This window comes from Caballeronia sp. INDeC2, from assembly GCF_023631325.1.
GTDB lineage: Bacteria > Pseudomonadota > Gammaproteobacteria > Burkholderiales > Burkholderiaceae > Caballeronia.
In genome coordinates, this window is record NZ_JALQDG010000003.1 from 229205 (window position 1) to 343819 (window position 114615).

Here is a 114615-nt window from a genome sequence, read left to right on the forward strand (position 1 = left end):
CATCCACAGTTCGGGACGCGTGTCGATCTGCGGTTGCAGCAGCACGCCCTTGGCGAGCGAGTCGTCGGGAATCTTGCCGCTGAAGAGCGCGATCAGTTCGGCGACTTGCTGCGGAAACATATCGCCGCGATTGTACGAACCCGCCGCGACCGCCTGCGCTGTGCGCATGTCGCCGCCCGGCGCGCGGCCGACGCCGAGATCGACGCGATTCGGGAACAGCGCTTCGAGCATCAGGAATTGTTCGGCGACCTTGAACGACGAGTAATACGGCAGCATCACGCCGCCGGAACCGATGCGGATGCGCTTCGTGAGACTGCCGATGCGCGCGAGCATCACTTCGGGACACGGATTCGACACGCCGTAGAGCCCGTGATGCTCCGCGCACCAGTAGCGCGTGTAACCGAGATCGTCGGCGAGCTGCGCGAGATCGAGCGTCGCCGCGATGGCGTCGGCGACGCTGTGGCCGTGAATGACGGGCGTCTGGTCGAGAACGGAGAGCTTGGTCATCGTGTCAGGACAGAAGCGCGCCGCCGGTTTTCGGCGCGCGTTTTGCAATTTCCGCGATCAGCGTGCGCGCGAGTTCCTGCTTGCCGGCACGCGGCAGCGGCGTCATGCCGCTTTCTTCGAAAAGCACGACTTCGTTGTCGTCGAGACCGAACGTGAGCTGTCCGATATTTCCGATCAAAAGCGGCACGCCCTTGCGCTTGCGTTTCTCCGCGCCGTGCACGTCGAGATCGCCGGTTTCCGCCGCGAAGCCGACGCAGTAGGGCGGATTCGGCAGATTCGCGACCGTCGCGAGAATGTCGGGATTCTCGACGAAGCTGAACGTGGGCAATGCGTCGACGGTCTTCTTGATCTTGTGCTCGCTGACATGGTCCACGCGCCAGTCCGCGACCGCCGCCACCGCGATGAAGATGTCCGCGTCGGGCGTCGCGGCCATGACGGCGTCGTGCATCTGCTGCGCGGTCTGCACGTCTTCCCGATACACGCCCCACGGCGTCGGCAGCGACACCGGACCGGCGACGAGATGCACGTCCGCGCCCGCCTGCGCCGCCGCGCGCGCGAGCGCGAAGCCCATCTTGCCCGACGAGCGATTGGTGATGCCGCGCACCGGATCGAGCGGCTCGAAGGTCGGGCCCGCCGTGATGAGCACGCGCTGGCCGCGCAGAATCTTCGCCTGAAAAAAGGCGCAGATCGCTTCGAACGCGGCTTCCGGTTCGATCATGCGGCCGTCGCCGACTTCGCCGCACGCCTGCGAACCCGAATCCGGTCCGAGCACTTCGACGCCGTCGGCGCGAAGCTGCGCGACATTGCGTTGCGTCGGCGGGCTTTGCCACATTTGCCGGTTCATGGCCGGAACCACGAGCAGCGGACAATCGCGCGCGATGCACAGCGTCGAGAGGAGATCGTCGCACATGCCGTGCGCGAGCTTCGCGAGAAAGTCGGTGGAGGCGGGCGCGATGACGATGGCATCGGCCTCGCGCGAAAGATCGATATGCGGCATGTTGTTAGGCATGCGCGCATCCCACTGCGACGTGTAGACGGGACGGCCCGACAGCGCCTGCATCGTGACGGGCGTGATGAACTGCGTGGCCGCTTCCGTCATCACGATCTGCACGGTCGCGCCCGCCTTGATGAGCAAGCGCGTGAGTTCGGCGATCTTGTAGCAGGCGATGCCGCCGGTCAGCCCTAAAACGAGATGTTTGCCCGCGAGTTCCAACTTGCCTCCGTCGCAAAAGAACACGGCTCCGACGAAGGAGCCGTGTGAACGTCAACGCGAACTGCGCACGCGCCGCAATTCGTCGAACACCAGCAGCACCGCGCCGATGGTGATCGCGCTATCGGCGAGATTGAAGGCCGGCCAGTGCCACGCGTTCATGTGAAAGTCCAGAAAGTCGATGACATGTCCGTACGCGATCCGGTCGATTACATTGCCGATCGCGCCGCCCATGATGAGCGCGAGCGCCGTGCAGAAAAGCCGCTGCCCCGAATGCTTCTTGAGCAGATAGCAGATGACGATCGCCGCGATGACGCCCAGCGCCGTGAACGCCCAGCGCTGCCAGCCGCCCGCCATTGCGAGGAAGCTGAACGCCGCGCCGCGGTTGTAGACGAGCAGCAGGTTGAAGAAAGGCGTGAGCGCGTGCGGATCGCCATAGGCGAACATGCGCTGTACGGCGATCTTCGTCAACTGGTCGAACAGGATCACGATCAGCGCGACGCCGAGCCACGGCGCGAGCGAGCCACTACTGTAAGTTTGTTTCGCCATCGTTCGAGCCATTATGCTGCGCCTCGCGTTTCACCGGCGCCGAAGAGATTGGAGAAGCAGCGGCCGCACAGACCCGGATGATCGGCGTGCGCGCCGACATCCGCGCAGTAGTGCCAACAGCGTTCGCACTTCATGTAGCTCGATGCCGTGACATCGACGCCTTCTTGCGCTTCGCTCGCCACTTTTTCCAGCCCGGCCGACGACGTGATGAGCACGAAGCGCAGCGCATCGCCGAGGCTCGCGAGTGCGTCGTAACGCGCGCCGCTTGCACGGACCAGCACTTCGGCTTGCAGCGACGAGCCGATCTGGTTCGCCGTGCGCGCTTCTTCCAGCGCCTTCGTCACGTCGCCGCGAGCGCTGCGGATGAGCGTCCACTTGTCGAGCAGTTCGCCGCCGTTCGCGATGTCCGGATACGTCGCGAAGATTTCATTGAAGATCGTGTCCTGACCCGGCTTGAGCACCTTGTACGCTTCTTCCGCCGTGAACGAAAGATACGGCGCGACCAGGCGCAGCAAACCATGCGCGATGTAGTACAGCGCCGTCTGCGCGCTGCGGCGCTCGCGCGAATCGGGCTTGGTCGTGTAGAGGCGGTCTTTCAGCACGTCGAGATAGAAGCCGCCGAGGTCTTCCGAGCAGAACGTCGCGATCTTCGCGACGACCGGATGAAACTCGTACTTCTCGTAGTGCGAGAGCGCGTCGTCCTGAAGGTTGTGCGTGAGCGCGACCGCGTAGCGATCGATCTCGAGCCAGTTTTCCACCGGCACCGCGCTTTTATCGAAGTCGAAGTCCGACAGGTTCGCGAGCAGAAAGCGCAGCGTGTTGCGGATCCGGCGATACGTCTCCGTCACGCGCTTCAGGATTTCCTCGGAGATCGCGAGTTCGCCGGAATAGTCCGTCGACGCGATCCACAAGCGGATGATTTCCGCGCCGAGGCGATTGGACACATCATGCGGATCGATGCCGTTGCCGAGCGACTTCGACATCTTGCGTCCTTCGCCGTCGACGGTGAAGCCGTGCGTGAGCAGCGCGTCGTAGGGCGGGCGTCCGTCGAGCATCGAAGCCGTGAGCAGCGACGAATGGAACCAGCCGCGATGCTGATCCGAGCCTTCGAGATACAAATCGGCCGGGAATTGCAGCGAATCCTTGTGCGAGCCGCGCAGTACGTGCCAGTGCGTCGTGCCGGAGTCGAACCACACGTCGAGCGTGTCGCGGTTCTTTTCGTACATGTTGGCGTCGTCGCCGATCAGCTCGCGCGGATCGAGCGATTGCCACGTCTCGATGCCGCCTTCTTCGACGCGCTTCGCCACTTCCTCGAGTAACTCCAGCGTGCGCGGATGCAGCTCGCCGGTTTCCTTGTGCACGAAGAACGCCATCGGCACGCCCCATTGACGCTGGCGCGAGAGCGTCCAGTCCGGGCGATTCGCGATCATGCTGTACAGACGCTGCTTTCCCCACGACGGATAGAACGCCGTGTTCTCGATGCCTTCGAGCGCGGTCTCGCGCAGCGTCTTGCCGCCGTCTTTCGGCGTGACGTCCATGCCCGCGAACCATTGCGACGTGGCGCGGTAGATGATCGGCGTCTTGTGACGCCAGCAATGCATGTAGCTGTGCGTGTACTTCTCGCTTTTCAAAAGCGACCCTGCGCCTTCGAGCGCCTCGACGATCTGCGGATTCGCTTTCCAGATCGACAGCCCGCCGAAGAGCGGCAGCGATTCGATGTACCGTCCATCGCCCATCACGGGGTTGATGATGTCGGCATCCGGCATGCCGTGCGCCTTGCACGACACGAAGTCTTCCACGCCATACGCCGGCGACGAGTGCACGATGCCCGTGCCGCTTTCAGTCGTCACGTAGTCGCCGAGATAGACGGGCGACGTGCGCTTGTAGCCCGGATGCGCGGCCGCGAGCGGATGATGGAAGCGCAGGTTGGCGAGCTTGTCGCCGGTCGCCGTCGCGATGACTTCGCCCGTCAGGCCATAGTTCTGCAAGCACGCTTCGACGCGTTCTTGCGCCAGGATCAGCAAGCCGCGCGGCGTATCGACGAGCGCGTAGACGATCTCCGGATGCACGTTCAACGCCTGGTTGGCGGGAATGGTCCAGGGCGTCGTCGTCCAGATGACGATGCCGCCTTCCGCTCTCGGCAGCGCGGGGAGGCCGAACGCCTGCGCGGTCTTCTCCGGCTCGGCGAACGCGAACATCACGTCGATGGTCGGATCGGTCTTGTCCTTGTATTCGACTTCCGCCTCGGCGAGCGCGGAGCCGCAGTCGAAGCACCAGTTCACCGGCTTAAGGCCCCGGAACACGAAGCCCTTCTCCATGATCTTGCCGAGCGCACGGATTTCACCCGCCTCGTTGGCGAAGTTCATCGTCTTGTACGGATTGTCCCAGTCGCCCAGAACGCCCAGACGCCGGAAGCCGGCCTTCTGCTTCTCGATCTGCTCGCCCGCGTAGGCGCGCGCCTTCTGCATCACTTCGGTGGCGGGCAGCGACTTGCCGAACTGCTTTTCGATCTGGATTTCGATCGGCATGCCGTGACAATCCCAGCCCGGCACGTAGACGGCGTCGAAGCCCGCGAGATTGCGCGCCTTGACGATCATGTCCTTCAGGATCTTGTTGACCGCGTGGCCCAAGTGGATGTCGCCGTTCGCGTACGGCGGGCCGTCGTGCAGGATGAACTTCTTGCGGCCCTTCGAGGCGGCGCGGATCTTCTCGTAGATCTTGTTGTCCTGCCACTCCTTGACCCACGCGGGTTCGCGCTTGGGCAGGTCGCCGCGCATCGGGAAGGGCGTGTCGAGGAGGTTGACGGGGTATTTCGAAGAGGCTTTCTCTTTCTTGTCGCTCATGAATGACTCGGTGAATTCGGTGAGACGGCGCTTGTCTTGGCGCGCGATGATTCGGAAGCGGGGCAGCGGGCGGCGCGCGGCGTAAGAACGCGAGCGCCGCGCGCTCACCTAATTCGGTCTGTCGCCGAGATGGCGAAGCCCGTGGCGCGGCTGCCGGCGTTGCTCGCGGGCGGCAGGCCGAAGTACGCGCGCGCGTTGTCGACGTCTTTCGCGATCGCCGCCGACAGCGTTTCGAGGTCGACGTACTTCTCCTCGTCGCGCAGCTTCTTCAGGAATTCGACGCGCACGAGCTTGCCGTACGCGTCGCCGTGCCAGTCGAGCACGAAGACCTCGAGCAGCACGCGGCCGGAATCGTCGACGGTCGGACGCAGGCCGAGGCTCGCGACCGCGGGCAGCGGTTCATCGGCGAGACCGTGCACGCGCACGACGAAAATGCCCGCGAGCGCCGGCCGCTTGTGCGCGATCGGCAGGTTCAGCGTGGGAAAGCCGAGATCGCGGCCGAGCTTCGCGCCGTGCACGACATGCCCGCTGATGACGTACGGCCGGCCGAGCGCGACTTGCGCGGCGTCGAGATCGCCCGCGACGAGCGACGCCCGCACCGACGACGACGAAATGCGCGCGCCGTTCGGATGCGCGACGGTTGCCATCTGCTTGACTTCGAAGCCGTACTTTTCGCCGGCGGCTTTCAGCGAATCGAAATTGCCCGCGCGTTTCGCGCCGTAGCAGAAGTCGTCGCCGACCATGACCCAGCGCGCGTGCAGTCCATCGACGATGACATTCTTCACGAACGTATCGGGCGACTGGCTCGCGAACGTCTTGTTGAAATGCTCGACCACCACGCGATCGACGCCGTTGGTGCGAAGCGCTTCGAGCTTGTCGCGCAGCATTGCGATGCGCGGCGGCGCGCCCGCCGGATTGAAAAACTCGCGCGGATGCGGCTCGAAGGTCATCACGCAGACCGGCAGGCCGCGCGCGTCGGCGGCGGCCCGCACGTGCGCGAGCAGCGCCTGGTGACCGCGATGGACACCGTCGAAATTGCCGATGGTCAGTGCGCAGGGCGCCCGGCTTTCGGCATTGGGGAGGCCGCGAAAGACTCTCACGATAGGCGATGGTCGATGGGAGGGGCTGATGCTGCAAAGCGTTAGATTATAAACGCTCGCACGGGAGGACGGGCGCGCGCAGCCCGGCTCGAAGCCTGAGCGGCCCAGTTTGGCACGATTCTCGCACCGTCCGAATGATAAAATCCGCGGATGAAAAAAATCGTCATTCTGATCTCCGGACGCGGGAGCAACATGGAGGCCGTCGTGCGTGCATGCGCGCGCGACGGCTGGCCGGCCCGCATCTGCGCGGTCATTTCCAACCGGCCCGATGCCGCCGGGTTAGGCTTCGCGGCCGCGAACGGCATCGAAACAAAGGTGGTGGATCATCGTGAGTTCGACGCTCGCGAATCGTTCGATGCCGCGCTCGCGCAAGAGATCGATTGCTTCGAGCCCGATCTCGTCGTGCTGGCGGGCTTCATGCGCGTGCTGACCGACGCTTTCGTCGCGAGATACACGGGGCGCATGCTCAATGTGCATCCGTCGCTGCTGCCGAGCTTTCCGGGCTTGCGCACGCATCAGCAGGCGCTCGACGCCGGCGTGCGCGTGCACGGCGCGAGCGTGCATTTCGTGACGCCGGCGCTCGATCACGGGCCGATCGTCGCGCAAGCCGCGGTGCCGGTCGTCGCCGGCGACGATGCCGCGGCACTCGCCGCGCGCGTGCTGAAGGTCGAGCACGACATCTATCCGCGCGCGGTGCGCTGGTTTATCGAAGGGCGTTTATCTATCGAGGGCGAACGTGTCGCCCTCACGCCGTCTGAGCCGCAATGGCTCTTTGCCGACATTGCCGGGGAGGGCGTATGAGGCTGCATGGATTTCTGATTGGACAAACCGAAACGCTGCTCGCGGATGTGCTGCGCTTTTCCGGCCCCGCCGACGCCGCGACGAGCCGCTTCTTTCGCGCGCATCCAAAGCTCGGACACAGCGAGCGCGGCGTGATCGCCGAGGCGGTCTTCGCCGTGCTACGCCGGAAGATGGAGTTTTCGCACCTCGCCGAAAGCGGCAGCGGCAACCAGGCGCGCCGTCTCGCGCTGCTCGGGCTGATGCAGACCGCTGGCCTCTCCGCGCTGAAGCCGTTCGTATCGGCGGATGAGTATCAATGGCTCGCGCAAGTCTCGAAGATCGATCCGGCGAGCCTGCCGGTGCGCGTGCGCACCAACCTGCCGCAGTGGATTTACGACGCGATGGCCAAGCGCTTCGCGCCCGAAGAACTCGCGCAGCTCGCCGCGGCGCTGAACTATCCGGCGCCGCTCGATCTGCGCGTGAATCCGATCAAGGCGACCCGTGATATCGCGCTGAAGGCGCTGACCGAGGCGGGCATCGACGCGGGAGAAATGCCGTTTGCGCCGTTCGGCATCCGCGTGGACGGCAAGCCGGCGCTGACGCGTCTCGCGCCGTTCCAGGAAGGCTGGATCGAGGTGCAGGACGAAGGCAGCCAGTTGCTGTGCTCGCTGATGGCCCCGCGCCGGGGCGAGATGATCGTCGACTTTTGCGCGGGTGCGGGCGGCAAGACGCTCGCACTCGGCGCGATGATGCGCTCGACCGGCCGTCTCTACGCGTTCGACGTCTCCGATCGCCGGCTCGCCAAGCTGAAGCCGCGTCTCGCGCGCAGCGGACTATCGAACGTGAATCCGGTGCTCATCGACAGCGAGCACGACGCGAAGATCAAGCGCCTCGCGGGCAAGATCGATCGCGTGCTCGTCGATGCGCCGTGTTCCGGCCTCGGCACCCTGCGCCGCAATCCTGACCTGAAGTGGCGCCAGTCGCCCGCGACAGTCGCGGAACTCACGCCCAAACAGCTCTCGATCCTCACGAGCGCCGCGCGCCTCGTGAAGACCGGCGGCCGCCTCGTCTACGCGACGTGCTCGATGCTCGAAGCCGAAAACGAGGGCGTCGTGAAGCAGTTCCTCGAAGCGCATCCGAACTTCCGCGTCGTGCCCGCGCGCGATGTGCTGGCGGAGCAGCGCATCGATCTGGACACGGGCGAGTATCTGTCGCTGTGGCCGCACAAGCACGGCACGGACGGCTTTTTCGCCGCGGTGCTGGAGCGCGTGCCGGACGCAGCGAAACCGACGGGCGCGGCCGAAGAAACCGCGTAAGCAATGCAGAACCGCTTCCTGAGCGAACTCTCCGCGCGGCTTTTCCGCGATTTCGGCGAGCCGGAAGTGATCTGGCAGGTGGCGGTTCTGCTCGGCCTGCTCGTCATCGCCTGGTGGTGCGCGCGTCTGCTTCGCAAGAAGCTCGATGCGCGCCGCCAGTCGCGATTCGAAGCCGTGCGTTTCGGCGCGGAAAGTCTCAACAAGGCGCTGTTTCCGTTGCTCGGCACGGTTTTCGTGTCGATCGCGCAGGTCATGCTGGCGCCGTTCATCCACACGTCGTTCCTGCGCCTCTCGCTCGTGCCGCTGTGCGGCATCACCGTCATCTACACGATGTTCTATGTCGCGCGGCGCGTGTTCAGCCGCGGCCAGGCCGAGCACGAGGCGAACGCGCTACTGTATCTGTTCGAAAAGCTCGTGACGGTGATCGTCTGGATCGCGATGTTGCTCACCGTGATGGGCATTCAGCACGACGTCGTGCACTGGATGGCGAGCGTGCGCTTCAATTTCGCGAACGCGCACATGACGCTGCTCTCGCTCGCCTCGGGCGTGCTGTGGGTGTGCGTGACGCTGATCGTCGCGATGTGGGCGGGCGCGCTGCTCGACGACCGCCTGATGCGCGCCCGCTCGCTCGACGCCAATCTCAAAGTGGTGCTCGCGCGCATTGGCCGGGCGCTGATGATTCTTGCCGCGATTCTCGTGAGCCTGTCGATCGTCGGGATCGATATCACGGTGCTTGGTGTGTTCGGCGGTGCGCTCGGCGTTGGGCTCGGTTTCGGCTTGCAAAAGATCGCGAGCAACTATGTGTCGGGCTTCATCATCCTGCTGGACCGTTCCTTGCGCCTCGGAGACATGATCAATGTGAGCGGCAATCAGGGCACGGTCACGCAGATTCGCACGCGTTATACGGTCGTGCGCGGGCTCGACGGCATCGAAACGCTGATTCCGAATGAAAAGCTGATCACCGATGTGGTGCAAAATCACTCGTCGTTTCTGACGCGCGGCAACGCGAAGGTCGCGGTGCAAGTGAGTTACCGGTGCAACGTCGAGCGGGCGATGCAGTTGCTCGTCGAGGCGACGCGGGATGTGGAGCGCGTTTTACAGGATCCGGCGCCGGCCGCGCTGCTCGCGAGCTTCGGCGCGGATGGCATTAATCTCGAACTGAGCTTCTGGATCGAGGAAGCGGCGAAGGGCACGGGCGGCGTAAAGTCGCAGGTAAATCGAGCGGTTTGGCGGTTATTCTGCGAGCACGGCATTGAAATCCCGTACTCTCAGCGCGAAATAAGGATTGTCGATGAATCCGGCCGAACGGACGGCAAATCGGTACTAAATGCCGAATGCGGCGGCCAAGGCGCGGCACCGGTGCCTGATCGTTGATCGACAGCCTCGATCTTCGGATTTGGCCAGTGAATCAACATCAAATCGGGGCGTGAGTTTTCCCTCGTTTTGATAGTATTCAAAAAATTTCACCTTTAGGACAAAGACTTGGAACGCTTGCAGTAGAATGCGATCGAACCTGCGCACGTACCTTTCACGCGCACAACAAGTTGCCCGAAGTCAGTTCTGACTGGCCATTTTTCCCGAATTTCACAGCTACACAGGTAAACCGCCTTGCTGAATTCTTCCCTCGAATTTCTCGCCAACGGATTGCTCGACTTTTCCTGGTGGCAGATTCTGCTGTTCACGCTTGCAATGACTCACGTCACGATCGCCGGCGTCACGATCTATCTGCACCGCTGCCAGGCGCACCGCGCGCTGGACCTGCATCCCGTCGCGAGCCACTTCTTCCGTTTCTGGCTGTGGATGACCACGGGCATGCTGACCGGCCAGTGGGCGGCGATCCACCGCAAGCACCACGCAAAATGCGAAACCGAGGAAGATCCGCACAGCCCGCAGACGCGCGGCATCTGGAAGGTGTTGCTCGAGGGCGCGGAACTCTATCGCACCGAAGCGAAAAACGAAGAAACGATGCGCAAGTTCAGTCACGGCACGCCTAACGACTGGATGGAACGCAACGTCTACACGCGTTACCCGATTCTCGGCATCAGCGTCATGATGGTCATCGACGTCGCGCTGTTCGGCATCGTCGGTCTCTCGGTGTGGGCCGTGCAAATGATCTGGATTCCGTTCTGGGCGGCTGGCGTCGTCAACGGTCTCGCGCACTTTTGGGGCTATCGCAACTTCAACTCGGCGGATGCGTCGACGAATATTTTCCCGCTCGGCATTCTGATCGGCGGCGAAGAGCTGCATAACAATCACCACACGTTCGCGACCTCCGCGAAGCTGTCGAGCAAATGGTACGAGTTCGACATCGGCTGGCTGTATATCCGCCTGATGTCGGTGGTCGGCCTCGCGAAGGTAAAGAAGATCGCGCCGACCCCGAAACTCGCCGCGAGCAAGGCGGTGGTGGATCAGGACACGTTGCAGGCCGTGCTGTCGAACCGCTACGAAGTGATGGCGCGTTACGGCAAGGCGCTCAAGCGTGCCTACGCGCAGGAACTGGCGAAGCTGAAGGAAGCCGGCGCGCGCGAGAAGTATCAGCTGATGCGCGGCGCGCGCAAGTGGTTCCACAAGGAAGAGGACGGCCTGAACGAGCCGCAACTCAAGCAACTGCCGGAGCTGACCTCGGATAACCAGAAGCTGCGCACGTTCATCGAACTGCGCAAGGATCTGTCGGCGATGTGGGACCGCTCCAACGCATCGCGCGAGCAGCTGGTCACGCAATTGCAGGACTGGTGCCATCGCGCGGAAGAGAGCGGCATCAAGGCGCTGCAGGACTTTGCTTTGCGTCTGCGCCGCTACGCCTGACGCGCGCGATATCCGTTAAAATTTAAGAACGTCACAAGACCCCGCTCTGGCGGGGTCTTTGTTTTTGGGCGGCCGATTTCGCATTTCGTTTTGCTTGAGTTGCAAGTGGGGACAGGAGACATGGAAGCGATTAGGAGCGTCGAGTACGACCGGCCGCAAGGCCTGACGTGTGGGGTGGGCGAAGCGTGGGCGAGGGTGCCCGACGCACCATCGGCCGAACGGAAACGCGAGCTGAAGGAACGCATTCGCGCGCTGCTTCGGCGCGAACAGGCGGTTCTGGTCGCGCATTATTATGTCGATGCCGAACTGCAGGAACTCGCCGATGAAACCGGCGGATGCGTCGCCGATTCGCTCGAAATGGCGCGTTTCGGGCGCGATCATGCGGCGAAGACGCTGGTGGTCGCGGGCGTGCGCTTCATGGGCGAGACGGCCAAGATCCTGAGCCCGGACAAGCGCGTGCTGATGCCCGATCTCGACGCAACCTGTTCGCTCGATCTCGGTTGCCCTGCCGACGAGTTCTCCGCATTCTGCGATGCGCATCCGGATCGCACGGTCGTCGTGTATGCAAACACCAGCGCGGCCGTGAAGGCGCGGGCGGACTGGATGGTCACGTCGTCGATCGGGCTTGAAATCGTTGCCGATCTTCATTCGCGCGGCGAAAAGATTCTGTGGGCGCCGGATCGTCACCTCGGCAACTACATCCAGAAGCAGACCGGCGCCGACATGCTGTTGTGGCAGGGCTCGTGCCTCGTCCACGACGAGTTCAAGGGCATCGAACTCGGCCTGCTGCGTAACGAATACCCCGACGCGAAGATCCTCGTGCATCCGGAGTCGCCGGAAGGCGTCGTCGCGCTCGCGGACGTGGTCGGCTCGACCACGCAGCTGATCGACGCCGCCGTGAAGCTCGACGCGAAACGCTTCATCGTCGCGACGGATCTCGGCATCCTGCACAAGATGCGGCTCGCCGCGCCGGGCAAAACCTTCATCGAAGCGCCGACCGCCGGCAACAGCGCAACCTGCAAGAGCTGCGCGCACTGTCCGTGGATGGCGATGAACGGCCTCGCAAACCTCGCCGATGTCCTCGAACGCGGTCACAACGAGATCCATGTCGATCCGGCTATCGGTCTGCGCGCGCGCCTGCCGATCGACCGCATGCTGGACTTCGCCGCGCGTCACAAGAAGCGCGTGCAGGCGAGCGGCGATCTCGCGAAAGACGCATCCCTGTTCACGAATGTGGGGGCCGCGTGAGCGCTTTTTCACCCGTTTTCGACGAAGTTCGCGCCCAATACGGCGAAGTATTCGACGCGGCGCTCGTGCGCAATGTCGTCGATGCGCTCGATGAAGATGTTGGCGCCGTCGATCACACCGGCCGTCTCGTGCCCGCCGACGCGCGACGCACGGCGCGCATCATCGTGCGCGAGGAGGCGGTGTTGTGCGGCGTGCCGTGGTTCGACGAAGTGATGCGCCGCGTCGATTCGTCGATCGAAGTCGAATGGCAGTATCGCGAAGGCGATCGCATGGCGGCAACTTCGCCGGTCGTGCTGCTCCACGGCCCCGCGCGCGCGCTGCTGACAGCGGAGCGCAACGGCCTCAATTTCCTGCAATTGCTGTCGGGCGTTGCCACCGCGACGCGCCGGTACGTCGAGGCGATCGAAGGCACGCGCGCGCGCATCCTCGATACGCGAAAGACGCTGCCGGGCTTGCGGCTCGCGCAGAAGTACGCGGTGCGCGTGGGCGGCGGGGCGAACCAGCGCCTCGCGCTCTACGACGGCATTTTGATCAAGGAAAACCACATCGCGGCGGCCGGCGGCGTCGGCGCGGCGATGGACGCGGCGCTCGCGCTGAACGCGGGCGTGCCAATTCAGATCGAAGTGGAAACGCTCGAGCAGCTCGAAACGGCGCTGGCGCATCGGGCCGAATCGATCCTGCTCGACAACTTCACGCTGGAAACGATGCGCGATGCCGTGCGCATCACGGCGGGCCGCGCGTTGCTCGAAGTGTCCGGCGGCGTGAACTTCGATACGGTTCGCGCGATCGCGGAAACCGGCGTCGATCGCATCTCGATCGGCGCGCTTACGAAGGACGTGCGCGCGACCGATTTCTCGATGCGTCTGCGCTAAATACTCGTGCGGCGCGCGGCCGGCGGCATCAGCACGGTCGGCAACGCCTTCGGCAAAGTCTCGGGCCAGTCGCGGCTGTAGTGCAGGCCGCGGCTCTCGCGCCGCGAGCACGCGCTTTCCACTATCAGCGACGCCACATCTACGAGATTGCGCAGCTCCAGCAGATCGCGGCTCACCTTGAAGTTCGCGTAATACTCGTGAATCTCATCGCGCAGCAGCGCAAGCCGGTGTTGAGCGCGCGCGAGGCGCTTGTCCGTGCGCACGATGCCCACGTAGTTCCACATCAGCCGCCGCAGTTCATCCCAGTTGTGCGCGACGACGACTTCCTCGTCCGGATCGGACACGCGGCTTTCGTCCCAGTCGGGCAATTCGGCGTGACAGCCGTTCGAGAATCCGTCCGCTTCGATCGCCTGCGCGGCCGCGCGACCGATGACAAGACATTCGAGCAGGGAATTGCTCGCGAGCCGATTCGCGCCGTGCAGACCCGTGTACGACGTCTCGCCGACCGCATACAGCCCGAGGCGATCCGTGCGCCCCGCGAGATCGGTGACGACGCCGCCGCACGTGTAATGCGCGGCGGGCACGACCGGAATCGGCTCCTTCGCAATGTCGATGCCGAATTCGCGGCAGCGCGCGAGGATCGTCGGAAAGTGCTCTTCGAGAAACGCGCGCGGTTGGTGGCTGATGTCGAGATACACGCAGTCGATGCCGCGCTTCTTGATTTCGAAATCGATCGCCCGAGCGACGATATCGCGCGGCGCGAGTTCGGCGCGCTCGTCGTGCGCGGGCATGAAGCGCGTGCCGTCGGGCAGGCACAGGATGCCGCCTTCGCCGCGCACCGCTTCCGAGATGAGGAACGACTTCGCGTAGGGGTGAAAAAGGCACGTCGGATGGAACTGAATGAACTCCATGTTCGCGACGCGGCAGCCCGCGCGCCATGCCATTGCGATGCCGTCGCCGGTCGCGGTGTCGGGGTTCGTCGTGTAGAGATAGACCTTGCCCGCGCCGCCCGTCGCGAGGACGGTGTGCGGCGCCTGAATGGTCACGGTGCGGCCCGTGTTCACATCGAGCGCGTAGAGGCCGTGGCAGCGATGGCCGGGCAGTCCGAGCCGGTCCGACGTGATCAGGTCGATCGCGTAATGATCTTCGAGAACGGTGATGTTCGGATGATTGCGCACGCGTTCGGCGAGCGTCGTGACGACGGCGTGGCCGGTCGCGTCCGCCGCGTGGATGATCCGGCGATGGCTATGGCCGCCTTCCCGCGTCAGATGAAAGCCGAGTTCGGCCGAGACATCGCGCGTGAAGGGCACGCCTTCATCGATGAGCCATTCGATCGCCGCGCGCCCGTTTTCGACGATGAAGCGCGTCGCGGCTTCGTCGCACAGGCCGCCGCCGGCCACGAGCGTATCGTCGACGTGATTGTCGACACTGTCGGCGGAATCCAGCACGGCCGCGATGCCGCCCTGCGCCCAATCGCTCGCACCTACGCTCGCGGCGCGCTTCGCCAGGATCGCGACGCGCCGCGTTTCAGCCAGATTCAGCGCGACGCTCAGACCCGCGAGTCCGCTCCCTACGATCGCTACGTCGAAATTCATGCTGCCGGTTCTCCGTCCGTGTTCTCATCGATAGCCGGCAAGCATAACCCGCGTGAACCTCCGGTGACAGCGAAAACCCCCGCACGGTCGTGTGTAAAGCGTATGAATATTGCGCACGCAAAACAAAAAGCCCCGCGTGTGCGCGGGGCTTTTTGCTGTCTTCGTACGGGAATCTCGAAATCAAGAGTTACTTGATCTTGGTTTCCTTGTACTCAACGTGCTTGCGGACGACGGGATCGAACTTCTTGATCGCCATCTTTTCCGGCATGTTGCGCTTGTTCTTGGTCGTCGTGTAGAAGTGACCCGTGCCTGCGGTCGATTCCAGCTTGATCTTGTCGCGTGCGCCCTTGGCCATTTGCGTGCTCCTTAGATTTCACCGCGTGCGCGCAGGTCTGCGAGCACGGCGTCAATACCGTTCTTGTCGATCAGGCGCAGGCCGGCGTTCGAAACGCGCAGACGGACCCAGCGATTTTCACTTTCAACGAAGAAACGGCGGTTCTGCAGGTTCGGCAGGAAACGACGCTTGGTCTTGTTGTTTGCGTGGGAAACGTTGTTGCCCGACATCGGGCCTTTCCCAGTTACTTGGCATACGCGTGCCATGAGGACACTCCTAAATACACGTTGAGTCCGAGTCGAACGCTCGAATCGAAAGCACTCGCTTCCGGTTCGATGCCTCTTATCGCCCAATTTGCCGATCGGGGACTTGGCAGCACGGTTATGCCAATGAGGGCTGCGCTCAGCGCGCCTTGCGGTTCACACCGCAGTTCACACTTTACTCAGAACAGGCGGGTTGAGAAAAGCAAATGTGGATTGTAACAGGAAAAACGCTGAAATATCAAACCATTTATGGCCCTTGCGTTCACAGCCAGCCGTGCCGCGCGAACGAGAACACCTCGTTCGCGGCTACGACGACGTGATCGAGCAGCCGTACGTCGATGAGCGTCAGCGCGTCCTGCAGCGTCTTGGTCAGCCGCCGGTCGTTCGCGCTCGGCTCGACGCCGCCCGACGGATGATTATGCGCGACGATCAGCCCCGCCGCGTTCAGCGTGAGCGCGCGCCGCACGATCTCGCGCGGATACACCGCGACGCGCGTAAGCGAGCCGCGCGCGGACTCCTCGGCGTGCAGCAATTGATGACGCGCGTCCAGGTACAGGCAGATGAATACCTCATATGGCCGCGTGCCGATCAACAGCCGCAGATAGTCCTCGACTGCGCCCGGCGCGTTCAGAAGCTCGCGGTCGCGCGCTTTCTCCGCGAGCGCGCGCCGGCAAAGTTCCGACACGGCGATAAGCGTCGCCGCGCGCGCCGGTCCGATGCCACGCTCCTCGCGCAGCTCGGCCGCCGACGCGTCCAGCACGCCGCGCAGCGAACCGAAGCGCCGCAGAAGCTGGCGCGCCACATCGACGGCCGTCACGCCGGAAACGCCGGTGCGCAGGAACAAAGCGAACAGTTCCGCGTCCGATAACGACGCGGGGCCGGTATCGAGCAGGCGTTCGCGCGGCCGGTCGGCGCGCGCCCATTTGCGAATCGACATGAAGGGCGCGATCGCCGTGATGTTGTCGTCGGGCGAGGCGGGCGGCGCGACGAGCCGCAGATCGGCGCTCATCGCGGGCCTCCGGGACGTCTTGTCGCGCGGGCGAGCGCACGCAGGACGCCGCCGCGTGACGCGACACGACACAACTCTGTCTTACAATAGCGGTTTTGGCGTCCGGTTCGCACCGGCGCCGCGCGGTTCGCTGCCTCGCGCCGAAGAGCCGCCCCACGCCGGGCCCGCGCCCTGCCTTCAAACGAACGGCCACATCCAATACTCATGAGCATCATCGATATCTCCGAGGTGAAACCCGGTTCGCACGTCACGCTTCATTACCGGCTCGCACTCGCCGACGGTGCCGACATCGTCAACACGTTCACGGACAAGCCCGCGACGCTCCTGCTCGGCGCAGGCCAGCTCGCGGAGCCGTTGGAAGAGATTCTGCAGGGCCTGAAGGTCGGCCACCATTCGACCTTTCAGCTAACGCCCGATCAGGCGTTCGGGCCGCGCAATCCGGAACTCGTCCAGTGGGTGTCGCTCGCGACGTTGCGCGAAAACAGCATGATCGGCGAGGATTTTTCTCCCGGCGATCTCGTCGAATTCAACGCGCCGGGCGGCGGGCGTTACGCGGGCGTGCTGAAGGAAGTCGGCGAGACCGCTGCGCTGTTCGACTTCAATCACCCGCTCGCGGGCCAGGCGCTCGTCTTCGAAGTGAAAATCATCGGAATTCTGTAACCATGATTGAAAGCCTCAACGAAGTTCAGAACGATGTCGAAATCCTGCTCGCGCAGCCGCGCGGGTTCTGCGCGGGCGTCGATCGCGCGATCGAAATCGTCGAGCGCGCGATCAAGCTTTTCGGCGCGCCCATCTACGTGCGTCACGAGATCGTCCATAACGCCTATGTCGTCGCGGATTTGCGCAAGAAGGGCGCGATTTTCATCGAAGAACTGTCCGACGTGCCCGAAGGCGCGACGCTGATCTTCAGTGCGCACGGCGTCTCGAAGGCGGTGCGCGGAGAGGCGGAAGCGCGCGGGCTGCGCGTGTTCGATGCGACCTGCCCGCTCGTGACCAAGGTCCACATGGAAGTCGCGAAGATGCGCCAGGAAGGCTTCGACATCGTGATGATCGGCCACAAGGGTCATCCGGAAGTCGAAGGCACGATGGGTCAGTCGGGCGAGGGTATGCATCTCGTCGAGGATATCGACGACGTGCTGACGCTCGATCTGCCCGACCCGCGGCGCATTGCATACGTCACGCAGACGACGCTTTCCGTCGACGACGCCTCCGCGATCATCGACGCGCTCAAGGCAAAATACCCCGAAGTCAAGGAACCGAAGAAGCAGGACATTTGCTACGCGACACAGAACCGCCAGGACGCGGTGAAGTTCCTGGCGCCGCAATGCGATGTCGTTATCGTCGTCGGCAGCCCGAACAGCTCGAATTCGAGCCGCCTGCGCGAAGTCGCCGAGAAGCGCGGCATTCCCGCCCATATGGTGGATTCGCCGACGCAGATCGATCCGCGCTGGGTCGAGGGCAAGAAGCGCATCGGCGTGACGGCGGGCGCATCGGCGCCGGAGGTGCTGGCTCAGGCCGTGATCGCACGCTTGCGCGAGCTCGGTGTGCGCAATGTGCGTTCGCTCGAAGGCATCGAGGAGACGATCTCGTTTCCGCTGCCGCGCGGGCTGTCGCTGCCGCAGTAAGTCAGGCAGTGTCTTCAGAAAAAAGCGCCTCCGGGCGCTTTTTTTTTCGCCCGGCAACCACTTCGGTCCGCATGAACGGAACCCTTCGACAAGATGTGAAACGAAGCGTGAGCACCGTTATCGGGCATGCGCTGCTGTGGACAATTTTTCAAATATCCTTAAGGGTTTCCCCGTAAATCCGATAAGCAAACGTAACCCTCGACCTTCGGCCGATTGAACCTGTTTTCAGTGTGGTGCAACTGCTGCACAAAATCGGATCGCAACCCGGTTGCGCTTTTGCCGGAAAATCGTCGCAAAATGGTGGTTGCAATGCTGGAAAACCCCGCCACGCAAGAATATTGCTCGTCTCATATTTAGCGTTACAATGCGCGCGTCTTGAGGCCAGAAGGGTTCAGGACGACAGTTTTTAGAGGCGCAGGAGATCTATTTGATGCGATTCAAGTTTGCTCATGCCGTGTCCATCGCGGCTGCGGTTGCAATGGCAACCGCATGCGGCAAGAAGGACGAAGGCGGGGCGAGCACGGCAGCGTCGGCTGCGAGTTCCGCGGCAGTGGCGGCTGCGTTCACGCCGGCTTCCGCGCCGGCGACCGAGGCCACCGTCGTGAAGATCGGTCATGTCGCGCCTCTGACGGGCCTCCAGGCTCACCTCGGCAAGGACAATGAAAATGGCGCGCGTCTCGCACTGGAAGAGATCAGCGCGCAGGGTTTGACGATCGACGGGCACTCCATCCGCCTCCTGCTCGACGGCCAGGATGATGCAGCCGATCCGCGCGTCGGCAGCGAAGCCGCGCAGAAGCTCGTCGACGATCACGTGATCGCGGTGATCGGTCACATGAACTCGGGCGTGTCGATCCCGGCGTCGAAAATCTACAGCGATGCGGGCATCGCGCAGATCTCGCCGTCGACGACGAACCCCGAGTACACGAAGCAAGGTTACAAGACGACATTCCGCGTCGTGGCGACCGACACGCTGCAAGGCCCCGTGCTGGCCGGCTACGCGATGAAGACGCTGCACGCGAAGAAGGTCGTCGTGGTGGACGATGCGAGCGCCTACGGCCGGGGACTGGCCGACGAGTTCGTGAAATCGGTGCAGGCCGGCGGCGTAAAGATCGCCGCGCGCGAGGCGACGAACGAGAAAGCCCGCAATTTCAAGGCGATTCTCACGAAGATCAGGCGCATCCAGCCGGACGTCGTGATGTACGGCGGCATGGACGTGACAGGCGGCCCGTTCGCCAAGGAAGCGGCGGCGCTCGGTATCAAGGCGAAGATCCTGGCGGGCGACGGCGTCTGCACCGGCAAGGTGGCCGAGCTCGCCGGCGACGCCGTGCAAAACATCATCTGCTCGGAGGCGGGACTCGCGCTTTCGAAGATGGACAAGGGAGCGGACTTCGAGAAGAAGTACGAAGCGCGCTTTCACACACCGGTGCAGATTTACGCGCCGTTCACGTATGACGCGATGTACGTGATCGTCGATGCAATGAAGCGTGCGAACTCCATCGAAGCGCCCAAAGTGCTCGCTGCGATTGCCACGACCGACTACAACGGTCTGACGGGGCATATCGCATTCGACGACAAGGGCGATCTGAAGGCGGGGACGATCACGCTGTACGACTTCAAGGATAAGAAGAAGGACGTACTCGACGTCGTCAAGCAGTAGGCAGTCTGGCGGCGCCAGCTATCCGGCGGCGCCGTTTTCGTATCCGTCCGTGAAACGTTCGCAGCCTCATCCGGCGGCGGGCGGACGATCGGCGCTCAACCCTTACCGGTTTTTTAAAAAGTACGCGCAGTGCCGCTTCAGATTTCGCTTCCCACCGGTTTATCGGCCGGTGATAAAGGCGTTATCGAATCGCACGGGGCTAAGGAGCTTTAAATGGATATTTTCATCCAGCAGATCCTCAACGGTCTGGTGCTTGGCAGCGTCTACGCCATCATTGCACTGGGTTATACGATGGTGTACGGCATTCTCGGCATCATCAACTTCGCGCACGGCGACGTGCTGATGGTGGGCGCGATGGTTGCGCTCTCGGCCATCGGCGTCATGCAGAATCACGTTCCCGGTTTGCCCGGGCCGATCATGCTGACGATCGCGCTCGTGATCGCCGCGGTCGTCTGCGCGCTCGTCGGCTACACGATCGAAAAAGTCGCGTACCGTCCGCTGCGTAAGGCACCACGTCTCGCGCCGCTGATCACCGCAATCGGCGTGTCGATCCTCTTGCAGACCATCGCGATGATGATCTGGGGCCGCAATCCGCTGGCGTTCCCGCAGCTTCTGCCGACCGATCCGATCAACGTGATCGCCGCCGACGAAACCCGTCCGGGCGCCGTGATCTCGATGACCGAAATCGTGATCATCGTCGTCGCGTTCCTCGTGATGGGCGGACTGCTGCTGCTCGTGCACAAGACCAAGCTCGGCCGCGCGATGCGCGCCATCGCCGAGAATCCGGGCGTCGCGTCGCTGATGGGCGTGAACCCGAACTTCGTGATTTCCGCGACCTTCATGATCGGCTCGGCGTTGGCTGCCCTGGCCGGCGTGATGATCGCGTCGGAATACGGCAACGCGCACTTCTACATGGGCTTCATTCCCGGCCTGAAGGCGTTCACGGCGGCGGTGCTGGGCGGTATCGGCAACTTGGGCGGCGCGATGGTCGGCGGCGTTCTCCTCGGCCTTATCGAACAGTTGGGCGCCGGGTACATCGGCAACCTGACGGGCGGCGTCTTCGGTTCCAACTACCAGGACGTGTTCGCCTTCATCGTGCTGATCATCGTGCTCGTGTTCCGTCCGTCGGGTCTGCTCGGCGAACGGGTCGCGGACCGCGCTTAAAGACCGTGTGAGGAGCTCAGAAAAATGACTTCGATTCAACCTATCGAGCCGTCCACGACGCTCATCCCCGAAAAGAACATGACGAAGACGCTGGTCGTCGGCGTCATCACCGCCATCTTCGTCATCGCAGCACCGATGGTCATCGGCGCGGCAGGCGGCAACTACTGGGTCCGCGTGCTCGACTTCGCGATGCTCTACGTGATGCTCGCGCTGGGTCTCAACGTGGTGGTCGGCTTCGCCGGCCTGCTCGACTTGGGCTACATCGCGTTCTACGCGGTGGGCGCTTACGTCGCGGCATTGCTGTCGTCGCCGCAACTGACGACGCAATTCGAATGGATCGCGCATCTCGCGCCCGGCGGATTGCACGTGCCGTTCCTCATCATCGTGCCGGTCGCGATGGCGCTCGCGGCCACCTTCGGCGTGCTGCTCGGCGCACCGACGCTGCGTCTGCGCGGCGACTACCTCGCGATCGTGACCTTGGGCTTCGGGGAAATCGTCCGGATTTTCATGAACAACCTCGACCGGCCGATCAACATCACGAACGGTCCGAAGGGCATCACGGGCATCGATCCGGTGACGGTGGCGGGCTTCAACCTGTCGCAGACGCATGAGTTCTTCGGCATGAAGTTCCCGTCCGTGTACATGTACTACTACCTGTTCGTGCTGTGCGCGCTCTTCGTGATCTGGGTGTGTACGCGTCTGCAGCACTCGCGCATCGGCCGCGCGTGGGCCGCGATCCGCGAAGATGAAATCGCCGCGAAGGCGATGGGCATCAACACCCGTAACGTGAAGCTGCTCGCGTTTGCGATGGGCGCGTCGTTCGGCGGTCTGTCGGGCGCGATGTTCGGCGCGTTCCAGGGCTTCGTGTCGCCGGAATCGTTCACGTTCTGGGAATCGATCGTCGTGCTGGCGTGCGTGGTGCTTGGCGGCATGGGCCACATTCCCGGCGTGATTCTCGGCGCGGTGCTGCTCGCCGTGTTTCCCGAATTTCTGCGCTCGACGATGGGCCCGCTGCAAAACGCCATCTTCGGTCACCAGATCGTCGATACCGAAGTCATCCGTCAGTTGCTGTACGGTCTGGCGATGGTGCTGATCATGCTGTATCGCTCGGAAGGCCTGTGGCCCGCCGCGAAACACGAAGACAAGATCGCGAAGATCGCGAAGCGCGGCGGCAAGAAGCCGGTGCGCGCATAAGGCGGAGATTCAGAACATGAGCGAAAAGCAAACACGACTTTCCGTCAAGGGCGTCAACAAGCGCTTCGGCGGCTTGCAGGCTTTGTCGGATGTGGGCCTTCAGATCGAAGAAGGCACGATCTACGGTCTGATCGGCCCGAACGGCGCGGGCAAGACGACGTTCTTCAACGTCATCACCGGTCTCTACACGCCGGACTCGGGCGAGTTCAAGCTCGACGGCCAGGCTTATACGCCCACTGCCGTGTATCAGGTGGCGAAGGCGGGCATCGCGCGCACGTTCCAGAACATTCGTCTCTTCGGCGGCATGACGGCGCTGGAAAACGTGATGGTCGGACGGCACGTGCGCACGAAGCACGGACTCATCGGCGCGGTGTTCCAGACGCCCGCCGAGCGCCGTGAAGAGCGCGAGATCAAGGAGCGCGCGCTCGAACTACTCGAATACGTCGGCGTGCTGCAATACGCAGATTACACGTCGCGCAATCTGTCGTACGGTCACCAGCGTCGTCTGGAGATCGCGCGCGCATTGGCTACAGACCCGAAGCTGCTCGCGCTCGACGAACCCGCCGCCGGCATGAATGCGACGGAGAAGGTCGAACTCACGCGTCTGCTCGACAAGATCCGCTCGGACGGCAAGACGATTCTGTTGATCGAACACGACGTGAAACTCGTGATGGGATTGTGCAACCGCATGACGGTGCTCGATTACGGCAAGGTGATCGCCGAAGGTCTGCCGCAGGACGTGCAGAAGGACCCGAAGGTGATCGAGGCTTATCTGGGTGCGGGGGTGCACTAAATGGCGACCACAAGCGCAATGTTGAAGGTCAAGGGTTTGCAGGTGAACTACGGCGGCATCCAGGCGGTGAAGGGTGTCGATCTGGAAGTCGGGCAGGGCGAACTGGTCACGCTCATCGGCGCGAACGGCGCGGGCAAGACCACGACGATGAAGGCCATCACGGGTCTCAAGCCTTACTCGGGCGGCGATATCGAGTACATGGGCCAGTCGATCAAGGGCGTGCCGACGCACGAGCTGCTCAAGCGCGGCCTCGCGATGGTGCCGGAAGGCCGCGGCATCTTCGCGCGCATGTCGATTCTCGAAAACATGCAGATGGGCGCGTATCTGCGCAACGATTCCGACGGCATTCAGAAGGACACCGAGCGCATGTTCGGCTTCTTTCCGCGTCTGAAGGAACGCGCGTCGCAGTATGCGGGCACGTTGTCGGGCGGCGAACAGCAGATGCTCGCGATGGCGCGTGCGCTGCTCTCGCGGCCGAAGCTGCTGTTGCTCGACGAACCGTCGATGGGTCTGTCGCCGATCATGGTCGAGAAGATCTTCGAAGTGGTGCGCGAGATTTCGAAGGAAGGTCTGACGGTGCTGCTCGTGGAGCAGAACGCGCGTCTTGCGTTGCAGGCGGCGAATCGCGGCTACGTGATGGATTCGGGCACGGTGACGATGTCCGGCGACGCCAAGGTCATGCTCGACGATCCGAAGGTTCGCGCGGCTTATCTGGGCGAGTAAGCGTTTTTTGCTGTAGATGAAAAGGCCGGCTCTCGCAGCCGGCCTTTTCTTATAGCCGCTTGCCGAGGCTCACGACTTCATCCATGCGATAACCAAGCTTTTCATAGAACCCGCGCAACTCCGTTTTCACCGACAGAATTTGCAGATTCACCTTCGGACAGCCGAGCTTCGTCAACGCGGCTTCCGCGTGCTTCATCAACGCGCTGCCATAGCCGCGCCCACGAAGCGATGGCGCGACGGCCAGCGAATACACCCAGCCGCGATGACCGTCATAACCGGCCATCACCGTGCCGATCACTTCGCCATCGAGCGCGCCGACGAAGAACAGTTCCGGCTGCGTCTTCATCTTGTTCACGATCGACAAGGCGGGATCGCGCTGCGGCCGCGATGCATCCGCGTACTCCGGAAACACAGCGCGCCACAGGGCGATCACGGCATCGCGATCGGCTGCATCGAACGTACGGATGATCACAGCGAATCGAGCACCGAACGCAGCATCGTCATCATCTGGTCGATCTCGTCCTTCGTCACGTTGAGCGCGGGCATGAAGCGCAGCAGGTTCGGACGCGCGGCATTGAGCAAGAGGCCGTCGGGCTGCATCAGACGCGCCTTCTCGACGATCTGCGGACCCTTGTCGCTGTCGAGCAGCAACGCGCGCAGGAGGCCTTCGCCGCGCTCGCCCTTGAAGCCGCGCTCGTCCGACAGCTTCAGCAGTTCCTGCCGCAGATACGCGCCTTTCTCGCGCACGCCTTCAAGGAAGCCTGGAGCTACGAGTTGCGAGATCACCGAGTAACCGGCTGCCGTCATCAGCGGATTGCCGTTGTAGGTGCCGCCCTGGTCGCCCGCATCGAAGCACGCGACGTCGGCCTTCGACAGCAGCGCCGCGAGCGGCACGCCGCCGCCGATGCCCTTGCCGAGCGTCATGATGTCCGGCTCGATGCCCGACAGCTCGTACGCGAACAACGTCCCCGCGCGGCCGCAGCCGCTTTGCACTTCATCGACGATCAGGAGGATGTCGTGCTTCTTCGTCAGCTCGCGCAGTTGCTGCATGAACTCGCGCGTCGCGGGAATCACGCCGCCTTCGCCCTGGATCGGCTCGAGCATCACACCGACGGTCTTCTCGGTGATGAGCTTTTCGACCGAAGCGATGTCGTTCAGATCGGCCTTCGGGAAGCCCGGCACCTGCGGCGCGTAGATCGTGTCCCAGCCGGCCTTCCCGCTCGCGGACATCGTCGCGATCGTGCGGCCGTGGAAGCTGTGATCGAACGTGATGATCTCGTACGCGCCGTTCTTGAACTTCTTGCCCCACTTGCGCGCGAGCTTGATCGCGCCTTCGTTCGCTTCGGCGCCGCTGTTGGCGAAAAACACTTTGTCGAAACAGCTGTTCGCGGTGAGCAGGCCCGCGAGCTGCGCCATCGGCGCGTTGTAGAACGCCGGCGACGGATTGATCAGCGTGCGCGCCTGCTTTTCCATCGCCTCGATCATGCCCTCGTTGCAGTGGCCGAGCGAGTTGACGGCCCAGCCCTGGATGAAGTCGAGATAGCGTTTGCCCGTGTTGTCGTAGAGCCATGAACCTTTGCCGTGCGTGAACACGATCTCGGGACGGTTCGTGATGTACATCAGCGAATCGACGGGGTACTCATTGAAATTCATGACAGCGGGCTCCACGAAGGCTAGTGCGAGAGAAAGAAGAAAACGATCCGGAAAAAACAAAAGCCACGGATTTCCGTGGCTTCATTTTCGTACGCTTCGAACAAACCGAACCGTGAGCGCAAATGCATGACGAGCCAGCGGCATCCCTAGGGAAGCGGCGAGCGGCGACGTCGAAGTGCGTTCAGGATTTTGATCATTCGCGAAGGATACGTTAAGGGGTTGCCGCCTGTAAACCGTGCACGCGGATTTTTTGTCCGCGTGCGGACTACGTGCGACATCACACGGGATGCGCCAGATCCGCCGCGCTCGTGAACGAATCCGCGTAGAACTCGTCCTCCGGCAAGCGATGATGCTGCGTGAAATCGCGCTGGGCGGATTCCACCATCACGGGCGCGCCGCACGCATACACCTGATAGCTGCTCAAGTCTGGCAGATCTTCGATGACAGCGCGATGAACGAAGCCCGTGCGGCCCGTCCAGTTGTCGGCTGCGTCGGGTTCGGAGAGTACCGGCACGAACGCGAAGTTCGGGATGTCCTTCGCCCATTGCGCAGCGAGATCCATCATGTAGAGGTCTTTCTTGCGGCGGCCGCCCCAATAGAGCGTCATCGGGCGATTCAGGTTCTTGAACACCGCATGCTCGATGATCGCCTTGATCGGCGCGAAACCCGTGCCCGAGGCCAGCAGCACGATAGGTTTCTCGGACTCGTCGCGCAGGAAGAAGGTGCCGAGCGGGCCTTCGAAGCGCAGGATATCGCGCTCTTTCATCGCGCCGAATACGTGATCCGTGAACGTGCCGCCCGGCATGTGGCGGATGTGCAGCTCGAGCGGGCCTTCGTGATGCGGCGGGCTCGCCATCGAATAGCTGCGGCGCTTGCCGTCCTTCAGAATGAATTCGATGTACTGCCCCGCGTAATACTGCAGACGCTCGTTGGCGGGCAGTTGCAGCTTCAGTTCGATGACGTCGTCGGCCTTGCGTTCGAGCGCGTTCACGCGGCACGGCAGCTTTTTCACCTGCACGTCGCCGACGCCCGCGACTTCGCGCACGTCGATTTCGAGGTCGGTCTGCGCGGTCGCGCAGCAGAAGAGGGCCATGCCGCGGGTCTTTTCGTCGTTCGACAATGCCGATGACGAATGCGGCGCCTGTTCGACTTCACCGCTCACGACGGCGCCCTTGCACGAACCGCACGCGCCGTTCTTGCAGCCGTACGGCAGGCCGATGCCCTGACGCAGCGCGGCGGTGAGCACCGGTTCGTCGGGTTCTACTTGAAACTGCCGGCCGCTTTGCCGGAGCGTTACGTTGAAAGCCATAGATCGATTTCTGCGATGTGTGGAGTTGTCTCGTTGGTCTTGTTCGACGCCGCACGCGGGTTTCAAGCGACGGATAGAATGCCCGGATGATCGCCACTCGAAACCTTCGCCGCGCGCGTGTCCTGATCGTCGGGTGCGGCGATGTCGGCATGCGCGTGCTGCCGCTTCTGCATGCGCGCGCTAACGCGCCCCGCGTCGTCGCGCTCACGCATCATCCCGAGCGCGCCGGCGAACTGCGCGCGGCCGGCGCGACGCCGATTTCCGGCGACCTCGATCTGCGCCGCAGCCTCGGACGGCTCGCGGGCCTCGCGCGCAATGTGCTGCATCTCGCGCCGCCGCAGCGTGACGGCGATTCGGACCGCCGCACCCGCGCACTGATTGCCGCGTTGCGCCGCCCGCGCCGCTCGGTGGCGCGCGATGCGAAGACTCACTGGCTGCATCCGGATCGAGCCGGAAAAACGGCTTTCATTGTACCCGACGGCCTTCGCGCGGCCACCACGCGCCGGACCGGACCGCGCACGCGGTTCGTCTACGCGAGCACGACCGGCGTCTATGGCGATTGCGCCGGCGCGTGGATCGACGAAACCCGTCCCGCCCGGCCGGAGAACGAGCGCGCGCGGCGGCGCGTGTCGGCGGAGCGGCAGTTGCGCGCGGCGGGCGTGGAAAGCGGGTGGCGCGTGTCGATCGTGCGGATTCCGGGCATTTACGCGGCCAATCGCCTGCCGGTGGCGCGCATCGAAAAGGGCATGCCCGCGCTCATCGAATCCGACGACGTCTACACGAATCACATCCACGCCGACGACCTCGCCGCGATCCTCGTGCGCGCGCTTGCGCGCGGGCGGCCGCAGCGCGTCATCAACGCCTCGGACGACACGGACTTGCGCATGGCCGATTACTTCGACCGCGTAGCGGATGCATACGGCTTGCCGCGTGTGCCACGCATTTCCCGGCGCGAAGCCCAAGCGCGTCTCGAACCGATGACGCTCTCGTTCATGCGCGAATCGCGGCGGCTGTCCAACGCGCGTTTGAAGCGCGAACTGGGCTACGTGCTACGCCATCCGACAGTCGACGATTTCCTGAATGCCGCGACGCGGCGCTAGATCAGCGCGGGAATCGTTTCGAGCAGAACGAAGCACATCAGCGCGCCGATCAATGCGCCGATGAGATTCGGCGAATACTTGTGGCGCATGTGCATGACGATGCCCAGCACCCCGATGAGGACAGCGCTCAGCGCGACGAACGCAACGAGCGCGGCGGTCGAGTGCGAGACCATGATGCCCTCCTGCTTTTTTGATAGTCATTTTGGTATCCGTTAGACCAGTATATGAGGGCGGCAGGCGGAAGGCATGCTGCGGCGCAGCGTCCGCCATTGAGGGCTTTCACCGATTTGCATGCTCAATACGGCGATCTGGCCGTGGCCATAGCCGGCGTAGGTCTTTGGGCTCGGCGGCACCGTCGTGCGCGCGCAACGCGCCGGCTTCGAAGCGCAGCTACGGCGCCATGTCCGGCTGCTGACGCAGCGCGGCGAGATCGGCTTCATCGAGCCAGCGCCATGCGCCTTCGGCAAGTGTGCCCGGCAAACCATAACCGCCGACTTGTTCGCGATGCAGCTTCTCCACGCGATTCCCGGCGGCCGCGACCATGCGCTTCACCTGATGGTATTTGCCTTCGAGCACGGTGAGTTCGAGCAAACGCTCGTCGCGTTGCCGGGCCGCGAGTGCGGCGCTCGGTTTCGACTCGCCGTGCAGCAGCACGCCGTCGCGCAACTTGGCGAGTTGTTCATCGTCGAGCGGATGACGCACGGTCGCGAGATAGACCTTCGGCACCTTCCGTTTAGGCGACGTGAAGGCGTGAACGAACGCGCCGTCATCGGAGAGAAGGAGCAGGCCCGTGGTGTCCTGATCGAGCCGGCCGACCGACTGCACGCCACGTTCGACGAACTGCGGCGGCAGCAGATGAAACACGCTCAGATGATGCTGCGGATCGCCCGAGCATTCGTAGCCCGCGGGCTTGTTCAGCGCGATGTACGCCTTCTCGCGATACGGCCAGAGCTGATCGTCGACTTCGAATTCGAGGCCGGGCGTGACGGGGATATCGGCGTGGGGATCGTCGCGCACGAGGCTCGCGATGCGCACGCGGCCTTCGGCGACAATGCCGCGGCACTGGCGGCGCGACCCGAAGCCTTGGGAGAAGAGGAGGGTTTCGAGGTCCATCGGATGAGCGGAGTTAAGCGCGCATTCTAGCAAGCCGCGCGTGGGCTCCGTGCTCGCCGGGCGTTTCGCATCGGCGACAAAAAGAGCGCCGCCCGAATCGCGGGCGGCGCCGAGCGTGGCGATGCGCATCCGGACGAGGGGCGTCCGGGGCCGGCGTCATCGCCCAGGGAAACCCTTTGCGCGCGTCATTGCATGTCGATGCGGCCGTACACGCCATCGGCTTCGAAATTCGGCCCGGCGGCGAAGAAGAGCGTGTTCGTCGGCTGCGCCTGCAGACCGTTGCCGAACGCGATGCCCCATAGGCCGCGCTGTACGAGCGGCGTGCCGTCGGTGTTCATCAACTGGCCGACGAACGCGCCGCTCGTCGGATCGAACGCGTTGATCGTGCCGTCGCCGAAATTGCCGACGAGAATGTCGTTGCTGAAGGTGCCGAAGTTGCCCGGCGCCTGCGCGACGCCCCACGGCGCGTTCAGCGGACCGTTCGGGGCGAGCCGCTGCATCAGATTGCCGTCGATGTCGAATACGTCGACGAAGCCTTGGCCCGCGCCGGGCACGTCGTCCTCGGCGTCGCCGTCCTGCTTCGCATAGGTGACGTAGATCTTCGAGCCGATCGCCTGGATGCCGAAGGGCGCGAAGCCTGCCGGAATCTGCGTGTCCGTGAAATTGCCGGGCACGACGATTTTCGTGAATGTGCCGTCGAAAACGTCGATTTTGTCGTTGTGGAAGTCCGTCGCGTAGAGGCGATGCGCGCCCGCCGCCGTGGTGGCGATCGCGAGTCCCTTGTAGATCGCGCCCGACGCGCTCGAATCGACGACGGTGAAGGCGTGCGTCATGTCGACGGCCGGCGCCCACGCGGTGATCGAGCCGCCTTCGCCCGCGAAGACGAATGCGGCGACGCCCGACTTGCTGTTGCGCGCGAGCGTGAGATCCGGTCCTTTGTTGAAGACGATTCCGGTGGGATCGGCCGGGCCCGTCGCGGACGGCGGAATGGCGACGACGAGCGGTTGCACGACGCCGTTGCCGTCGTAGAGCGTGGCCGTCTGCGAGCCGTTATTGGCGACCCACACGAAGCCGTTCGGATTGAACGCGACGCCCCAGCCGTTTTTGAGGTTCGGGTCCGTGTGCGGCGCGGGCACGGCGCCATCGGACACGACGATCGACATCTTGAAGCGCGTTGCCGCGGGCATGTCGTCGTTCGAACCGCCGCCGCACGAGGCGAGGCCCGTCAACGTCACGACCGCGGCGGCGCAAAGGACGAAGCGGCTCCACAATCCGGTTTGCATGATGGTGACTCCTTCGGCAGCGCTGCGCCGTCAGTTCGTTCGTCACCTCTAAACGGATGTGCCTCGCGGCTTATTCCTTCGCAAACCGTGTGTCTGTTTCAATGCGTGTCAGTGCGCGTCGTTGCGTCCCTTCGAAACCACCGGCACGCCGAGACCGAAGAGCGTGAAGCGCGAATCGTCGTCATCGCCCGACATTGCGGGATGACGAGGGCCCGCGCTCCAGCGGCCGTCGAAGGTCATCGTCGGGACTATGGGCTTCGGTATGCCGCTGGCTTGCCGGAAGTACTCCGTGTTGGTTTCGTTCTGCACGGCAAGCGCGCGGCGCAGCGTTGCCTGGGCTTGTCCGTTGCGCGGGTCGAGCGCCACGGCGCGGCGGGCATTGCGCAATGCGCACGCCGGGTCCATGTTCGCGGCGCAGGTGCGGGCGTTCGTCATTGCGCCGTCGCGCACCCGTTCCTGACGCGACAATTCGGCCGCGAGCTGCTGAATTTCCGGACTGCGCGGCTCGCTTGCATAGAGGCCACGCATTTGACGGCGCGCGGAGGTGAGATCGCGGGCGGCGAGCGCTTGCTGGACAGATGCGATGTTTCGGGCGATGGCTGGGGGGAGTGGTTCAGCGGCTGGCGCGGTCGGGCGCGCGGCGGGTTTTTCGGCTGCGGCGATCGTCGGCGTGCTGCGAGGCGCTTCGGTCGTGCGTGCGACGGGTGCTTGCGTCGCTGGCTTCGCGGGGAGCGGGGCGGCTGCGGTTTGTGCCGATGCGACGATCGGTTTGATCTTCGGGGCGGCGGCGGCAACCGATGTGGCCGTGGACGCGGCTGGACTCGCCGTTGCGGGCTTGGCCGAGGCTACGGCGGCCGATGACGCCATGCTTGGCGACGGCGGACTCACCGTGGCGTGTGCCGTAGTTGCGGGGGGCATTGACGGCTTCGCGGGCGCGGTAGCGGCCAGCGTGCTGACCAATGCCGGCGCGCTTGCGGCGGCGATGTGTGGTTCCACACGAGGTGCGACCGCCGCAACGTGTGCTGTTGGCGCGGCTGGCATCGATGCCTTCGCGGGCGCGATCGCGGCCTGCGTGCTGACCGATGCAGGCGTGCTTGCGGCGGCGCCGCGTGGTTCTACATGAGGTGCGATCGCCGCGAAATGTGCCGTTGGTGCGGAGGGCATCGATGGCTTCGCGGGCGCAATGGCGGCAAGCGTGCTAACCGATGCTGCCGCACTCGCGGCGACGACGCGAGGTGCGACGAGCGGAGTAGTCTCCGTCGCCGCCCGCGCCGCAACCGCAACGCCCGGCGAGGCCGACGCGTGTTCATCACGTGCGTGATTCGTCTTCGCCGTCGCCGCTGACGATGACGAAGCAGGCACGACCGCCTGCGCATTCGTCGAATCCGCTTTGGATCGCATCAACGATGCAAACCGCGCCGCATCGGCGCCGGGCGCGGCCGATGCGCGATCACGAACCGAACCCGCCACGCTGATACCAGGATCGTCGCTCGCTGGCGGTGCGTTGTCGTCCAGACGCGCATAGAAGTACCCGCCGACCGCGATGCTCGCGACCACGCCCCCCACCAGCACGGCGATGGCCGTGTGCGCGGATTTGCGTCGCTGTTCCTGAGCATCGCCGGGTTCGATGAAGTTCGGATAAGAGGTCAACATCCTGCGGCGCACGAGGCGCTGCAGCCAGTGACTGTCATCCCAATCGACGATGTCGAGTTGCGCGGGCACCGGCACGCTCGCGCGGGTTTCCGCGCGGCTCGTGAAAATTGCGCCCTGACGATCGGCGCCGCAGGACGGACAGGTGTCCTCCTCGGCTGGGGAAACGGTGTTGCAGCGCTGACAGATGACGGAGTCGAGCGACAGCGAGTATTCAGGTCGATTCATGTCGTACCCTTCTTCGAGTTATGGCTCGACGCATCGCGCGAGCGGGTCACGACATAGAGATAGTCCTAAGCAACCCGAAATGCGGGCGCTGCGCGAGCGAGCATCCCCGTGATGCTCCGCGCGCCGGGATTCTGAATGCCGATGAAGGGTATTGTTGCGGCGCGCGGTGAAGCGCGTCTACGCGATTGCGCACATTCGCGAAACGTAGCGCCAGGGAGAAACGGTTTCGACGCCCGTAGAGACGCGACATAGCCATCCGGACGACTTCCCGCAAATGTTTGCGCGGGCGAAATTGCGTGTCATCAGCTACGAAAGGATGATGACAAATGCAATCGAACGGCTTCGAGGCGACAGCGCGGCAATTGATCGTGGGACTGCCGCTCTTCATGGGCGTGATCGAATACATCTTGCGAGTGGCGCTGAAGCAGCCCGGGAAGGACGATTTCTTTCCGATCTCGCTCGTCGCCTCCAGCGTCAGTCTGAACGTCGCGCTGGCCGCGCTGCCGGGCGAACTGCGCGGGGGACTCTGGGTGTCGGCGCAACGAATCGGTCAGGCGATGTTTATCGCGAATCTGGGAATTTTCGCCTCTCTGATTGGCGTGCTCCTGTGGATATACTTGCTCGTGGCTTCGTTTAGTGAAGAAGTCCGAGGAATTTTGCCGCTTCATCCGTTGCGAGATTCTTTGGGCTACTACCTATTTTCAATTGCGTTGAACGAAAGCAAGGCTAGGGTGGCGAAATGTTGAACTTCGTTTTGGGATTTTTTCGGGAGTATTGGCCCGTCGTGATTGCGTGTGCATTCGCCAGATATGGCGTACCGGTTGTGGTCGACTGGTTGTTTCGCACTTTCGCCAAGGAGGCGCCTCAGGGCCGAACGGAACGGCGTTCGGGCATCGATTGAAAACGGATTGACGCGAACAGGTCTTGGAGTACGTCAGGAACACTCCAGCCCCAAACGCAAAAAGCCGCTCACGAACGGAGCGGCTTTGCAAGAAACTTGGTGCCCAGGGCCGGAATCGAACCGGCACGCCTTGCGGCGGGGGATTTTGAGTCCTGTGCCAAGACCGAACCACCATAAATAACCGTTGGAAATCAACGGTTTGCCGTTACACGCAAATCAGCTTATCCGCGTTCCGACAACCATTTACGGAAAAATCGCGGAAAATGATTCAAGACGAACGCGGGCGCACAGCCCTTTCAAGGAAAGCCATATACGCCATCGCGGCGCGAACTCCGGGCCGATATACAGACAGCGACTTCCCGGCACTCGGCCTACAGGTATCGCCGTTACTGAAGGCGGTCTGGTACGTGCGGTTCAAAGCGAACGGGCGCGAGATACGGAAAACGATAGGCGCGGCTTCGGACCTTACCTATCGGGAGGCGCGAGCGGCTGCGGAATCGAGTGTTCTAGCCGCCCGGAGCGCTGCGGCGGATAGTCCGGTACTCGCCGCGCCTTCGGACTCGTTAGCCAGCGTCTGGTCCGACTTCCTATCAGAACGCCGCACAAAGAAAGGCGCTCCACTCGCCGCCGCGACTCGCGCAGATTACGACAAGGTCTACCGGTACGCGCTGGTGGGAGCGAAGGACTGGCCTCTAGCCACTACGCGTGTAGCAGAGTGGGTTTCGTTTCTAGGGACAGTCCGAGACAAGCACGGCGATTCGAAGGCGCTATACGCCGCAAATATCGTGTCGAGTGTGTATACATATTTGATGTCGCTGGACCGGCTGGACTCCAACCCGATTATGAAGGTCCGATTGGGCCGCAGGTTTATCGCCGCGCCGCCGCGCGAAACGTACATAGCGATGCGCGATCTGAAGGCGTTCTGGCGAGGGGTGCGGGCGCTCACGCGAAGGGAAGGGCGGGAAGCGATCACTGTGTTGCTTATGACGGGGATGCGCCTAAACGCTGGATTGGGAATCGAGTGGCGACACGTCGATCTGAGGAACGGTTATTTGCTCGTGCCGCACGGAACCGAAGGGTGGAAAGGATTCACTGGTGCGTTTCCGCTGTCGGATTCGGTCGTGTCGCTGCTCGCCGCGCGTTACGTCCGGCGCGAACTCGGTGCGGTCCACGCTTTCCCTTCCCGGAGCACTAGCGAAACGCCGGAGCACCTAACGCGGATAGGCGGCGCGCTGTCTAGGGCGTGCGCGCTCGCGGGTATTCCGCGCGTCACTGCGCACGATCTAAGGCGCACGTACGCGACGGTCTGCGGCCTAGCGTTCGATGGCGATCTGGCGAAGGTCGGTGCGCTGCTCGGACACAATTGGGCGGTCACGAAAGGCGCGATTACCGCCCGGTATATCCAAACTGAGCTCGCGACCCTGCGCGCGATGGCGAACGAGGTGGCCGCGCTGATTTTGGAGTTGATCGGGGAACGGGCGGTGAGCGACGAGACAGCCGCGAAGTTGCGGCGGGCAGGACTGACTATCTAGGTCGCAGTTCTGATAGTGACAATTAACTGGACAATCGCAAGATTTATATAACGCATATGTAAGGAAAGTCACGATAATAGATTCCGTAGTCGCAGTGAACAGAACCTCTCAGAACCGTTAGAACCTTAAGGAGTCCTCATCATGGCACGCAAAACCCTTACCACCAAGACCGCAGCAGCACCCGCAATCGTCATGGCTCCCGCGTGGGAACGCTTTCCGACTCGCGCAGACTTCGGTTTGGAGCCGATCAAGTTTCCGGCCTTCAAAATTCCTGCTCGGAACGCAGCGGGTGTGTCGCGCTCTTGGGGCGATCAGGCGGTCCGCGCCGCGCGTATCACGAAGCACGGCGTAGTGGTGACCCACGATGGCAAAGTCACAGAGCATCGTTCGGTCGCAGAAGCCTTCCGCGCGCACCGCCTTCCGTTCGAAAAGCACATCAAATTCCGCCTCGCACTTAAGCAATCGCCTTCGGGACAGAGCGTTTTCGAGTCGGGCGGCAAGTTCTACACCTTCTCGCTCGTGCTGGGCGTAGCTACGGAGGATCACCCGACACTTCCGCGCATGGTCACGACGCAAAGCGAACTCCGCAGCATTCTTCACGGCGGGCGCGGTGTGGACGAACCGAAGCTGTTGGCTGGCGTCCGGTATTACATCGAGTCGTATGTTTACCTTCGCTGCCGCCTCGTTTCGGCACGCGCGGCTTGGATCGTGGTGTTTCGGGGCGGCGTGGCGAGCGATGAAAATCTCAACAGTGCGGAGCGCGATAGCAATTGGCTCGAAGAGACTGCTGAATTCACCATCGCCCTGAACCGCGCGACGACCGAAGATACGATGCGCGAAATCTTCACGCCGGAATGGTTCTTGAAAGACCTCGACCGGATCATCACGCGCGGCGAGAGCAAGAAGGTTGTTAAGGAAGCGATGAAGCAGCGCCGCGAGATTATCGCCACGCTCGAACGTCGCACGAGTGAAGAATACGAACGCCTCATGGCGAACGTCACAAAGGGAGCATAAACAAATGAAGCAACGCAACACACAGATCGCCAGCGCGAGCGCGATTATCGCGACTCTCAGTCACCAACTGGAAAACGCTCAGAAGGGCATCGAGCAGGCCACGGAACTCGTCCAGCGCGCTACGGCTAAGGCGCGCGCAGATAGGCAGGCAGCGCAGGACGAAGCGACCGTGAGAGAAATGTACAAGGCGATGGCCGCGCACGATGCTGCCGGTCAATTCGGAACTCGCGCAGAGGCCGTCGCACAGGCCCGCGAAGTCCTCGGCAATATCGAGCGCATCATCAGCGGCGAGACGCAACACGCGGCTGAATCTCAGGACGGCTGGCTGCCGCGCGGTGTTGAGAACACGCCGTATGACGCGGCGGGCACCGCCGTAGCGTTGGGCGAGGCGCAGCGCGACACAGACCCGCTGACCGTCGCAGGTATGGACGGTCTTGTAGGCCAACTCGCAGCGACCATGGACGCGCTGTTCGCTGGCATCCGCGCACGCGGCGGAATCCCGCGCACCGGCGTAGGCGTAAAGCGCAAGGACGTCACCACGAAGGGCATTCGCGGCATGGACTCCGCTACCCGCCGCAAGGTTCAGGACGCGGCCCACGCTTCGGACCGCGAGTACCTGGATGCCGTGCGTGCGCTGGACCCGTCTTTCGAATCGCTCGTTACGTGGCGCTTCGACCATAAGACGCTTCTCATGCGCCCTATCGGAATGGACGGAACCTTCACAACGAAGTAAGCAGCAGCACCTTTATTAACCACCTCTAGGGAGAATGAACGATGAACGTAATCATCAACCGTCACCGCAACACCATCCGACTCACGCCGTCCGACTTCGCACGCAAGGCGGGTTTGGAACACATGTACGTCCAACTTCGAGTGCGCGGCTTCTCTCGCTTCGACTCGTTTGTAGCGGCGTATGGCGAGGACTGGATCGGCCATCCGGCGCTGCTCGTTAAGTGCGCTGCGGCGCTCGAAGATTCGGACGAGTACACGCGACAGATGGAGGCCGTCCTGTCGTCCTATTCGGAGTCGGAATTGCTCCAAATCTGGGACACGCACTCCGCGCTTTCGAAGGTGAAGACGAGCATCTCAGTGAAGACCGTTCAGCGCCTTCGAAGGGTGGGAAGCAGCCGCAGCGGCCATCGACTACATGACTACGGATGACGAGAAACGGCAGACTCAATTCCGCCTCGCCGTTCTCTCGACCGCCACGGTGGACGGTAAGCCGCTGAACACGCCGCAAGCGATCAACGCAGCCTTCCGGCACTGGGCGCAGGCGCGATTCGTCTTTGACGAGATTCTGGCGTTCAACCAGATCGACCAAGAGCAACGCGAGTTCGCGAACAAGTCGTGGGACGCGGCAGGCGCACGCGTAGCGAACGCCTTCGCGATGCATACCGAAAACATGTTGCGCGCGGCAGAGGAAGCCGCACGAACCGGGGAGTAACAGAGTATGTCTAATCTTGATGAATTCGTTATTCAATATCAGGTCAAGGTAAACGCCGCAGTCTCGGAGTTGAGCAAGCTCAACACTAAGACCGCAGAGACCAACAAGAGCCTTAACGCGATCACGAAGGGCACGAAGGAATTCGCTTCCACGACCGTTCGCGAGTTGGGGAAGGTCGCGCCCGCCTTCGACGGAATCGCGTCCAGCCTTCGCGGAGTCAGCGCCGGGTTCGGCACGGCCAGCCTAGCGGTGGGCGGTTTTACCGCATCCTTGTACGCTGCGTACAAGACCGCGATGCTCACGCGCGACCAGATTAACGGGCAGCGGCAGGACGCCCGCGCGTCCGGTATGGGCATGCTTCGGTTCGAAGATTGGTCGCACCGGCTCGTGGGCGGCAACGTTACACGCGGCAACGTGTCCGATTCGCTTAAGTCGCTGCGAGGCGTCCTGAATAGCGCGTACGCCGACCGTTCGCGGACCGGCCCGGAGAATCGGCTGCTCGCGATGCTCGGAGTCCAGCAAGGCGCATCACCTCTTTCGACTACCGCAGCGGGCACGCAACTCGCCGCGCGTTGGAAGGGTATGAGCGCGCCGCAGGTGGAAGCCGAAGCACAAATGCTCGGCATGAACAAGGACGTGGCCTTAGCGATGGCGAAGCAGGGCGGCGCGCTCGGCACGATCAGCATGTCGCCGGAACAGTTGAAGGCGCGGCAGGACGCTATCGCCAACACCGCGAAGTTCAACGATGAACTCGCGAAGTTCAACGAGGAAATGACCAAGCTTACGACCACCGTAGGCGGCTTCGTGCTCGGGCCGCTGGCGGACTTCGTGGGCGGTCTGAACAAGGCGCTGGAACGCTCGAAAACGGACCACGGCCAGCCCGAAGCCGGCATGGGGACTATTCCGGTTGCGGACGGCGATTGGACGGGCGGGAAGGGGCTTTCTGAGGCTCTTAAGAGTACCGAGAAGGTGACGCAGGACGTTAACGAGACTGCGCGTTGGTCTCGGGAAGCTGCGAAGGCCGCAGAGGAAAAGAACAAGCAGGATCAAAAGAACGTCGAAGCTGCGGCGGCAGCGGACGATGAAGATAACGCGGCGTTCCAGGCGATCATTTCGCAATTCCAACTCGCGATCAACTCGTTCACCGATTCCGTCAACATCATGAGCGGCGTTACTGATGAGCGGCACGCTTGGGCGGCTTGGGCCGGTGAAGTGGGGCGCGCGTCCGGTATCGGTACGGGCGCTAACCCTTCGTCCGGTATGCCCGGTGATAACCGTCCGGGCGCGTTCACATATAACCCCGCCGCAGCGGGCGCGGCGCTTACGGGCGGCGCTTCGGGGAGTGCCGGGAGTACGGCCTACGATCCGATCATCAGCGCAGCCGCAAAGAAGTACGGCATGCCGGAGAACGTCGTGCGCGGGATCATCGGCACGGAATCCACCTGGAACCCGAACGCCAAGAGCGATAGCTCATACGGCCTCATGGGCGTCAACAAGGTCAATTGGGCGAAGTACGGTCTGAACGACAAGAACTGGAACGACCCTGCCGCAAACATAAACGCGGGCGTGGCGATTCTCTCGGACATGTACAAGAAGGCAGGCGGCGATCAGACTCTGGCCCTGCGCTATTACCACGGCGGTTTCGACAAGTCGAAGTGGGGCGCGGTGAACGCCGCATATCCCGCGAAGGTTCTGGCTAACGGTGGCGCATATTTCGGGATGACCGGACCGCAAGCGAACGCATGGGACCCGAAAGCCACGCCCGCCTACGGTTTCACCGGAGGGCCGCAAACGAACCTGCGCCAGTTGAACTCGCGCGACGGAATCCAGATTGTCGGACTCGCAAAGCAAGTCGCGGCGGACCTTAGCCTGAGAGACTATCGGCAAGTCATGACGGGCGGCGTACCGAAGGCGGACATTGATTGGGCTTTGTCGAATCGACTTAGCACGTTGCTTCAGGCTCACGCCGGACTCGAACAGCGGGCGCAACTCCCTATCGCCAATCCTGCCGCGCGTGCGCAGTTGTTCAAGGATACGATGGACAACGAGCACGCCATTTCGAATCTGCGCACGTGGGGCGGGACCGTTGCGGGCTTCGGCGGGCCGGGTGATCGTCTGTACAGTCGCGGCATGACCCAGAACAATACGTTCAACATTAACGGCGCGACCGATCCGCAAGCAGTGGGACGCGTGGTCGAGCAGCACCTGAACCGCGTTTATCACGATGTGGCGAACTCTAACGAGTCTGCACGCGTTCAGTAAAGGAGGAAGGGAGATATGGCACGCGAAACTTTCGAGCACACTTCCTTCGGCGTGACCTACCGTACGCAGCAGTTCAGCGCGGCGTACGGATTTAAGGTCATGGGCACAGGGCTGGCCGCGATTCATCCGACCGAAATGCTGTCGCTCACGGACGTGCGAGCGGAGAACGGCGAGTGGGTGCGGCTGGATAACGAGGCGGCAATCGACGCTTACGTGCGGTGCTTGGCGGGGAGTATTTCGCCGCGCCTCGTGCTGGCGGGCGTTATGAAGGTCGTGAACAAGTACAACTGGGGCTTCTTGGACAAGTGGGAGGTCGTGAAGATTCCGTCGCGCTTCCGGTCGGACGCCGCAGCGGTGTCGCGCGATAACGTGGACCCGTTCGTGTCGCGCATCGTAGCGGAGCACTACGCCACGCGGAAGGAGTTGGAGGAATATTACTCACTGAAAGACGCGTTCGATATGTATGACGAGATTTGCGTCAACACAGTGAACAAGCTACTTCAGCAGGAACAGGCGGAGAGGGACGCTAAGACGAAGGCGAAGGGCTAGGACACGCGATCCGGGCACTAGAAAGTCGAAGGCCGCGCCTGTACTCGGAGACGAGTAGCGCGGCCTTTTCTTTGCACTCGCGGCAGGGTACGATCCGTCTTCCGCAGAAATTTGCGGAAAAATCGCGGAAAAGTTGAGCGAGCGGAGTTTAGGGGCGGCTAGCGCGGGAAGCTACTGGCGCTGTAGAAGCCTTACGGCGTAAGGCTCTAAGTATTTGGTGCCCAGGGCCGGAATCGAACCGGCACGCCTTGCGGCGGGGGATTTTGAGTCCCCTGCGTCTACCAATTTCACCACCTGGGCCTTGATCGACTCGCACCGCAACACACCGCAGCAACAAGCCAATCGAGTCGGCTATTATGACCAAAAACGCCGCCGCCGGCAAGCAACAACGGCAGCGTTTTCGCAACCTCGGAATTTACTGGGCAAGATACGTGAATGCGCCGTTTTTGATCACGCCCATCACGCTTGCGCGCTGATCCAGGCCGACGTGATCCGTCGCGCTCGTATTCACGACGCCGTTCGGCACGACGAGTTCATGCGCGTGCTCCAGTTCCGAACGCAGCGCCACGCGAAACTCCTTCGTGCCCGGCTTGGCCGTACGCAGCGCGCGCGCCACCGCATCCTGCAGACGCGGGTAGACGCCCGCCGCATCGCCCGCGAATTGCGTGACCGTGCCCTTGCCGTATTTGTCCTCGTAGGCGTTCACGAACGCGAGCGCGGCCTTTTTCGACGGATGATCCGCCGGCAGCGTCCGGGCGACGACGACCGGCTGTGTCGGAAAGAGCGTGCCTTCGACGTCCTTGCCGCCGAGCTTGATGAACTCGGGCGTCGCAATGCCGTGCGTCTGATAGATCGCGCCCTTGTAGCCGCGCTCGACGAGCGTGCGCTGCGGCAGCACCGTCGGCGTGCCCGCGCCCGCGATCAGCACCGCGTCCGGCTTAGCGGACATCAGCTTGAGAATCTGGCCGGTGACGCTCGCATCGGTCCGGTTAAAGCGCTCGCTCGCGACAATCTTGATATGACGCAGATCGGCGAACTTGGTGAACTCGCTGAGCCAGCTATCGCCGTAACTGTCGGCGAAACCGATGAAACCAACCGTCTTCACGCCATGATTGGCCATGTAGCGCGTCATCACGTCGGCCATCGCGCGGTCGGTCTGGGCCATCTTGAATGCCCACACCTTCTTGCCTTCCTGCGGCTCGACGACCGAAGCCGAGCCGATCAGCGTGATCATCGGCGTTTCGGACTCGGCGACGGGATCGAGCGCGGCAAGCGCGGCAGGCGTGATGTTCGGCCCGACGATTACGTCGACTTGATCCTCGCTGACGAGCTTGCGGATGTTGCGCACGGCCGCGCCCGGGTCCGAGCCGTCGTCGAGGATGATGTACTCCGCGCTCTGCCCGGCGATGGTCTTCGGCCACATCAGCATCGCGTTCTTGCTGGTGATGCCGATCGCGGCGGCGGGACCGGTGCTCGACAGGTCGATGCCGACTTTCAGTTGAGCGTGCGCGGCGGCCGCGATTACGGACAAGACGACGCCGGCAGCGACCCGGCGCGTGAACTTCGACAGCATCATCGGAAAGGTCTCCAGGAGAGGGAATTTTTTTGAGGCAGCGTGCGCCGCCATTTTATTCAGAGCTCGTAACTCTCGTGCTCGCCGGAGAGCGCCTGCTCGATCAGCTTACGGTTCAGCGACGGCGAGAGCAACTCGACGAGCGTATACACATAGCTGCGCAGATACGCGCCCTGTTTGAGCGCAAGCCGCGTGACGTTCGTGCCGAACAGATGACCGACCGGCATGGCGCGCAGATGCTTGTCGCGCTCCGGATTGAACGCGATATCCGCGAGGATCCCCACGCCGAGCCCCAGCTCGACGTAAGTCTTGATCACGTCCGCATCGATGGCTTCGAGCACGACGTCCGGCGTCAGATTGCGCCGCGCGAACGCCTGATTGATCTTCGTGCGCCCGGCGAACGACGCCTCGTACGTGATGATCGGGTATTGCGCGAGATCGTCGAGCGTGAGCGTCTTGCGCTCGAGCAGCGGATGATCCGGCAGCATGACGGCGAGGTGCTGCCACTGAAAACAGGGCAGCGAAATCAGTTCCTTATAGTTGGCGATCGCCTCGGTCGCGATGGCGATATCCGCCTGATCGTGAATGACCATCTCCGCGACCTGCGTCGGGCTGCCTTGCAGAATCGAAAGGTGGACCTTGGGAAAGCGCTTCTTGAACTCCGCAATGGCGGACGGCAACGAGTAGCGCGCCTGCGTGTGCGTGGCGGCGATGACGAGATTGCCCTGATCTTGCGCCGCGTAATCTTTGCCGACGCGCTTCAGGCTTTCCACTTCCTGCAATATTTTCTCGACGGACGCAAGGATGATGCGCCCGGGTTCGGTCAGCGATCTCACACGCTTGCCGTGGCGCGTGAAAATCTCGACGCCCAATTCGTCTTCCAGCTCGATGATCGCCTTCGAGACGCCCGGCTGGGACGTATACAGCGCCTTCGCGGCCTCCGTCAGGTTGAAGTTCTGCCGGACGGCCTCGCGCACGAAGCGGAACTGATGCAGATTCATTTATAACCTTTGTTTATTACCGCTGGGCATATCAAAGTAATTTTTCAGTCGTTTGCAATATATAGCAGGTTCTTTACTATCAGTCCAATTTTTCCAATATCCATATCTCTATCTGTCATAAGCAAATGAGCGTTCCGTCTGAACGACGCTCGCGACGGCGACTCAATGGATATTCGATGGATGAGACGCGCTGCGTAACCTAGGACGCCGCGCTTACACAAGAACTTGGGGCCCCCGAATGTACCAATACGATCAGATCGACCAACGCATCGTCGACGAACGTGTCGCGCAGTACGCTGACCAGGTCCGCCGCCGTCTGTCGGGCGAATTGACCGAAGAGGAATTCCGTCCGCTGCGTCTGCAAAACGGCCTGTACATGCAGCGTCACGCGTACATGCACCGCATCGCGATTCCGTACGGCAACCTGCGCAGCGACCAGCTCCGCATGCTCGCCACCATCGCGCGCGAACACGACCGCGGCTACGGTCACTTCTCGACGCGCACCAACATCCAATTCAACTGGGTCGAGCTCGAAGAAACGCCGGAAATCCTGCGCAAGCTCGCTTCGGTGCAAATGCACGCGATCCAGACTTCGGGCAACTGCATCCGCAACATTACCGCCGACCAGTTCGCAGGCGTCGCGCCAGACGAGCAGGTCGATCCGCGTCCGTGGTCGGAAATCCTGCGCCAGTGGTCGACGTTTCATCCGGAATTCGCGTGGTTGCCGCGCAAGTTCAAGATCGCCGTGAACGGCTCGGCGGAAGACCGCGCGGCCGTGCAGGTCCACGATCTCGGCGTCTACCTGAGGAAGAACGCGCAGGGTGAAGTGGTGATGGATATCCTCGCGGGCGGCGGTCTCGGCCGCACGCCGATCGTCGGCGCGATCATCAAGCGCGATCTGCCGTGGCAACACCTGATCACGTACTGCGAAGCCGTGCTGCGCGTGTACAACCGCTATGGCCGCCGCGACAACATGTACAAGGCCCGCATCAAGATTCTCGTGAAGGCGCTCTCGCCGGAGAAGTTCTCGAAGCAGGTCGAGGAAGAGTGGCAGCATCTGAAGGACGGCCCGTCGACGCTCACGCAGGAAGAAGTGGATCGCGTGTCGAAGTTCTTTGCGCCGCCGGTCTACGAAAAGCTCGCGGACACGGACGCTTCGTTCGAAAAGCATCTGATCGAAAACAAGCCGTTCGCGCGCTGGGTCGAGCGCAACGTGCGTCCGCACAAGGTGCCGGGCTATGCGGCGGTGACGCTCTCGCTGAAGCAGCGCCATATCGCGCCGGGCGACGCCACCGACAAGCAGATGGACGACGTCGCCGCGCTCGCCGACGAATTCTCGTTCGGCGAAATCCGCGTGTCGCACGAGCAGAACCTGATTCTCGCGAACGTGAAGAAGCGTGACCTGCACACCGTGTGGGAACGCGCGAAGGCGCTTGGTTTCGCGACGGCGAACATCGGCCTTTTGACCGACATCATCGCGTGCCCGGGCGGCGATTTCTGCTCGCTCGCGAATGCCAAGTCGATTCCGATCGCGCTCGCCATTCAGGACCGTTTCAACGATCTCGACTACGTGCACGATCTCGGCGACCTGTCGCTGAACATTTCGGGCTGCATCAACGCGTGCGGTCATCACCACGTCGGCAACATCGGCATTCTGGGCGTCGACAAGGACGGCTCCGAGTGGTACCAGGTGACGCTCGGCGGCGAGCAGAGCTCGGGCGCGACCGGCGCGCATCTCGGCAAGGTGATCGGCCCGTCGTTCTCGGCCGAAGAGATGCCCGACGTGATCTCGCAAGTGATCGACACCTTCGTCGACAACCGCATCGAAGGCGAGCGCTTCATCGAGACGTTCGGCCGCATCGGCATGGCGCCGTTCAAGGAGCGCGTGTACGCATCGCGCCAGGCTCACGCTTAAGGATTTGCACATGACGTTGATCATCAAGAACCGCGCCGTCGTCGAAGACGGCTTCACCGTCGTGCGTGCCGCCGAAGACGGCGCGTTGCCCGCCGTCGATGCGCTGCCCGCCGGCAAAATCATCGTGCCGTTCGCGCTGTGGAAAGAGCACAAGTCGGCGATCGTCGCGTCGCGCGCGAAGGAAGACATCGGCGTGTGGCTCGCGCCGGATGACGAACCCGCCGATCTCGCGCCGGACTTCGGTGAGCTTTCCGTGATCGCGGTCGACTTCCCGGTGTTCCGCGATGGCCGCGGCTTTTCCATCGGGCGTCTGCTGCGCGAGCGCTATCAATGGACGGGCGAACTGCGCGCGATCGGCGACGTGCTGCGCGATCAGGTGCTGTTCCATTCGCGTTGCGGCTTCGATGCGTTCGCGGTGCGCGCGGACAAGGACATCAACGACGCGCTGAACGCGTTCAACGAGTTCACCGAGCTGTATCAGGGCGCGACCGACAATCTCGAACCGCTGTTCCGCCGTCGCGCGGCGCTTGTTGCAGCACCTGTTGCAGCGTCTGGAGCCTGATGCATGACGCCTGATTTGCAAGCCAAGATTGAACGCCTGGATGCGCTGCTGGATTCGATCGCAGCGCGCCATCAGCGCGTCAAGCTAGCCAGCAGCCTCGCCGCCGAAGACATGGTGCTCACGCACGCCATTCTGTCGCGCGATGTGAAGATCGGCATCTTCTCGTTGAACACGGGCCGCCTGCACGCGGAAACGCTCGGCATGCTCGACAGCGTGAAGGCACGCTACGGCTACGAGATCGAGCAATTCCATCCGCAGCAGGACGCGGTCGACGCTTATGTCCGCGATCACGGCCTGAACGCGTTTTACGAAAGCATCGATTTGCGCAAGAGCTGCTGCCATATCCGCAAGGTCGAGCCGCTCAATCGCGCGCTGTCGGATGTGTCGGCGTGGGTGACGGGTCAGCGCCGCGAGCAGTCGGTGACGCGCGCCGAGTTGCACGAGGAAGAGCACGACGCGCCGCGCGGCATCGCGAAGTTCAATCCGCTCGCGGACTGGACCGAAACCGATGTGTGGGATTACCTGAAAGCCTTCGACGTCCCGGTGAATCCGCTGCATGCGCGCGGCTATCCGAGCATCGGCTGCGAGCCCTGCACGCGTGCGGTGCGCCCTGGCGAAGACAGCCGGGCGGGCCGCTGGTGGTGGGAATCGCGCGATACGAAAGAGTGCGGCCTGCACATCACGAACATCAAGATCGTCGAGGAAGCTCCGAGCTCGGCGATTCAAGGCGCATAAGACGCCGCATCAAACCCTGTCATTAAACGCATCGTCGCACTGGAAATTGCATGACGCTGCATAAAAAAGGATCGACGAACATGAGCACGATGCTCGACTCAACCGTCACCGCACCGATCGCCAACAAGGCGACCCGCATGGATCACCTGGACTGGCTCGAAGCCGAGTCGATCCACATCATTCGCGAACTCGTCGCGGAATGCAGCAAGCCCGCGCTCCTGTTTTCGGGCGGCAAGGATTCGGTCGTCGTGCTGCATCTCGCGCTCAAGGCGTTCGGTCTCGGCGCCGGCCGCAAGACGCAGTTGCCGTTCCCGCTGGTTCACATCGACACGGGTCACAACTTCCAGGAAGTGATCGAGTTCCGCGATCGCCGCGCGGCGGAAATCGGCGCGGAACTGGTCGTCGGCCATGTCGAGGATTCGATCAAGAAGGGCACCGTGCGCCTGCGCCGCGAGACGGATTCGCGCAACGCCGCGCAAGCGGTGACGCTGCTCGAAACCATCGAGGAATACGGCTACACGGCGATGATCGGCGGTGCGCGCCGCGACGAAGAAAAGGCGCGCGCGAAGGAACGCATTTTCTCGTTCCGCGACGAATTCGGCCAATGGGATCCGAAGGCGCAGCGCCCGGAACTGTGGAGCATCTACAACGCGCGTCTGCATGCGGGCGAGCATCTGCGCGTGTTCCCGATCTCGAACTGGACCGAGCTCGACGTGTGGCAGTACATCGCTCGCGAGAAGCTCGAACTGCCGTCGATCTACTACGCGCATGACCGCGAGATCATCCGCCGCAACGGTTTGCTCGTGCCGCTCACGCCGCTCACGCCGCTGCGCGAGGGCGAAACGTCGGAAGTGGCGCAAGTGCGTTTTCGGACCGTCGGCGACATCAGCTGCACGTGCCCGGTCGCGAGCGACGCCGACGATGTCGAGAAGATCATCGCCGAAACGGCCGTGACGGAAATCACGGAGCGCGGCGCGACGCGCATGGACGACCAGGCGTCCGAAGCCGCGATGGAACAGCGCAAGAAACAAGGTTATTTCTAAGCCACACGCCCCAAGGAACGAAGAATCATGAGTATTTATCAAGCTGAAGACCTGGGCGTGTTGCGCTTCATCACGGCGGGCAGCGTCGACGACGGCAAGAGCACGCTGATCGGCCGCCTGCTGTACGACAGCAAGGCTGTGCTGTCCGACCAGTTGTCGGCGATCTCGCGCGCGAAGAACAAGCGTACCGTGGGCGACGAAATCGATCTGTCGCTGCTGACCGACGGCCTCGAAGCCGAGCGCGAGCAAGGCATCACCATCGACGTCGCGTATCGTTATTTCGCGACGGCCAAGCGCAAGTTCATCATCGCCGATACGCCGGGCCACGAGCAGTACACGCGCAACATGGTGACGGGCGCATCGACGGCGCATGCCGCGATCATTCTCGTCGACGCCACGCGCGTCACGTTCGATAACGGCGTCGCGCAACTGCTGCCGCAGACGAAGCGCCACAGCGCGATCGTCAAGTTGCTCGGCCTGCAGCACGCGATCGTTGCGATCAACAAGATGGATCTGGTCGATTACAGCGAAGCGCGTTTCAACGAGATTCGCGATGCGTATGTCACGCTCGCGCAGCAGCTCGGTTTGTCGAACGTGCGCTTCGTGCCGGTGTCGGCGTTGAAGGGCGACAACATCGTGACGGCGAGCGAGCGCATGCCGTGGTATGCGGGCGAGCCGCTGCTCGATCTGCTCGAATCGCTGCCGGTCGCACAGCCGAACGATCAGGCGCTGCGTTTCCCGGTGCAGTGGGTCGCGCGTCAGGACGGCTCGCAGGCCGACGACTTCCGCGGCTACATGGGGCGCGTCGAGGCGGGCGAAGTGCGCGTCGGCGATGCGATCGTCGTGCTGCCGGCCAATCGTGAAGCGACCGTTGCCGAGATCATCGCGCCGGTGCCGGGCGGCGTCGCGCCGGTGGATCGCGCTTTCGCGGGCCAGACGGTGACGATTCGCCTGACGGAAGACGTCGACGTGTCGCGCGGCGATACGTTCGTGCCGGCGACGGAGAAGGTCGAGCCGGCGAAAAAGCTCGAAGCGGACATCTGCTGGTTCGACGAAGAGCCGCTCTCGCCACAGCGCAAATATCTGCTGAAGCAGACGACCAACACGGTGTTCGCGCGCGTCGGCGCGGTGAAGCAGGTGCTGGATGTGCATACTCTGTCGCATTCGGTCGATCGCAATACGCTCGCGATGAACGATATCGGCCGCGTGGCGCTCACGTTGCAGAAACCGATCGTCGCGGACGAGTACGATACGCATCAGGGAACCGGCGCGTTCGTGCTGATCGACGAGGCGACGCATCACACGGTCGCGGCCGGTATGATTCGTGCCATTGCTGGTTAATTTCGACGGACAAGCATCGACGGACAAGCGTATGGGTAAGGTCTATCTGATCGGAGCGGGGCCGGGCGCGGCGGATCTCATCACCGTGCGCGGCATGCGGTTGCTGGAACAGGCGGACGTTGTGTTGCACGACGCGCTCGTCGAACCGGCAATGCTCGATTACGCGCCGAACGCGAAGAAGATTGCCGTCGGCAAGCGCTGCGGACAGCGTTCGACGGCTCAGCACTTCATCAACAAGCAGATCGTCGATGCGGCGCTGGAGCATGGCGTCGTCGTGCGTCTGAAGGGCGGCGATCCGATGCTCTTCGGCCGCGCCGACGAAGAAATGCGCGCGCTCGAAGCGGCGGGCATCGAGTTCGAAGTGGTGCCGGGCATCACGGCGGCGCTCGCGAGCGCGGCGACGCTCAAGCGCTCGCTGACCTTGCGCGGCGTGGCGCGTAGCGTCGCGATGGCGACTCATTCGCGCGCCCCCGACAGCGACGAGATCCGCGAGCAGGCCAAGGCGGATTCGCTCGTGTTCTACATGGGCCGCGACAGTGCGCCGGATATCGCGCAGCAGTTGATCGACGCGGGCCGCCCGGGCTCGACGCCGGTGGCGATCGTCGAGGCGTGCAGCACGCCGCGCGAGCGCACGCTGACGTTGACACTGGCGCGCATGGCGTTGGGCGAGGCGCAGGAATGGCTGGATCCGTCGCAGCCGAGTTTGCTGATGATCGGCGAGGCGTTTCGGGAACGGGCGACGGCCAAGCCGAAGGTGCATTTGAAGGGGATGCAGGCGGCGGCTTGATGGGCGTCGCCGGGGCATGAAGAAAACGCACCGGTGACGGTGCGTTTTTTGCGCTCGAATCGCATGGCGTCACTCGGCCGAACGGCCAACGATGAACTACCGACCAACCTGCCGCAAACAATACTCCGCCACCGCATCCAGCACCGCATCGTCCTCCCCGACCGCCGTCGCGCAGGAAATAACGATATCCGGATGCGCCGCCCGGCACTTCTCGACGATCTCCGGCAAATCCTTTCGCACGTGGCCGCCTTGCCCGAAAAACACGGGCACGACCGTGATCGCACCGCAGCCATCGGCGGCTTGCCCAGCAACGGCGGTGGGCAAATCCGGTGACATCAGTTCGAGAAACGCCAGCGAAACCGGTTCGCCGCGCACGCCGCGCAGCTTCGCGGCAAGCCGCTCGAACGGCTCGGCCCAGCGCGGATCTCGTGCGCCGTGACCGAACAGGATGATGCCGTGCGTCTTCATTGCGCGCTCCCGGGAAGAAACGTCAGTGCCGCTCGACCCACTTCAGGCCGATCAGCCCGATCACGAGATAGGCCAAGGCGGGCGCGGCCGCGGTGATCGGCGCGGGCCACGTGTTCAGATTGCCGATATGCGAGAACAGCGTATTGAAGAGCTGAAAGCTCATCCCGATCATGATGCCGCCGAACACCTTCACGCCGACCACGCCCGCGCGCGTATGCAGATACGCGAACGGCAGCGAAAGAATCAGCATCACGAACACCGCGAACGGATAGAGGATCTTGCGCCAGAACGCGATCTGATACCGCTGCGCATCCTGATGATTCTCCGTCAGATGCTGGATATAGCGGAACAGATTGAACATCGACATCCGGTCCGGCGACACCAGCAACACCGACAGAATCTGCGGCGTCAACTCCGAGCGCAACGAGTATTCGGGCAGCGTCGTTTGCGTCGCGCGATAGACCGGGTTCAGCGTGTCGCCGGGATTGACGGCTTGCGGCGGCGCGTCGTTCAACTGCGTGTCGGTGACGCCCGTGAGCTTCCAGTGTCCCGGCGGCTCGTACACGCCGCTCTTCGCGATGCGCACGTTCGTCAGCCGGAACTTCGAGTCGAATTCATAGATGCGCACGTTGGCGATCGTCGTATCAGGATTCAGCGTGCCGACGTTGACGAAGCGCGTGACCTGCTCGCCGTTCTCTTTCGCCGTCAGCGTGTCCTTCACCCACACGCCCGACTGAAAATTCGACGACACCGACGACCCGAGCGCCTCCAGCCGCACGCGCTCGGACAACTGATCCGTGTAAGGTCCGACCACTTCGCCGATGAGATACGTGATGAGCACGAGCGGCACGCCGATCTTCAGAAGCGAGCGCAGCGCGGCGCCGGTCGAGAGTCCCGACACGCGAAAGATCGTGAACTCCGACGCCGCCGCCATCTGCGCAAAGACGTAGATGGCCGAAATGAGCGCGGCGACGGGAATGATTTCGTAGAAGCGCGAAGGCGTCTGCAGCGCGACGCGCAGTACCGCGAGCGTGAACTTGTAGTTCCCATGCCCGACCGTGTTCAGTTCGTTGATCAGGTCGAAGAAGAAGAACAGGCCCGAGAACGCGAACAGGATGAAGATGAACGCGAGATAGATCTGGCGCGCGAAGTATCGTTCATAAATGCGCATCGCGTCAGGCCCCCTTCGACAACGAGGGCAGCTTGAAGAGCGGCCGGTTGCGAATCCGCAGCCAGAAGATGAACGCGACGAGCGCCCCGACGACGATGTGCAGCCCGACGATCCCCACGCCGAACGACAGCTTGCCCTGCTCGATCCACGATTGCACGACGTTCAGCAGATTCGAATAGGTGAGATAGATCAGCACCGCCATCACGAGATTGATCGTGCGGCTGCGGCGCGGGTTCTGATACGAAAGTGGAATGGCGAGCAGCATCAGATTGACGGCGATGAGCGGCAGACCCACGCGCCACGCGAATTCCGCGAGATTTTCGTCGGTCGGATTGGCGAGCAGCTCCGGCGTGTAGATGCCTGTCGTGGTCGGGGTATTCACGACCTGGCGACTCATTATCTTCACACCGTAGCGCTCGAACTCCATGATGCGGAAGTTCGGCTGGCCGGGCTCGCCGTCGTAGCGGCGGCCGTTGTCGAGCACGATGAAGCGGTCGCCGTCGGGGCGCGTTTCGGTGTGACCGTTCTTCGAGACGATCACGTTGACCTTGCCGCCTTCCGTGCTCGTGACGAACACGTTCTCGACGTGCCCCTGATCCGGCGACATCTTCTCGATGAAGAACACGCGATGGCTCGACGGCGATTCGCGGAACTGCCCTGGCGCGAGCAGCGACACTTCATCGCGCTGCTGAAAGCGCTGCTTGATGAGCTTGCTCTGCTGGTTCGACCACGGCCAGCCGACGAACGCGAAGAACATGATGAGGATGATGATCGGCGCGGAGAACACGGCGATCGGCTTGATGAGCTGCGTCTGACTGACGCCGGACGCGAGCCACACGACCATCTCCGAGTCGCGATACCAGCGCGTGAGCACGAACAGAATGGAAACGAACAGCGTCACGATCAGCATGACCGCGAGATAGCCGATGACGGTGAGCCCGATCAGCACGACGACGTCCTTCGGGTCGATCTGACCTTGCGCCGCGAAGCCGACGATGCGAATCATCATCGTCGTGAGCATGATCGTGAGCAGCACCATGAACACGGCGCCGGCCGTATACGCGAGTTCGCGCTGCAGGGAGCGTTCGAAGATCATTGAATTTTTGCTTGGAGCCGGCGGGGATGCGGAAATCTGGCGCGCATCTCGTGGCTTACGGGAAGGGTATTCGCTTACCCTCACGCCGCCTGCCTGTGACCGCCGCGGAAAAAATAGCGGATAATTGCGGCTTTCATCCTTCAGCCAAGATTTTATCCGAGGATAAGCGCGATGGACTTTAGCATAAAAGCCTGTGATTGGAGCAAAGGCGAGGCAAATGGTTTCCTTACCGGGAAGTCGGATGTCATCGTGCTCGGCGTCTTCGAAGCACAGACTCTCACGGGCGCCGCACGCGACATGGACGTCGCGACCAAAGGCCTGATTTCGCGCGTCGTCAAGGCCGGCGATATGAGCGGCCGCGCGGGCACGACCTTGATGGTGCCCGAAGTCACCGGCATCGGCGCATCGCGCGTGCTGCTCGTCGGTCTCGGCAAGCAGGACGCCTTCAATCAGAAAGCCTATGGCGAAGCCGTGCGCGCCGCATGGCGCGTGGTGCTCGGCTCGAAGATCGGTCAGGCGACTTTCACGCTCGCGCAACTGCCGATCCAGGAACGCTCCGGCGACTGGGCCGTGCGCGCCGCGATCCTCGCGCTGCGCGAGCTGACCTACAAGTTCACGCAAATGAAGAGCAAGCCCGACAACGGCGCGCGCTCGCTCAAGAAGGTCGTTTTCAGCATCGATTCCGCCGATGAGAAAGCCGCCAAGGTCGCGGTGAAGCAGGGCGTCGCGATTGCGAACGGCATGGATCTCACGCGCGATCTCGGCAATCTGCCGCCGAACGTCTGCACGCCGACCTATCTCGGCCAGACCGCGAAGAAGCTCGGCCGCGACTTCAAGCTGAAGGTCGAGGTGCTCGGCCAGAAGCAGATCGAAGCGCTCAACATGGGCTCGTTCCTGTCGGTCGCGAAGGGCTCGGTCGAGCCGCCGCAGTTCATCGTCATGCATTACCAGGGCGCGGGCGCGAAGGGCAAGAACGCGCCGGTCGTGCTGGTCGGCAAGGGCATCACGTTCGATTCCGGCGGCATCTCGATCAAGCCGGGCGAGGCGATGGACGAGATGAAATACGACATGTGCGGCGCGGGCTCGGTGTTCGGCACGATGCGCGCCGTCGCCGAGATGGGCCTGAAGCTCAATGTGATCGGCGTGATCCCGACCTGCGAGAACATGCCCGCAGGCAACGCGGTGAAGCCGGGCGACATCATCACCGCGATGAACGGCACGACGATCGAAGTGCTCAACACCGACGCCGAAGGCCGCCTCATCCTGTGCGACGCGCTGACCTACGCTGAGCGCTTCAAGCCCGCCGCCGTGGTCGATATCGCGACGTTGACGGGCGCGTGCATCATCGCACTGGGTCATCACAACACGGGCCTCTTCTCGAAGGACGATGCGCTCGCGGGCGAACTGCTCGACGCATCGCGCGAGGCGGTCGATCCGGCCTGGCGCCTGCCGCTCGACGACGAATACCAGGATCAGCTCAAGTCGAATTTCGCGGATGTCGCGAACATCGGCGGGCGGCCGGCGGGCAGCGTGACGGCGGCGTGCTTCCTGTCGCGCTTCGCGACGGCTTATCCGTGGGCGCACCTCGACATCGCCGGAACCGCGTGGAAGAGCGGCGCCGCGAAGGGCGCGACGGGCCGTCCCGTGCCGCTGCTCTCGCAGTTCCTGATCGATCGCGCCGGCGTCTGAAGCAGGCATGACGCGCATCGACTTTCATACGAATGTCGGCGATCCGCTCGCGTACGCCTGCCGCCTCGCGCGCAAGGCGTACCTGAGCGGCAAGCCGCTCGTCGTGCTCGCCGAACCGCAGCGCCTCGCCGCGTTCGACGAGCAGTTGTGGACCTTCCAGCCGCTCGAATTCGTGCCGCACTGCATGGCGAAGAGTCCGCTCGCAAACGACACGCCCGTCGTGCTCACGTCGAGTCTGGACGAAGCGCCGCATCATCAGGTGCTCGTGAATCTCGGCGCGCCGGTGCCCGCGCAGTTCGCGCGCTTCGAGCGGCTCGTGGAGATCGTCGGCAGCGAGGGCGATGAACTCGCCGCGGGCCGCGAGCGTTATCGCTTCTATCGCGACCGCGGTTATGTCATCGAGACGCACAATCAGGGCGGTTGAGCGCACAGAGGCCGCGTCCCTGCTGCACTAAGCTCTGTTCAGACATGGCGCTCTGCAAGCAGCCGGCGTCCGCGCCGTGCAAACGCTGGTCGACAGGAGACCTTCGAATATGACCGACAAGCCCGAATCCTTCGATTCGTCCATACCCGTTCTGACCGATGTCGTCGTGCCCGGCAAGCCGGAGTACGCGCGCGCGCCGTCCGCCGACGAAGCCGCGATCGAATACGATGCGCAGCGGATCGCCGAGCAGTTGCGCGGCCGCTTCACGACTTTCCTGACGGGCGATGCGCGCGCGCTGATCGAAGACCGTTGCCGCGAAGTGTTGCGCGAGCAATCGACGCAGCTTGTTTCCGCGATCACGCGCGAAGTCGCGATGGCGCTGGAAGCCCGGATGAGCGACTGGGTGCGCGACGCGGTCGAGGATGAGTTGCGGCGGCAGCGGGGCGAATGAGAGCGAGGTAGCGCTAGGAGTCGACTGGATTTCGATTAGGGGCGCTCTTGACGCCCGTCGAGCATCGAAACCGGCGAAGAGCAGTCTGCTATGAAGCCGGGGCTTCTTCGTCTCGCGTGTACCACGCTACGCTTGCCTTCAGTCTGTCGGCGAGTGCGAAGATGTCGTCCAGGCTCTGAAGCGGTACGCGGTCTTCCTCTTTCTTTTCATCGAATATGCCGATGACGAGTCGGTTCTCGTTCTTGAATCGCAATCTGCATATAGGCTTACGGTTGTTGTCGTCGAACAAGACGGCGCAATAACTAGCCGCACCTCGTATTGCCACCCTGTCAGCAGGAACAACAGACCTCAGGATAGCGCGCACTATCTGGTACGCCTCAACTTCCATGGACGTCGGTTCAGACGTTTCGCCGGCTAACGAGTCCGCCTCCGCATGAGTAACCGAGGCAAGTAGTGCAGGTTCCGGGGTCATCGCGCCTTTCAGTCGCTCATTGATCTTGTCGGCCACCAATTGTTGGAAGGCGTGCTTCGCAATCTGTGTGAACTGGTCCTTCACTGTATTCTTGAAGTGCTTCCCAGCCAAAAATTCTGCTGAAACGAGCCGAACGAAGTCTTCCGGCGGCTCGGCCATCCAGTCATTCAATGTGTTCTTGATCGCACGCGTGTACTTAAGGTGATTCGCCGTTGTCAGTATGTTTTCAAGGTCGAAGGCCGTCTTGGCGAATTTCTTCAACTCCTCGACGTCTTGATCACGAAAATCGGCGAAATTGAATTCGAAGAACGGCTTCTCGTCCATCTTGTTCGGTTGCTCGAGATCAGTGAAGAACCGATAAGTAAGGCCGTTTGTCAATACGCCAAATCGCGCTTCCGTGACATGGAAATATCTGAAAAGCTGGCTGGCATGATTGATGTTTAAGTCGCCGCCGCACTTCTTGCATTCAAACAACATTATCGGCTTGCCGTCCTTCAAGATGGCGTAGTCAACTTTTTCGCCTTTCTTTGTTCCAACGTCAGCAATTAATTCGGGCGTCACCTCCAGAGGATCAAAAACGTTGTAGCCGAGAAGGTGAATAAACGGCATCACCATCGCGTTTTTAGTTGCCTCCTCCGTTTGCACCATGTCCTTCGCGGCGGCCATGCGCGCAGCCAGTGCCCTCACTTCATCGATGAAATCCATTCTTTACCTTTTATTTTCGAGATAATCAAATGCCAAATTCAATTGCATAACACTTGCGTCGTTCTTTGCGTATCGCGTCAGTTGATGTGGCATTAAGCAGCGGCCTCTGCGTCCAAAACTAAAATGAAATGACGCAGAACTTAAGTCGATGACACGAAGCGAAACGACGATTATGTTTATAAAGCAATACGATCCGCTTAAACAAGCGCAGTGGCATCTGCATCTAAGCCGGCTGGCTGTGATGTGTAAAGAGGTGTATGGAAGTGTTGCAAAGCGATGAATAACTGCCGCTTGGCATCAATTCATTGGCAATGCGTTATCGGACAGGCAGCCGTGCGACAGTAACAACTTCACCTTGCTTTTATAGGGCTTCGTAAGAAGCACAAGGGCTGCTCCAACGCTGTTGGGCAGCCCTTTCCTTTGCTCGAATGCGGGTTGTGCGAAACATGCCCTAATGAATGACGCGGCTTCGGGTATTGGTCAACCCGTCACCGCCCCCTTATTCGCCGGCTGCGCGAGCGCCGCGAACTTCGCCAGCACTCCGCGCGTGTACCTCGGCGCGGGCTGCTTCCACGCGGCGCGGCGGTGCGCGAGTTCCGTATCGTCGACATTCAGTTGCAGCAGCAGCTTGTGAGCGTCGATGGTGATCGAATCGCCTTCCTTCACCAACGCGATCGTGCCGCCCGCATACGCTTCAGGCGCGACATGGCCTACCACCATGCCCCACGTGCCGCCCGAGAAGCGCCCGTCCGTGATGAAGCCGACCGACTCCCCCAGCCCCTTGCCGATGATCGCCGATGTCGGCGCGAGCATCTCCGGCATGCCCGGGCCGCCGACCGGGCCGAGATAGCGCAGCACGAGAATATCGCCGGCTTTGATCTTGTCGGCGAGGATCGCGTCCATTGCGCTTTGCTCGTCGTCGAACACGCGCGCGGGGCCGGTGATGACCGGATTCTTCAGGCCCGTGATCTTCGCCACCGCGCCGTCTTCCGCGAGATTGCCGCGCAGGATCGCCAGATGACCTTCCTTGTAAAGCGCCTGCTCGATCGGGAAGATGACCTTCTGATCCGCGCGCGGTTTGCTCGGCACGTCCTTCAGTTCTTCCGCGATCGTGCGCCCGGTGATCGTCATGCAGTCGCCGTGCAGGAGGCCCGCATCGAGCAGGATTCTGAGCACTTGCGGAATCCCGCCGGCCTTGTGCAGATCGGTTGCGACGTATTGACCCGACGGCTTCAGATCGCAGATGACCGGCACCTTTTTGCGCATGCGCTCGAAGTCGTCGATGCTCCATTCCACTTCCGCCGCATGCGCGATCGCCAGATAGTGCAGCACGGCGTTGGTCGAGCCGCCCGTCGCCATGATGAGCGCGACCGCGTTCTCGATCGACTTCTTCGTGATGATGTCGCGCGGCTTCAGATCCTTCTTCACCGCCTCGACAAGTACGCGCGCCGATTCCGCGGCGGAATCGACCTTTTCCTGGTCCGGATTCGCCATCGTCGACGAGTACATCAGCGACATGCCGAGCGCCTCGAACGACGAGCTCATCGTGTTCGCCGTATACATGCCGCCGCACGAGCCGGTCGTCGGGCACGCGTTCTTCTCGACGCCCTTGAAATCCTCTTCCGACATGCGGCCCGCCGTGAATTCGCCGACCGCCTCGAACGACGACACGATCGTCAGATCCTTGCCCTTCCAGTTGCCGGGGCGGATCGTGCCGCCGTACACGTAGATCGACGGCACGTTCATGCGCGCCATGCCGATCATGCCGCCCGGCATGTTCTTGTCGCAACCGCCGATCACGACGACGCCGTCCATCCACTGGCCCTGCACGGCGGTCTCGACACAGTCCGCGATCACTTCGCGCGACACGAGCGAGTACTTCATGCCTTCGGTGCCCATCGACATGCCGTCGGAGATCGTCGGCGTGCCGAAGATCTGCGGGTTCGCGTCGGACTTTCTGATCGATTCGATGGCGGCATCCGCGAGGGGCTGCAAGCCCGCGTTGCACGGCGTGATGGTCGAGTGCCCGTTCGCGACGCCGATCATCGGCTTGTCGAAATCTTCTTCCTTGTAGCCGAGCGCGTAATACATCGAACGGTTGGGCGAGCGCGCGACGCCCTGGGTGATGTGCTTCGAGCGGCGATTGAAGGCCATGATGTGCTCCTTGAGGGGATTTTTTGCTCTAGTGCAGCAAGAATGCAGTCCCCGCGATGTGTCTGTCCAATATATTATTCAGGGCTTATTAGGTCGTAAAACATATCAATGGAGCAGAGAAATCCACCCATCGAGTTGCGTCTGTTGCGCTATTTCGCGACGGTCGCCGAGGAGATGCACTTCGGCCGCGCCGCCGCGCGTCTCGCGATGACGCAGCCGCCGCTTTCGCAGGCGATCCGCGCGCTGGAAGAGGCGCTCGGCGTCGCGCTTTTCGTGCGCACGAAGCGGACCGTCGAGCTTACGCCCGTCGGCAAGGATCTGCTGCCGGAAGTGCGCCGCCTGCTCGCATCCGCCGATGCGCTGCGTCCGCTCGCGCAATCGCTCGCGCGCGGCGAGGCGGGCGTGCTCTCGCTCGCGTTCGTTTCCACCGCCGATTACGGCCTGCTGCCGGCGTTGCTGCGCGATTTCGGCGCGCGTTATCCCGGCGTGCGGCTGCAACTGACCGAGGCGACGAGCGACGTGCAGATCGAGGAACTCGTCGCCGGCCGCATCGACGCGGGCCTCGTGATTCCGCCGCTGCCCCCGCGCCATGCCACGTCACTCTCATATGTGGCCGTGGCGCGCGAGCCGCTCGTCATCGCGATGTCCGCCGATGCCGCGCGGGAACTCGGGCAGGGCGCCGACGAATGGGCCGATACGCCCGTCGATCTGCACGATCTCGCCGCCGCGCCGCTCGTCGTCTTTCCGCGGCGTCTCGCGCCGGGTTTGTATGACATCATCATGGGCTGCTACGGCGCGGCCGGCCTCACGCCGCGCATCGGCCAGGAGGCGATCCAGATGCAGACCATCGTGAGCCTCGTGTCCGCCGGCATGGGCGTCGCGCTGGTGCCGCATTCGCTGCGTCATCTGCGGCGCACGGGCGTTGTGTATCGTCCGCTGCGGCCGATGAACGCATCGGCGATGCTCGTCGAAACCGGCCTCGTGTGGCGCGCGGCGGAAGTGAGCCCGGTGCTCGCGGGGTTCATCGAGATCGTTCGTTCGCGGGAGGAAAACGCCGGTTCGGTATGATTCGCCCTTGTCGTTCGCTCAGGCTCCCACATCAGAATGCTCATCCATCCCAATTTCGATCCCGTCGCGATTCATCTCGGACCGCTCGCCGTGCGCTGGTACGGCCTCATGTATCTGGTGGCGTTCATATCGGCCATCGTCATCGGCCGTCTGCGTCTGCGGCTGCCTTACGTGGCGGCGCAAGGCTGGACCGCCAAAGATATCGACGACATGCTGTTCTACGGCGTGCTCGGCACGATTCTCGGCGGGCGCATCGGCTACGTGGTCTTCTACAAGGCGAGCTATTACGCGGCGCATCCGCTCGATATCTTCAAGGTCTGGGAAGGCGGGATGTCGTTTCACGGCGGTTTTCTCGGCGTGACGCTCGCGATGGTGCTGTTCGCGTATCACCGCAAGCGCACCTGGCTGCAGGTAACGGATTTCGTCGCGCCGATGGTGCCGCTCGGTCTCGCGGCGGGGCGTCTCGGCAACTTCATCAACGGCGAGTTGTGGGGCCGCGTGACGGACCCGAACGCGCCGTGGGCGATGCTCTTCCAGAGTTCGACGAACGACGACGCGGTCTGGCTCGCGAAAAATCCGCAACTCGACGCGCAATACCATCTCACGGAAATTTTCCAGCGCTATCACATGCTGCCGCGTCATCCGTCGCAGCTGTACGAGATCGCGCTCGAAGGACTCGTGCTGTTCGTCGTGATCTGGACGTTTTCGCGCAAGCAGCGTCCCGTCGGCGCGATCTCCGCGCTGTTTCTGATCGGCTATGGACTGGCGCGCTTCACCGTGGAATTCGCGCGTGAGCCGGACGATTATCTCGGCCTTCTCGCGCTCGGCCTCTCGATGGGCCAATGGCTCTCGCTGCCGATGATCGTCGTGGGCGTGGTGTTGATCGTGTGGGCGTACAAGCGCAATCTGCGCCTGCCGCCCGAATCCGCGAAAGCCTGAGCGATGCGGGGCCTTGCGCCCCGCATCGATTCAACGCCCCATCTGCACGGAACCCGACACGTCGACGGTCACCGTCGTCGTGCCGGCTTCCATCGCGATCGGCGAGGCCATCTTCGCATCGGCGCTCATCGCGCGCGCTTGCATCATCATGACCGGGCGCGGCTGAACGCCGCTGTGCCCGACGTTCACCTCCCGAATCGTGAAATTGCCGTAGCCGAAGCCTTGCGCGGCGGATTGCGCCTGCTTGCGGAACGAATCGATGGCCTGCGTGACGAGCTTCTGCTCGGCCGCGCGCTGCGCCTCGGGCGACAGCGAGAACGCGACGCTGCCCACTTGCATCGACGAACTCATCTTGCCAGCGAGCTTCGACGCCGCCGCGAAGTCATGCGATTCGAGCACGACTTCCGTGCGGCCGCGCCACGCGGAGATCTTGCCGTCGCGGTCCGTCGACGGGTACACGGTGAAGGAGCCGCTCTTCGCGGTCACGCCATCGACGCCCCTGGCTTCGCGCAATGCGGCCTCGGCGCGCTGATTGAGCGTATTGGTGAGCGAGGAGGGATCGGCGGCTTCCTGCTCGTAAAAGAGCGTGATGTTGACCACATCCTGCGGCACTTGCGCGCTCGCCTGGGCAGAAAGGGACAGCACGCCCGAAGGCTGCGGCTGGGTGATCACCGTTTGCGCGGCGGCCGTTTGAGAAAGCGTGAACGCTGCGCCCGACATCGCGAGAAGCGCGAGCGCGGCAGCGGTTTTCTTGTTGATCATCGAAGGACTCCGAACGCGGGAAATCGCGTGATTCGCGACCGGATTTAGGCGCGGCCTTCGTGTCGTAAGTTCCTTGTTAGACGAGTTGTTCGGTAATAAAACGCCACTGCGCTTCGGTCACCGGCGTGATCGACAGGCGATTGCCGCGCGCGAGCACCTGCATGTCCGCGAGCGCTTCATGCTCGCGCAACGCGGCGAGCGGAATGAGCGGCGTCTTCTTGACGAACTTGACATCGACGAGCATCCAGCGCGGCGTTTCCTGCGTCGACTTGGGATCGTAGTAATCGCTCTTCGGATCGAACTGCGTGGGATCGGGATACGCCGTCGAGGACACTTTCGCGATGCCCGCGATGCCCGGCTCCGGGCAACTCGAATGATAGAAGAGCACGCCGTCGCCGATCTGCATTTGGTCGCGCATGAAGTTGCGCGCCTGATAGTTGCGCACGCCGGTCCACGGCAAGGTTTTTTTCGGCGCGTGCGCGAGATGATCGATGCTCGCTTCGTCCGGTTCGGACTTCATCAGCCAGTAGCGCATGGTGGTTCGCTATGCGGAAACGACGTTGCGACGATGCAAATGAAAACGGCACCGGAAAAACCGATGCCGTCTCTTGAAAGGGTCCCCGCCATAGCCGCTAGGCCGGCATCCTGAACCTGGGTTCAAGATTGGTCGCGGTAAGCAACACTTCGGGTACATCGGACTAGCGACGCGCGCGCCCGTGCTACAAGGTTCCGCAACCGTGCCAATGTAGCATTGGTTCAAGGAATATATGACCTTGGCGTACCAGGCAGGGAACCGTCACTCTACACCAATCGTTTGCCTTATGCGGCTTCTTGGCATCGATTAGGCGGTTTCTTTTTTCGATTGACATTGCGCGCTGATTGACTCAGCGCTTAGGTATGTCACTGCACTTCATATTGGGCAATGACCGCGCCCAGTTTCTCGTTCATCGAATGCATGGTGCGGCGGATTTCCTCGGCGGGGAAGGCCTCGCCGTGACGCACGCTGTCCTGCAGCTTAAGCAATTCCGACGCCAGCGAAAGCGCTGCCATCACCGCGATGCGATCCGTGCCGCGCACGCTGCTTGCATTGCGCACCTTGTTCATCTCGGCATCGACGCGCGCGACGGCTTCGCGCAATGCGGCTTCCGTTTCCGGCGAGCACGCGAGGCGATACGGCTGCCCGAGAATGGATACTTCGATCTGCGTAGTCGTCATGCCTTCTCTCCCTGATGATGCTCGCCGTGCAATTCCGCTTCCTGTGCTTCCCGGGAATCGGCTTCGAGGAGATCGAGTTGATTGTCGGACTCGGCTTGTTGTCCGGACTTCGCGCGCGGCAGCTTTTCGAGAATCGCGTTGAGGCGAACTTGCGCGTCGTCGATTTTCGCGGAGAGCGAATCGCGTTCGGACTGCAGCGTATCGCGTTCTTCGCGCACTTGCGCGAGCTCGGCCTGCACGTTCGCGTAATCGGCGCGCAGTTGTTCGAGCTGGTCTTGCAGCGCCTGACGCGCCTGATTGTGGCGCTCGCTGATCTGGATCAGCCGGCCGATATTTCCTGACAGTGATTCGAGTTCGTTGAGCATGTGCTGCGTCCTCTAAAGACCTCGCATTTTAGCGCGGTTCAACGGAGCTACCGATAATTGTCTCGTTTCGAGACGTAACAGCATGCGATCTCGCGCTTAATTCTTCGAATCAAGCGCATGTCGTCATGCATTCGTGTGCAGAAAACGCGAGCGCTGTAATTCGCTCGTGAGGACAGGCCGGCCGTTCTCGTTCGATTCTTCATGTGCCGCGCCAAACTGTCCGTGCCGTTTTCTTGACGGCCCCAACCCGCGCTCCTACACTTGCCGCACTTTTTGGTGCTCGCATTCGCGGATCTCGCGGATGCAGTCAAACGGGAAACAGGGAGCGAAGTCTCCGAGTCCGACCGGACCAACCGGCGACGAGCCAACCTGTGCTGCCCCCGCAACGGTAAGCGACCGCAACGCAAGTTGCAAGTCGTCTCATGCGCGTTTTTGCAGCGCGAGCGTGTGGATTTTCATCACGCCGGGTTCGTTATTCGAATCGACTGCAAGAAACGTGTCGACGCCACTGCGCACGATGCGCGGGAAGGCGAGACGATCCGTCGCCAGCCCGGATACCGGCCAGAGTTCGACGCATCGGCGCTGATTGCGCAATGCGTTCGTCGCGCATCGTCCTCGCGGGGAGCGGGGTCGCGCTCACGCGAAACGGACACTTCACTCATGGAATTGCAAAGGGCCGCGCACAAGAACGGCCACGCTCGTCATGTCGCGGTCGTCGCCGCGATCATCGGCTTGCCGCTCGCCAGTGCGGCGCACGCCGCCGCCGACGACGCGCAAACGCTTGCCCCTGTCGTCGTCACCGCGACGCGCGCGCCGCAGCCGCTCGCCGAATCGATCCCGCAGACATCGGTGTTCGATGAACAGGACATCGCCGACGCCAACGCCGACGATGCGCTCGGCCTCGTCGCGCTCGCGCCCGGCGTGCAGATCACGCGCAACGGTGGACCGGGCGCGAATTCGGGTCTCTACATACGCGGCGCGGCGTCGTCGCAATCGCTCGTTCTGATCGATGGCGTGCGCGTCGAATCGGCGTCGCTCGGCGCGGCGCAGCTATCGCAACTGATGCTCGATCAGATCGGGCGCGTCGAGGTCGTGAACGGCAATGTGTCGGCGTTGTACGGATCGAATGCGATCGGCGGCGTCGTACAGATCTTCACGAAGCAGGGCGAGCCGCATCCGCCGCGCTTCAATTTCGAAGCCGAGTACGGCAGCTATCACACGCAGCGCCAGTCGGCGGGCGTGAACGGTGCGCTCGACAAGGACGGCCGCACGACCTTCAGCCTGAACGTGTCGCGCGAGAAGACCGACGGGTTCTCGTCGATCGATCCGAATATCGCGCCCGGCGTGAGTCCGAACGCGAACGGCTATCTGAACGAGAGCGTCGCGGCGACGCTGCGCCACCAGTTCAGCGACAAGTGGGACGCGGGCGTGCGCTTCCTGCAATCGAACGGCATCGGCAGCTTCGACGATGCCTACGGCCTGCCGGCCGACATCAACGAATCGCATGATCGCGTGCGCTCGGCGTCCGTGTTCGCAAACGGCAGAATCACCGACAACTGGACCGCGCACTTCACGATCGCGCAGGGACAGGATCGCGCGAACATCGAGCAGAACGGCGTCTATACGAGCCGCTTCAATTCGGAGAACCGGCAATACACGTGGCAGAACGATTTCAAAATCAGCGACGCGCACAAGCTGCTCTTCGGTTACGAGCATCTCGATCAGACGCTCGATTCCGATCAGTTCAGCGCGCCTGATCGTCATGTGAATTCGGTGTTCGCGGGCTACGTGGGGCACATCGGCGTGAACGAATTGCAGGCGAATCTGCGGCACGATCAGTATTCCGATTTCGGCGGCGCGAACAGCTACTATCTGGGCTACGCGTATAACTTCGACGCGCACTGGAAGGCGAGCGCGAGCTATGCGGCCTCGTTTCGCGCGCCGAGCTTCGACGATCTCTACTATCCGTTCAGCGGCAATGCGTCGATCCAGCCGGAGCGGAGCCATTCGGTCGAGGCGGCGTTGCAGTACGCATCGAATGCGCTGGGCGTCGCGCGCGTGACGCTGTTCCAGACGCGCTATTCGAATCTGATCGACTATGTGTCCGACGGCGGTTTCTACTATGTCGCGCAGAACGTCGGGCGCGCGAAGGTGCAGGGCATCGAGGGATCGTGGGCGGGACATGTCGGCGCAACGGATGTCCGCGCGGGCGTCACGTTCCAGAATCCCGTCGACGAGACGAATCACGAAGATCTGACGCGACGCGCGCGGCATTTCGCGACGCTCGCGGCGCATCGCACGATCGGGCGCTGGCGTGTCGGCGGCGAGTGGATCGTGAGCGGGCAACGCAGCGACTACGATTCGACGCTCGCGGGTTATGGCATCGTGAATCTTTCGGCGCGCTACGACATTTCCAAGTCGTGGTACGTCACGGCGCGCATCGACAATCTGTTCGACAAGGACTATGAACTTGCGTACTCGTTCAACACGCCACGGCGCGGCGCTTACATCACGCTCGGCTGGCATCCCTCGTGAGCCACGCGCCTGAGTGTCTTCAGCGTGCGCGTGCGATGAACGCGAGCCGCGCGGCCGCGATCTGGATCGCGCTCGGCATCGCGACGTGCATCGTGCTGGTCGCGTCGCTCGCCATGGGCAGCGTCGCGTTGCCCGTGTCGCGCGCGCTCGGCGCGCTCTTTCATGCGCATGCCGCGACGCCCGATATCGCCGATGAAATCGTGCTCACCTTGCGCCTGCCGCGCGCGCTCGCGGGCTTCGCATCGGGCGCGCTGCTTGCAATGGCGGGTGCGCTCTTGCAAGTGCTATTGCGCAATCCGCTCGCGGAGCCGTACGTGCTCGGCGTATCCGGCGGCGCGGCGACCTTCGCGCTTGCCGCGATGCTCGCATCGATGCCGTGGTGGGGCGTCGATATCGCGGCGTGCGCGGGCGCGTTCGCATCGATCGTCGTCGTGCTCGGACTCGCCCGCAAGGACCTTTGGCAGAGCGGCCAGGATGCGTCGCCGCGACTTTTGCTGACAGGCGTCGTCATCGCATCGGGATGGGGCGCGTTGATCACGCTGATTTTGAGCATCGCGCCCGAGAACCGGCTGCGCGGCATGATCTTCTGGCTGACGGGCGATCTCAACGGCGCGGCCGCGCCGTGGCCCGCATGGATCGCGCTGGCTGTCGCGCTGGTCGTGATCGTTCCGGTCGCGCCGCAATTGAACGTGCTGCTGCGCGGCGATGCGACCGCGCGTGCGCTCGGCGTTCCGGTCGAACGCTTGCGTCTGCGTGTGTACCTCGTTGCGTCGCTCGCCGCGGCCGCTGCGGTGACGACGGCGGGAACCATCGGCTTCGTCGGACTCGTCGTGCCGCATTTGCTGCGCCTCGCGTTCGGCAACGATCAGCGCATGCTCGTGCCCGCCGCCGCGCTCGCGGGCGGCCTCGCCGTGATGGCCGCCGATCTCGCCGCGCGCACCGTGATCGCGCCCGCGCAATTGCCGGTGGGCGTCGTGACCGCGTTGATCGGCGTGCCGATGTTCCTGTGGATGCTCTTGCGGAGACCGCGATGACCTTGCATCTCGATGCCGTCGTGCTTCGTGCGGGCGGGCGCACGCTCGTCGACGGTCTCACGCAGACGATTGCCGCGGGCGAAATGTGGTGCATCGCCGGGCCGAACGGGGCGGGCAAGACGACGCTCATCGGCGTGCTCGCCGGTCTCGCGAAACCCGCATCGGGCCGCGTGTCGCTCGATGGCCGCGCGCTCGCGTCATGGCGCGCGGCGGACCTCGCACGCCGACGCGCGTTGATGCCGCAAGCCACGCACGACGCCTTCAGCGCGACCGTGCTCGACACCGTCTTGCTCAACCGCTTTCCGTATCTCAACGGCTGGGGCTGGGAGAACGAAGACGACCGCAGCGCCGCGCGCGCCGCACTCGAAACACTGGGCCTCGCGTCCTTCGCGTCGCGCGACGTGCTGACGCTCTCGGGCGGCGAGCGCCAGCGCGTCGCGCTTGCCGCCGTGCTGTGCCAGAACGCGCCGCTCCTGTTGCTCGACGAACCGCTTTCGCATCTCGACCTGCATCATCAGATCGACTGCTTGCATGCGTTGCGCGACACCGCGCGCGAACACAAGCGCACCGTAATCTTCTCGTGCCACGATCTGAATCTCGCGCGCCGTTTCGCGACGCATGCGCTTTTGCTCGACGGCAAAGGCGGCGCGCACACGGGCCTCGTCGCCGACGTGCTCACGCCCGAGCGCGCGGGCGCGGCATTCGGCTATCCGCTCGCGTTGATCCGCGACGGCGAGCATGAAGCGCTCGTGCCTTCCATTCATCGCCCTTGAAAGGAATTTCGATGTCCACGCTCAACGACATCCCGCTGCCCCGCGCACTCGACCGCGCGCTCGAAGGCGAACTGCGCCGCGTCATCGACATGAAGACGAAGCCGCCCGGCAGTCTCGGGCGGCTCGAATCCCTGGCGCTGCAAATGGGCCTGATCCAGCGCACGACGAAGCCGCGCATCGAGCGGCCGGCGATGATCGTCTTCGCGGGCGATCACGGCATCGCAAAAGAGGGCGTGAGTCCGTATCCGCAGGAAGTGACGGCGCAGATGGTCGCGAATTTCCTGAGCGGCGGCGCGGCGATCAACGCGCTGTCGCGCTCGGTCGGCATGGCGCTCGAAGTCGTCGATGCGGGCGTCGCGACGCCGATTCCCATCGATCACGGATACGAACGTCTGTCGCTCGGACTCGGCACGCACAACTTCGCGCGGGAGCCTGCAATGTCGCGCGACGTTGCGCTAGAAGGCATCGCGCGCGGCGCGGGGCGCGTGCGGCATCACGCGTCGCTCGGGACGAACGTGATCGGCTTCGGAGAGATGGGCATCGCGAATACGTCGGCGGCGGCGTGTCTGATGAGCCGTCTATGCGATCTGCCGATCGGCGAATGCGTCGGCCGCGGCACGGGACTCGACGACCGTGGCCTCGCGCATAAGCGCGACGTGCTCGGCCGCGCGCTCGCGCTGCATCGCAATGAAGGCGACGCGATCGACACGCTCGCGACTTTCGGCGGCTTCGAAATCGCGATGATTACGGGCGCGTACCTCGCTGCCGCATGCGAAGGCATGACGGTTCTCGTCGATGGTTTCATCGCGACATCGGCGTTGCTGGTGGCCTCGAAGATCGCGCCCGAAGTGGTCGATTACTGCGTGTTCGCGCATGCGTCGAACGAAACGGGGCATCGGCGCATGCTCGCGCATTTCGATGCCGCGCCGCTGTTGCAACTCGATCTGCGGCTCGGCGAAGGCACGGGCGCGGCGCTCGCGTTGCCCATCCTGCGCGCGGCCGTCGCATTCGTCGACGAAATGGCGAGCTTCGAGTCGGCGGGCGTGTCGAACAAAGCGGACTGAGACTATCGAGATGCGCCCGCTCGACGAACTGCGCTACTTCTTCACCGCGCTCGGCTATTTCACGCGCGTGCCGGTGCCGCGCTGGGTCGGCTTCGAGCGCGAGTATCTGAACGCGGCGGCGCGTTATTTTCCGCTCGTCGGTGCGATGGTCGGCGGCGTCGCGGCGCTCGTCTACCTCGCGGCGTGGCGCGTGTTTCCTTCGGGCGTCGCGGTGTTGCTGTCGATGGCCGCGACGCTCGTCATGACGGGCGCGTTCCATGAAGACGGCCTCGCCGATTGCGTCGATGCGTTCGGCGGCGCGTACACGCGCGAGGATGCGTTGCGCATCATGCACGACTCGCGCATCGGCGCATTCGGCGCGATTGCATTGGTGATCGCGCTCGCGTTGAAGTGGCAGACGCTCACCGCGCTGCCGCCGCAACGCGTCGCATGGACGATGATCGCCGCGCACGCCGCGAGCCGCGCGTGCGCGATCAGCTATCTCGTCACGCTCGAGTATGTGCGCGCCGAAGGCAAGGCCAAACCGGTCGCGCAGCGCATGAGCGTGGCATCGTTCGCGCTGGCGCTCGTGTTCGGCGTGCCGTGGCTCTTCGCGATCGACTGGAAGCTCGCGTGCGTCACGATCATCGCGCTGATCGTTTTGCGCTTTGGCATCGGGCGATACTTCGTGCGCCGCATCGGCGGCTATACGGGCGATTGTCTGGGCTTCGCGCAGCAAGTGTTCGAAGTCGCAATCTATCTCATCGGGCTCGCATGGATCTCGTCCTGATTCGACATCCGGAAGTCGTTATCGAAGCGGGCGTGTGCTACGGCCAGACCGATGTGCCCTTGCGGTGCGATGCGCGCGATCTCGCTGTTGCATTGACGGCGCGGATGGAGGCGCTGAACGTGCCCGCGTGTGTCGATGGTTGGCACGCGAGCCCGCTGCGGCGCTGCGCATCGCTCGCGCATGTTCTTTCAGCCGATGCGCATATCGACGCACGTCTCATGGAGATGCACTTCGGCGCGTGGGAAGGCCGCGCGTGGGACACGATCGATCGCGCGCTCATCGATGCTTGGGCCGCCGATGTCGAGCATGCGCGTCCGCATGGGGGCGAGAGTCTCGCGCAATTCGCGCAACGTGTCGTTGCGTGGTTCGAAGCGGCATGTGTCGGTAAGGACGCCGTGCATGTCGTCGCGCATGCGGGCGTCGTGCGTGTGCTTGCGGCGCATCTGCTTGGTATTGCGCGTGAGAGCGCGTTGCAATGGCCGCTTGAGTTCGGCGGGCTCGTGTGGTTCAGGCGCGTGCGCGGGGAGTGGTTGCTCGTGCGGTGGAATGCTTAGGTTTTTTCGTTGGGATCCGGCGAACCCTAATCGAATTTCACACGCCGCGCCCGCGCCGCATCCAGATCTCGGCAAAGCTCGCCCGCGCCAACCGCGAGCCGAGGCGTCGGCCGATTGATAAGATCGCCATCGATGCCAAAGAGATTCCCACGCGCAACGGCGGTCAACGATGTCCACCGCTTCCATCGTTCAAGCGCCGGCAACGGACGATCCGGTTGCGTCGCACCCGGCGTCGCGGTGACGATCGCTTCCGGGTTCGCCGCCAGCACGGCCTCGCTCGATATCGTCGGCACGCGCGGCTTTTCCGCCGCGAACACGTTCACGCCGCCGCACAGCCCGATCACTTCGTCGAAGACATTGTCGCGATTGAGCGTCATCAGCGGATCGTCCCAGACCTGATAGAACACGCTCACGGGTGGACGCGCCGCATAACGCGCGCGCAGTTGCGCGATGTCGCGCGTGAACGCATCCGCGCTCGCGCGTGCCTGCGCTTGCGTGCCGAGCAGCGCGCCGAGCTTGTCGATGCTAGCGGCGATATCGTCGAGATGTTTCGGCTCGCTGAAGTAGACCGGAATGCCGAGCGCCGTCAGCCGATCCATCTGACGCGCCGCGTTCCCATGCCGCCACACGACGATCAGATCGGGATGCAACGCGACGATGCGTTCCAGGTCGAGCGCCTTGTTGTCGCCGACACGCGGGATCGTCTGCGCTTCCTTCGGATAATCGCTATACGTCACCGCGCCGACCATGCGCGCGCCGCCGCCCGCCGCGAAGAGCAGTTCGGTCACGTGCGGCGCGAGACTGACGACGCGTTGCGCGGGCTTCGCGAGCGTGACCGATGCGCCGCTGTCATCGGTGACGGTGATCGCATGCGCTTGCGCCGCAGCGACGCCGATCAGCAAGGCGATTGCACCACGCAACATCACGCGCAAATCTCCTGCAATGCGAGCGACAGACGCGTCCAGTCGCTTTCCGAATCGGGTAAGCCGATGCGCAGGCTCGGCGTCATGCCGGGCAAATCGAAGAGACGCGTCCAGATGCCGCGCAGTGCGAGCACGTGTTGAAGTTCGCTGGCCTTGGGCGTCGGCGTCCATGCGAAGAGTGGCGTCGCGCGCACGTCGAAGCCGTGGCTCGCGATCAACGCGGCGAGGCGTGCGCCGTCGCGTTGCAGGCGGTCGCGCGTTGCGCGCTGCCAGTCGATATCGGCGAATGCGGCCATGACCGCGTGACGCGCCGGGCCGCCGACGGTCCACGCGCCGAGCGCGTCGCGCAATGCATCGGCGATCGACGGCGCGGCCAGCACGAAGCCCGCACGGATGCCTGCAAGCCCGAAGAACTTGCCGACCGAACGCAGCACGATCAGCCCTCCGCGCGCGGTTTCGCTCGCCAGCGACGACGCGGGATCGACATCGGCGAATGCTTCATCGACGATCAGCGTGCCGCCGCGCGATGCGAGCTGCGCGTGCCAATGCAGCAGCGTGTCGCGTGAAATGCGTTGCGCCGTCGGGTTGTTCGGATTCGCGACGATCACGTGATCGAGCGTATCGGGCAAGTCGCGAACGGTGATGTCGAACGTCTCGATGGCGTGTCCGGCGCGTTCGAACGCCGGCGCATATTCGCCGTAAGTGAGCGGCGCGACGCCCGCCGTCCCGCGCCGCACGAGCGCAGGCAGCGCGCGGATCGCCGCCTGCGATCCCGCGACCGGCAACGCGAAAGGCGCGCCGTAATAGCGCGCGGCGCAATCGGCGAGGCCGTCGTCGTCTTCGGGCAGACGCCGCCATGCGTCGGGCGGCACGGGCGGCACCGGAAAGCCGCGCGGATTGATGCCCGTCGAGAGATCGAGCCAGTCATCGAAAGGAATTGCGTAGCGGCGCGCGGCTTCGCGCAGATTGCCGCCGTGCCGGATGGAATGCGTCATGTCAGCCACTCGTGGTTGCGCCGAGCGCGGCGAAGATCAAGAGGGCCACGAGCCACATGAGCAGCGCGCGCTCGACGAGCCGCAGCGCCGCGACCACATGTTTCGGGTTCGCCGCGTGACCCGCGCCGAGCGTCGGCCGCGTTTCGAGCACGCCGTGATAAACCGCCGCGCCGCCGATCAGCACGTTGAGACTGCCCGCGCCCGAGGCCATCACGGGACCGGCGTTCGGGCTGTCCCACGAACGCGCCTGCGTGCGCCAGCAGTGCCACGCCATGTGCGTATCGCCCGCGAGCGCGTAGGTCGCCGCCGTGAGGCGCGCGGGAATGAAGTTGAGTACGTCGTCGAAACGCGCGGCCGCCCAGCCGAAACGCAGATAGCGCGGCGTCCGATAGCCCCACATCGCGTCGAGCGTGTTGGCGAGACGGAACATCAGCGCGCCCGGGCCGCCCGCGACCGCGAACCAGAAGATCGCGCCGAAGATCGCGTCGTTGCCGTTTTCCAGCGCCGATTCCACGGCCGCGCGCGAAAGCGCGTTTTCGTCGGCGCGGGACGTGTCGCGCGACACGATGCGCGATGTCAGTGTGCGCGCGTGGTCGATATCGCCGAAGCTCAGGGCGCGCGCAATCGGCGCGATGTGTTCGCGCAGGCTCTTCGCGCCGAGCGCGAACCAGAGCAGCAACACGTGCGCGACGCACGCATAGGCGAACGGCAGCACGCTGACCAGGAACCACGCGATGCCCACCGGCGGCGCGATCAATGCGAACCACGCGAGGATGCCCGCCGGCCGCGCGTGAAAGCCGGTGTTCATGCGCGCTTCGAGTCTCTTTGCGAGCGTGCCGAAGCCGACGAGCGGATGCCGCGTGCGCGGCTCGCCGAAGATGCGATCGACGATCACGCCGAGCACCGCGAGCAGGGCCATCGCGTAGGCGGAGAGGAGGAGCATCGCGCTTATCCCTTGAGCGCGAGCGGCAGGCCCGCGATCATCAGCGTCGCGCGCGTGCTCGCGGCGGCGACGCGCTGATTCAGACGGCCGAGTTCATCGACGTAAAGACGCGTGACCGAGCCGAGCGGCACCACTCCCAGCCCGATTTCATTGCTCACGACGATGACCTTGCCGCGCGTATCGGCGAGCGCCGCGTCGAATTGCGCGAAGGCTTCGCGGGCGCTGTCGGGCAGCACGGCGATTTCTTCGTTCGCGCTCGCAGACGTGAAGAGCAGATTCGCGAGCCATAGCGTCAGACAGTCGATCAGCACGCAATGCCCGGCGCGGTCGGCTTCGCGCAACGCACCCGCGAGATCGAGCGGCGCTTCGACCAGCGACCAGCGCGCGGGCCTGCGCTCGCGATGATGCCGCACCCGCTCCGCGAATTCCGCATCATCGCCGATGCGTGCGGTCGCGATATACGTGACGGGCAGCCCGCTTTCGGCGGCAAGGCGTTCCGCGCACGCGCTCTTGCCGGAGCGCGCGCCGCCGAGGATGAAAGTGAGATCGGGGGTCATCGCGATATTGTACTGACGGGCTAAGATAGCGCGTCGCTCTCAATGGAAACTCCCGATGCCATTCACGCCACGCGGCACGCTGATGATCCAGGGCACGACGTCCGATGCCGGCAAGAGCACGCTCGTCGCGGGCCTGTGCCGTCTCGCGCGGCGCGGCGGCGTGCGGGTCGCGCCGTTCAAGCCGCAGAACATGGCGCTCAACAGCGCGGTGACCATCGATGGCGGCGAGATCGGCCGCGCGCAGGCGCTGCAAGCGGTCGCGGCGGGCGTGCCCGCGCGTATCGACTTCAATCCGGTGCTGCTCAAGCCGACGAGCGATCGCGGCGCGCAGGTCATCATCCACGGTCACGCGCGCACGAACCTCGATGCGCGCGCGTATCACGACTACAAGCGCATCGCGTTCGACGCCGTGCTCGCCTCCTACGCGCGGCTGCAAAATGAATTCGATGCGGTGATCGTCGAAGGCGCGGGCAGTCCCGCCGAAATCAATCTGCGCGACGGCGATATCGCCAACATGGGCTTCGCGGAGCGCGTCGATTGCCCGGTCGTGCTGGTCGCGGATATCGATCGCGGCGGCGTGTTCGCGCATCTCGTCGGGACGCTCGCGTGTTTGTCGGAAAGCGAGCGCTCGCGCGTGCGCGGCTTCGTCATCAACCGGTTTCGCGGGGATATCGGCTTGCTCGAACCGGGGCTCGACTGGCTCGTGGCGCAAACGGGCAAGCCGGTGTTCGGCGTGCTGCCGTATCTGCACGGCCTCACGCTCGACGCCGAAGACATGCTGCCGAGCCAGCCGCACGTGCGTCGCGATGCGAGCGCGTTGAAGGTGATCGTGCCCGCGCTGCCGCGCATCAGCAATCACACGGATTTCGATGCGCTGCGTGCGCACGCCCAGGTCGATTTCAGCTACGTGCGCGCGGGCATCGCGCCGCCGAATGCCGATCTCATCGTGCTGCCCGGCTCGAAGAGCGTGCAACGCGATCTCGCGTGGCTGCGTGAAAACGGCTGGGACCGTGCGATCGAGCGGCATCTGCGCTATGGCGGCAAGGTGCTGGGCATTTGCGGCGGCATGCAGATGCTCGGTCGCACGATCGACGATCCGGATGGCGTCGAAGGCCCGGCGGGGTGCGTGAACGGGCTCGGATGGCTCGATCTCGACACCGTGCTCACGCAGCAGAAGCAATTGGAGAATGTCGCCGGACGGTTGACGATCGGCGATACGCAGGCGAGCGTGCGCGGCTACGAAATCCACATGGGGCGCACGCACGGCCCGGCGCTCGCGCGGCCGTTCGTCGCGCTGGACGCGGGACGCTTCGACGGCGCCGTGTCGGAGGACGGTCAGATCGCCGCGACTTATCTGCACGGCGTGTTCGATACGCCCGAAGCCTGCGCCGCGCTGCTCGCATGGGCGGGCGTGAAGGACGTCGCGCCGCTCGATTACGCGGCGATGCGCGAGGCGTCGCTCGACCGGCTCGCGGATTCGTTCGCGCAGTCGCTCGATCTCGACGCCCTGCAAGCCGCCTTCGCTCAATAAAGAATCATCTGCGTGCACCGGAACATCGCGATGAGCTTGCCGTCGCCGTTCGTCACGGTCGCGTCCCACACCTGCGTGCTGCGTCCGAGATGCACGGCCGTGGCCTTCGCGACGATCTTCCCCTCGCGCGCCGTCGAAACGTGGTTGCTCTTCAGTTCGAGCGTCGTGAAGTTCTGCGCCTTCTCCGGCAGATGCGCGATGCACGCGTAGCCGCAGCACGTATCCGCCAGGCCGACGACCGTCGCCGCATGCAGAAAGCCGTTGGGCGCGAGCAGTTCCGGGCGAATCGTGAGCTCGCCGTTCAATTCGCCCTGATCGAGCGAAATCAGTTGCACGCCGAGCAAGTCGGGCAGGCGGCCTTTCTGACGGTTGCGCAGGAAATCGAGCGTGACATCGGGACGGAGCGGGGTCATGGGCGGTGAGGGCAGAAAGGATGACGATTCTCAGGAATGTCGATGATTGCGGCACGGCCGTTCGGCCAGCGTGCCGGATGCATCACTTTTGCCGATAATATCAACGCTCGAATCATGCACCTGTTCTTGTAACGACGAAAATCGTGCGCGCCGCGTTGCAAACGCCCGCGCGCTCAACAAAATCCGGGACACTTCATGACCGTGATCGTGGTGGCAAATCCGAAGGGCGGCGTCGGCAAAAGCACGCTCGCAACCAATCTGGCCGGGTATTTCGCGGCACAAGGCGAGTGGGTTGCGCTCGCCGATCTCGACAAACAGCGCTCATCGCACGCGTGGCTCTCGCTGCGCGCCGACACGCTGCCGAAGATCGAGGAATGGGCCATCGACGTCGATGCGCCCGCAAAGCCGCCCAAAGGTCTGGAGAAAGCCGTCGTCGATACGCCCGCCGGCGTGCACGGCAATCGCCTCGCGCTGGCGCTGGAACTGGCCGACAAGGTCATCGTGCCACTGCAGCCGTCGATGTTCGACATCCTCGCGACGCAAGACTTTCTCGCGAAACTCGCGAAGGAAAAGGCGGTGCGCAAAGGGGCGATCGAAGTGGGCGTGGTCGGCATGCGCGTGGACGCGCGCACGCGCTCGGCGGACCAGTTGCATCGTTTCGTCGAAGGGCTCGACCTGCCGGTGCTCGGCTTTCTGCGCGATACGCAGAACTACGTCCAGCTCGCCGCGCACGGCCTCACCGTCTGGGACGTGGCGAAGAGCCGCGTCGAGAAGGATCTGGAACAGTGGGAGCCGATCGTCGAGTGGGTGTCCAAAAAGTAGAAAAGCCGGCGTCCCGCAGGGAAGCGCCGGCTTGGTGCCCGGGAAGAGGCGGTTACGTCCAGTTTTGCGTGGGGACGTGATCGCGGCTGCCCTTGATGCGGTTGTCGCCATCGACGAACACGAGGTTCGGCTTCCAGCCCGCCTTGATCTCTTCCTCGTCGACTTGCGCGAACGCCGCGATGATCACGAGATCGCCCAGTTGCGCGCGCCGCGCGGCCGAGCCGTTCAGCGAGATCATGCCGCTGCCGCGCTCGCCCTTGATCGCGTACGTGGTGAGGCGCTCTCCGTTGTTCACGTTCCAGATGTCGATCTGCTCGTTCTCCATCAGGTTCGCGGCTTCGAGCAGGTCTTCGTCGATCGCGCACGAGCCTTCGTAGTGCAATTCGCAGTGCGTGACCGTCGCGCGGTGAATTTTCGATTTGAGCAGGGTGCGTTGCATGATGCTTCCTTCAGATTTCCAGATTGTCGATGAGTCGCGTCGTGCCGAGCTTCGCCGCCGCGAGCACGACGAGCGGCGCATCCGCGTCCGCCTCGCCCGGCGGCAGCAGGTTCGAGCGCTTGCGCACGCTGATGTAATCGGGCTTCCAGCCGCGCCCGGCGAGCGCGTTCATCGCGTCGCGTTCGAGCGCGGCGATATCGCGATTGCCCGACAACACCGCTTCGCGCACGCGCTGTAGCTCTTCGGCGAGCTTGGGCGCTTCGGCGCGCTCATCCGCCGACAAAAACCGGTTGCGCGACGACAGCGCGACTCCGTCTTCGTCGCGCACGGTCTCCGCTGCGACGATTTCAGTGGGCAGCGCGAACTGGTTGCACATGGCGCGCACGATCATCAACTGCTGATAATCCTTCTTGCCGAACACCGCGACCCGCGGCTGCACGCACGACATCAGCTTCATCACGACGGTGCACACGCCGGTGAAGAAGCCGGGGCGGAATTCGCCTTCGAGAATGTCGCCGAGATTGTGCGGCGGGTGCACGCGATACTCCTGCGGCTCCGGATACATGTCGCGCTCGGTCGGCGCGAACAGCACGTAGACGTTCTCTTTTTGCAGCTTTTCGATGTCGTCCTGCAGCGTGCGCGGATATTTGTCGAAGTCTTCGTTCGGGCCGAATTGCAGGCGGTTCACGAAAATGCTCGCGACGACCGGATCGCCGTGCTGGCGCGCGAGTCGCATCAGCGAGAGATGGCCTTCGTGGAGGTTGCCCATCGTCGGGACGAAGGCGGTTCGGTTCTGGCCGCGCAACTGGTCGCGCAGTTCATGTATGGAGCTGATGACTTTCATCGAGCGGGTGTCTCCTGGCGGGCGGCTGGATCAGCGTCGCACCGAGGCTGGGGAAAGGAAAAGCGGATTCTAGGCGGGCGAGTACGCGAGTCTCACGTAGATCGGCGCGTAAGGCTCGGCCTGCGTGATCTCTATCAGCGATTCGCGCGACAGCTCCAGCATCGCGATGAAGTTCACGACGACCACCGGCACGCCGCGCGTGGTGTCGAACAACTCCGTGAACTCCATGAAGCGCGCGTTTTGCAGCCGCCGCAGGATCACGCTCATGTGCTCGCGCACCGAAAGCTCCTCGCGCGTGATCTTGTGATGCTGTACCAGCTTCGCGCGCTTGATGACGTCGGCCCACGCGGCGCGCAGGTCGTTCATGTCGACATCGGGGAAACGCTGATCGGCGGATTGCTCGATATAGATGTCCGCGCGCAGGAAGTCGCGGCCCAGTTGCGGCAACTGGTCGATCTTCTGCGCGGCGAGTTTCATCTGCTCGTATTCCAGCAGGCGGCGCACGAGCTCGGCGCGCGGGTCTTCGGCTTCCTCGCCGGTGTCGGCCTTCTTGACCGGCAGCAGCATGCGCGACTTGATTTCGATCAGCATCGCGGCCATCAGCAGATATTCCGACGCGAGCTCCAGATTCGATTCGCGGATCTGATCGACGTAGCCGAGATATTGCGCGGTGACATCCGCCATGGGGATGTCGAGCACGTTGAAGTTCTGCTTGCGGATGAGGTAGAGCAGCAGGTCGAGCGGGCCTTCGAACGCTTCGAGAAAGATCTCGAGCGCATCGGGCGGAATGTACAGGTCGGTGGGCAGCTTCCAGAGCGGCTCGCCGTACAGATGCGCGATCGCGACGCCGTCGATGACATTTGGCGTCGAATCGGTCGCGGGCGTGGCGAGCGCCACCGCCCGTTCTTCCTGTGCGTCGTCGCGCTTGCCCTCATGCGGCGAATGCGCGGACGATTGCGGCTCGTGGCCGGCTGCGCTCACGTTCAGAAGTTCTGGTAGTAGACGTAGGGCGTCTGGCTCACGCGCGACTTCTGTTGCGTGCTGCGCTCGTCGAGGTCGATCGGCTGCTTGTCCCACAGGAGCGCGCGGCCGCGGCGCTGTTCTTCTTCCAGCGACGGCTTTTGCTCTTTCAACTGATTGATGAACTGAGTGATATCCGACTGATACATGATCCGGCTTCCGTTGGAGCGAGGCGCCAGGCCTCTTTTGACGATGTCGGCGAACGCGGCAGCCCGCATTTCGCCCGTGATTTTGCCTTTGGGCGGAATTTTACCGCAAGCGTGCGGCGGCAACGCATATCGGCGAGCGGGTGTTTCGCGGCTCGAAAGGCGCACGCGCGTGCCGGTTTTAAGGAACCCGGCCGGCGCACAGCCGTCCAAAAGGCCCACGTCCAGTTCAAGGCGCGCCGCTTTCCGGTGGCGGCTCATGCCGATGTGGTGAAATAGCGCCTGCGCCCGCTTGCGTCGGCTGCACGTATTCCTTTCAATCCCACTGATCCGATGCCGGAGGTCACGTTTGGCGGGGCGTTCGTTTGATCCGCTGCGCGCGTTGCGCGTGAAGTCGCCAGGCGCGGGGCGCTTGCCGGCCCTGATGGTCGCGTTCATCGCGTTCGGCTTCGCCACGTCCGCGTTCGCCAAATACGACGTCGATGTCGACGCGCCGCGCAGCGTAAAGAAGCTGCTCAAGGACAATCTCGACATCGCCCGCTTCGCCAAGCGCGACAACGTGAGCGACGACCAGTTCCAGTTCCTCGTCACCGCGACGCCCAAGGACGTGCGCGATCTCGTCGCGACCGAAGGCTATTTCTCGCCGGTCGTGCGCACGGATGTCACGACCGTCGACGACAAACGCAGCGTCAAGGTGAGCGTCGATCCCGGCACGCGGACCAAGGTCGCATCGGTGCAACTGCATTTCACCGGCGCGGTGACGACCGAGGATCGCGCGCAGGAGAACGCGGCGCGTTTCGCCTTTTCGGTCAACGAAGGCGATCCGTTCACGCAGGAAGGCTGGGACGATGCGAAGAACGCCGCGCTGAGGGCGCTGCAGTCGAAGCGCTATCTCGGCGCGAAGATCGTGCGCTCACAGGCGCGCATCAATCCGCGCGCGCATCTCGCCGATCTCTCCGTGACCTTCGACAGCGGTCCGACGTTCACGCTCGGCAAGCTCGACGTGAGCGGGCCGAAGCGCTATCCCGCGTGGATCATCGATCACGTGAATCCGATCCAAGACGGCGAGGTGTACGACGTCGCGCGCATCAACGAGTTGCAGCGCCAGATCCAGAACACGCCGTACTACGCGAGCGTGGCGATCGACGTGGATAACGACGCCAGCAAGCCGGTCGAGACGCCGCTGCATGTGAAGGTGAGCGAGTATCCGTACAACAGCATCCGTTACGGCGTGGGTTACGCCACCGACACGGGTTTTCACATCCAGGGCGCGTACAGCTATCTGAACACGTTCGGCGCGGCGTATCCGTTCACCATCTCCGGCCGGCTCGACCAGACGCAGCAGTACGGCCGCGTGCAACTGGCGATGCCGCCGGATTCGCACGGCTGGGTGAACGCGGTGTTCGGCTCCTACACGATCACCGACGTCTCGAGCACGAAGATCTACAGTGCGCGCGTCGGCGTGCAGCGTTCGCGCTCGCGTCAGAATATCGACACGACGTATTCGCTGACTTTCTACGACGACCGCCTGACGCAAAACTTGCCGAATCCGTCGACGGCGCGCGCCCTCGTGCCCGCGTGGAGCTGGGTGCGCCGCGACGTCGACGATCCGCTGTTTCCGCGGCGCGGCAACATCATCCGCGCGGAGGCGGGATTCGCCGTCAAGGGCGTGATGTCCGATCAGACCTTCGCGCGCCTCTATACCAACGCGCTCCAATACGTGCCGCTCGGCAAGAACGACCTGCTCGTGTTTCGCGCGGAGTTCGGCGGCGTGTTCACGAGCGGGCCGTCGAGCGGCGTGCCCGCGTCGCTCTTGTTCCGCGCGGGCGGCGCGAACTCGGTGCGCGGTTACAGCTATCTGAGTATCGGCGACAACGTTGCGGGCTCGATCCTGCCGACCAAGTACATGGTGACGGGCAGCAGCGAATATCAACACTGGTTCACGCACGACTGGGGCGGCGCAGTGTTCTTCGACATCGGTACCGCGACCGACACCTGGGGCGAGCGCGTGTTCCAGCCGGGCGTGGGCGTCGGCGCGCGCTGGCGTAGCCCGGTCGGCCCGGTGAACGTCGACGTGGCGTATGGACTCAAGAACAAGAGCATCAAGCCGTATCTGACGCTCGGCATCGCGTTCTGATGCGCGTGCGAACGATGAAGGGAATCGAACCGGCATGACGGACCCGACGAAGCAAGCGGACGCCGAAGCACCGCCGCCCGGCAACGAAGGCGGCGGCGACGGCGGCGCGCGGAAGACGCCGCCGCGCAAAAGCAGCTGGCGCCGTCTCGCGCGCTGGATCGGCGCGCTCGTGCTGGCCGTCGTGCTGATCGCCGCGCTGGCGGTCGGCGGCGTGTTCTACGTGCTGACGACCGAGCGCGGCACGCGCTACGCGTGGGACGCGGCGACCTCGCTGCTCAAGGGACAATTGAGCGGCAAGCTCGACGGCGGCGCGATCGCGACCGGCCTGCAACTGCGCGACGTGCACTGGAAAGACGGCAAGGGCACGGACATCGCGGTCGACAGCGTGTCGGGCCGCTGGGCGCTCACGCGCGAGCCGCTGCGCTTCACGATCGACTATCTGCATGTCGGGACGGTCGATGCGCGCATCGCGCCGTCGAACGAGCCGAGCAAGAAAACGGAGTTGCCCAAGGATCTGCGCATTCCGATCCAACTGGCGATAGACGATCTTTCCGTCGAAAAGCTGCGCCTGCATCAGGGCACGACGACCACCGAATTCTCGCGTCTACTGTTTAACGGCCGCAGCGACGGGCAGCATCATCAGGCGACGGTTCAGCGCCTCGACACGCCGTTCGGCGCGGTGACGGCGTCGCTGAAACTCGATGGCGGCGCACGCCCGTTTCCGCTTTCGGGCGACGCCGGCTACGTCGGCAAGGTCAACAATGAAGCCGTGAACGTGAGCGCGCGGCTTTCCGGCTCGCTGGAAGACCTGATCGCGGACGTCGACGCGAGCGGCATGAAGCTCAACGGGCGCGCGCATGTCGAAGCGTTGCCGTTCGCCGACGTGCCGCTCAAATCCGCGCTCGTCACGTTCGATCACGTCAATCCGCAGGCATTCAGTCCGGGCGCGCCCGAAGCCGATCTGGCCGTGCGCGCCGAAGTGAAGCCGGTCGAAGGCGCGGACCCGAAGGCGTTCGTCGTGAGCGGTCCGGTGTCGATCATCAACGCGAAGCCCGGTTCTATCGACAAGAAGCTGCTGCCGCTCATCGACGCGCACGCGAACGTGCGGCTCGACGCCTCCGAGCAGAGCATCACCGACCTGAACGTGCGGCTCGTGAAGAACGCGACGGTGACGGGCGGCGGCGCGCTCGCGGGCGGCAAGGGCAAGTTCGACCTGAAGGTCGCGAAGCTCGATCTGAACGCGATCGAGCCGACGCTGCGCCCGACGGATTTCGCCGGACCGATCGGCATCGTACTCGCGGGCGACACGCAGACGATCACCGCCGATCTCAACGATCCGAAAGCGGCGATCCGCGCGCAGGCCAAGGTGAAGCTCGATCCGAAGCAAACGTCGCTCGACGACGTGAAGCTCACGGTCGGCAAGGGGCGCGTCGAACTCACCGGCGCGCTCAATAAGGACGCCAATTCCAGCTACGACCTGAAGGCGAAGATCGTCGACTTCAATCCGCTGCTGCTGCAACAGCAGTTGATCGTGCAGAAGCCCGCACCCGCGAAAAAAGGCGCGCCGAAGAAGCCCGCCGCGCCGGCGCGCGTGATCGAAGCGCGCGTGAACGGCACGCTCGCCGCATCGGGGCAGCTCGCGCCCACGCTCACGACCAGAGCGACGTTCAAGCTCACCGACAGCATGTACGACAATCTGCCGATGACGGGCGAGGGCACCGTGCAGGTCGCGGGCACCCGTCTGTTGCCGAGCAAGGCGTCGCTGTCGGTGGCGGGCAACAACGTCGATCTGAACGGCAGCTTCGGCGCGCCCGGCGATCGCCTGCGCTTCAAGGTCGATGCGCCCGCGCTGGAGCGCCTCGGCTTTGGCATCGCGGGCACGGCGAAGGCCGACGGCGATCTGACCGGCTCGATCGCGCATCCGAATATCGCGGCGAACTATCAGGCCGATGGCGTCGTGTTCGGCGCGAACCGCGTCGGCCATGCGGAAGGCCGCGCGGATATCCGCGATGGCGCGAACGGCGCGCTCGTCTTCACGCTGAAGGCGCGCGACGCAAGCACGGAAGGCATCGAAGTCGCGAACCTCGATGCGAACCTGAACGGCACGCGCGCGCATCACACGCTCGACGTCGCCGCGACGGGCAAGGTGCGCGGCCAGCCGGTGAATCTCGCGCTCGGCGCGACCGGCAAGTTCACCGATGCGCCCGACGGTCCGCACTGGGACGGCGCGATCACGAAGCTGTCGAACAAGGGCACGCCGTCGCTCAATCTCGAATCGCCGCTGACGGTGAGTTACGGCCCGAAGCGCCTCGTGCTCGGCGCGACGCGGCTGGTCGCGGAAGGCGCGGTGCTGAACCTGAAGTCGTTCGCGATGGAAAACGGCCGTCTGCAATCGGCGGGCACGCTCACGAACCTGTCCGTGCCGCATCTGCTCGACGTGCGCCAGGAATTGACGGGCGCGGAGCCGCCGATCCGCACCGACCTCGTCTTCGACGGCGACTGGAACTTCTCGCTCGGCGAGACCGCGACGGGCTACGCGCAGATCAAGCGCCGCGCCGGCGACGTGACGATCGACGGCACGCGCGGCCTCTCCGCGCTCGGCATCACGGATGTCGCCGCGCGCGCGGACTTCAGCGGCGGCAATCGCCTGAACGCGTCGCTGCATGCGCAGGCGAGCCGTATCGGCGTGATCGACGCGAACGTGCACACGCCGCTCGTGAATCGCGACGGCATGCTCACCCTCGACGACAACGCGCCGCTCACCGGCGCGATCGACGCGAACATTCCCGAGCTGCGCACGACAGGCGGGCTGCTCGGCGCGAACTATCTGCTGGGCGGGAAGATCGCGCTCAAGCTCGTGATCGCGGGGATCGTCGCGAAGCCGAATCTGTCGGGCTCGCTCACCGGCGACAACCTCTCCGCGACGGTCGTCGATCAGGGCGTGCAATTGAAGGACGGCATCATCCGCATCGCGCTCTCGGAAAATCTCGTCGATTTTCAGCGAGTGGAGTTTCACGGCGCGAGCGGCACGCTGCGCGCGACCGGCAAGGTGCGGCTCGACCAGCAGCAGCCCGATCTGACCGCGAGCATCATCGCCGACAAGCTGGAGCTATTCGCGTCGCCGGACCGCGAGCTGATGCTGTCGGGCAGCGCGACCATCGCCAACGCGGGGTTGCAGGGCGGTATGGCGATCGACGGCAAGTTCACGGTCGATCACGCGCTCATCGACCTGCCGGAATCCTCCGCGCCCTCGCTCGGCGACGATGTCGTGATCGAGCGCCCCGACGGCACGATCAAGGGCGGCAACCAGCAGATCACGGCGGCGACCGGGAAGCCGGTCGGGCCGTTCACGCCGCGCGCGAATATCGCCATCAATCTCGGCGACCGCTTCCGCTTCAAGGGCGCGGGCGCGGATCTCGGCCTCGCGGGCACCATCACGGCGATGAGCGCGCCGAACATGCCGCTGCGCGCCGTCGGCAACGTGCGTGTGACGACGCCGGGTTCGTCGTACACCGCGTTCGGGCGCAAGCTGAACATAGAGAACGGCTTCTTCACGTTCAACGGGCCGGTGGCGAATCCGGGCCTCAATATCCTGGCGATGCGGCGCAATCAGGAAGTCGAGGCGGGCGTGCAGGTGACGGGCACCGTGCAGGCGCCGGTCGCCAGGCTGATCTCCGAGCCGAGCGTGCCCGACAATGAAAAGCTGTCGTGGCTCCTGTTCGGCCACGGCACGGACCAGGGCAACAACGTCGGACAGCAGAGCGCGATGACGAGCGCGCTTGCGCTCCTCGGCAGCAAGGGCGGCGCGAAGATCGCGCAGACGGTCGGGCTGGACGAGTTCACGGTCGGTTCGAGCGAAGTCGGCCTGACCGACCCGCAGGTCGTGCTGCTCTCGAAGGCGATCAACGAGCGGCTCGTGATCGGCTACGAGCAAGGACTGCAATCGGCGAGCAACGCGGTCAAGGCGACGCTGAACCTGTCGCGCTTCTGGGCCGTGACGGCGTATGGCGGGACGTATCAGGGCGTCGATCTCTCGTACACGCGGCGGTTCAATTCGTGGGCGCGGTTGTGGTCGTCGTCTTCGTCGGCTGCGCGGGCATCGGCGGCGGATTCGGCATCTGCGCCGTTGGGCGCTTCGGCGGCGGATTCGTCTGCGCCGGAGCCGGATTGACATTGCGTTTCTAAAACAAAAAGGGCACGCGATTTCGCGTGCCCTTTTTGGTTTCTTCGAACCGTCTTACTTCACCCGCATGCCCGGCTTCGCGCCGCTGTGCGGCTCGAGAATATAGAGCCCGGGCTCGGCCTTCTCGTCCGTCGCCGACGCCGCCAGCACCATTCCTTCCGACAGCCCGAACTTCATCTTGCGAGGCGCGAGGTTCACGACCATCACGGTGAGCTTGCCGATCAGATCCTGCGGCCGATACGCCGACTTGATGCCCGAGAACACGTTGCGCGTCTTGTCCTCGCCGACGTCGAGCGTCAGTTGCAGCAGCTTGTCGGAGCCTTCGACGGCCTTGCAATCGACGATCTTCGCGATGCGCAGATCGACCTTCGCGAAATCGTCGATGGAAATGACGCCCGGTTCTTCCTGCTTCTTCGCCACGGTCTTGGCCGGAGCGGCCGCGGTCGCTTCGACGGCCGGCGCGAGCGACTCGCGATTCGCGTCGAGCAAAGCCTCGATCTGTTTCGGATCGACGCGCGTCGTCAGATGCTTGTACGCGTTGATCTCGCTCGCCGACGACAACGGCTTCGCGGCATCGGCCCAGACGAGCGGCGCGATGCCGAGGAACGCCTCGACCGATTCCGCCAGCTTCGGCAGCACCGGCTTCAGCGCGAGCGACAGCAGGCGGAACGCTTCGAGGCTCACACTGCACGTCTCGTGCAGCGCGACGGCGTTCGCCGGATCCTTCGCCTGGTCCCACGGCTTCGCGGAATCGACGTAGGCGTTGACGGCGTCGGCGAGCTCCATCGTCGTGCGCAACGCGCGGCCATACTCGCGCGATTCGTAGAACCCGGCGATCTGCGGAATCGCCGCACGCAATTGCGCGACGAGCGGATGATGCATCGCGCTATCCTGCACGCGGCCGTCGAAGCGCTTGATGAGGAAACCCGCCGCGCGGCTCGCGATGTTCACGTACTTGCCGACGAGATCGCTGTTCACGCGCGCCTGGAAGTCTTCGAGATTCAGGTCGATGTCTTCCATCGTGCTGTTGAGCTTCGCCGCGAAGTAGTAGCGCAGCCACTCGGGGTTCAGACCCGTGTCGATCACGCTCTGCGCGGTGATGAAGGTGCCGCGCGACTTCGACATCTTCGCGCCGTCGACGGTCAGAAAGCCGTGCGCGAACACGTTCGTCGGCGTGCGATGACCAGAGAATTCGAGCATCGCCGGCCAGAACAGCGTGTGGAAATACAGAATGTCCTTGCCGATGAAGTGATATTGCTCGGCCTTCGCGCCCGGCTTCACCCAGTCGTCGAAATTCACGCCGATGCGATCCGCGAGATTCTTGAAGCTCGCGTAATAGCCGACCGGGGCGTCGACCCAGACGTAGAAGTATTTGCCCGGCGCGCCCGGAATCTCGAAGCCGAAGTAGGGCGAGTCGCGCGAGATGTCCCAGTCGGCGAGCTTGGCTTCGCCCTTGTCGCCGAGCCATTCGCGCATCTTGTTGGTGGCTTCGGGCTGTGCGAGGCCGCTCACCCAGCCGCGCAGAAATTCCTCGCAACGCGCATCGGAGAGCTTGAAGAAGTAGTGCGTCGAGGTCTTGCGAATGGGCGTCGCGCCCGACACGACCGAATACGGGTTGATGAGTTCGGTCGGCTGATAGGTCGAGCCGCAGACTTCGCAGTTGTCGCCGTATTGATCTTTCGCGCCGCACTTCGGGCATTGGCCCTTGATGAAGCGGTCCGGCAGGAACATTTCCTTGACCGGATCGTAGGCCTGCTCGATGTCGCGCGCCTCGATCAGCCCCGCTTGCTGAAGCGAGCCGTAGATCGTGTTGCACAGGACGCGGTTTTCCTCGGCATCGGTCGAATAGTAGTTGTCGAACGAGATGCCGAAGCTGTCGAAGTCGCGCTTGTGCTCTTTCCACACGCGCTCGATCAGCTGTTTCGGCGTGATGCCTTCCTTTTCGGCGCGCAGCATGATCGGCGTGCCGTGGGTGTCGTCCGCGCCGACGTAGTAGACCTCGTGGCCGTGCATTCGCAGCGTCCGAACCCAGATATCCGTCTGAATGTACTCGACCATGTGGCCGATATGAATCTGACCGTTCGCGTACGGCAACGCGGACGTGACGAGGATCTGACGGCGGCCGCTTTCGTTGTCGGAGGCGGCAGGCGCGGCGGTGGCAGAGGCTGAAATCGGTGCTGACATAAAGGCGCGGCCCGTGTGGGAGTGCTTGGGGTTGGGAAAAAAGCGGGTTTTGATTTTAGCAGGGCGGGCGAGAGGAGGCGCGGCGCGGGGGTGGAGGGGCGGCTATCGCGATTCGAGCGCCCAAAAAAAACCGGGGTCCAATCGGGCCCCGGAGCAACAACGACAAGAGGAGAATGGCAGGTGATGGCCTTGCCATCCACCCACCGTAAGGACAGACAGCGGCACCGCGTCCAAGTTTCAAATTTTTTTCAGACGACTGGGCGCCCCGCGATCCAGCTTCCCGCCGCCGCTTTCGCGGCAGCGCATTCTCCTTTCAAATCAATTGCTTTACTGCACTTGACCCGGCTGCGCGGTGGCACGCAAATAAATCTCCACGCGGCGATTCTGCGCGCGGCCCGCTTCCGTCGAATTGTCCGCGATCGGCTGATTCTGGCCCATGCCCGACGCCGACAGACGCTGCGCCGGCACGCCGTGCGTCGCGATGTACGACGCCACGCTCTGCGCGCGATTCTGCGACAGCGTCTGGTTGTAAGCCGGCTGGCCGGTGTTATCCGTATGGCCGATGACGTTCGCGATCAGCTCCGGATGCTGCTGCATCGTCTGCGTGACGGAATTGAGCACCGGATCGAACGTCGGCTTGATCGCGTAGCTGTTCGTATCGAAGGAAATCGAGTTGGGGATGTTCACCTTGAGCGAGCCGTCTTGCTGCTCGGTCACTTGCGTGCCCGTGCCCTTCGAATCGCCCGAAATCTTGTTCTTGATTGATTGCCAGTTGTAGCCGGTAATGCCGCCCACCGCCGCGCCCGTGGCCGCGCCGATCGCCGCGCCCTTGCCGCCGCCGAAAATGGCGCCGATGCCCGCGCCGGTCGCGGCTCCCACGCCCGTGCCGACCGCCGCGTTGGTGCCTTGCTGCGATGCGCAGCCAGCGACGAGTGCCCCGGCCACGGCAAACGCGGACAGACGAGTGAAGAATTTGGTGTTCATCTTAATCTCCTTGAATCGACAAGCGTTTCGGCGCGAGAAGCGCCGACAGTGCGAAAGGGTCTTCGGACGAGCCTCCGGGCGAGCCTCTACAATAATGAGAAGAGGCGCCCGGCCGCCCGTTGCGATGCGTCCCCGGAAAGATTTTGCAGCGGGATAGTGCAGTGCCCGCGCGTCATGCGCAACGGCGCTAACAAATACTTTCAATTTCTTCAGTTTGTTGTTGCGCGTCGCAGGGCAATAGCAACAACTGTTCCATGGAGTTTCGATGAGCATTGACCGCGCGAAGATCGACACCGCACTCGCCACACTGACCGATCCCAACACCAACCGCAAGTTCGTCGACACGAAGAGCATTCGCAACGTGTCCGTCGACGGCGCGAACGTCGCCGTGAGCGTCGTGCTCGGCTATCCGGCGAAGACGCAGTTCGGCCCGATCCGCGAGCAGGTGCAGGACGCGCTGCGTCAGGTGCCCGGCGTCGCGAACGTGAGCGTGGACGTATCGTCGCAGGTCGTTGCGCACGCGGTGCAGCGCGGCGTGAAGCTGCTGCCGAACGTCAAGAACATCATCGCGGTGGCGTCGGGCAAGGGCGGCGTCGGCAAGAGCACGACGGCCGCGAATCTCGCGCTCGCGCTCGCGGCGGAGGGCGCGTCGGTCGGCATGCTCGACGCGGACATCTACGGCCCCTCGCTGCCGATGATGCTCGGCATCACCGGCCGGCCCGAATCGCCCGACAATAAGACGATGAACCCGCTCGAAGGCCACGGCATCCAGGCGAATTCGATCGGCTTTTTGATCGAGCAGGACAATCCGATGGTGTGGCGCGGCCCGATGGTGACATCGGCGCTCGAGCAGTTGCTGCGTCAGACCAACTGGAAGGACCTCGATTACCTCGTCGTCGACATGCCGCCGGGCACGGGCGACATCCAGCTCACGCTGTCGCAGAAAGTGCCCGTGACGGGCGCGGTGATCGTGACGACGCCGCAGGACATCGCGCTGCTCGACGCGAAGAAGGGCTTGAAGATGTTCGAGAAGGTCGGCATTCCGATTCTCGGCATCGTCGAGAACATGAGCACGCACATCTGCTCCAACTGCGGCCACGAAGAGCACATCTTCGGCGCGGGCGGCGGCGAGCGCATGGCGAAGGAATACGGCGTAGAGATTCTCGGCCAGTTGCCGCTCGATATCTCGATTCGCGAGCGCACCGACACCGGCCAGCCGACCGTCGTGTCGCAGCCGGAAAGCCGTATCGCCGAGACGTATCGCGCGATCGCGCGCCGTGTCGCGATCTCGATTGCGGAGCGTCAGCGCGACATGACATCGAAGTTCCCGAGCATCGTCGTGCAGAACACCTGATTTCGAGCATTCGATCGGATCTCTACGAGCCTTGTGCAATGCGGCTCGCGGTATCATGTCGCCTTCGATGCGCGGCAGCGTGGACGCACGGGGCGTCGGCGGGCCGCCGAGAGGATCGCATGGGACACAGATTCGACGGGAGGGCGCTTCACGCCTTGATCGCGACGGCCGCTTGCAGCGTGATGCTGAGCGGTTGCGGCCTCATCTTCCAGAATCACGAAAAGCGCGCGGACGCGGTGCTGCAGCCGACGCCGGGCAACACGACGCGCGGCACCGTCACGCTGATCGAACGCGCGGACGGCGTGCAGGTTTCCTACAACCTGACGGACATGCCGCCGAACAGCGACCACGCGCTGACCGTGCACGAGCGCGGCGATTGCATCGCCGTGAACGAACAGGACGCGAGCCCGGTGTTCGCGCTGCCTTCCGAGCGAAGACGGGCGACGTCGCGTGTAGAAGGCGAACTCGGCAATATCCACGCGGATGCGACCGGCGCGGCGACGGGCTTCATCGTTGCAACCGATGTATCGCTCGACGGCGTGCGCTCGGTTATTTCGCGCGCGATCATGCTGCATCGCGAAGCGGTGGATCCTTATGCGAGCGCGCCGCACAACGTGGGTCCCGCGCTCGCTTGCGGCGTGATTCGCCGGTAGACACGACGCCCGTTCGCGCCGCCCCCGGCGCTTGCGCCCGATCGCGTAAAATACGCGCTTTCGTCTGGCCCGCGCGGCGAAGATCGCCGCCGGAGACCTTGCCCCGTTTCACCGCAGGCGGCGGTCGCGAGACCCGAGCCGTTCACCGTTGAGTAGCGTTCCCTATGAGCATCAAGTCCGACAAGTGGATTCGCCGCATGGCCGAAGAGCACCGAATGATCGAGCCGTTCGTGCGCGATCAGGTGCGCGTGACCGAGGACGGCCGCAAGATCGTGAGCTACGGCACGTCGAGCTACGGCTACGACATCCGCGTCGCCGACGAATTCAAGATCTTCACGAACATTAATTCCACGATCGTCGATCCGAAGAACTTCGACGAGAAATCGTTCGTCGACTTCAAGGGCGATGTCTGCATCATTCCGCCGAATTCTTTCGCGCTCGCACGCACGGTCGAGTATTTCCGCATTCCGCGCTCGTGCCTGACCGTGTGCCTCGGCAAGTCGACGTATGCGCGCTGCGGGATCATCGTCAACGTGACGCCGTTCGAGCCGGAATGGGAAGGCTACGTGACGCTCGAATTCTCGAATACGACACCTTTGCCTGCCAAAATCTACGCAAACGAGGGCGTCGCCCAAGTCCTGTTCTTCGAAAGCGATGAAATGTGCGAGACATCGTACGCGGATCGCGGCGGGAAGTATCAAGGGCAGCACGGCGTGACGCTGCCGAAAACCTGATCGTCGCCGCTTCAAGAAACGCATACGGCAAACGCTTGTCGAAGGACCGCTGGCTTCGGGATTGCTTCCCGGGCGGCGGTCGTTCCATTTGGAGAATCGCCTCATGAAGTTCCGCTTTCCCGTCGTCATCATCGACGAAGACTTTCGCTCCGAGAACATCTCGGGTTCCGGCATCCGGGCGCTCGCCGAGGCGATCGAGAAAGAAGGCGCCGAAGTCCTCGGCCTGACGAGCTACGGCGATCTCGCCGCGTTCGCGCAGCAATCGAGCCGCGCGTCGTGCTTCATCCTGTCGATAGACGACGACGAGCTGCTGCCCTACGCCGATAACGTCGTCGTGGAAGGCGACACGCCCGAGCTGGCATCGGCGATCGTCGCGTTGCGCGCGTTCATCAACGCCGTGCGCCGCCGCAACGCCGACATTCCCATCTTCCTGTACGGCGAAACGCGCACCTCGCGCCACTTGCCGAACGACATCCTGCGCGAGCTGCACGGCTTCATCCACATGTTCGAGGACACGCCGGAATTCGTCGCGCGCCACGTCATTCGTGAAGCGAAGGTGTATCTCGATTCGCTCGCGCCGCCGTTCTTCAAGGAACTCGTGCAGTACGCGGAAGAAGGCTCCTATTCGTGGCACTGTCCGGGGCACTCGGGCGGCGTCGCGTTCCTGAAGAATCCGCTCGGGCAAATGTTTCACCAGTTCTTCGGCGAGAACATGCTGCGCGCTGACGTCTGCAATGCCGTCGACGAACTCGGCCAGCTGCTCGATCACACCGGTCCGGTCGCGGCGTCCGAGCGTAACGCGGCGCGCATCTTCAGCGCGGATCATCTCTTTTTCGTGACCAACGGCACGTCGACGTCGAACAAGATCGTGTGGCACGCGACCGTCGCGCCGGGCGATATCGTCCTAGTCGACCGCAACTGCCACAAGTCGATCCTGCACGCGATCACGATGACCGGCGCGATCCCCGTGTTCCTCACGCCGACGCGCAATCACTTCGGCATCATCGGGCCGATTCCGCGCGACGAGTTCAAGCCGGAGAACATCCGCAAGAAGATCGAGGCGAATCCGTTCGCGCGCGAGGCGCTCGCGAAGAACCCGAAGGTGAAGCCGCGCATTCTGACGATCACGCAGAGCACGTATGACGGTGTGATCTACAACGTCGAGATGATCAAGGACCTGCTCGGCGACATGCTCGATACGCTGCATTTCGACGAAGCCTGGCTGCCGCACGCCGAATTCCACTCGTTCTATCAGGACATGCACGCGATCGGCGCAGGCCGTCCGCGCACGGGCGCGCTCGTGTTCGCGACGCATTCGACGCACAAGCTGCTCGCCGGCATTTCCCAGGCGTCGCAGATTCTCGTGCAGGACAGCGAGAACAGCACGTTCGACCGACATCGTTTCAACGAGGCGTATCTGATGCACACGTCGACGTCGCCGCAATACGCGATCATCGCGTCGTGTGACGTCGCCGCCGCGATGATGGAGCCGCCGGGCGGCACGGCGCTCGTCGAGGAATCGATTGCCGAGGCGCTCGATTTCCGCCGCGCGATGCGCAAGGTCGATGCCGAATACGGCGACGACTGGTTCTTCAAGGTCTGGGGCCCGGATGCGCTGGCGGAAGAGGGCATCGGCGACCGCGAGGACTGGATGCTGAAGCCGAACGATCGCTGGCACGGCTTCGGCGCGCTCGCCGAAAACTTCAACATGCTCGACCCGATCAAGGCGACGATCATCACGCCGGGGCTCGACGTGGACGGCGAATTCGGCGAGAGCGGCATTCCGGCCGCGATCGTGACGAAGTATCTGGCGGAGCACGGCATTATCGTGGAGAAGACGGGGCTTTACTCGTTCTTCATCATGTTCACGATCGGCATCACGAAGGGCCGCTGGAACTCCATGGTCACCGAGCTTCAGCAGTTCAAGGACGACTACGACAACAACCAGCCGCTGTGGCGCGTGCTGCCGGAATTCGTCGCGCAGCATCCGTCGTACGAGCGCATCGGGCTGCGCGATCTGTGCGGGCAGATTCACAGCGTCTATCGCGCGAACAATATCGCGCGCCTGACGACGGAAATGTATCTGTCGAGCATGGAGCCGGCGATGAAACCGTCCGAAGCGTTTGCGAAGCTCGCGCACCGCGAGATCGACCGGGTGCCGATCGACGAACTCGAAGGCCGCGTCACGTCGATCCTGCTCACGCCGTATCCGCCCGGCATTCCGTTGCTGATTCCGGGCGAGCGCTTCAATCGGACGATCGTCGATTATCTGCGTTTCGCGCGCGAGTTCAACGAGCGTTTCCCGGGCTTCCACACGGATATCCACGGACTCGTCGGCGAGATGATCAACGGGCGTATCGAGTATTTCGTCGATTGCGTGCGCGACTGATGTATCGCTGATTCAACGCTGCAAAAGCAAACGGCCCGTTCTGAACGGGCCGTTTGCCGTTTCAGGGACGCCGATCGTTCAGATCAGGCCTTCCGCTTTCATCGCCGCCTGCACGCCATGACGCGCGCCGACACGCTCCTGATAAGCGACGAGCGCCGGCCACTTGCCGAGATCGAGATCGATGTGCTTCGCCCAGCCGAGCACGGTGAAGAGATACGCATCGCCGATGCTGAATTCGTTGCCGAGCAGGAACTGTTTGTCGTCGACTTGCTGCGCGACGTAGGCGAGACGGCGCTCGAGATTGGCCATCGCCGCTGCCTTCCAGTCGCTGCTCGCGGCCGGATTGAAGAACGGCGAGAAGTTCTTGTGCAGTTCCGTGCCGATGAACGTCAGCCAGCTTTGCAGGCGATAGCGCGCCATGCCGTCGTTAAGCGGCGCGAGATGCTTCGCCGGCACCTGGTCGGCGACGTACTGCATGATCGCGGGGCCTTCGGTGAGCAGTTCGCCGTTGTCGAGCAGAAGAGCGGGCACGTAGCCCTTCGCGTTGATCTTGGCGAAATCCGCGCCGCTCGCGGTGAGCTTGGTCTTGAGATCGACGGCTTCGATTTCATAAGGCAGCCCCGATTCTTCGAGAGCGATATGCGATGCGAGGGAACAGGCGCCTGCTTTGTAGAACAGTTTCAAAACAATTTTCTCCAGAATGAATCGGCACGATTATGAATGAAGTCGTTTCGGCCTGGCTGGCTGGATTGTGAAATTGTCTGGTTCGTGGGTGGAGATAAAGGCTTGCAGGAAATCGGATTCTTCGGCCATTTGTTCTGGATTGCGAATTATAGGATCGGTTTGTTTTCGAGCATTCGGACGTCCGGACCGAACCATCGGCTCGCCGGAGGAAAAGGACTTTCGCGATATGAAGGGAATCATCGTCGTGAAAGGACACGGCTGATCCAAGGTGCGAGGACATGTCACTCTGTGGGACGGAAGTTTCTGCTCGGATGCATGTCACTTGCTTCGCGACCCCTGACAACGGCCTCTTTGTTCCGGAGACGGCGTCGCTATGGGTGCTGCATTAAATTTTGCGAGGACCGCTGGTCTTGCGCGCCTCGCCTCGAGCCAACTTGCGAGTGCGACCCCACAAGTCGCATCGATTCCTTCGAAAGCGATGCGCTGCGCGACCTGGCGGCGAAGCTGGCCGACTAGAACCCAACGGCCCGCTAATCGAGCACGAACGGTCGCTGCAACGTTGGCCCGGCCGCCGGTGGCATCGCAAACCCGTCATCGGCGGCCATATCGTGCAGCGCGATCTCGATGCTTTCGCACATCGCATTCAGCGCGAGATCGTTTTCTTCGAGTCCGAACGGATCTTCGATCTGCGCGGCGATCGCTTCCAGCGCCATGAACGCATACGCGACCAGCAGCGCGAACAACGGCGTGAGGAGACCGGCGCCATCGACGAGCCCGAACGGCAACATCACGCAGAAGAGGTAGATCGTGCGATGAATCATCACCGAGTACGAAAACGGCAGCGGCGTGGCCGCGATGCGCTCGCATCCGCCGATCACATCGGAAAGCGCGTTCAGATTGTGCTGGATCGCGAGCATCGCATAGCCGTCGAGCGTGCCTTCGCGCCGGCGTTCCGCGACCCATTCGCCGAGCCAGAGCAGAATCAGCGCCGGCCGGTACTTTGCCGCCGCGACGCGCGCGTGCAAATCGGACGGCAGTCGCGGAGCAAGATCGGAGAGCGCATCGGTGCCGCGCAACTGATGTCGAAGCGCATGCGCCAGCGCCCCGAGCGCCGCGAGAAAACGACGCGACTGAACGCGGTCCCCCGGCGCCTGCAGCGACAGCGCCTGCTGCGCCAGTGCGCGCGACGTATTGAGCAACGTCCCCCACAACCTTCGACCTTCCCACCAGCGCTCGTAACTCGCGCTATTACGAAACCCGAGAAACACGGCGAGCGCGATGCCCACGAGCGCGAACGGCGGCGTACCCAGGCCGATCGGATAGTGGCGCATGTGGTCGTGCATGAAGATCGCCGCCACTGACAGCGCGAAGATCAACCCCAGGCGCGGCAGCAGTTGCGGCAGCACGGAGCCGCGCCACACGAACAGCAGCCGGAACCAGTGGAGCTTGGGGCGGATGATCATGACCGGGCGTTTCGATGAGCGCGAGTGAGCAACATTCGATTATCTCGAAAATACGGGGCGTCGAGCAGAGACATGACGCCGCGTCCGGAAACAAAAAAGGCCGTCCTTGCGAACGGCCTTCAGTGTCACGAAGCAAATAAAACGAGCGGCGCGTTCAAAGCGCCTCGCGCGCCGCCTTCGCCGCCGCGCGCACCTGATCCGGCGCGGTGCCGCCCGGGTGATTGCGGCTCGCGACCGATCCTTCCAGCGTCAGATACTCGAACACGTCCTCGCCGATCAGATGCGCGACGTTCGGCAGTTCGCGACGCATCTCTTCGAGCGACAAATCGGCGATATCGCACTCGCGATCCACGCAAATGCGCACGGCATGCGCGACCGCTTCGTGCGCATCGCGGAAGGGCAGGCCGCGCTTCACGAGATAGTCCGCGAGATCGGTGGCGGTCGAGAAGCCTTGCAGCGCCGCCGCGCGCATCGCTTGCGGCTTCACGGCGATGCCGGCCGCCATTTCCGCGAAGATGCGCAGCGTGTCCGCGACCGTATCGACGGTATCGAACAGCGGTTCCTTGTCTTCCTGATTGTCCTTGTTGTACGCGAGCGGCTGGCCTTTCATCAGCGTGAGCAGCGCCATGAGATGGCCGTTCACGCGGCCGGTCTTGCCGCGCGCCAGTTCGGGCACGTCGGGGTTCTTTTTCTGCGGCATGATCGACGAACCCGTGCAGAAGCGGTCCGCGAGGTCGATGAAGCCGACGCGCGGGCTCATCCACAGCACGAGTTCTTCGGAGAAGCGCGACACGTGCGTCATGACGAGCGCGGCGGCGGCGGTGAATTCGATCGCGAAATCGCGGTCGGACACGGCATCGAGCGAATTCGTGCAAATGCCGTCGAACCCGAGCGTCTTCGCGACCGCGTGACGATCGATCGGATAGCTCGTGCCGGCCAGCGCCGCCGCGCCCAGCGGCAGACGGTTCACGCGACGGCGCAGATCGCGCATGCGCTCGGCATCGCGCGAAAACATCTCGACGTAGGCGAGAAGGTGATGACCGAACGTCACCGGCTGCGCCACTTGCAGATGCGTGAAGCCCGGCATGATGGTGTCGGCATGCTTTTCGGCCATGTCGATGAGCGCGAGACGCAAATCCTTCAGCAACTCGCCGATGCGGTCGATCTCGCCGCGCAGCCATAGGCGGATATCTGTTGCGACCTGATCGTTGCGCGAGCGGCCCGTGTGCAGGCGCTTGCCGGCATCGCCGATCAACGCCGTCAGCCGCGCTTCGATGTTCAGGTGCACGTCTTCCAGATCCAGCTTCCACTCGAACTCGCCGCGCTCGATTTCGCCCTTGATCTGCGCCATGCCGCGCTCGATGGCTGCGAGATCGTCCGCGCCGATGATCTTCTGCGCGGCGAGCATCGACGCGTGCGCGAGCGAGCCTTGAATGTCGACGAGCGCGAGTCGATTGTCGAAGAACACCGACGACGTATAGCGCTTGACGAGCTCCGACATCGGCTCGGAGAAGCGAGCCGACCAGGCTTCGCCTTTTTTGTGGAGTTGGGACGTCATGGTGATTTTCTCAGCGAAGGGTTTAGCTTGGATTCGGCTTCAGGAAGACGAAAATTTTAACATTCGGGACTATTCGGACCCGACGAGGATCACGAGCTTCAAATCTTCCCGATGCGCCGGCTTGAATGTGATCTGATTGAACACGACCGGCCCGCGCACCGGATGATTGAACGCGCGCTCGCCGCCCTCGCGCTCGAACACGTCCTGCGACGCCCAGAAGCGCGCGAAGGCAGCGCTCGCGGCGCTCAGATCGTCGATGAGCGCGCGGGTCGGAGCATCGTTGAGATGGCGGATCGAATCGGCGCGGAATTCGGCGGCGAGGCGTCGCGCGCGCGTTTCCCAATCGACGATCAACGCGCGCGCCGCCGCCGACGTGAAAGTGTAGGTCAGCAGATTGCGGTCATGGTCCCCATCCAGCCAGCCGACGAACAACGCCGACGCATGCTCGTTCCAGCGCAACGCGTTCCACTGGCGATCGAGCACGTAGGCCGGCGCGCCGATCAGCGCGACCGTCTGCAGCAGCGCGGCGGGCGCGTCCTGGCTGGCGGGATCGGGCTCGGCGGGATCGCGCTGGGCGGCGAGTTCGAACAGATACGCGCGTTCGGCTCGCGACAACTGCAGCGCGACGGCGATGCGCGCGAGGGCATCGGCGGAAGCGGAGACGGGACGGCCTTGCTCGATCCACGTGTACCAGGTCGGGCTCACGCCGCACAGTTGCGCGACTTCCTCCCGGCGCAGACCAGGCGTGCGGCGGCGCGGACCGGCCGCAAGACCGACGGCCTGCGGCGACAGCCGTTCGCGATGCGCGCGGATGAATTCGCCGAGCGCATGCGCGGGCGTTTCGGCGAGGGGTTCGTTTTTGTCGGTGAGGGTCATTCGAACGTCGACAGGTGTTTTATATACCAGGATACCTACACAACTTGTACTGGTACAAAGCGGGCTCTATTGTAGCGGCAGACCTTCCCCACATCGAACCGGAGAACGCGATGAAACACCACGACCAGGTCGCAGACGCATTCGGCAGCACGGCCGCCGCCTATCTCACGAGCGCCGTACACGCGAGCGGCGCCGATCTTGAGAGCCTCGCCGCGACGTTCGCGGCCACTTGCGGCAACGCGATCGTGCTCGACATGGGCTGCGGCGCGGGTCACGCGAGCTTCGCGATCGCGCCGCATGTGCGCGAGGTCGTCGCGTACGACATCGCGCCGCAAATGCTCGCAACCGTCGAGGCCGCTGCGAAGGAGCGCGGCCTGACGACCATCCGCACACAGCAGGGCGCCGCCGAATCGCTGCCGTTCGCCGACGGCACGTTCGACTGTGCCGTGAGCCGCATGAGCGCGCATCACTGGCGCGACGTGCCGGCCGCGTTGAAGGAGGCGCATCGCGTGTTGAAGCCGGGCGGGCGGCTGAAGTTCATCGATATCGCGGGTATCGACGATCCGCTCCATGACACGCATATCCAGGCGATCGAACTCCTGCGCGATGCATCGCATATCCGCGACTATCGCGCCGACGAGTGGATCGCGATGCTCGATGCTGCGGGTTTTGACGCGCAGGTGACCGAACGCTGGCGCATTCCGCTGGAATTCGAGTCGTGGGTGACGCGAATTCGCACGCCGGCCGAGCGCGTGACGGCGATCAGATCGATGTGGAAAAGCGCGCCCGATGAAGTGCGCCAGTATTTCGGCGTGAAGGAGGATTGCTCGTTCGAGCTGGACGCGATGATGATCGAGGCGAAGCGACGGGGTTGAATGCTGTTCTTTGTGGAGCGTGCCGGGTACTTTCGCAAAGGGTTCGGACTTCGCCGGATCCGTTAGCGTGTCCGTTATTAGCGTTGTTCCTGTGCGGGGCATTTCGACTTAAATCCGCTAGTTCAGAGGAATACGCAACGGTCCGGCTGAGTCCATATTTCCTTTACGCATCAATGCCTTGAGCCTAGACTTCGTTCATAGAAGTCCGCGCCGGTTCACGTTAGTCCGGCGCAGTCATTGCTAAAACGGAAGGGCTAACCACGAAGAGCTTGAACGGCGCCGTGTACTCGCATCCAGCCGTAGGCATTGTGAAGGGCGCGGCGCGCGTGATGACTGCGACCGCAACGAAGCTGCGCCTGGGCAAGTCTTCGCGCACGCCGCGGGATGCCGCCTCGACTTAGATGAGCCAGCCGCGCACGGCGCGCAAGCCGTGGAGCAAGACGTGATCAAAGCTTGCCGTGCCGGTGCCGCTTGCGTTTCGACCGCCCCCCGGTGTCCTATAGGTCAAGTCAGGATCGAGACCGATTCACACAGCACCGCCATTTCCGCTCCGCACGAAGGTTCGAGAATGAAGAGCGCTTTGCGTCCGTCTATAACGTCCCGATGAAAGCGCTCGATGATTGTGCGACTTGGTTCCGGTGCCTTGGCGTCGTCCCGGCTGTACATCCAGCGAACCCACGCAAATAAATCATCAACGGAGAAGCTATGCATCGGTGAAATTAATAGCCGAGACGCGACGTTCTGATCCGCAAAGTCAATCATTCGTTGCGCAACAACTCCAGAGAACAATAGCGTTTCGACCGGACCAGACGCTCTTTTTAATTGGAGGACAAGAGATCTTGCGGCCGGATCATGTTCTACCGAAATGAGTTCGGCATCGTGAAAGCTGGGAAGTACAGCGCAATTTTCAACGGGTGTGAAATTGGAAGTGTTCATCTTGAAGCTCTACGGAAGAATCGAGAACGGAACGCCTGAGCCGCGACTATTTTTTCCCGTGAGCGGATCAATGCTCCAATTATGGGCGTGCGGTACGCCTTGCCCATGATCGTGATCGAAGTCGAAATCGACAACGGGCTGACCGTCGCTTCCGTACAATCGCATCTGACCACTGCCCGAGTTCGTGTACCAAGTTCCTGGCTCACCGTCATTTGGCGTCTTGGCAAGGTCGAATACATCACCGTCTGGCATGTCGGGCTGATACTCAAACGGCTGCGCATCGCCAAGCAACGAGCCGTCGTCATCCGAATCCCCGAAGCTCTTGAGCATCGAATCACTGCCGCTGTCGTCTGTCGAATCTTCGCCTCCGAACAGCGCCCCGGCAACCGATGCGGCAGCGCCAAGCCTGTCGAACCCGCCGCTGCCGCTACCGCTGGCTCCCGTGCCGCTAAAGACGCGACTGGTGCCGGCGAGTCTGCTATTCATCACCGTGTCTGCCGCATGCGTAGCGGCAGCGAACGGGTCTGTGAATCGACCTGTCGACGCGTTCGCCCCGCCGGTGCTAGCGGCAAACGAAACACCGCTGCCGTCGCGCGACCAGTGTTGCGGAGCATAGTGCTTGAACACCCGTTGGCCGCCGTGCCACGCGCGATTGATCACGGGAATGATGCGACCGTCACGCACGGCATTGCGCAGCACGCGCGTGATGCCCTCGCCATCGCGCAAGGCTCCACCCGACGCCCGCAGCGTGTCGCGGATGAAGTCCGCGTAGTGTCTGAATTCGAAAGACCCCGCTGCGTCGCGTGGATCGATACCCACCCTGAACAGTCGAATAAAGTCTTCCTTGTCCTGCTCGATCTGCTTCTTCCGTTCTTTCCGCCTATTCTCGCGCTCTTCGAACGACAGTGATCCGCTGAAGCTACCTTCTTCTTTCACTTCACCGGCTGGCATCAGCGCGCATTGCCAACCCCATTGCCGCAACGGCACATAAAGCGCGTTGTACGAATGCCCCCATTCGGGAAACGACATGTCACCTCCGTCTTTGGCAGGAGTGCAAATCGTAGCGGGTTGGAAACTCTGCACGGGAGCGTCATCTCAATATGACGAACACCGCGAACGGCCGTGCGCGAAATCCGTTCTAGGAGCCGTCGAAGGCTTCGGATGGCCTGAGATGCCACCGAGCCCGCGCGAGCGGCTTCTAGACGTCTACGGGAAGGCTAGAAAGGGCATTCCCACTGCGGCTTGTCCGTGCCGTGCCGAGTGCTATGCTCACTGCTCGGGCGCGCTGGCGTGCAGGTTGAAACCGCCGCGAAGGCCGGCGCGAAAACCCGCATATTTCGCCCACCTGTTGCCCAAAACCCCGTTTCGAAGCACCGGTTTGCCCCCGCTTGAATTGCGCAAAGCCTTGTAGATAAAGGCGCAGGGGGTGAGCGATTCATTTGCAATAAAAAGCCCCTGTGCGGGGCAACGCCAATAAACGGACACGAAACCGGGATCCGGCGAAACGGCGCCGCGTGTCAAGGCAAAGCCCATAACAGAATCGCCTGACACGCCGTGTCGCATCACCCAGTATTCCGCAACCCCGCCGCGATCCCGTTGATCGTCAAATGAATCCCGCGCCGCAGGCGCACGTTCTGATCGCCCGCGCGATGGCGCTTCAGCAGCTCCACCTGCAAGTGATTGAGCGGATCGAGATACGGAAAGCGGTTCTTGATCGAGCGCGCGAGCAGCGGGTTATCCGCGAGACGATCGCTCTTACCCGTGATCTCGGCGAGCACGCTCGACGTGCGCTCATGCTCCGCGACGATCTTGTCGAACACGGTCTTGCGCAGCTTTCTGTCGGTGACGAGCTGCGCATAGCGCGACGCCACCGCGAGATCCGTCTTCGCGAGCACCATGTCCATGTTCGACAGCAGGTTCTTGAAGAACGGCCACGTCTTGTACATCTTGCGCAGCGTCGCGAGGCGCTTCGCGCGTTCGTCGTCGGAACCGGACTTGTCGAGATACGCCGTCACTGCGCTGCCGAAACCGTACCAGCCCGTCAGCAGCAAACGGCACTGGCCCCACGAAAAGCCCCACGGAATCGCGCGCAAATCTTCGATCTTGCGCTGCTTCGGGTCCTGCAGCTTGCGCGACGCCGGCCGGCTGCCGATGTTCAGCTCCGCGATCTCCGAGATCGGCGTCGACAGGAAGAAGTAGTCCGTGAAGCCGGGCGTCTCGTAGACGAGCGCGCGGTACGCGGCCATCGCGGAATCGGACAGCGTCTGCATCGTCGCTTCGAATTGCGGCAACTGTGCGGGTGCGCTCTCGTGCGGCAGCAGCGATGCTTCGAGCGTCGCGGCGACGACCGTCTCCAGATTGCGCCGCCCGATCTCCGCGTTGGCGAACTTGCTCGCGATCACTTCGCCTTGCTCGGTGAGGCGAATTTGCCCGTCGACGGTGCCGGGCGGCTGCGACAGAATCGCCTGATAGGTCGGGCCGCCGCCGCGTCCGACCGTGCCGCCGCGCCCGTGAAAGAGACGCAGCGTCGTGCCGCGTTCCTTGAAGAGCGTGACCAGCGCCAGTTCCGCGCGATACAGCTCCCAGTTCGACGTGAGAAAACCGCCGTCCTTGTTGCTGTCCGAATAGCCGAGCATCACTTCCTGCTCGTTGCCCTGATTCTCGATCAGCTTGTCGATGCCCGGCAGCGCGAAGAACTCACCCATGATGACCGGCGCATTGCGCAAGTCGGCGATGGTCTCGAAGAGCGGAATCACCATCAGGCCGTCGCGCGCGGGATCGTCCTTCGCGCCGAGGCAGCCTTGCAGCACGCCGGTTTCCTTCTGCAGCAGCATCACTTCCAGCAGATCGCTGACGGTTTCCGTGTGCGAGATGATGTAATTGCGCACTGCGCGCGCGCCGAACTTTTGACGCGTCGCGCGCGCCGTTTCGAGCACGCCGAGTTCGCTCTTCGCGAGGTCGGAGTATTCGGCGTACGGAAGGCGCAGCGGACGCGGCTGCGCCAGTTCCTTCAGCAGCACTTCGCGCTTCTGCTCTTCGGAAAGCGACGCGTAATCCGCGACGACGCCCGCGCGCGCGAGCAACTCCGCCACGACCGCCTCGTGAATGTCCGAGCTCTGCCGCAAGTCGATGCTCGCGAGATGAAAGCCGAACACTTCGGCGGCGCGCGCGAGCGGCGCCAAACGCAGGATCGACATGGACGCGCCGTGATGCTCCGCGAGCGAGTCGACCAGCACGTGCAGGTCGCGCACGAATTCGGAGGCGTCGGCGTAAGGCTTCGCGCGAATCTGCGGCGCGCCCGGGCCCGCGCTGCGCACCGCGACGACGCCTTCGCCGAGCCGCACGCGCGCGCTCGCCGCCAGCCGCGTATAGATGCCGATGAGCGCGCGCCGATACGGCTCGTCCGTGCGATGCGGCGACTGATCCGGCGAGGCGTCGGCGAGCGCCTTCAACGCATCGCTGGAACCGGCGAGCAGATTCGACACGGACAATTCCGCGCCGAGCTTGTGCGTCTCTTCGAGATAGTGTTCGAAGATCACGATCGCCTGACGCGTGATCGCGGTTTCGAGCGTTTCGCCGGTGACGAACGGATTGCCGTCGCGGTCGCCGCCGATCCAGCTTCCCATCTGGAAGAACGGCGGCAGGCGCACGGGCAGGCCGTGCTCGGCGAGCGCGCCTTCGATATCGGCGTAAAGCGCGGGAATCTCCGCAAGGAAGGTCGCGCGATAGTAGGACAGCGCGTTGTCGATTTCGTCCGTGACGGAGAGCCGCGTGTCGCGCAACATGCGCGTCTGCCACAACGACGTCACGCGCGCGCGCAGCACGGCTTCGTTCTGCGCGCGTTCCCGGACGGTCAATTCCTGATCGCGTTCGGCGAGCAAGCGAGCGATGTCGTGTTGCGCATCGAGAATGCTCTTGCGCGAGACTTCGGTCGGATGCGCGGTGAGGACCGGCACGATCAGCGCATCGCCGAAGAACTTCTCCAGCAGCTTGCGCGTCGCGCTGATGTTCTTGTGCTCGCGCATGCGCTCGATCGCATAGGCGATCGTGCCCGGCTGCGAGACGGAACCGGCGAGCGCGTGAATGCGGCGGCGGCGATTGTGATGCCGGTCTTCGGCGATGTTCGCGAGATGCGAGAAATAGCTGAACGCGCGCACGACGGACACCGTCTGTTCCGGAGACAGCGCGCGCAGCTTCTTCTCGAGCGTCTGCGCGGCTTCGCTGTCGTCTTCGCGGCGGAACTTCACCGCCGTCTGACGAATGGCTTCGACCACGTCGAACACGGCGTCGCCTTCCTGCTCGCGCAGCACTTCACCGAGCAGGCGGCCGAGAAAGCGGATGTCCTCGAAGAGCGGGCGGTCCTTGTCGTCGCGCGTGCGGCTCGTCGCGGATTTCGGCGCAGCCGCGCCGTTCGCGCGCGGCGCTTTCGCCTTGACCGCAACACGTTTGGCCGCGGCCTTGACGCCTGGCCTCGGCTTCGGCGCGACGGCCGCTTTCGATGCCTTCGCGGCCGTGGCGGCCTTCGTGACGATGGGCGACGACGCCGCGCGGGGCGCGTCGGAGGAGGAAGACTTGGGCAATGCGGCGTTGCGGCGCGCCGGGCGAGCCGATCCAGAAGACGTCACGTTGGGTTCCTCTCAGAAGCTGCGAAGCCAAGTCCACATCGACGCGATACGGCATCCCGATGGGCGCTGTATCGAACAGGAAACAGCAGGCCGCGCGAACGGCCGTGCGTCAAACCGGCGAAAGCATGCCGCGGCGTTTGCGGGCTCCGGAGCGTACGTCGCGCGCGAAGCGGCCTGCGCCGTCGTTCACCCGGATACACACGCGCCACGGACGCCCCGAAAGGCGCTTCGGACAAGGCTCCCGCGCGCTGCCCGTGTGTCAGTGGACCGTGGCGTGCGTGCTACCATTGTTCGCTAATGTCTATTCATCCATCCCGTCATTCGATCGAGCATCAATGAATTCCGAGACGCATTCAACGACACCGCCCGCGAGCATCACGATCGCTTCGCGGGAGAGCCGGCTTGCGATGTGGCAGGCCGAGCATGTGCGGTGTGCGCTGCACAAATTATATCCATCTTGCGACGTAAAAATCCTCGGAATGACAACGCGCGGCGATCAGATTCTGGATCGCACCTTGTCGAAGGTCGGCGGCAAGGGTCTCTTCGTCAAGGAGCTCGAAGCCGCGCTCGCCGATGGCCGCGCCGATCTCGCCGTGCATTCGCTCAAAGATGTGCCGATGGAACTGCCCGAAGGCTTCGCGCTCGGCGCCATCCTTGAACGTGAAGATCCGCGCGATGCGTTCGTGTCGCCGCACTACGAATCGCTGGAAGCGTTGCCTGCGGGAAGCATCGTCGGCACGTCGAGCCTGCGCCGCGAAGCGATGATCCGCGCGCGCTTTCCCGCGCTCGAAGTGCGTCCGCTGCGCGGCAATCTCGACACGCGTCTTGCCAAGCTCGATCGCGGCGAATACGCGGCGATCATCCTCGCGGCCGCCGGGTTGAAGCGGCTCGGGCTCGAAGCGCGCATCCGCGCGTTGCTCGATCCGTCGGAGAGTCTGCCCGCGGCGGGGCAGGGCGCGCTAGGCATCGAGATTCGCGCGGATCGCGCCGATCTCGCCGCGTGGCTCGGGCCTTTGCACGATGAACCCACCGCGCTCGCGGTCGAAGCGGAACGCGCGGTGTCGCGGGCGCTCGGCGGCAGTTGCGAAGTGCCGCTCGCGGCGCATGCCGTGTGGCGCGAAGGCGCGCTGCATCTGCGCGGCGCGGTGGCGATGCCCGACGGTCAGCGCGTGCTGCGCGCGGAAGAATCCGTGCGTTCGCCCGATCTCGCCGCCGCGCTCGCGCTCGGCAAGCGCGTATCGTCCGATCTCGAAGCGCAAGGCGCGATGGACATCGTCGACGCACTCACGACGATGAGCCGCGCCGACGCCCCCAACGCCGCGCCCTCGGCGCCGAAGTCCTGATGGCGAGCGAGCGCCGCGCCACTGTCGTCGTCACGCGTCCCGGCGGACAGTCGTCCGCCTTGCTCGCGCAGCTCGCGAGCGCCGACTTCGACACGCTGGAATTCCCGCTCATCGATATCGCGCCCGTCGCCGACGATGCACCGCTGCGCGCCGCGCTCGACGAGCTCTTTCTGCCGCCCGACGTCCCGGGACGCTATGCGCTCGTCGTGTTCGTGTCGCCGAATGCGATCGATCACGCGTTCAGCCGGCTCGGCGCGCCGTGGCCCGCGGATCTGCCCGTCGCGGTCGTCGGTCCGGGATCGGTCGCGGCGCTCGTGCGGCAGGGCGTGCATGCGCCCGCGCACCGCGTGATCAGTCCGTCGACGGAAGAAGCCGATCCGCGTTTCGACTCGGAAGCGCTCTACGCCGCGATCGAAGCGCATTTCGGCACGAACGGTCTCGAAGGCAAGCGCGTGCTGATCGTGCGCGGCGACGGCGGCCGCGAATGGCTCGCCGAACGCCTGAGCGAAGCGGGCGCGCGGGTCGAGAAAGCCGCCGCGTATCGCCGCGTGCTGCCCGAGCCGTCGATGCAAAAGTGGGAGCGCATCCACGAGTTGCTTGCGGGAAAACCGCACGCGTGGCTGCTGACGAGTTCCGAGGGCGTGCGCAATCTCGACGAACTCGCGCACGAACATCTCACCGCCGACGAACTCGTGCTGCTCAAACGCACGCCGGTCGTCTGCCCGCACCCGCGCATCGCCGAAGCCGCGCGGGGAGCGGGTTTTGATAGGATTACGGTGTCCGGCGCGGGCGACGAACGCATCGCACACTCGCTGGCAGCGCTGTTCCCGCTCGACACCGCCGAAGCAGCCGCGCAGGCGGAGCCGCAACGCAACCCACGCGATCCGGAGGCCCACGCATACGCGAGCGCTGCAGCGAGCGCATCGAGCTCGAAGCATTCCTCATCCGCGCCGACGGACGCCCATCCGGCCACCGCGCCGGCCCACCAAACGGCTCAATCACGCATGACTGATTCGAACGATTCCAAAAAAGCTTCACCTCAGCCGAACGTGACACCGCCCTTGCCGCCTAACACGCCTTTTACGCCTTTCGAGCAGCAGAAGCGGCGCGGCGGCGCGGGCATCGTGTTGTTGTGGTTCGTCGTCGTCATTCTCGCAGTGGCGGCGGGCGCGGGCGCGTTCGTCCTGAACCGCAAGTTCGACCGCGCCGACGCGCAACTGTCGCAACGTCTCGCCCAGGCCGACGAACAGAACGCCGATCTGCGCGCGAAAGCCGATCAGGCCGCGAGCGCCACTACCGCGCTCAATACGCAGATCATCCAGTTGCAAGGCAAGCTCAACGACGCCGAAGCGCACAGCCAGGCGCTCCAGCAGCAGTATCAGGATCTCGCGAGCAATCGCGACGACTGGACCGTCGCCGAAGTCGAGCAAATCCTGTCGAGCGCGAGCCAGCAACTACAACTGACCGGCAACGTGCAACTCGCGCTCTTCGCGCTGCAAAGCGCCGACACGCGCCTCGCCGCGACCACCGGCCCGCAGGTCGTCGCGATCCGCAAGGCGATCGCGCAGGACATCGACAAGCTGAAGGCCACGCCCACCACGGATCTCACCGGTCTCGCGATCAAGCTCGACACGGCCTTCGACCAGATCGACCAGTTGCCGCTGTCTGGCGAAGCGCCGATCGCTCGCGCCCGCGCGCAGACGGCCGAGCCGGCCAATAGCGCGTCGATCGCCGCGGCGACCGGCGAGCCGCGCTGGAAGGTGCTGTGGCATCAGATCACGAGCGGCATCGGGCAGCAGTTGTCGAGTCTCGTGTCGGTGCGTCGCATCGACAACGCCGACGCGATGCTCACGTCGCCCGATCAAGGCTATTTCGTGCGCGAGAACGTGAAGTTGCGTCTCTTGTCCGCGCGTCTGTCGCTGCTCTCGCGCAGCGAGCCGACGCTCAAGTCGGATCTGCACGCCGCCGATGCGGCGCTCGCGCGCTACTTCGATGCATCGTCGAAGAAAGTCCAGGCCGTGCGCGATCTCGTGAAGCAGGTCGATCAGGCGTCGCTCGCCGTCGCCGTGCCGAACCTGAACGCCAGTCTCGCCGCCGTCCATCAGTTCAAGCGAGGCGGATGATGACGATTCGTGGACTCATCTGGCTCGCGCTGCTGTTCGCCGTCGCGGTGATCGTCGCGACGGTCGGGGGCTTCAACGGCGGGCAGATCCTGCTCGTGATGCCGCCGTATCGGGTCGACATGTCGCTCAATCTGTTCGCGGTCGCGCTCGTCGTGCTGTTCATCGTGCTCTACGCGATCATCCGCGCGGCGCGTGGCGTGTGGAAGATGCCGTCGCGCGTCGCCGCGTATCGCGCGCGCAGCAAGCTCGCGAAGGCGAATGCGTCGTTGCGCGATGCGGTCGGGCATCTGTACGCCGGGCGCTTTTCGAAGGCCGAGAAGGCCGCGCGCGATGCGCTTGCCGTCGATCAAAACAAGGGCGCGGCCGGGCTCATCGGCGCAAATGCGGCGCACCGTCTGCACGAATACGCGCGCCGCGACGAATGGCTCGCGCAGGTCTCCGGCACGGACTGGCAGGACGCTCGTCTCATGGCGACCGCCGACATGCGCGCCGATGGCCGCGACGCCGACGGCGCGCTCGTCGCGCTTACCGAAATGCAGGCGCAGGGCGGACGGCGCATTCACGCGCAGCAGATCGCGCTGCGCGCGCAGCAGCAGTTGAAGAACTGGGGCGAAGTGCTGAAGCTCGTGCGCATGCTGGAAAAACGCGAGGCGCTGCATCCGGCGGTCGCGGTGCGGCTGCGTCAGGTCGCGGCGGAAAACCTGCTGCGCGACCGGCGGCACAATCCCGACGCGCTGCTCGAATTCTGGCAATCGCTTTCGGTGACCGAGCGCCAGTCGCCGCGTCTCGCCGATCTCGCCGCGGAGTTGTTGATCGCGCTCGATCGTCGCGCGGAGGCGAAGAAGATCGTCGAGGATGCGCTCTCGCACAACTGGGACGCGCGGCTCTTGCGGCGCTATCCGGATTGCATCGTCGGCGGCGACGCGTTCCCGCTGATCCAGCGCGCAGAAGCGTGGCAAAAGGAGCGCACCGAAGACGCCGACCTGCTCTTCACGCTCGGCCGGCTGTGCCTGCATCAGCAGTTGTGGGGCAAGGCGCAGGCGTTCCTCGAATCGGCGCTGAAACTCGCCGATAACGAACCGCTCAAGATCCGCACGCATCGCGCGCTCGCCCGTCTGCACGAGCAGCTCGGCGACACCGACAAGGCGGCAGAGCATTATCGTGCGAGCGCGCTGGCGATGAACGTTGTCTGATTGCGCGTTCCGTCGCGCGTTCGAGACAAAAGCCGCGTGGAAGAAACTTTCACGCGGCTTTCGGTTTTTTGGCCGGTACGGATGGCGATTAATGTTGTCTGTACGTTAGCGCACGACAGTGACGCGCCCGACGTGGTCTAGTTTCCTTCCAGTCCGAAGATCAAACAGGGAGGCGGCGTGAAACGAGGGCTTCGTGCGTTCATCGGGTTTGCGCTGGCCGTTTTTCTGTCGTGGCCCGATACATCGCATTACTTCGCGCAGGGGGTCATCACGACCGCGCCTTGGACGGGAACGTGGTCGGCCTCGCCGGACGTCACGGCCGATCCCGGCTTCAACAACCAGACGATTCGCCATATCGTGCACACGAGCATTGGCGGCACGGCGGCGCGCCTGACGTTTTCCAATCTGTTCGGCTCGAAGCCGGTCACGCTCGGCGACGTGCATATCGCGCGCCGTTCGAGCGGGGCGCGGACGATCGCCGGCACCGACCGCGCCGCGACCTTCAACGGCCAGCCCTACGTGACGATTCCTGCGGGCGGCACCGTGCAGACCGACGCCATCCCGTTCCAGGTGCCGGCGCTCGCCGATATCGCCGTGAGCTTCCACGTTCCGTCGCAAACGCCGCCGGGGTCGACCGGGCATATCGAGGGCTTGCAGGACAACTACATCGCGCCGGGCGACGTCAGCGCGGACCCGGCGTTCGCGGGCGGCGTCGTGAACGCGGCGGGTGAGCAGTCGTACTATTTCCTCACCAATGTCGATGTGATGAACGCCGCCGCGACGGGCGCGGTGGTCACGTTCGGGGCTTCGATCACGGACGGGTTTTCATCGACGCCCAATACGAACCGGCGCTGGCCGAACCGGCTCGCGGAGCGGCTGATCCGTGCGGGCATGACGGTCGGCGTGCTGAATCAGGGCATCAGCGGAAACGACTTCTTTACGAACGGTTCGGGGCAGGCCGGGCTCACGCGCTTTTCCCGCGACGTGCTCGCGCAGCCCAACGTGAAATGGGTGATCGTTTCCGACGATGCGGTGAACAATCTCATCAGCGGCAATCCGCCGAGCGCGCAGCAGATCATCGGCGCGTATCAGCAACTCGTCCAGCAGACGAGTGCCGCGAAAGTCGGCCTGATCTGCTCGACGCTCACGCCTTTCGAAGGCCTGGACGCATGGACGCCCGAGATCGAGAACACGCGCCAGACGGTGAATTCGTACCTGCGCACCAAGGAAAGCGGGTGCGACGCCGTGCTCGATCTGGCCGCGGCGCTGGGCAATCCGGCGGGCTCGGACATCTCGTCCGCGTTCACGCGCGCCTACAACAGCGGCGACGACCTGCATCCGAACGATGCCGGGATGCAGGCGATCGCCAATGCCGTCGATCTGAGCTGGTTCGCCGCGCTGCCGCCGATTAACGCGCCGACGGCGTGCGGCCGTCTCGCGCCGGGCGAAGGCCTCGGCGCGGGCGCGTCGCTCGCGGCGTGCGGCGGCAACGTCGCATTGAATCTGCGGAACGACGGTTATCTCGTCGCGATCAGGAACGGCGCGACGATCTGGTCATCGCGCGTGAGCGGCACGCCGGGGGTCGAAGTCCGCATGCAGGCGGACGGCAATCTCGTGATGTACGACAGCAACGGCGCGATGGTGTGGCAGACGCACACGTCGGGCAATCCGGGCGCCTTCGCGAATATCCTGTCGAACGGATATCTCGTCATCTTTTCGGCGCGCGGCACGGCGCTGTGGTCCAGCGAGGGATGAGAAAGGCGAGCGATCAGTAGGTCGGAACCGACGGATCGACCTGACGCGACCACGCATCGATGCCGCCGTACAGGTTGAACGTCTGCGTGAAGCCGCGCGATTCGAGGAACATCGCGACCTGCGCGCTGCGTGCGCCGTGGTGGCAGATGCAGACGATCTGCGCTTCGTCGTCGAGTTCTTCGCTGCGCGCGGGGATGTCGCGCATGGGAATCGCGACGATGTTGTCCAGCTTCGCCGTCTGGATTTCCCACGGCTCGCGCACGTCGAGTAGAACGGGAGCGGGGCGCGAGGTATCGGCGAGCCACGCGGCGAGTTCGGGTGCGGTGAGGTTTTGCATGCAGATCCTGGCAAGACGCGCGCTGCCGGCGATACCGGCGGCGCGCTTTCAGCTTAAAACTTGAATTGCGACGGATGCACCGCGTTCTTCAGCGGCGCGACGAGCGTCTCGAACACGTCCGACACGCGGAACTGCTTTTCGTCCACGCGCGTGATGATCTGCGCCTTCATGACCGGCGCCGAGCCGACGAACGCCGCGATGCGTCCGCCGATCTTCAGTTGTTCGAGAAATTCCTGCGGCATGACCGGCAGCCCGCCCGACACGCAGATCACGTCGTAAGGCGCGCCCTCGTTCCAGCCGCGCGCGCCGTCGCCGATGATCACTTCGGCGTTCGTCACGCCGTTCGCAGCGAGGTTCTGCTTCGCGAACTCGGCGAGTTCGGGCGAGATCTCGACCGTCGTCACACTGCGGCCGCGATGCGCGAGCAGCGCCGCCATGTAGCCGGAGCCGGCGCCGATTTCCAGCACGGTTTCGCCCTTGTGAACTGCGAGCTCCTGCAGGACGCGCGCTTCGACCTTGGGCGAGAGCATGCGCTCGCCGCCGGGCAGCGGAATTTCGAGGTCGGCGAAAGCGATGTTGCGGTACGCGGCGGGAACGAAGTTCTCGCGCTTGACAATCGAAAGCAGGTTCAGCACGTCCTGGTCCAGCACTTCCCACGGACGAATCTGTTGCTCGATCATGTTGAAACGCGCTTGCTCGATGTTCATGTTCTGTGTGCGTGATGGCGACCGGAGCGGGCTGCATCGCGGCCGGATGCGGGGCTAGAAAACTGTGCGATTGTAGCAAATGGACGGGTTTTCCCGCCCGTTTCGCGCATGGTCCACATGTGTCTAATGCGGCAGACGGATATCGAACTTGAAGGTGATGAGCCGCGCGATGAGGATGAACGCCGTCGAAAGCAGCACGTTGTAGATCGTGTCGACGTCGAGCCGCTCGAGTCCGAGATAGATCCAGCAGCCCGCGAACGCGCACACCGCGTAAGGGCGCGAGTCGCGCAGGATCAGCGGAATCTCGTTGCAGAGCACGTCGCGCAGCACGCCGCCGAATACGCCGGTGATGACGCCCATCATCGTGGCGGTGAAGGCGGGCATCTGCGCATCGAGCGCGATCGAGGTGCCGGACACGCTGAAGAGACCGAGGCCGATCGCATCGGTGATGAGCAGCGCGCGCTGGTCGAAGAGCCGCGACGTGAGGCGCAGAAAGATGGGCGCGAAAATCGCCATCGCGAAAATGAGGAGCACGTAGTCCTGATGCTCGACCCAGTAGAACGGGCGGCGGGAAAGCAGCACGTCGCGCACCGTGCCGCCGCCGAACGCGGTGACGAGCGCGACGAGAAACGCGCCGACCGCGTCGAGCCGGCGCTTGCGCGCTTCGATGAGCCCGGAGAAGGCGTACGCGAATATCGCGAGCGCCTCCATGAGGGTGATGGCAAGGGTGAGTCTAGGATGCACTGTCCGGCCTCGGATCGTGGTTCTTGCCGAGGCTCTTGTCCTGCGGATGATTGTGATGGCGAGGCGCGCCGCCCGGCTGAAGCAGCACGAGCACCGCGCCCGCGCCGCCGTCGTGCGGCCGCGCCTGACAGAACGCGATGACTTCCGATTTCTGCACGAGCCACGCCCGCACTTTGCCCTTCAGGACCGGTTCCTTGCCGATGGAGCCGAGCCCCTTGCCGTGGATCACGCGCAGACATCGGAGCCCGCGCTTCACCGATTCGCGGATGAACTCCGCGAGCGCCTCGCGCGCTTCCTCGCGGCGCATGCCGTGCAGATCGAGCTGCGCCTGTACGATCCACGCGCCGCGCCTGAGCTTCCTCACGACTTCCTGGCTGATGCCGGGCCGATAGAAGGACAGCGTTTCGTCGATGTCGAGCAGGCTTTCGGGATCGTACTCGTCGGAGAGCGCTTCCTGCAGCACGGCCTCTTCGTCGCGACGGCTTTGCAGCGGCACGGGCGCCGGCGGAATGCGCGTGACGGTCGTGCGCGGCGGCGTTTTGAGCGGTTCGACTTCGCCGATCGCGCGACGGAACTCGTCGGCATCCGCGACGGCTTCGCGTTCGGCGCGCGCCGCCGCGACCCGCTGCACTTCGCGCTTCTCGGCGTCGGCTTTCAGTGCGCGCTTGAGCGTCGACAGACCCGAGAGCCCGTCGCGCTTCACGGCGGCGGCCGCGTCGCGCGCATCGACCGGTCTGGCTTCCGCGGACGCGGCCGGACGCGGCGCTTCTTTGCGCCGGACTTTCGGTTCGTTCGGGTGAGGGAGATTCTTCGGCATCGTTCAGCCAGAGGAAATCGACAGGAGTCAGGCTCGACGCGGTGCGCGCCTCGAATCGAAAACGGGCCGACGGCATGAACCGTGGCCCGTTTTCATCGCGAGTCAGCGCTATTAGACGCGCCGAAAGCGGGCGAACTCCATTCTAACGGCTCGCCGCGCCGTGCCGCGCCCGAATGGACGCCCGATCAGCGATCCGCTTCGTGGCTCATCGAATGCGGCGTCGGCGTTTCGTCGATCGTTTCGAGATAACGCTGCGCGTCGAGCGCGGCCATGCAGCCCGTGCCCGCGCTGGTGATCGCCTGGCGATACACGTGATCCTGCACGTCGCCCGCGGCGAACACGCCGGGGATGCTCGTCGCGGTGGCGTCGCCGGTCGTGCCGCCCTTCGTGATGATGTAGCCGTTCTTCATCTCGAGCTGGTTGACGAAGAGATCGGTGTTCGGCTTGTGGCCGATCGCGACGAACACGCCTTGCAGCGCGATGTCCGTGGTCTGGCCGCTCTGCGTATCCTTGATGCGCAGGCCGGTGACGCCGGACGCGTCGCCGGTGACTTCGTCGAGTACGTGATTCCATTTGATATCGACGATGCCTTCCTTCTCCTTCGCGAGGAGCCGGTCGATGAGGATAGGCTCGGCGCGGAACTTGTCGCGGCGATGCACGACCGTCACCTTCTTCGCGATGCCCGCGAGATAGATCGCTTCCTCGACGGCCGTATTGCCGCCGCCGATCACCGCGACTTCGCCGTTGCGATAGAAGAAGCCGTCGCAGGTCGCGCAGGCCGACACGCCCTTGCCCATGAACGCTTCTTCCGACGGCACGCCGAGATATTGCGCCGACGCGCCCGTCGCGATGATGAGCGAATCGCAGGTGTACTCGCCCGAATCGCCGATCAGCCGGAAGGGGCGCTCGTTGAGCTTCGCGGTGTGAATGTGATCGAACACGATCTCGGTGTTGAAGCGGCGCGCGTGCTCCTCGAAACGCTGCATCAGTTCCGGGCCCTGCACGCCCGACGGATCCGCCGGCCAGTTCTCGACATCCGTGGTGGTCATCAGCTGCCCGCCTTGCGCGAGGCCGGTGACGAGCAGCGGCGACAAGTTCGCGCGCGCGGCGTACACCGCAGCGGAGTAGCCGGCGGGGCCGGAACCGAGAATCAGCACTTTTGCGTGTTTGGGCGAAGACATGATGATGGTCCGTTATTGATGGTCGGCTCGGAAATGCGCGTGGCCCGCAATGCAGCAATATCGACGCCGCTCGTGGCCGAGAATGCGCCGCCACGCTTCCGATGTACCAAATTTGGGTGCAAAAAGGGGATTATAAAGGTCGCTGGAAAAGCCTTCCGAATGAACCTTTCAATCGGTTTGATAGCCGCGGCGGCCACAAACGGCCGCATGACGCGCGCGTGACGAGTGTTACAGGTTGCAAGAAGGCGGCCGTTTTACGCCGTTCACCGCAATGCAGCGTTTACAATAGGCCACCGTTCCATGCGGCCCTTGCTCAGAGGCGCGAGCCGCAAGAAAGCGACACAAAGCGACACCGAATCAATGGCCAAAGCTACCTATTCCGCGAGCCCGCAGGCGTTGCCGCACCGCATGTCGCGGCTCTTCACCGAAATTCGCTGGATCCTGCAGGTCGCGCTCGGACTGTTTCTCGTGATGGCGCTCCTTTCGTACAGCCGCAAGGATCCGAGCTGGACCCACGCGGTGAGCGTCGATCGCATCGGGAACTGGGCCGGGCGCGTCGGCGCTTATACGTCCGATATCCTGCTGCTCGTCTTCGGGCTGTCTTCCTACTGGCTCATCGTGCTGCTCGCGCGGCGCATCGTCGCGAATTATCGAAGGATCACGCAGCCGCCCGTCGTCGATGAAGACGCGCCGCGCGACCGCACCTGGCTCGCCGAAGCGTTCGCGTTCGTGCTCGTGCTCCTCGCGAGCGACGGCATCGAGGCGCTGCGCATGTGGTCGCTCAAGGTGCAGTTGCCGCGCGCGCCGGGCGGCGTGGTCGGCGATGTCGTCGCGCGGCATGTTTCGCATGCGCTCGGCTTCACGGGCGCGACCTTGTTCTTCTTGATCGCGCTCGCGATCGGCTTGTCGCTCTATTTTCGCTTCTCATGGCTGTCCGTATGCGAGAAGCTCGGCGACGGAATCCTCAACGCGATCACCGGCGCGCAACTGCGCCGCGAGGCGGGACGCGACCGCAAGCTGGGCGAAGCGGCCGCGGTCAAGCGCGAAGGCAAGGTCGTGCGCTCGCGCGAGAAGAGCGAAGATCACGAACCCGTGATGATCGTGCCCGCCGCGCCCGCGCCCGCGCGCTCCGAACGCGCCGAGAAGGAAAAGCAGGTGCCGCTCTTCAAGGACCTGCCGGGCGATTCCACCTTGCCGCCGCTCGCGTTGCTCGATCCGCCGCCGAAGAACCAGGAAACCATCGCCGCCGATACGCTCGAATACACGTCGCGGCTCATCGAAAAGAAGCTGAAGGACTTCGGCGTCGAGGTGAGCGTGATCGCCGCGTATCCGGGGCCGGTCGTCACGCGCTATGAAATCGAGCCGGCGACGGGCGTGAAGGGCAGCCAGATCGTCGGTCTCGCGAAGGATCTCGCGCGCTCGCTGTCGCTCGTGTCGATTCGCGTCGTCGAGACGATTCCGGGCAAGAACTACATGGCGCTCGAATTGCCGAACCAGCGCCGTCAGACGGTCAAGCTCTCCGAGATTCTCGGCTCCGAGGTCTATGCGAACGGCGCATCGCCGCTGACGATGGGCCTCGGCAAGGACATCGGCGGCAATCCGGTCTGCGCGGATCTCGCGAAGATGCCGCACTTGCTGGTCGCCGGCACGACGGGTTCGGGCAAGTCGGTCGGCATCAACGCGATGATTCTCTCGCTGCTCTACAAGGCGAGCGCGGATCAGGTGCGGCTGATTCTCATCGACCCGAAGATGCTCGAAATGAGCGTCTACGAAGGCATTCCGCATCTGCTGTGTCCGGTCGTCACGGACATGCGGCAGGCCGGTCACGCGCTCAACTGGGCGGTCGCAGAGATGGAG

General features: G+C 63.6%; 104 protein-coding genes, 1 tRNA gene, 1 other RNA gene and 1 riboswitch (2 of these 107 only partly in view). Of the genes, 53 read left to right on the top strand and 53 right to left on the bottom strand.

Annotated features, from left to right (window positions below; all coding sequences use genetic code 11):
- The 5 genes from NCS28_RS02680 to NCS28_RS02700 all read right to left on the bottom strand — a co-directional run.
- Positions 1-507, bottom strand: the 5' portion of a protein-coding gene (locus NCS28_RS02680; protein WP_250512334.1) for an LLM class flavin-dependent oxidoreductase. The gene continues 495 nt to the left of window position 1, outside the view; 507 of the gene's 1002 nt are visible here — the first part of the coding sequence; the start codon lies at positions 505-507; the stop codon falls past the left edge of the window.
- A 4-nt stretch (positions 508-511) separates the two neighbouring features.
- The gene (coaBC, locus tag NCS28_RS02685) at positions 512-1720 is read right to left on the bottom strand and encodes a bifunctional phosphopantothenoylcysteine decarboxylase/phosphopantothenate--cysteine ligase CoaBC (RefSeq protein WP_250512335.1); all 1209 of its coding nucleotides are present in this window, start codon (positions 1718-1720) and stop codon (positions 512-514) included.
- Between the two features lie 51 nt (positions 1721-1771).
- On the bottom strand, positions 1772-2278 hold the full coding sequence (lspA, locus tag NCS28_RS02690) for a signal peptidase II (protein WP_250512336.1): 507 nt from the start codon (positions 2276-2278) through the stop codon (positions 1772-1774).
- Complete coding sequence (gene ileS / locus NCS28_RS02695) at positions 2278-5109, bottom strand: isoleucine--tRNA ligase (protein ID WP_250512337.1); 2832 nt, start codon at positions 5107-5109, stop codon at positions 2278-2280. The genes lspA and ileS overlap by 1 nt, the downstream gene beginning before the upstream one ends.
- 104 nt (positions 5110-5213) lie before the next feature.
- Positions 5214-6209 (bottom strand): bifunctional riboflavin kinase/FAD synthetase, encoded by a 996-nt coding sequence (locus tag NCS28_RS02700; protein ID WP_250512338.1) that lies wholly within the window; start codon positions 6207-6209, stop codon positions 5214-5216.
- Positions 6210-6359: 150 nt separating this feature from the next.
- Here NCS28_RS02700 and purN point away from each other — a divergent pair, with 150 nt between their 5' ends.
- The 6 genes from purN (at position 6360) to nadC (ending at position 13230) form a co-directional block, all read left to right on the top strand.
- Positions 6360-7010, top strand: a complete 651-nt coding sequence (purN, locus tag NCS28_RS02705) for a phosphoribosylglycinamide formyltransferase (protein WP_250512339.1) — start codon at positions 6360-6362, stop codon at positions 7008-7010.
- Positions 7007-8305, top strand: a complete 1299-nt coding sequence (locus NCS28_RS02710; protein ID WP_250512340.1) for an RsmB/NOP family class I SAM-dependent RNA methyltransferase — start codon at positions 7007-7009, stop codon at positions 8303-8305. Before purN ends, NCS28_RS02710 begins: the two co-directional genes overlap by 4 nt.
- A 3-nt stretch (positions 8306-8308) precedes the next feature.
- Complete coding sequence (locus NCS28_RS02715) at positions 8309-9679, top strand: mechanosensitive ion channel family protein (protein ID WP_250512341.1); 1371 nt, start codon at positions 8309-8311, stop codon at positions 9677-9679.
- A 234-nt stretch (positions 9680-9913) separates the two neighbouring features.
- Positions 9914-11110, top strand: a complete 1197-nt coding sequence (locus tag NCS28_RS02720) for a DesA family fatty acid desaturase (protein WP_250512342.1) — start codon at positions 9914-9916, stop codon at positions 11108-11110.
- Positions 11111-11230: 120 nt separating this feature from the next.
- Positions 11231-12358 carry a quinolinate synthase NadA gene (gene nadA, locus NCS28_RS02725; RefSeq protein ID WP_250512343.1) on the top strand — a complete coding sequence of 376 codons (1128 nt, stop codon included), beginning with the start codon at positions 11231-11233 and terminating at the stop codon, positions 12356-12358.
- Entirely contained in the window at positions 12355-13230 is an 876-nt protein-coding gene (nadC, locus tag NCS28_RS02730) for a carboxylating nicotinate-nucleotide diphosphorylase (protein ID WP_250512344.1), read from the top strand. The genes nadA and nadC overlap by 4 nt, the downstream gene beginning before the upstream one ends.
- Here the strand turns inward: nadC and nadB are convergent.
- The 4 genes from nadB to radC form a co-directional block, all read right to left on the bottom strand.
- Complete coding sequence (nadB, locus tag NCS28_RS02735; RefSeq protein WP_250512345.1) at positions 13227-14825, bottom strand: L-aspartate oxidase; 1599 nt, start codon at positions 14823-14825, stop codon at positions 13227-13229. The two genes, nadC and nadB, sit on opposite strands and share 4 nt — an antisense overlap.
- Before the next feature lie 187 nt (positions 14826-15012).
- Positions 15013-15180 carry a 50S ribosomal protein L33 gene (rpmG, locus tag NCS28_RS02740; RefSeq protein WP_006478046.1) on the bottom strand — a complete coding sequence of 56 codons (168 nt, stop codon included), beginning with the start codon at positions 15178-15180 and terminating at the stop codon, positions 15013-15015.
- Positions 15181-15191: 11 nt separating this feature from the next.
- Complete coding sequence (gene rpmB, locus NCS28_RS02745) at positions 15192-15425, bottom strand: 50S ribosomal protein L28 (protein WP_008351171.1); 234 nt, start codon at positions 15423-15425, stop codon at positions 15192-15194.
- A gap of 259 nt (positions 15426-15684) precedes the next feature.
- Positions 15685-16431, bottom strand: a complete 747-nt coding sequence (gene radC, locus NCS28_RS02750; RefSeq protein WP_502801139.1) for a RadC family protein — start codon at positions 16429-16431, stop codon at positions 15685-15687.
- 204 nt (positions 16432-16635) lie between these two features.
- Between radC and NCS28_RS02755 the strand changes: the two genes are divergently transcribed.
- The 7 genes from NCS28_RS02755 to NCS28_RS02785 all read left to right on the top strand — a co-directional run bounded on the left by NCS28_RS02755 (position 16636) and on the right by NCS28_RS02785 (position 23587).
- Positions 16636-17091 (top strand): FKBP-type peptidyl-prolyl cis-trans isomerase, encoded by a 456-nt coding sequence (locus NCS28_RS02755; RefSeq protein ID WP_250512346.1) that lies wholly within the window; start codon positions 16636-16638, stop codon positions 17089-17091.
- 2 nt (positions 17092-17093) lie between these two features.
- The gene (gene ispH, locus NCS28_RS02760) at positions 17094-18056 is read left to right on the top strand and encodes a 4-hydroxy-3-methylbut-2-enyl diphosphate reductase (protein WP_250512347.1); all 963 of its coding nucleotides are present in this window, start codon (positions 17094-17096) and stop codon (positions 18054-18056) included.
- Positions 18057-18486: 430 nt separating this feature from the next.
- A complete protein-coding gene (locus NCS28_RS02765; protein WP_250512348.1) occupies positions 18487-19713 on the top strand; it encodes a branched-chain amino acid ABC transporter substrate-binding protein in 1227 nt (408 codons plus the stop codon).
- Positions 19714-19926: 213 nt separating this feature from the next.
- Positions 19927-20877, top strand: coding sequence for a branched-chain amino acid ABC transporter permease (locus NCS28_RS02770; protein ID WP_250512349.1), 951 nt, complete (start codon positions 19927-19929; stop codon positions 20875-20877).
- Positions 20878-20901: 24 nt separating this feature from the next.
- Complete coding sequence (locus NCS28_RS02775; protein WP_250512350.1) at positions 20902-22071, top strand: ABC transporter permease subunit; 1170 nt, start codon at positions 20902-20904, stop codon at positions 22069-22071.
- Between the two features lie 16 nt (positions 22072-22087).
- Positions 22088-22864, top strand: coding sequence for an ABC transporter ATP-binding protein (locus NCS28_RS02780; protein WP_035497906.1), 777 nt, complete (start codon positions 22088-22090; stop codon positions 22862-22864).
- An 18-nt stretch (positions 22865-22882) separates the two neighbouring features.
- Positions 22883-23587, top strand: a complete 705-nt coding sequence (locus NCS28_RS02785) for an ABC transporter ATP-binding protein (RefSeq protein ID WP_008351154.1) — start codon at positions 22883-22885, stop codon at positions 23585-23587.
- 49 nt (positions 23588-23636) lie between these two features.
- Here the strand turns inward: NCS28_RS02785 and NCS28_RS02790 are convergent, their stop codons facing one another.
- The 3 genes from NCS28_RS02790 to NCS28_RS02800 all read right to left on the bottom strand — a co-directional run bounded on the left by NCS28_RS02790 (position 23637) and on the right by NCS28_RS02800 (position 26549).
- Positions 23637-24059 (bottom strand): GNAT family acetyltransferase, encoded by a 423-nt coding sequence (locus NCS28_RS02790; RefSeq protein ID WP_250512351.1) that lies wholly within the window; start codon positions 24057-24059, stop codon positions 23637-23639.
- Positions 24056-25240, bottom strand: coding sequence for an acetylornithine transaminase (locus NCS28_RS02795; RefSeq protein WP_250512352.1), 1185 nt, complete (start codon positions 25238-25240; stop codon positions 24056-24058). The genes NCS28_RS02790 and NCS28_RS02795 overlap by 4 nt, the downstream gene beginning before the upstream one ends.
- Before the next feature lie 277 nt (positions 25241-25517).
- Positions 25518-26549 carry a CDP-6-deoxy-delta-3,4-glucoseen reductase gene (locus tag NCS28_RS02800; protein WP_250512353.1) on the bottom strand — a complete coding sequence of 344 codons (1032 nt, stop codon included), beginning with the start codon at positions 26547-26549 and terminating at the stop codon, positions 25518-25520.
- A gap of 86 nt (positions 26550-26635) precedes the next feature.
- Between NCS28_RS02800 and NCS28_RS02805 the strand changes: the two genes are divergently transcribed.
- Positions 26636-27649: an NAD-dependent epimerase/dehydratase family protein gene (locus NCS28_RS02805; protein WP_250512354.1), complete on the top strand. Its 1014-nt coding sequence runs from the start codon at positions 26636-26638 to the stop codon at positions 27647-27649.
- On the opposite strand, the gene NCS28_RS02810 is transcribed toward NCS28_RS02805, so the two are convergent.
- From NCS28_RS02810 to NCS28_RS02825, 4 genes are all read right to left on the bottom strand, one after another.
- Positions 27646-27822, bottom strand: coding sequence for a hypothetical protein (locus tag NCS28_RS02810; protein WP_250512355.1), 177 nt, complete (start codon positions 27820-27822; stop codon positions 27646-27648). The genes NCS28_RS02805 and NCS28_RS02810 overlap by 4 nt on opposite strands.
- Positions 27823-28039: 217 nt before the next feature.
- Positions 28040-28762, bottom strand: coding sequence for a pseudouridine synthase (locus tag NCS28_RS02815; protein WP_250512356.1), 723 nt, complete (start codon positions 28760-28762; stop codon positions 28040-28042).
- A gap of 185 nt (positions 28763-28947) precedes the next feature.
- Positions 28948-30045, bottom strand: coding sequence for a TIGR03118 family protein (locus NCS28_RS02820; RefSeq protein WP_250512357.1), 1098 nt, complete (start codon positions 30043-30045; stop codon positions 28948-28950).
- Between the two features lie 108 nt (positions 30046-30153).
- Entirely contained in the window at positions 30154-31923 is a 1770-nt protein-coding gene (locus tag NCS28_RS02825) for a hypothetical protein (RefSeq protein ID WP_250512358.1), read from the bottom strand.
- A 326-nt stretch (positions 31924-32249) separates the two neighbouring features.
- Between NCS28_RS02825 and NCS28_RS02830 the strand changes: the two genes are divergently transcribed.
- The 8 genes from NCS28_RS02830 to NCS28_RS02865 all read left to right on the top strand — a co-directional run bounded on the left by NCS28_RS02830 (position 32250) and on the right by NCS28_RS02865 (position 39625).
- Complete coding sequence (locus tag NCS28_RS02830; RefSeq protein WP_250512359.1) at positions 32250-32669, top strand: hypothetical protein; 420 nt, start codon at positions 32250-32252, stop codon at positions 32667-32669.
- A gap of 949 nt (positions 32670-33618) precedes the next feature.
- A complete protein-coding gene (locus tag NCS28_RS02835) occupies positions 33619-34356 on the top strand; it encodes a tyrosine-type recombinase/integrase (RefSeq protein ID WP_250512360.1) in 738 nt (245 codons plus the stop codon).
- A gap of 141 nt (positions 34357-34497) precedes the next feature.
- Positions 34498-35370: a hypothetical protein gene (locus NCS28_RS02840; protein ID WP_250512361.1), complete on the top strand. Its 873-nt coding sequence runs from the start codon at positions 34498-34500 to the stop codon at positions 35368-35370.
- A gap of 4 nt (positions 35371-35374) precedes the next feature.
- Positions 35375-36103 (top strand): hypothetical protein, encoded by a 729-nt coding sequence (locus NCS28_RS02845; protein WP_250512362.1) that lies wholly within the window; start codon positions 35375-35377, stop codon positions 36101-36103.
- Between the two features lie 41 nt (positions 36104-36144).
- Positions 36145-36531: a hypothetical protein gene (locus NCS28_RS02850; RefSeq protein ID WP_250512363.1), complete on the top strand. Its 387-nt coding sequence runs from the start codon at positions 36145-36147 to the stop codon at positions 36529-36531.
- Positions 36518-36814, top strand: a complete 297-nt coding sequence (locus NCS28_RS02855) for a hypothetical protein (protein ID WP_250512364.1) — start codon at positions 36518-36520, stop codon at positions 36812-36814. Before NCS28_RS02850 ends, NCS28_RS02855 begins: the two co-directional genes overlap by 14 nt.
- A 6-nt stretch (positions 36815-36820) precedes the next feature.
- Positions 36821-39076, top strand: a complete 2256-nt coding sequence (locus NCS28_RS02860; RefSeq protein ID WP_250512365.1) for a transglycosylase SLT domain-containing protein — start codon at positions 36821-36823, stop codon at positions 39074-39076.
- 15 nt (positions 39077-39091) lie between these two features.
- The gene (locus NCS28_RS02865; RefSeq protein ID WP_250512366.1) at positions 39092-39625 is read left to right on the top strand and encodes a hypothetical protein; all 534 of its coding nucleotides are present in this window, start codon (positions 39092-39094) and stop codon (positions 39623-39625) included.
- 215 nt (positions 39626-39840) lie between these two features.
- On the opposite strand, the gene NCS28_RS02870 is transcribed toward NCS28_RS02865, so the two are convergent.
- The 3 genes from NCS28_RS02870 to NCS28_RS02880 form a co-directional block, all read right to left on the bottom strand.
- Positions 39841-39925 (bottom strand) — tRNA-Leu (locus NCS28_RS02870).
- Between the two features lie 115 nt (positions 39926-40040).
- Positions 40041-41201: an ABC transporter substrate-binding protein gene (locus NCS28_RS02875; protein ID WP_250512367.1), complete on the bottom strand. Its 1161-nt coding sequence runs from the start codon at positions 41199-41201 to the stop codon at positions 40041-40043.
- Between the two features lie 56 nt (positions 41202-41257).
- Complete coding sequence (locus NCS28_RS02880) at positions 41258-42199, bottom strand: CysB family HTH-type transcriptional regulator (RefSeq protein ID WP_061118780.1); 942 nt, start codon at positions 42197-42199, stop codon at positions 41258-41260.
- Positions 42200-42437: 238 nt separating this feature from the next.
- On the opposite strand from NCS28_RS02880, the gene NCS28_RS02885 reads away from it, so the two are divergent.
- The 6 genes from NCS28_RS02885 (at position 42438) to cobA (ending at position 48582) form a co-directional block, all read left to right on the top strand.
- Complete coding sequence (locus tag NCS28_RS02885) at positions 42438-44114, top strand: nitrite/sulfite reductase (protein ID WP_250512368.1); 1677 nt, start codon at positions 42438-42440, stop codon at positions 44112-44114.
- A gap of 10 nt (positions 44115-44124) precedes the next feature.
- A complete protein-coding gene (locus NCS28_RS02890; protein ID WP_250512369.1) occupies positions 44125-44676 on the top strand; it encodes a DUF934 domain-containing protein in 552 nt (183 codons plus the stop codon).
- Positions 44677-44679: 3 nt separating this feature from the next.
- Positions 44680-45411: a phosphoadenylyl-sulfate reductase gene (locus NCS28_RS02895; protein ID WP_250512370.1), complete on the top strand. Its 732-nt coding sequence runs from the start codon at positions 44680-44682 to the stop codon at positions 45409-45411.
- 89 nt (positions 45412-45500) lie between these two features.
- Positions 45501-46454, top strand: a complete 954-nt coding sequence (gene cysD / locus NCS28_RS02900; RefSeq protein WP_350029772.1) for a sulfate adenylyltransferase subunit CysD — start codon at positions 45501-45503, stop codon at positions 46452-46454.
- Between the two features lie 27 nt (positions 46455-46481).
- Positions 46482-47795: a sulfate adenylyltransferase subunit 1 gene (locus tag NCS28_RS02905; protein ID WP_284504736.1), complete on the top strand. Its 1314-nt coding sequence runs from the start codon at positions 46482-46484 to the stop codon at positions 47793-47795.
- Positions 47796-47826: 31 nt separating this feature from the next.
- Complete coding sequence (cobA, locus tag NCS28_RS02910; RefSeq protein ID WP_250512372.1) at positions 47827-48582, top strand: uroporphyrinogen-III C-methyltransferase; 756 nt, start codon at positions 47827-47829, stop codon at positions 48580-48582.
- A gap of 96 nt (positions 48583-48678) precedes the next feature.
- On the opposite strand, the gene NCS28_RS02915 is transcribed toward cobA, so the two are convergent.
- Genes NCS28_RS02915 through lptF form a run of 3 tightly spaced genes read right to left on the bottom strand, consistent with a single transcriptional unit; the run spans position 48679 to position 51317 of the window.
- Entirely contained in the window at positions 48679-49050 is a 372-nt protein-coding gene (locus NCS28_RS02915; protein WP_250512373.1) for a sirohydrochlorin chelatase, read from the bottom strand.
- A gap of 22 nt (positions 49051-49072) precedes the next feature.
- Positions 49073-50221, bottom strand: coding sequence for an LPS export ABC transporter permease LptG (gene lptG, locus NCS28_RS02920; protein ID WP_250512374.1), 1149 nt, complete (start codon positions 50219-50221; stop codon positions 49073-49075).
- A gap of 4 nt (positions 50222-50225) precedes the next feature.
- Positions 50226-51317, bottom strand: a complete 1092-nt coding sequence (gene lptF / locus NCS28_RS02925) for an LPS export ABC transporter permease LptF (protein WP_250512375.1) — start codon at positions 51315-51317, stop codon at positions 50226-50228.
- A 171-nt stretch (positions 51318-51488) separates the two neighbouring features.
- Between lptF and NCS28_RS02930 the strand changes: the two genes are divergently transcribed.
- The 3 genes from NCS28_RS02930 (at position 51489) to NCS28_RS02940 (ending at position 53881) form a co-directional block, all read left to right on the top strand.
- Positions 51489-53006, top strand: a complete 1518-nt coding sequence (locus NCS28_RS02930; RefSeq protein ID WP_250512376.1) for a leucyl aminopeptidase — start codon at positions 51489-51491, stop codon at positions 53004-53006.
- 7 nt (positions 53007-53013) lie between these two features.
- On the top strand, positions 53014-53430 hold the full coding sequence (locus NCS28_RS02935; protein ID WP_250512377.1) for a DNA polymerase III subunit chi: 417 nt from the start codon (positions 53014-53016) through the stop codon (positions 53428-53430).
- Between the two features lie 109 nt (positions 53431-53539).
- Positions 53540-53881: a DUF2486 family protein gene (locus NCS28_RS02940; protein ID WP_250512378.1), complete on the top strand. Its 342-nt coding sequence runs from the start codon at positions 53540-53542 to the stop codon at positions 53879-53881.
- A gap of 88 nt (positions 53882-53969) precedes the next feature.
- Here the strand turns inward: NCS28_RS02940 and NCS28_RS02945 are convergent, their stop codons facing one another.
- Together NCS28_RS02945 and ilvD are read right to left on the bottom strand one after the other, a co-directional pair.
- Positions 53970-55058, bottom strand: coding sequence for a type I restriction endonuclease (locus NCS28_RS02945; protein WP_250512379.1), 1089 nt, complete (start codon positions 55056-55058; stop codon positions 53970-53972).
- A gap of 480 nt (positions 55059-55538) precedes the next feature.
- A complete protein-coding gene (gene ilvD / locus NCS28_RS02950; RefSeq protein ID WP_250512380.1) occupies positions 55539-57212 on the bottom strand; it encodes a dihydroxy-acid dehydratase in 1674 nt (557 codons plus the stop codon).
- A 108-nt stretch (positions 57213-57320) separates the two neighbouring features.
- Here ilvD and NCS28_RS02955 point away from each other — a divergent pair, with 108 nt between their 5' ends.
- Together NCS28_RS02955 and lgt are read left to right on the top strand one after the other, a co-directional pair.
- Positions 57321-58280, top strand: a complete 960-nt coding sequence (locus NCS28_RS02955; protein WP_250512381.1) for a LysR substrate-binding domain-containing protein — start codon at positions 57321-57323, stop codon at positions 58278-58280.
- A 36-nt stretch (positions 58281-58316) separates the two neighbouring features.
- On the top strand, positions 58317-59219 hold the full coding sequence (gene lgt, locus NCS28_RS02960) for a prolipoprotein diacylglyceryl transferase (RefSeq protein WP_250512382.1): 903 nt from the start codon (positions 58317-58319) through the stop codon (positions 59217-59219).
- A gap of 30 nt (positions 59220-59249) precedes the next feature.
- Here the strand turns inward: lgt and NCS28_RS02965 are convergent, their stop codons facing one another.
- From NCS28_RS02965 to NCS28_RS02985, 5 genes are all read right to left on the bottom strand, one after another.
- Positions 59250-59981: an SIMPL domain-containing protein gene (locus NCS28_RS02965; protein ID WP_284504737.1), complete on the bottom strand. Its 732-nt coding sequence runs from the start codon at positions 59979-59981 to the stop codon at positions 59250-59252.
- 76 nt (positions 59982-60057) lie between these two features.
- On the bottom strand, positions 60058-60516 hold the full coding sequence (locus tag NCS28_RS02970) for an EVE domain-containing protein (RefSeq protein WP_250512383.1): 459 nt from the start codon (positions 60514-60516) through the stop codon (positions 60058-60060).
- Positions 60517-60594: 78 nt separating this feature from the next.
- A non-coding RNA gene (ssrS, locus tag NCS28_RS02975) (6S RNA) lies at positions 60595-60776 on the bottom strand.
- 105 nt (positions 60777-60881) lie between these two features.
- Entirely contained in the window at positions 60882-61196 is a 315-nt protein-coding gene (locus NCS28_RS02980) for a cell division protein ZapA (RefSeq protein WP_250512384.1), read from the bottom strand.
- Positions 61193-61561 (bottom strand): ATPase, encoded by a 369-nt coding sequence (locus NCS28_RS02985; protein ID WP_250512385.1) that lies wholly within the window; start codon positions 61559-61561, stop codon positions 61193-61195. Before NCS28_RS02985 ends, NCS28_RS02980 begins: the two co-directional genes overlap by 4 nt.
- Positions 61562-61816: 255 nt before the next feature.
- A riboswitch (cobalamin riboswitch) is annotated at positions 61817-62141 on the top strand.
- Positions 62142-62221: 80 nt separating this feature from the next.
- Here NCS28_RS02985 and NCS28_RS02990 point away from each other — a divergent pair.
- Genes NCS28_RS02990 through NCS28_RS03015 form a run of 6 tightly spaced genes read left to right on the top strand, consistent with a single transcriptional unit; the run spans position 62222 to position 68290 of the window.
- On the top strand, positions 62222-64096 hold the full coding sequence (locus tag NCS28_RS02990; RefSeq protein WP_250512386.1) for a TonB-dependent receptor plug domain-containing protein: 1875 nt from the start codon (positions 62222-62224) through the stop codon (positions 64094-64096).
- A 35-nt stretch (positions 64097-64131) separates the two neighbouring features.
- Positions 64132-65130: a FecCD family ABC transporter permease gene (locus NCS28_RS02995; RefSeq protein WP_250513041.1), complete on the top strand. Its 999-nt coding sequence runs from the start codon at positions 64132-64134 to the stop codon at positions 65128-65130.
- The gene (locus tag NCS28_RS03000; protein ID WP_250512387.1) at positions 65127-65903 is read left to right on the top strand and encodes an ABC transporter ATP-binding protein; all 777 of its coding nucleotides are present in this window, start codon (positions 65127-65129) and stop codon (positions 65901-65903) included. Before NCS28_RS02995 ends, NCS28_RS03000 begins: the two co-directional genes overlap by 4 nt.
- 11 nt (positions 65904-65914) lie before the next feature.
- Positions 65915-66967, top strand: coding sequence for a nicotinate-nucleotide--dimethylbenzimidazole phosphoribosyltransferase (cobT, locus tag NCS28_RS03005; protein ID WP_250512389.1), 1053 nt, complete (start codon positions 65915-65917; stop codon positions 66965-66967).
- A gap of 10 nt (positions 66968-66977) precedes the next feature.
- Positions 66978-67736 carry an adenosylcobinamide-GDP ribazoletransferase gene (locus NCS28_RS03010; RefSeq protein ID WP_250512391.1) on the top strand — a complete coding sequence of 253 codons (759 nt, stop codon included), beginning with the start codon at positions 66978-66980 and terminating at the stop codon, positions 67734-67736.
- A complete protein-coding gene (locus NCS28_RS03015) occupies positions 67721-68290 on the top strand; it encodes a histidine phosphatase family protein (RefSeq protein ID WP_250512392.1) in 570 nt (189 codons plus the stop codon). The genes NCS28_RS03010 and NCS28_RS03015 overlap by 16 nt, the downstream gene beginning before the upstream one ends.
- 26 nt (positions 68291-68316) lie before the next feature.
- Here NCS28_RS03015 and NCS28_RS03020 read toward each other — a convergent pair whose 3' ends face one another.
- From NCS28_RS03020 to cobU, 4 genes are read right to left on the bottom strand one after another with little or no spacing between them, the layout of a single operon-like run.
- Positions 68317-69213: a cobalamin-binding protein gene (locus NCS28_RS03020; RefSeq protein WP_250512393.1), complete on the bottom strand. Its 897-nt coding sequence runs from the start codon at positions 69211-69213 to the stop codon at positions 68317-68319.
- Entirely contained in the window at positions 69213-70208 is a 996-nt protein-coding gene (gene cobD / locus NCS28_RS03025) for a threonine-phosphate decarboxylase CobD (RefSeq protein ID WP_250512395.1), read from the bottom strand. Before cobD ends, NCS28_RS03020 begins: the two co-directional genes overlap by 1 nt.
- Position 70209: 1 nt before the next feature.
- Entirely contained in the window at positions 70210-71151 is a 942-nt protein-coding gene (cbiB, locus tag NCS28_RS03030) for an adenosylcobinamide-phosphate synthase CbiB (protein WP_250512397.1), read from the bottom strand.
- A 5-nt stretch (positions 71152-71156) separates the two neighbouring features.
- A complete protein-coding gene (gene cobU, locus NCS28_RS03035; protein ID WP_250512399.1) occupies positions 71157-71708 on the bottom strand; it encodes a bifunctional adenosylcobinamide kinase/adenosylcobinamide-phosphate guanylyltransferase in 552 nt (183 codons plus the stop codon).
- 55 nt (positions 71709-71763) lie between these two features.
- Here cobU and NCS28_RS03040 point away from each other — a divergent pair, with 55 nt between their 5' ends.
- Positions 71764-73239 carry a cobyric acid synthase gene (locus NCS28_RS03040; protein WP_250512400.1) on the top strand — a complete coding sequence of 492 codons (1476 nt, stop codon included), beginning with the start codon at positions 71764-71766 and terminating at the stop codon, positions 73237-73239.
- Here the strand turns inward: NCS28_RS03040 and NCS28_RS03045 are convergent.
- Entirely contained in the window at positions 73233-73652 is a 420-nt protein-coding gene (locus NCS28_RS03045) for a PaaI family thioesterase (RefSeq protein ID WP_250512402.1), read from the bottom strand. The genes NCS28_RS03040 and NCS28_RS03045 overlap by 7 nt on opposite strands.
- 195 nt (positions 73653-73847) lie before the next feature.
- Here NCS28_RS03045 and NCS28_RS03050 point away from each other — a divergent pair, with 195 nt between their 5' ends.
- Complete coding sequence (locus NCS28_RS03050) at positions 73848-74474, top strand: ParA family protein (protein WP_250512403.1); 627 nt, start codon at positions 73848-73850, stop codon at positions 74472-74474.
- 52 nt (positions 74475-74526) lie between these two features.
- On the opposite strand, the gene panD is transcribed toward NCS28_RS03050, so the two are convergent.
- From panD to NCS28_RS03070, 4 genes are all read right to left on the bottom strand, one after another.
- On the bottom strand, positions 74527-74913 hold the full coding sequence (gene panD / locus NCS28_RS03055; RefSeq protein ID WP_250512404.1) for an aspartate 1-decarboxylase: 387 nt from the start codon (positions 74911-74913) through the stop codon (positions 74527-74529).
- A gap of 10 nt (positions 74914-74923) precedes the next feature.
- Positions 74924-75757, bottom strand: coding sequence for a pantoate--beta-alanine ligase (panC, locus tag NCS28_RS03060; protein ID WP_250512405.1), 834 nt, complete (start codon positions 75755-75757; stop codon positions 74924-74926).
- Between the two features lie 69 nt (positions 75758-75826).
- Positions 75827-76654, bottom strand: coding sequence for a segregation and condensation protein A (locus NCS28_RS03065; protein ID WP_250513042.1), 828 nt, complete (start codon positions 76652-76654; stop codon positions 75827-75829).
- Positions 76655-76740: 86 nt separating this feature from the next.
- Positions 76741-76929, bottom strand: a complete 189-nt coding sequence (locus tag NCS28_RS03070; RefSeq protein ID WP_250513043.1) for a DUF3460 family protein — start codon at positions 76927-76929, stop codon at positions 76741-76743.
- A gap of 343 nt (positions 76930-77272) precedes the next feature.
- Here NCS28_RS03070 and NCS28_RS03075 point away from each other — a divergent pair, with 343 nt between their 5' ends.
- Positions 77273-79060, top strand: a complete 1788-nt coding sequence (locus NCS28_RS03075) for an autotransporter assembly complex protein TamA (RefSeq protein ID WP_502801140.1) — start codon at positions 77273-77275, stop codon at positions 79058-79060.
- A 34-nt stretch (positions 79061-79094) separates the two neighbouring features.
- Positions 79095-83231: a translocation/assembly module TamB domain-containing protein gene (locus tag NCS28_RS03080; protein ID WP_250512406.1), complete on the top strand. Its 4137-nt coding sequence runs from the start codon at positions 79095-79097 to the stop codon at positions 83229-83231.
- Positions 83232-83297: 66 nt separating this feature from the next.
- Here NCS28_RS03080 and metG read toward each other — a convergent pair whose 3' ends face one another.
- The gene (gene metG, locus NCS28_RS03085) at positions 83298-85427 is read right to left on the bottom strand and encodes a methionine--tRNA ligase (protein WP_250512407.1); all 2130 of its coding nucleotides are present in this window, start codon (positions 85425-85427) and stop codon (positions 83298-83300) included.
- A 327-nt stretch (positions 85428-85754) separates the two neighbouring features.
- Positions 85755-86411: a YiaD family glycine zipper/OmpA-like lipoprotein gene (locus NCS28_RS03090; RefSeq protein WP_250512408.1), complete on the bottom strand. Its 657-nt coding sequence runs from the start codon at positions 86409-86411 to the stop codon at positions 85755-85757.
- A 265-nt stretch (positions 86412-86676) separates the two neighbouring features.
- Between NCS28_RS03090 and apbC the strand changes: the two genes are divergently transcribed.
- The 4 genes from apbC to NCS28_RS03110 all read left to right on the top strand — a co-directional run bounded on the left by apbC (position 86677) and on the right by NCS28_RS03110 (position 91541).
- The gene (gene apbC / locus NCS28_RS03095; protein ID WP_250512409.1) at positions 86677-87765 is read left to right on the top strand and encodes an iron-sulfur cluster carrier protein ApbC; all 1089 of its coding nucleotides are present in this window, start codon (positions 86677-86679) and stop codon (positions 87763-87765) included.
- 119 nt (positions 87766-87884) lie between these two features.
- On the top strand, positions 87885-88418 hold the full coding sequence (locus NCS28_RS03100) for a superoxide dismutase family protein (protein ID WP_250512410.1): 534 nt from the start codon (positions 87885-87887) through the stop codon (positions 88416-88418).
- A gap of 164 nt (positions 88419-88582) precedes the next feature.
- On the top strand, positions 88583-89152 hold the full coding sequence (dcd, locus tag NCS28_RS03105) for a dCTP deaminase (RefSeq protein WP_035508313.1): 570 nt from the start codon (positions 88583-88585) through the stop codon (positions 89150-89152).
- 103 nt (positions 89153-89255) lie between these two features.
- Positions 89256-91541, top strand: a complete 2286-nt coding sequence (locus NCS28_RS03110) for an arginine/lysine/ornithine decarboxylase (RefSeq protein WP_250512411.1) — start codon at positions 89256-89258, stop codon at positions 91539-91541.
- Positions 91542-91619: 78 nt separating this feature from the next.
- Here NCS28_RS03110 and gstA read toward each other — a convergent pair whose 3' ends face one another.
- The 4 genes from gstA to NCS28_RS03130 all read right to left on the bottom strand — a co-directional run bounded on the left by gstA (position 91620) and on the right by NCS28_RS03130 (position 96122).
- Positions 91620-92225, bottom strand: a complete 606-nt coding sequence (gene gstA, locus NCS28_RS03115; protein ID WP_250512412.1) for a glutathione transferase GstA — start codon at positions 92223-92225, stop codon at positions 91620-91622.
- A 530-nt stretch (positions 92226-92755) separates the two neighbouring features.
- Positions 92756-93688 (bottom strand): bestrophin family protein, encoded by a 933-nt coding sequence (locus tag NCS28_RS03120; protein ID WP_250512413.1) that lies wholly within the window; start codon positions 93686-93688, stop codon positions 92756-92758.
- A 154-nt stretch (positions 93689-93842) separates the two neighbouring features.
- The gene (argH, locus tag NCS28_RS03125; RefSeq protein WP_250512414.1) at positions 93843-95246 is read right to left on the bottom strand and encodes an argininosuccinate lyase; all 1404 of its coding nucleotides are present in this window, start codon (positions 95244-95246) and stop codon (positions 93843-93845) included.
- A gap of 69 nt (positions 95247-95315) precedes the next feature.
- Positions 95316-96122, bottom strand: coding sequence for a helix-turn-helix transcriptional regulator (locus NCS28_RS03130; RefSeq protein ID WP_250512415.1), 807 nt, complete (start codon positions 96120-96122; stop codon positions 95316-95318).
- 110 nt (positions 96123-96232) lie between these two features.
- Between NCS28_RS03130 and NCS28_RS03135 the strand changes: the two genes are divergently transcribed.
- Positions 96233-96997, top strand: a complete 765-nt coding sequence (locus NCS28_RS03135) for a class I SAM-dependent methyltransferase (RefSeq protein WP_250512416.1) — start codon at positions 96233-96235, stop codon at positions 96995-96997.
- Positions 96998-97501: 504 nt separating this feature from the next.
- Here NCS28_RS03135 and NCS28_RS03140 read toward each other — a convergent pair.
- The 4 genes from NCS28_RS03140 to ppc all read right to left on the bottom strand — a co-directional run bounded on the left by NCS28_RS03140 (position 97502) and on the right by ppc (position 102558).
- Positions 97502-97933: a hypothetical protein gene (locus NCS28_RS03140; RefSeq protein ID WP_250512418.1), complete on the bottom strand. Its 432-nt coding sequence runs from the start codon at positions 97931-97933 to the stop codon at positions 97502-97504.
- 9 nt (positions 97934-97942) lie between these two features.
- On the bottom strand, positions 97943-98962 hold the full coding sequence (locus NCS28_RS03145; protein ID WP_250512420.1) for a hypothetical protein: 1020 nt from the start codon (positions 98960-98962) through the stop codon (positions 97943-97945).
- Positions 98963-99202: 240 nt separating this feature from the next.
- The gene (locus NCS28_RS03150) at positions 99203-99466 is read right to left on the bottom strand and encodes a hypothetical protein (protein WP_250512422.1); all 264 of its coding nucleotides are present in this window, start codon (positions 99464-99466) and stop codon (positions 99203-99205) included.
- A gap of 29 nt (positions 99467-99495) precedes the next feature.
- Positions 99496-102558: a phosphoenolpyruvate carboxylase gene (ppc, locus tag NCS28_RS03155; protein WP_250512423.1), complete on the bottom strand. Its 3063-nt coding sequence runs from the start codon at positions 102556-102558 to the stop codon at positions 99496-99498.
- Between the two features lie 335 nt (positions 102559-102893).
- Here ppc and hemC point away from each other — a divergent pair, with 335 nt between their 5' ends.
- The 4 genes from hemC to NCS28_RS03175 all read left to right on the top strand — a co-directional run bounded on the left by hemC (position 102894) and on the right by NCS28_RS03175 (position 108972).
- Positions 102894-103901 (top strand): hydroxymethylbilane synthase, encoded by a 1008-nt coding sequence (hemC, locus tag NCS28_RS03160; protein ID WP_250512424.1) that lies wholly within the window; start codon positions 102894-102896, stop codon positions 103899-103901.
- Entirely contained in the window at positions 103901-106024 is a 2124-nt protein-coding gene (gene hemDX / locus NCS28_RS03165) for a fused uroporphyrinogen-III synthase HemD/membrane protein HemX (RefSeq protein ID WP_250512425.1), read from the top strand. The genes hemC and hemDX overlap by 1 nt, the downstream gene beginning before the upstream one ends.
- The gene (locus NCS28_RS03170) at positions 106024-107217 is read left to right on the top strand and encodes a heme biosynthesis protein HemY (RefSeq protein WP_250512427.1); all 1194 of its coding nucleotides are present in this window, start codon (positions 106024-106026) and stop codon (positions 107215-107217) included. Before hemDX ends, NCS28_RS03170 begins: the two co-directional genes overlap by 1 nt.
- 177 nt (positions 107218-107394) lie before the next feature.
- Positions 107395-108972 (top strand): GDSL-type esterase/lipase family protein, encoded by a 1578-nt coding sequence (locus NCS28_RS03175; protein ID WP_250512429.1) that lies wholly within the window; start codon positions 107395-107397, stop codon positions 108970-108972.
- A gap of 13 nt (positions 108973-108985) precedes the next feature.
- On the opposite strand, the gene NCS28_RS03180 is transcribed toward NCS28_RS03175, so the two are convergent.
- From NCS28_RS03180 to trxB, 5 genes are all read right to left on the bottom strand, one after another.
- Positions 108986-109309 carry a rhodanese-like domain-containing protein gene (locus NCS28_RS03180; RefSeq protein ID WP_250512431.1) on the bottom strand — a complete coding sequence of 108 codons (324 nt, stop codon included), beginning with the start codon at positions 109307-109309 and terminating at the stop codon, positions 108986-108988.
- Positions 109310-109362: 53 nt separating this feature from the next.
- Positions 109363-110016, bottom strand: a complete 654-nt coding sequence (locus NCS28_RS03185; protein WP_250512433.1) for a protein-L-isoaspartate O-methyltransferase family protein — start codon at positions 110014-110016, stop codon at positions 109363-109365.
- 123 nt (positions 110017-110139) lie between these two features.
- A complete protein-coding gene (locus NCS28_RS03190; protein WP_250513045.1) occupies positions 110140-110727 on the bottom strand; it encodes a trimeric intracellular cation channel family protein in 588 nt (195 codons plus the stop codon).
- Between the two features lie 22 nt (positions 110728-110749).
- Positions 110750-111577, bottom strand: coding sequence for a Smr/MutS family protein (locus tag NCS28_RS03195; RefSeq protein ID WP_250512435.1), 828 nt, complete (start codon positions 111575-111577; stop codon positions 110750-110752).
- 185 nt (positions 111578-111762) lie between these two features.
- Positions 111763-112758: a thioredoxin-disulfide reductase gene (gene trxB, locus NCS28_RS03200; RefSeq protein ID WP_284504738.1), complete on the bottom strand. Its 996-nt coding sequence runs from the start codon at positions 112756-112758 to the stop codon at positions 111763-111765.
- Positions 112759-113118: 360 nt separating this feature from the next.
- Here trxB and NCS28_RS03205 point away from each other — a divergent pair, with 360 nt between their 5' ends.
- A protein-coding gene (locus NCS28_RS03205) for a DNA translocase FtsK (RefSeq protein WP_250512437.1) crosses the window boundary here: on the top strand, positions 113119-114615 show its 5' portion. Its footprint extends 819 nt past the window's final position; 1497 of the gene's 2316 nt are visible here — the first part of the coding sequence; it begins with the start codon at positions 113119-113121; its stop codon lies off the right edge, out of view.

What these genes read in the sequence shown, in the direction of transcription:
- cbiB (WP_250512397.1), bottom strand. Translation starts at nt 71,151, where the DNA reads ATGCTCCTCCTCTCCGCCTACGCGATGGCCCTGCTCGCGGTGCTCGGC.
- panD (WP_250512404.1), bottom strand. Translation starts at nt 74,913, where the DNA reads ATGCAACGCACCCTGCTCAAATCGAAAATTCACCGCGCGACGGTCACG.
- NCS28_RS02875 (WP_250512367.1), bottom strand. Translation starts at nt 41,201, where the DNA reads ATGATGCTGTCGAAGTTCACGCGCCGGGTCGCTGCCGGCGTCGTCTTG.
- NCS28_RS03135 (WP_250512416.1), top strand. Translation starts at nt 96,233, where the DNA reads ATGAAACACCACGACCAGGTCGCAGACGCATTCGGCAGCACGGCCGCC.
- NCS28_RS03080 (WP_250512406.1), top strand. Translation starts at nt 79,095, where the DNA reads ATGACGGACCCGACGAAGCAAGCGGACGCCGAAGCACCGCCGCCCGGC.
- NCS28_RS02865 (WP_250512366.1), top strand. Translation starts at nt 39,092, where the DNA reads ATGGCACGCGAAACTTTCGAGCACACTTCCTTCGGCGTGACCTACCGT.
- NCS28_RS03045 (WP_250512402.1), bottom strand. Translation starts at nt 73,652, where the DNA reads ATGACCCCGCTCCGTCCCGATGTCACGCTCGATTTCCTGCGCAACCGT.
- rpmB (WP_008351171.1), bottom strand. Translation starts at nt 15,425, where the DNA reads ATGGCACGCGTATGCCAAGTAACTGGGAAAGGCCCGATGTCGGGCAAC.
- NCS28_RS03185 (WP_250512433.1), bottom strand. Translation starts at nt 110,016, where the DNA reads ATGAACATCGAGCAAGCGCGTTTCAACATGATCGAGCAACAGATTCGT.
- NCS28_RS03100 (WP_250512410.1), top strand. Translation starts at nt 87,885, where the DNA reads ATGGGACACAGATTCGACGGGAGGGCGCTTCACGCCTTGATCGCGACG.
- NCS28_RS03140 (WP_250512418.1), bottom strand. Translation starts at nt 97,933, where the DNA reads ATGAACACTTCCAATTTCACACCCGTTGAAAATTGCGCTGTACTTCCC.
- NCS28_RS02855 (WP_250512364.1), top strand. Translation starts at nt 36,518, where the DNA reads ATGACTACGGATGACGAGAAACGGCAGACTCAATTCCGCCTCGCCGTT.
- NCS28_RS03040 (WP_250512400.1), top strand. Translation starts at nt 71,764, where the DNA reads ATGCCATTCACGCCACGCGGCACGCTGATGATCCAGGGCACGACGTCC.
- NCS28_RS03150 (WP_250512422.1), bottom strand. Translation starts at nt 99,466, where the DNA reads ATGGGCTTTGCCTTGACACGCGGCGCCGTTTCGCCGGATCCCGGTTTC.
- NCS28_RS02990 (WP_250512386.1), top strand. Translation starts at nt 62,222, where the DNA reads ATGGAATTGCAAAGGGCCGCGCACAAGAACGGCCACGCTCGTCATGTC.
- NCS28_RS02930 (WP_250512376.1), top strand. Translation starts at nt 51,489, where the DNA reads ATGGACTTTAGCATAAAAGCCTGTGATTGGAGCAAAGGCGAGGCAAAT.
- cobD (WP_250512395.1), bottom strand. Translation starts at nt 70,208, where the DNA reads ATGACGCATTCCATCCGGCACGGCGGCAATCTGCGCGAAGCCGCGCGC.
- NCS28_RS03020 (WP_250512393.1), bottom strand. Translation starts at nt 69,213, where the DNA reads ATGTTGCGTGGTGCAATCGCCTTGCTGATCGGCGTCGCTGCGGCGCAA.
- NCS28_RS03090 (WP_250512408.1), bottom strand. Translation starts at nt 86,411, where the DNA reads ATGAACACCAAATTCTTCACTCGTCTGTCCGCGTTTGCCGTGGCCGGG.
- NCS28_RS02915 (WP_250512373.1), bottom strand. Translation starts at nt 49,050, where the DNA reads ATGAAGACGCACGGCATCATCCTGTTCGGTCACGGCGCACGAGATCCG.
- hemDX (WP_250512425.1), top strand. Translation starts at nt 103,901, where the DNA reads ATGGCGAGCGAGCGCCGCGCCACTGTCGTCGTCACGCGTCCCGGCGGA.
- nadA (WP_250512343.1), top strand. Translation starts at nt 11,231, where the DNA reads ATGGAAGCGATTAGGAGCGTCGAGTACGACCGGCCGCAAGGCCTGACG.
- NCS28_RS02845 (WP_250512362.1), top strand. Translation starts at nt 35,375, where the DNA reads ATGAAGCAACGCAACACACAGATCGCCAGCGCGAGCGCGATTATCGCG.
- NCS28_RS02965 (WP_284504737.1), bottom strand. Translation starts at nt 59,981, where the DNA reads ATGATCAACAAGAAAACCGCTGCCGCGCTCGCGCTTCTCGCGATGTCG.
- NCS28_RS03000 (WP_250512387.1), top strand. Translation starts at nt 65,127, where the DNA reads ATGACCTTGCATCTCGATGCCGTCGTGCTTCGTGCGGGCGGGCGCACG.
- NCS28_RS03130 (WP_250512415.1), bottom strand. Translation starts at nt 96,122, where the DNA reads ATGACCCTCACCGACAAAAACGAACCCCTCGCCGAAACGCCCGCGCAT.
- NCS28_RS02805 (WP_250512354.1), top strand. Translation starts at nt 26,636, where the DNA reads ATGATCGCCACTCGAAACCTTCGCCGCGCGCGTGTCCTGATCGTCGGG.
- NCS28_RS02980 (WP_250512384.1), bottom strand. Translation starts at nt 61,196, where the DNA reads ATGACGACTACGCAGATCGAAGTATCCATTCTCGGGCAGCCGTATCGC.
- NCS28_RS02775 (WP_250512350.1), top strand. Translation starts at nt 20,902, where the DNA reads ATGACTTCGATTCAACCTATCGAGCCGTCCACGACGCTCATCCCCGAA.
- NCS28_RS02945 (WP_250512379.1), bottom strand. Translation starts at nt 55,058, where the DNA reads ATGGATTTCATCGATGAAGTGAGGGCACTGGCTGCGCGCATGGCCGCC.
- NCS28_RS02795 (WP_250512352.1), bottom strand. Translation starts at nt 25,240, where the DNA reads ATGAATTTCAATGAGTACCCCGTCGATTCGCTGATGTACATCACGAAC.
- NCS28_RS03195 (WP_250512435.1), bottom strand. Translation starts at nt 111,577, where the DNA reads ATGCCGAAGAATCTCCCTCACCCGAACGAACCGAAAGTCCGGCGCAAA.
- NCS28_RS03015 (WP_250512392.1), top strand. Translation starts at nt 67,721, where the DNA reads ATGGATCTCGTCCTGATTCGACATCCGGAAGTCGTTATCGAAGCGGGC.
- NCS28_RS03190 (WP_250513045.1), bottom strand. Translation starts at nt 110,727, where the DNA reads ATGGAGGCGCTCGCGATATTCGCGTACGCCTTCTCCGGGCTCATCGAA.
- radC (WP_502801139.1), bottom strand. Translation starts at nt 16,431, where the DNA reads ATGAGCGCCGATCTGCGGCTCGTCGCGCCGCCCGCCTCGCCCGACGAC.
- NCS28_RS02985 (WP_250512385.1), bottom strand. Translation starts at nt 61,561, where the DNA reads ATGCTCAACGAACTCGAATCACTGTCAGGAAATATCGGCCGGCTGATC.
- NCS28_RS02850 (WP_250512363.1), top strand. Translation starts at nt 36,145, where the DNA reads ATGAACGTAATCATCAACCGTCACCGCAACACCATCCGACTCACGCCG.
- NCS28_RS02715 (WP_250512341.1), top strand. Translation starts at nt 8,309, where the DNA reads ATGCAGAACCGCTTCCTGAGCGAACTCTCCGCGCGGCTTTTCCGCGAT.
- argH (WP_250512414.1), bottom strand. Translation starts at nt 95,246, where the DNA reads ATGACGTCCCAACTCCACAAAAAAGGCGAAGCCTGGTCGGCTCGCTTC.
- NCS28_RS02940 (WP_250512378.1), top strand. Translation starts at nt 53,540, where the DNA reads ATGACCGACAAGCCCGAATCCTTCGATTCGTCCATACCCGTTCTGACC.
- NCS28_RS02770 (WP_250512349.1), top strand. Translation starts at nt 19,927, where the DNA reads ATGGATATTTTCATCCAGCAGATCCTCAACGGTCTGGTGCTTGGCAGC.
- NCS28_RS02880 (WP_061118780.1), bottom strand. Translation starts at nt 42,199, where the DNA reads ATGAATCTGCATCAGTTCCGCTTCGTGCGCGAGGCCGTCCGGCAGAAC.
- NCS28_RS02810 (WP_250512355.1), bottom strand. Translation starts at nt 27,822, where the DNA reads ATGGTCTCGCACTCGACCGCCGCGCTCGTTGCGTTCGTCGCGCTGAGC.
- NCS28_RS02800 (WP_250512353.1), bottom strand. Translation starts at nt 26,549, where the DNA reads ATGGCTTTCAACGTAACGCTCCGGCAAAGCGGCCGGCAGTTTCAAGTA.
- NCS28_RS02755 (WP_250512346.1), top strand. Translation starts at nt 16,636, where the DNA reads ATGAGCATCATCGATATCTCCGAGGTGAAACCCGGTTCGCACGTCACG.
- ispH (WP_250512347.1), top strand. Translation starts at nt 17,094, where the DNA reads ATGATTGAAAGCCTCAACGAAGTTCAGAACGATGTCGAAATCCTGCTC.
- panC (WP_250512405.1), bottom strand. Translation starts at nt 75,757, where the DNA reads ATGAAAGTCATCAGCTCCATACATGAACTGCGCGACCAGTTGCGCGGC.
- NCS28_RS02830 (WP_250512359.1), top strand. Translation starts at nt 32,250, where the DNA reads ATGCAATCGAACGGCTTCGAGGCGACAGCGCGGCAATTGATCGTGGGA.
- nadB (WP_250512345.1), bottom strand. Translation starts at nt 14,825, where the DNA reads ATGAATTTCGACGTAGCGATCGTAGGGAGCGGACTCGCGGGTCTGAGC.
- cobU (WP_250512399.1), bottom strand. Translation starts at nt 71,708, where the DNA reads ATGACCCCCGATCTCACTTTCATCCTCGGCGGCGCGCGCTCCGGCAAG.
- NCS28_RS02860 (WP_250512365.1), top strand. Translation starts at nt 36,821, where the DNA reads ATGTCTAATCTTGATGAATTCGTTATTCAATATCAGGTCAAGGTAAAC.
- metG (WP_250512407.1), bottom strand. Translation starts at nt 85,427, where the DNA reads ATGTCAGCACCGATTTCAGCCTCTGCCACCGCCGCGCCTGCCGCCTCC.
- NCS28_RS03010 (WP_250512391.1), top strand. Translation starts at nt 66,978, where the DNA reads ATGCGCCCGCTCGACGAACTGCGCTACTTCTTCACCGCGCTCGGCTAT.
- NCS28_RS02885 (WP_250512368.1), top strand. Translation starts at nt 42,438, where the DNA reads ATGTACCAATACGATCAGATCGACCAACGCATCGTCGACGAACGTGTC.
- ilvD (WP_250512380.1), bottom strand. Translation starts at nt 57,212, where the DNA reads ATGGCCTTCAATCGCCGCTCGAAGCACATCACCCAGGGCGTCGCGCGC.
- lptF (WP_250512375.1), bottom strand. Translation starts at nt 51,317, where the DNA reads ATGATCTTCGAACGCTCCCTGCAGCGCGAACTCGCGTATACGGCCGGC.
- trxB (WP_284504738.1), bottom strand. Translation starts at nt 112,758, where the DNA reads ATGTCTTCGCCCAAACACGCAAAAGTGCTGATTCTCGGTTCCGGCCCC.
- lptG (WP_250512374.1), bottom strand. Translation starts at nt 50,221, where the DNA reads ATGCGCATTTATGAACGATACTTCGCGCGCCAGATCTATCTCGCGTTC.
- NCS28_RS03120 (WP_250512413.1), bottom strand. Translation starts at nt 93,688, where the DNA reads ATGATCATCCGCCCCAAGCTCCACTGGTTCCGGCTGCTGTTCGTGTGG.
- NCS28_RS03110 (WP_250512411.1), top strand. Translation starts at nt 89,256, where the DNA reads ATGAAGTTCCGCTTTCCCGTCGTCATCATCGACGAAGACTTTCGCTCC.
- hemC (WP_250512424.1), top strand. Translation starts at nt 102,894, where the DNA reads ATGAATTCCGAGACGCATTCAACGACACCGCCCGCGAGCATCACGATC.
- NCS28_RS02780 (WP_035497906.1), top strand. Translation starts at nt 22,088, where the DNA reads ATGAGCGAAAAGCAAACACGACTTTCCGTCAAGGGCGTCAACAAGCGC.
- apbC (WP_250512409.1), top strand. Translation starts at nt 86,677, where the DNA reads ATGAGCATTGACCGCGCGAAGATCGACACCGCACTCGCCACACTGACC.
- NCS28_RS02820 (WP_250512357.1), bottom strand. Translation starts at nt 30,045, where the DNA reads ATGCAAACCGGATTGTGGAGCCGCTTCGTCCTTTGCGCCGCCGCGGTC.
- NCS28_RS02955 (WP_250512381.1), top strand. Translation starts at nt 57,321, where the DNA reads ATGGAGCAGAGAAATCCACCCATCGAGTTGCGTCTGTTGCGCTATTTC.
- NCS28_RS03170 (WP_250512427.1), top strand. Translation starts at nt 106,024, where the DNA reads ATGACGATTCGTGGACTCATCTGGCTCGCGCTGCTGTTCGCCGTCGCG.
- NCS28_RS03180 (WP_250512431.1), bottom strand. Translation starts at nt 109,309, where the DNA reads ATGCAAAACCTCACCGCACCCGAACTCGCCGCGTGGCTCGCCGATACC.
- NCS28_RS02765 (WP_250512348.1), top strand. Translation starts at nt 18,487, where the DNA reads ATGCGATTCAAGTTTGCTCATGCCGTGTCCATCGCGGCTGCGGTTGCA.
- NCS28_RS03145 (WP_250512420.1), bottom strand. Translation starts at nt 98,962, where the DNA reads ATGTCGTTTCCCGAATGGGGGCATTCGTACAACGCGCTTTATGTGCCG.
- NCS28_RS02890 (WP_250512369.1), top strand. Translation starts at nt 44,125, where the DNA reads ATGACGTTGATCATCAAGAACCGCGCCGTCGTCGAAGACGGCTTCACC.
- lspA (WP_250512336.1), bottom strand. Translation starts at nt 2,278, where the DNA reads ATGGCTCGAACGATGGCGAAACAAACTTACAGTAGTGGCTCGCTCGCG.
- NCS28_RS02995 (WP_250513041.1), top strand. Translation starts at nt 64,132, where the DNA reads ATGAACGCGAGCCGCGCGGCCGCGATCTGGATCGCGCTCGGCATCGCG.
- NCS28_RS02825 (WP_250512358.1), bottom strand. Translation starts at nt 31,923, where the DNA reads ATGAATCGACCTGAATACTCGCTGTCGCTCGACTCCGTCATCTGTCAG.
- NCS28_RS03050 (WP_250512403.1), top strand. Translation starts at nt 73,848, where the DNA reads ATGACCGTGATCGTGGTGGCAAATCCGAAGGGCGGCGTCGGCAAAAGC.
- NCS28_RS02905 (WP_284504736.1), top strand. Translation starts at nt 46,482, where the DNA reads ATGAGTATTTATCAAGCTGAAGACCTGGGCGTGTTGCGCTTCATCACG.
- purN (WP_250512339.1), top strand. Translation starts at nt 6,360, where the DNA reads ATGAAAAAAATCGTCATTCTGATCTCCGGACGCGGGAGCAACATGGAG.
- NCS28_RS02815 (WP_250512356.1), bottom strand. Translation starts at nt 28,762, where the DNA reads ATGGACCTCGAAACCCTCCTCTTCTCCCAAGGCTTCGGGTCGCGCCGC.
- NCS28_RS02710 (WP_250512340.1), top strand. Translation starts at nt 7,007, where the DNA reads ATGAGGCTGCATGGATTTCTGATTGGACAAACCGAAACGCTGCTCGCG.
- NCS28_RS02785 (WP_008351154.1), top strand. Translation starts at nt 22,883, where the DNA reads ATGTTGAAGGTCAAGGGTTTGCAGGTGAACTACGGCGGCATCCAGGCG.
- cobT (WP_250512389.1), top strand. Translation starts at nt 65,915, where the DNA reads ATGTCCACGCTCAACGACATCCCGCTGCCCCGCGCACTCGACCGCGCG.
- NCS28_RS02935 (WP_250512377.1), top strand. Translation starts at nt 53,014, where the DNA reads ATGACGCGCATCGACTTTCATACGAATGTCGGCGATCCGCTCGCGTAC.
- cysD (WP_350029772.1), top strand. Translation starts at nt 45,501, where the DNA reads ATGCTCGACTCAACCGTCACCGCACCGATCGCCAACAAGGCGACCCGC.
- NCS28_RS02970 (WP_250512383.1), bottom strand. Translation starts at nt 60,516, where the DNA reads ATGCGCTACTGGCTGATGAAGTCCGAACCGGACGAAGCGAGCATCGAT.
- NCS28_RS02840 (WP_250512361.1), top strand. Translation starts at nt 34,498, where the DNA reads ATGGCACGCAAAACCCTTACCACCAAGACCGCAGCAGCACCCGCAATC.
- rpmG (WP_006478046.1), bottom strand. Translation starts at nt 15,180, where the DNA reads ATGGCCAAGGGCGCACGCGACAAGATCAAGCTGGAATCGACCGCAGGC.
- lgt (WP_250512382.1), top strand. Translation starts at nt 58,317, where the DNA reads ATGCTCATCCATCCCAATTTCGATCCCGTCGCGATTCATCTCGGACCG.
- NCS28_RS02895 (WP_250512370.1), top strand. Translation starts at nt 44,680, where the DNA reads ATGACGCCTGATTTGCAAGCCAAGATTGAACGCCTGGATGCGCTGCTG.
- ileS (WP_250512337.1), bottom strand. Translation starts at nt 5,109, where the DNA reads ATGAGCGACAAGAAAGAGAAAGCCTCTTCGAAATACCCCGTCAACCTC.
- cobA (WP_250512372.1), top strand. Translation starts at nt 47,827, where the DNA reads ATGGGTAAGGTCTATCTGATCGGAGCGGGGCCGGGCGCGGCGGATCTC.
- dcd (WP_035508313.1), top strand. Translation starts at nt 88,583, where the DNA reads ATGAGCATCAAGTCCGACAAGTGGATTCGCCGCATGGCCGAAGAGCAC.